Raw genomic sequence first — 112,991 nt, 5'->3', positions numbered from 1 at the left:
AAATGATGGAGAAGCAGGCGCTGTTTGCCGATGGACGTCAGGTTGTCGTCGGACCGGCCCAGCTGTACGGCGTCCACCGCAAACTCGTCGCCGTGGCCCTGCTGCTGGTGCTGGCCCATTGCGCGGCCATGGTGCTGAAATATGGTGCAGGCAAGGACACCGTCTTCGGCCTGGTACCGCTCTTCGATTTCTATGAAGAGCACAACGTCCCCACCTATTTTTCGTCCTTGAACCTGCTGCTGACATCCGCGCTGCTGTTTGCGATCGCCCGGCTGGAAACGGCCAACCGCGGCAAGCAAGGCCATGCCTGGCGCATCCTGGCCGCGGGCTTCCTGTTCATGTCGGTCGACGAATTCGCCGACCTGCGCCAAATCCTGGCACGCGCCGTCAAAGGCATCTCCGGCTCCGGATTCGAAGGCGTCCCCCTGCTGACCGTGGCCTGGACGGTGCCGATCGCGGCGCTGCTGGTCGTGTTGGCGATCTATTTCATTCCGTTCTTGCTGCGCCTGAAGAAGATCTACATGATCCACTTCGCACTGGCCGGCGCGGCCTTCGTGTTCGGGGCGATGGGTTTCGAAACCATCGAAGGCCACCACGTGGTACTGACCAAGGGGGTGCGCGACTTTGCCTTCATGGTCATGGTCACGCTCGAGGAAACGATGGAAATCTTCTCGATCCTGTATTTCCAGTATTTCCTGCTGCGTTACATTAACGAGTACCACCGCAACATCTTCTTGCGCCTGAATTACTGAGGACCGATCGCGGCAGGCAGGGGCACGATACCTGCCGCGCCCGCCTTACAGGCGCGCCGCCAGCTGCGCGCCTTCCCGGATCGCGCGCTTGGCGTCGAGCTCGGCAGCCAGTACGGCGCCGCCGATCTTGTGGAAGGCCGGGCTGGCGCCCTTCCCTGCGCTTACTGTGCCGGGCGTCAGCTCGTCCAGGCTCTCCTGCCCCGCGCAGACCACCACGTTGTCCACTTCCAGCAGGCGCGCCGCGCCGCCGACGGTAATGTGCAGGCCGGCGTCGTCGATCCGGTCGTACTGCACGCCCGCCAGCATCTGCACGCCGCCGCGCACCAGGGCGGCCCGGTGCACCCAGCCCGAGGTTTTGCCGAGGCCGGCGCCCGGCCGCGTGCTCTTGCGCTGCAACAGGTACAGTTGCCGGTACGGCGGCGCCGGCGTCGGCTTGACCAGGCCGCCCTCGACCGTCGCCGCCAGGTCCACGCCCCATTCCGCCGTCCAGTTCGAGAGCGGCAGCGGCAAGGGGTGGGCCGGATCGTGCAGCAAATACTCTCCGGTATCGAACCCGATGCCGCCGGCGCCGATGATCGCCACCCGCTTGCCGACCTGCGCCTTGTCGCGCAGGACGTCGAGATAGGACAGCACCTTCGGATGCTCGATACCGGGAATGGCCGGCATGCGCACGCGCACGCCGGTGGCGACGATCACGTCGTCGAATCCGGCGGCCAGCAGTTCCTCGCGCGTGACGCGCCGGTTCAGCTTGACCTCGACCCCAGTCGTTTCCAGCTTGCGCGCGAAATACCGGATCGTCTCGGCGAATTCCTCCTTGCCGGGGATCTGCATGGCGACCCTGAACTGGCCGCCGACGCCATCCGACGCTTCGAACAGCGTCACCGCATGGCCGCGCTCGGCGGCGACGGTGGCCGCCGACAGCCCGGCCGGCCCGGCGCCGACCACGGCGATGCGGCGCGGCCTGGCCGTTTTCGCATACACCAGTTCGGTCTCATGGCAGGCGCGCGGATTGACCAGGCAGCTGGCGCGCTTGTTGGCGAAAGTGTGGTCGAGGCAGGCCTGGTTGCAGCCGATGCAGGTGTTGATCTCGTCGACGCGGCCGGCCGCGGTTTTCGCGACGAAGTCCGGGTCGGCCAGGAAGGGGCGCGCCATCGACACCATGTCGGCGTCGCCGCGCGCCAGCACGGCTTCCGCCTCGCCCGGCATGTTGATCCGGTTCGAGGCCACCACCGGGATGCCGACTTCGCGTTTCAGGCGGCCCGCCACGCTGGCAAAGGCCGCGCGCGGCACCGAGGTGACGATGGTCGGCACCCGCGCCTCGTGCCAGCCGTAGCCGGTATTGAGGATGGTGACCCCGGCCGCCTCCAGGGCGCGCGCCACCGTCGCCACTTCGTCCCAGGTGTTGCCGCCTTCGACCAGGTCGAGCACGGAGTGGCGGTACATGATGATGAAGTCAGGGCCGACGGCCGCGCGGATGCGCCGCACGACCTCGACGGCCAGGCGCATCCGGTTCTCGATCGCGCCGCCCCAGCGGTCAAGACGCTGGTTGACGCGCGCGCACAGGAACTGGTTCAGCAGGTAGCCCTCGCTGCCCATCACCTCGACGCCGTCGTAGCCGGCCAGTTTCGCCAGGCTGGCGCAGCGCACGTAGGCGCGGATGGTCGACTCGATGCCGGCTTCGCTCAGTTGCTTCGGCTTGAATTTTGAGATCGGCGATTTCACGGGAGACGCCGAGACGACGAACGGCTGATAGCCGTAGCGGCCCGCGTGCAGGATCTGCATCAGGATCTTGCCGCCCTCCTCGTGCACCGCGCGGGTGACGCGCCGGTGGTTCGGCACGTCGCCGATGAAATTCAGGGTACCGCCAAAGGGCAGCAGCCAGCCCTGCCGGTTCGGGGAAATGCCGCCGGTGACGATCAGGCCGACACCGCCGGCGGCGCGTTCGCGATAGAAGGCGGCCAGTTTGCCGTAGTTGTAGAAGCGGTCTTCGAGCCCGGTGTGCATCGAGCCCATGATCACGCGGTTCTTGAGCGTGGTGAATCCCAGGTCGAGGGGACGCAGCAGGTGGGGGTAGGCGGTGTTGTTCATCACGGCATTATCGTGGAAATACGCCGTGAAATCCGTGGAGCGGTGGTTCTAAAAACGCGTAGGGTGGGCGGCTCGACCCGGATGCCGGATCTGCCAGCGACAGTCATGCCGCCCACGCGTTCAATCCCTGCATGGACTGACGCGAAGTTTCATGAGCCGGTTGAACGCGTGGGCGGCACACAAGTCGCCTCCATGCATGTTACCGGGTGGAGCCGACCACCCTACCTCAGACCAGGTGACTTTCGGGCGCGCGCAGTTCCGCGAACTGTTCGATGCTGCCGATGCGTACGGTCACCGGATTCAGGCTGGCGCCCGGCGACAGCGAGCGCCAGGCGAAGCGCCATTCCTGTTCCTGGGCCTGGGCCGCGGTCTGAGTAAAGGCGGCGCCCAGCGGCGAGCGGCTGCCGTATTCGACGGCGCCGTCGATGCCGGCCCAGTTCGGCAGCGCGCGCTGCACGGCGCGGTGCAGGCGCTCGCCGAACAGCTCGGTGTTGTGGATCACCAGGCAGCAGTCGGCAGGGCCGAGCACCTCGAACAGGTTCTTGCTGAATACGCGCGAGAACGACAGGGTGAGGAAACCGTTGCCGGGGACGAGCCGGAACTGTCCGGCAGCGAGCGCCTGTTCGAGCTCGTGGCGCATGCCGTACAGGTGCAGGGTGGGAGGGCGCTGGTAGTCTTGCATGTGAAACCCGATGTCAGTGGTTAGGTGCGGCGCTGGCCCGGCGCCAGGGTGCCGTCGTGCTGCATGCGCATGAAGCGCGAGGAAATGAAAATCTCGCGCAGGAAAAACACGAAGCTGAAGATCAGGCCCAGCATCGCCAGCACGAAGGAGGCGGCAATGTACTGGTCGAGCCTGATGTTGGCGCTGTCGCCCAGGAACAGCATCGCAATCACGAGGCAGACCAGGAAGCCGCAGGCCGTGCTCGAGGTGATCGCGTAGTTGATCAGGTGCGAGCGGGTGTACAGCACTTCGACTTCCTTGGTGTACTCGTCGTTGGCGGCGATGCGCAGGCGGTCTTCGAGCACGCGGGTGCGGTCGATGATGCGCGCCAGGCGATTGGTCAGCACCGTCAGCTTGGTCGCCACGCCCGTCAGCAGGAACACGGGCGCGATCGCCAGCTGGATCATGTGGCCGATGTCGCTAATCTGGATATTCATGAAAACACGTTGTTTGGCATAGTAGATGTGTCAGGCATAGTGTAGCAGCCCGCTCTGGCGATGCCGGACTTGCCGCGGCCTCAATCGAAACGGCCGTGGCGCTTGAACGCTTCGGTCGCGCCGACCAGGGCGCGCGCGATGCCCAGTTCGAGTGCGCCGTGGCCGGCGTCGGGCACCATGCGCAGCTTCGCGCCGGGCCAGGCCGCATGCAGCCGGTGCGCCGACAAGGGCGGGCAGATCACGTCGTAGCGGCCCTGCACGATGACGGCGGGCAGGTGATTGATGCGCCCGATATTGCGCACCAGCTGGTCGTCCGACAGGAAAGCGCCGTTGGCCATGTAATGCGCCTCCAGGCGGCCCACGCCGAGGTCGAGCGTGTCGGACGGCTGCTCCTCGTCCTGCGGCAGCAGGAACACGCGGCGGCCCTCGAAGCGGCTCCAGGCGCGTGCCGCCGGCCAATACACGTCGGGGTCGTCGCACAGCAGGCGGCGGGTGTAGGCCTGCAGCAGGTTGTCGCGTTCGGCCGGCGGGATGGGCGCGATGAATTCTTCGTACAGCTCGGGATAGAACCACTGGACCCCATGCAGGAACCAGTCGACTTCGGCCGGCGTGCACAGGAAGATCCCGCGCAGCACGAAGCCGAGGCAGCGTTCGGGATGGGCCTGGCCATAGGCCAGCGCCAGCGTCGAGCCCCAGGAGCCGCCGAAGACCAGCCAGCGCTCGATGGCGAACATCGCGCGCAGGCGTTCGATGTCCTCGATCAGCAGCTGGGTGGTGTTGTTGCGCCACTCGCCCAGCGGGGTGGACTTGCCGGCGCCGCGCTGGTCGAACAGGATGATGCGGTAGGCCTGCGGATCGAAGAAGCGCCGGTGCTGGGGCGAGAGGCCGGCGCCCGGCCCGCCGTGCAGGAACAGCACCGGGATGCCGCGCGGGTTGCCTACCTCTTCCCAATAGATCGTGTGCAGCTCGTCGACGGCAAGCATGCCGTGGCGAATCGGTTGAATCGGCGGGAACAGCGACGGCGGAGTGGCAGGCATGGCGGCTCTCTTGAAGTTCGAGCAAGGATTGTAGCTTACCGCCCCCTGCTTTCAGAAGCAGGTATTGATTGCCCCGCGCACGTGGTAATCGTCGTCCACCGCCAGCAGCAGCGGCCACTTGTCGAAGGTGGTGCAGGGATGCGAAATGCCGCAGCCGACCAGGTCGCCCACGGCCAGCTCGGTGCACAGCGGGTGCCCCTCCGGCAGGCGCAGGTAGGCATGCTGGTCGTTCAGCTTGACGATCGCGCAGCCTTCCGGCAGCCGGTGCGGCGTGCCGGGACCGGGCCGGTGGTACAGCAGCGGCAGCGGCAGGTCGGCGTCGTAGGAGGCATCGCGCTTGCCCATGCCTAAAATGGCCAGCGCCGGTTCGGGGCGCGATTGCACCATCGCCCACACCTCGAGGGCCGGACGCAGGCCATCGGTCTCGCCTTCGCGTTCGTCCAGCTCCCTGAGCAGGCGCCGATAGGTGCCGTGGTCGCTCGTCAGATAGCAGCCGCTGCGCAGCACCGCGCGCACCGGCCGCGACAAGCCATCGACCTGGCCCCGCATCTGGCCAAGCTGGCGCGCCACCAGGTCGAAATACGAGGAGCCGCCGGCCGACAGGATGATCTCGCCGGCCGTGAACAGGCCTTCGTCGTCGGCGCTGCGCGCCAGCCCCACCAATTGCGCCAGGAAGGCGTCGACCGCTGCCAGGTCGGCCGCGCGGTCGTCCGTCACCAGCAAGCCTTCGTAGCCCTCGAAACCGGCCAGCAGCAGGCCCGGCGCCCCGGCGATGGCGCGTGCGACCGTGATCGCTTCCTCGGGCGAGCGGCAACCGGCGCGCTTGCCGGCCAGGCCCAGTTCCACCAGCACGGGCAAGGGCCGCGCCAGAGGGTGCAAGGCGACCGCCTGCGCCAGGCGCGCCACCCCGGCCAGCGAATCGGCCAGCACGATGCAGTCGAAATCGGGATCGCCGTGCAGCAGCGCCAGCACGGCCTGGATGTCGGCCTTCGCAATCAGCTGGTTCGCCAGCAGCACGCGGCGCACGCCGAAACGGTGCGCGACCTGCACCTGGGTCGCCGTGGCCAGCGTGATGCCCCAGGCGCCGTTGGCCAGCTGGGCGCCGAACAGCTGCGGGCTCATCGTCGTCTTGCCGTGCGGCGCCAGGGTGACTTGATGGCGCGCGCAAAAGCGCCGCATCCAGTCCAGGTTATGGAGCAGGCTCGCCGTTTTCAGCAGTGCGACCGGGAAGCTGGTGTCGGCATGCAGCACATTCCAGCCCTGCACGCCGATCGCGCCCTGGCGCAGCGGCTCGGTGATCGGCAAGCCTTTGATGCCGGGCTGCAGCAGTTGTTCTTCGAGGGCGGCCAGGGCCAGGCCGTCGTGCGGGAGGGTGTGCATGGGTTTCTTTCTTCTTTTTTATCCGGTCTCGCCCTGGCCGGCACCGGGCTGGCGCTGGCGCGCGCGCAGGTCGCTGCGCAACTGGTCGTGCGCCGGGGTCAGGCCGTACTCGTCCGGCGTATAGGTAATGCCGGGCAGGATGCCGTCGGCTTCGAGCTGGGGCAGCAATTCGTCGAACAGCTCCTGCAGCGCGAATTCCTGTGGCACATAGCCCGCCCATTCGAGCACGGCGCATTGCTGCGCCAGCGCGCTGGTCGGCCACATCGGGAACACGAGGGCGCCATCGTCGGTCTTGCCGATGGCCCAGCCGTCGCGGTAGAGGCCCCATACCCGGCCGGTATCGGCAACGCGGCGAATGAAATGCTCGTAGCGCAGTTCCCTCGGCATCACGAGAACGGCGGCTTGGGAATCGGTGGTCATGGGCAGCATCGAAGTGGATCAGCCCTCAGGATACAAAAAAACGGCGGCCGCAGCGCACGCTCCCGTGCGCGGGTGCGCTGCCTGGCGCGCCGGCAGGAGTCCGGAGCGCAGCGGCAGGCAGCCGACCTCGCGTCCCATCAATGAAAAAATGAAAAAATGAAAAAATGAAAAAGCACTGCCGCGGCAGTGCTTTTTCGGATAGGGCAACGCCCGTCTCAGTACATGTGCTGGCCGCCGTTGATGGCGATGTTAGCGCCAGTAACGAAGGCTGCTTCATCCGAGGACAGGTAAGCGACCAGGCCGGCGACTTCTTCCGGCTTGCCGAGGCGTCCCATCGGGATCTGCGGGATGATTTTGCTTTCCAGCACGTCACTTGGGATGTCCATCACCATCTTGGTGCCGATATAGCCTGGCGAAATGGTGTTCACGGTCACGCCCTTGCGCGCCACTTCCAGCGCCAGTGCTTTGGTAAAACCGTGCATGCCGGCTTTCGCGGCCGAATAATTGGTCTGGCCGAAGGCGCCCTTCTGGCCGTTGACCGACGAGATGTTGATGATGCGGCCCCAGCCGCGCTCGACCATGCCGTCGCAGACCGGTTTGGTCATGTTGAACACGGAATCGAGGTTGGTCTTGATGACCGCATCCCAGTTGACCTTGTCCATCTTTTTGAACGTCATGTCGCGCGTGATGCCGGCATTATTGACCAGCACGTCGACCGGGCCGACTTCCTGTTCGACCTGCTTGACGCAAGCCTGGGCCGAATCGTAGTCGGCCACGTCGCACGGGTAGGCCTTGAAGTTATAGCCCTGTTCGCGCATCGATGCCAGCCAGCTTTCGGCCTTGGTATTGCCCGGCGAGTGGGTCGTGACGACGGTATATCCGAGTGCCGCCAGTTTAATGCAAACCGCCTCGCCCAGGCCGCCCATGCCGCCCGTTACCAGTGCTACTCGTGCCATTTGTCTTCTCCTGTTTTGGTGGGGGGCCTTGATAAACCTACTGCGCGTCGGTGTGTCGCTCTGCGATGCTCGCTGTACAGGAGTACAGCTGCGCTTCTCGAGCAACACCCCTTCCGCTCGCTACGTTTTCTCAAGGCCCCGATACGTACGTGGAAAGCGTTTTTTTATAAGAGCAGTTATCAGTCGCGTTCGACCGCCAGCGCCACACCCATCCCGCCGCCGATGCACAGGCTGGCCAGGCCGCGCTTGGCGTCGCGGCGTTTCATTTCGTGCAGCAAAGTCACCAGCACGCGCGCGCCGGACGCGCCGATCGGGTGGCCGAGCGCAATCGCGCCGCCGTTGACGTTGATCTTCGACGTATCCCAGCCCATTTCCTTGTTGACGGCGACCGCCTGGGCCGCGAAGGCCTCGTTGATTTCCATCAGGTCGAGGTCGTCGTGGGTCCAGCCGGCCTTTTGCAGGCACAGGCGCGAGGCCGATACCGGGCCCATGCCCATGATGGTCGGGTCCAGGCCCGAGGACGAATAGGCCTTGATGCGCGCCAGCGGGGTCAGGCCCAGTTCACGCGCTTTCGAGGCGCTCATCATGATCACGGCAGCGGCGCCGTCGTTCAGGCCGGAGGCGTTACCGGCCGTGACGCTGCCTTCCTTGTTGAAGGCCGGGCGCAGGCTGGCCAGCGCCTCGATCGTGCTGCCGAGCTTCGGGTATTCGTCGGTATCGAACACCACCGGGCCTTTTTTCGACGGGATCTCGATCGGGATGATCTCGTCCTTGAACTTGCCTGCTTTCATGGCGGCCTCGGCCTTCAGTTGCGACTGTAGCGCGAACTCGTCCTGCTCCGCGCGCGAGATGTCGTACTTGCGTGCAACATTCTCGGCCGTCACGCCCATGTGGTACTGGTTGTACACATCCCACAGGCCGTCGACGATCATGGTGTCGACCAGCTTGGCGTCGCCCATGCGGAAGCCGTCGCGCGAGTTCGGCAGCACGTGGGGCGAGGCGCTCATGTTCTCCTGGCCGCCGGCAATGACGATGCTGGCGTCGCCGCAGCGGATCGCCTGGGTTGCGAGATGGGTGGCTTTCAGGCCGCTGCCGCAGACTTTATTGATGGTGTAGGCCGGCACCATGTCGGGCAGGCCGGCCTTGATGACGGCCTGGCGCGCCGGGTTCTGGCCGGCGCCGGCGGTGAGCACCTGGCCCATGATGACTTCGCTGACGGTGGCCGGGTCGATGCCGGTTTGGGCAAGCAGCTGGCGGATTACCTGCGCGCCGAGCTCGGCGGCGGGAACCTTGGCGAGAGACCCGCCGAATTTGCCGACCGCGGTGCGGCCGGCGGCTACGATGACGACGTCTTCCATGTGTTCTCTCCGGTAACTGGCTGGGCCAGGATTGAGGGCAGTGATGCTGCTCGTATGCGCGATGGCGATAGGAGTGTGCACCGGATAGGGTGCAGGCTGCCGATTCGGCCTGGCGGAAACCTCGCATGTTAGGTTTCGCGTCTGCGTTTTCGTTTGAGCGAAGTCAATCTTATCAGCTTATTCATGGAAAACAACCCGTATCTCCACTGGCTTGACAACAGGTTTTGCGCCAGCTAGCGCGGCCGAAATACCGAACTGGAAACGGTTCGCCATTGCCCTTAGGAATGATTGGGAACTGCTGCCCATTTCAGCAAATTTCACAGTAGAATGCACGGGCTAATCCAACCTGAACCGTTTACATGTCGAAAAGCCCGTCTTCCCTGCCCATCGAAATCAAGATCTCCACGGTCGTCGCCATCTCGGCGATCCTGCACTCGAGCGACCCGATTGCGATCGATGCGGCGCTCAAGCAGATGACCGGCGGCACGTCGGACTTTTTCGAAGATGAATTCGCGGTGATCGACGTTGGCGCCATCGCCGCCGGGACCGCCTACATCGACTGGCGCGCGCTGGTCGACCTGCTCAAGAAATACCGCCTGAACGCGGTCGCCGTGCGCGGCGCGACGGCGGAGATGGAAGGTCCGGTCAAGGCGCTCGGCCTGGCGCTCGACGACGGCGCCGCCGGTGCCGAGCGTGCCCGCGAGGACGTGGCGGCAGCCACGGCGGCGAGCGCAGCGGTGACGATCGTGCCGGTGGCCCCGGCTGCGCAGGTCCCGGCGCCGCAAGCGCAGGCGCCCTTGCCGGCCCTGATCGTCGACACCCCGGTGCGCGCCGGCCAGCGCGTGTACGCGCGCGGCTGCGACCTGATCGTCACGGCGGTGGTCAACAATGGCGCCGAAATCATCGCCGACGGCAGCATCCACGTCTATGCGCCGATGCATGGGCGGGCGCTGGCCGGTGCGTCCGGCAATGCCGAGTCGCGCATTTTCGGCCTGGCGCTGGAACCCGAACTGGTGTCGATCGCCGGCGTCTACCGCACCTTCGACGACGGCTTCCCGGCCGAGCTGGCACGCCAGCCGGCGCAAATCAGGCTGGTCGGCGACCGAATCGATATATCATCGCTGACTCCGGCTTCGACCCGCATGTAAGCCAGCTATTCCCAGTTACTGATAAAGGACACTTTTGTGGCAAGAATTATTGTTGTGACGTCCGGTAAGGGCGGTGTGGGCAAAACCACTTCGAGCGCGAGCTTTTCCACTGGCCTGGCGCTGCGCGGCCACAAGACCGCCGTGCTGGACTTCGACGTCGGCCTGCGTAACCTCGACCTGATCATGGGTTGCGAACGCCGTGTGGTCTACGACCTCGTCAACGTCATCAATGGCGAAGCGACGCTGAACCAGGCCCTGATCAAGGACAAGCACTGCGACAACCTGTTCATCCTGCCGGCCTCGCAAACGCGCGACAAGGAAGCGCTGTCGGAAGACGGCGTCGAGCGCGTACTGAACGAGCTGGTCAAGATGGGCTTCGAATTCATCATTTGCGATTCGCCGGCCGGCATCGAACACGGCGCCCTGATGGCGCTGACCTTCGCCGACGAGGCCCTGATCGTGACCAACCCGGAAGTGTCCTCGGTGCGCGACTCCGACCGCATCCTCGGCATCATCCAGGCCAAGTCGCGCCGCGCCCAGACCGGCGGCGAGCCGGTCAAGGAACACCTCTTGATTACCCGTTATTCGCCGAAGCGCGTCGAAAACGACGAAATGCTGTCCTACCAGGACGTGCAGGAAATCCTGCGCATCCCGCTGCTGGGCATCATCCCGGAATCGGAATCGGTGCTGCACGCCTCGAACCAGGGCAATCCGGCGATCCACTTCAAGGGGACCGACGTGGCCGAAGCCTACGAGGACGTGATTGCCCGCTTCCTCGGCGAAGACCGCCCGCTGCGCTTTACGAACTACGAAAAGCCTGGCTTGCTGCAGCGAATCTTTGGGGCGAAATGACATGGCCCTGCTCTCATTCCTGTTCCCCGAAAAGAAGAAGAGCGCCAACGCAGCCAAGGAACGGCTGCAGATCATCATCGCCCGCGAGCGTACCAACCGCGCCGGTCCCGACTTCCTGCCGGCGCTGCACCGTGAACTGATCGAGGTGATTTCGAAGTACACCAAGGTCAACGCGGACGACATCAAACTGTCGCTCGACCGCCAGGGCAACCTGGAAGTACTCGAAGTGAACGTGGTACTGCCGGACGCCTGATCCGCGGCCCGTTCGGGCACCCGCTTCGAACTCGACGGCAGTGCTGCGCGCACTGCTCAACGGCAGTGCCCCCACTGCTCAACGGCAGTGCCCCGCACTGCCGTTGTCATTTCATCGATCAAAATGGGCGCTGCGCCGCCCCGCCTTCCCTGTCCCGCAGCGCCAAAGCGCTTGCCCTTTGCGCCAATCCGTTGTCAAATTATGTTGTTTTTTTGACGCGAATGTTGCATTTCAGCCTCATTTGGATGAGTTACATTCCTACAAATGAAAACTGTCGAAATTGAGCAATTGCCGGGCTAGCCGCGATCAAAAGCCGTTTTATGCGCATGCCACCCAGCGCCGACGATCAAAAATGGAAGTTTACGAGTAGCATTATTTTGTGAAAGTCTGTTATAGTCAGTTTAACGTTGTAGGAGTGATCCTACAGTACGACTTTAACACTTGCGCACCCGCCATGAGAATAGCCGTCCTCGATAATGACCGTAGTCAAGCAGAACTGATCTGCCAGGTACTCAGTGCGGCTGGCCATAGCTGCCAATTCTTCGACAACGCCAAGGACATGCTGGCCCAGATGCGCAAGGACAGCACCGATCTGCTGATCATGGATTGGCCGGCGGGCGACCTCGAAGCGGCCGATATCCTGCGCCGCGCGAAGGAAAAGATGGCGCCCGACGCCCCGGCCATGTTCCTTGTCGGCAGCTCGGCCGAGGACGACATCGTGGCCGGCATGCTGGCCGGCGCCGACGACTACGTGGTCAAGCCGCTGCGCCGCGGCGAACTGGTCGCGCGCGTCTCGGCCCTGCTGCGGCGCGCCTATCCGACCCAGACCAGCACCGAACAGCTGCAGTTCGGCCCGTATGTCTTCGAAACCCGCCCGGGCCGCCTCTTAAAAGACGGCAGCGTCATCGACGTCACCCAAAAAGAGTTTTATCTGGCCCTGCTGTTCTTCCGGAATATCGGCCGCCCGCTGTCGCGCGCTTATATTCACGAGGCCGTCTGGGTACGCGAAACGGCCGTGCCGTCGCGTACCATGGACACCCACGTCTCGCGCGTGCGTAACAAGCTCAGCCTGCGTCCGGAAAACGGCTTCCGCCTGGTCCCGGTGTACAGCTACGGCTATCGGCTGGAAAAACTGGGCGCCCTATAACACAGCCAAGGGTTGGCGGCCCCTCGTTGGGGGCACCCCGTGCCCCAACGCCCTGCACGCATGAGGGTATAATGGGCATATACGCTGCCCTCCTTTCTTCCCAAGAATGCAACTGCTCGCCGTTGGCCTGAACCACACGACCGCACCGGTCTCGCTGCGCGAGCAGCTGGCGCTCGGCCCCGAGCAGCTCGGCCGCGCGGTGGGCGCGGCGCGCGAATGGTTCGGCCGCTTCGGCGATGGCGCCCAGCGCGGGGCCGATGAAGCGGCGATCTTGTCCACCTGTAACCGTACCGAACTGTATGCCGCGAGCAGCGTGCCCGAGCCGCTCGACGCCTCGGCCCAGTTCCTGGCGCATTACCACGCCCTGAATTTCGCCGAACTGCGGCCCCACCTGTACATGCTGCCGCAGGGCGATTGCGTGCGCCATGCGTTTCGTGTCGCCTCCGGCCTCGATTCGATGGTACTCGGCGAGCCGCAGATCCTCGGCCAGATGAAGGACGCGGTGCGCACCGCCGAACAGGCCGGCGGCCTCGGTACCTACCTGCACCAGCTGTTCCAGCGCAGCTTCGCGGTGGCCAAGGAAGTGCGCACCACCACCGCCATCGGCGCCAACAGCGTCTCGATGGCCGCCGCCGCGGTACGCCTGTCGCAGCGCATCTTCGATCGCATTTCCGATCAACATGTGCTGTTCATCGGTGCCGGCGAGATGATCGAGCTGTGCGCGGCCCACTTCGCGGCGCACAACCCGAAATCGATCACCATCGCCAACCGCACCATGGAGCGCGGCGAATCGCTCGCCACGCGCCTGAACGGCCGCGCGATGCGCCTGGCCGACCTGCCCGAGCAGCTGGCCAGCTTCGACATCGTCGTCTCCTGCACCGCCTCGACCCTGCCGCTGATCGGTCTCGGGCTGGTCGAGCGCGCGATCAAGGCGCGCCGCCACCGCCCGGTCTTCATGGCCGACCTCGCCGTGCCGCGCGACATCGAGCCCGAAGTCGGCCGCCTCGACGACGTCTTCCTGTACACCGTCGACGACCTGGCGCAAGTGGTACAAACCGGCATGGAGAGCCGGCAAGCCGCCGTCGCCCAGGCCGAAGCCATCATCGACAGCCGGGTCCAGTCCTTCATGAGCTGGGTCGGCGACCGCGCCGTGGTGCCGGTGATCCAGGAATTGCACGAGTCGAGCGAAGCGCTGCGCCTGGCCGAGCTCGAGCGCGCGCGGCGCCTGCTGGCGCGCGGGGAAGATGCCGAGGCGGTGCTCGAAGCGCTGTCGAAGGGTCTGACGGCGAAATTCCTGCACGGCCCGCAACAGGCGCTGCACCGTGCCCAGGGCGACGAGCGCGCGCGCCTGGCCAGCCTCCTGCCGCAGCTGTTCCGCGGCCGCCGTTAGCGCCGTCCATCCCGCAGTGCGCCCGCATCCGCTGCGGCGCGTCCCGGCGCCCCTGCGCCTTCCTGAACATTTTATTGCCCTGATCCTATGAAACCATCGATGCTGGCCAAGCTGGACCAACTGGCCAACCGCCTGGTCGAACTCGACGAACTGCTGACCCATGAAGGCGCGACCGCCAACATGGATCACTACCGGAAAATGACGCGCGAGCATGCCGAACTCAGTCCGCTGGTGGCGCTCTACCGGCAGTACCAGGATGCCAACGGCGACATCGCCGCCGCCCAGGAGATGCTGCTCGATCCGGACATGAAGGAATTTGCCCAGGAAGAGATCGAATCGGCCAAGTCGCGCCTGGCCGAGCTCGACCTCGACCTGCAGAAAATGCTGCTGCCGAAGGACGAAAACGACGAGCGCAACATTTTTCTTGAAATCCGCGCCGGCACCGGCGGCGACGAGTCGGCCCTGTTCGCGGGAGATTTGCTGCGCATGTACACCCGCTTTGCCGAACGCAACCGCTGGCAGGTGGAGATGGTCTCCGAGTCCGCCTCCGACCTCGGCGGCTACCGCGAAGTCATCGTGCGCGTGATCGGCAACGGCGTGTATTCGAAACTCAAGTTCGAGTCGGGCGGGCACCGCGTGCAGCGGGTGCCGGCCACCGAAACCCAGGGCCGTATCCACACCTCGGCCTGCACGGTCGCCGTGATGCCGGAAGCCGACGAAGTCGAGGACGTGAACATCAACCCGGCCGACCTGCGCATCGACACCTATCGCGCCTCCGGCGCCGGCGGCCAGCACATCAACAAGACCGACTCGGCGGTACGCATTACCCACCTGCCGACGGGAATCGTGGTCGAGTGCCAGGACGACCGCAGCCAGCACAAGAACAAGGCGCAGGCCATGAAAGTGCTCGCGGCGCGCATCAAGGACGTGCAGCTGCGCGAACAGCAGTCGAAGGAGGCGGCGACCCGCAAGAGCCTGATCGGCTCGGGCGACCGCAGCGAACGCATCCGCACCTATAACTTCCCGCAGGGCAGGCTGACCGACCACCGCATCAACCTGACGCTGTATAAACTCGATTTCATTATGGACGGCGACCTCACCGAGCTGACCAATGCGCTGGCGGCCGAGCACCAGGCCGAGCTGCTGGCGGCACTGGGCGATTAAGCGCGCCCTCAGCCTGCTGGGCATTGCCAATGTGAAAATACGGCAGCCGCGTTGTGCGGCCGTATGCGAGAATCGCGTTTTGCCGTTTTGCCATCCTGACCACGAAAGCCTTATCGAGATGCCACGTTCCCGTTCCGCCCTGCTGGCCATTTCCTTCATCTGCTTCGCCCTGATCGGCGCCGCCCTCTACCTGCAGCACGCGAAAGACATGCTGCCCTGCCCGCTGTGCGTGATCCAGCGCTACCTGTTCCTCGGCATCGGCATCGCCGCCCTGGCCGGGGCGCTGTCGGGCAAGCTGCGCGCCGGCGCCGGCGTCGCGCTGCTGGCGGCGCTGGGCGGGCTGGGCGTGGTCGGCAAGCATTTATATGTGCTGGCCAATCCGGGCTTTTCCTGCGGTATCGATCCGATGGAAACGACGCTGAACAAAATCCCGACGGCCGAACTCATGCCGTGGATGTTCCGCGCCGAAGGCCTGTGCGAAAGCGCGGGCGATACCCTGCTCGGGCTGTCGGTTCCGCAGTGGTCGGCCGTCTGGTTCGTGCTGCTGACGCTGGCGCTGGTGTGGGTGCTGGTGCGCCGCGCCCGATGAACATCGACGCCGGGACCACGGTCGGCGCCCTGCAGGCCGGCCTGCCGCTCGACCCGCTGGAAAACCGCATCCTGCTCTGCCACGTGCTGGGCTTGACCCGGGTCGGGCTGATCACGGGCGCCGAGCGCCGGCTGAGCGAGCAAGAAGCGGCGCAGCTGTCGGCGCTGGTCGCGCGCCGCCTGCAGGGCGAGCCGATCGCCTATATCGTCGGGCAGCGCGAATTCTTCGGGCTGCCGTTCCAGGTCGGCCCGGACGTGCTGATTCCCCGTCCCGATACCGAATTGATCGTCGAGCTGGCGCTCGAGCGCCTGGCGCCGGGTGGCCGCCTGCTCGACATGGGCACCGGCAGCGGCGCGATCGCCGTCGCCCTGGCCCACACCCGGCCCGACGCGCACGTCACCGCGCTCGACGTCAGCGAGGCCGCGCTCGCGGTGGCGCGCGCGAATGCGGCCGCCAACGGCGCCCAGGTGCGCTTCCTGCGCAGCGACTGGTTCGCGGCGCTGGGCGACGACAGCTTCGACCTGATCGTCTCGAACCCGCCGTATATCGCGGCCGGCGACGCCCACCTGGCCCAGGGCGACCTGCGCTTCGAGCCGGCCGGCGCGCTGACGGACCACGCCGACGGCCTGGCGGCGCTGCGCATCATCGTCGGCGGCGCCGCGGCCCACCTGGAGGCGGGCGGCCGGCTGCTGCTCGAACATGGCTACGACCAGGCCGAGGCGGTGCGGACATTGCTGTCCGCGGCCGGCTACACGGAAGTGCAAAGCTGGCGCGACCTGGCCGGCATCGAACGGGTCAGCGGCGGCCGCAGAGGGTAGACCGCCTCCGCATCGCCCCGTGCGCGGGATTCGGCACAGCTTGTTACAATGGCCCTTCCGCCACTCTTGACTGCCGATGCGACGCCTTCTCGCCCTCCTGCTCCTGTTCACCGCCCTGTTCCACGGCCTGGCCCGTGGCGCGTCCGGGCAGGCGGCGGGCTTGTTCGAGCGCGACTGGCAGTGGCAGCTGCAAACCCACCCCGAATACGCCACCACGCTCGGCGACCGGCGCCATAACGCCCGCCTGTCCGACACCTCGCTCGCCGCCAGCCGCGCCGCGCGCGAGGTCGCGAAAACCATGCTCGAGGAAGCCCGCGCCATCGAGCGCGACGGCTTGAGCCCGCAGGAACAGCTGTCGCTCGACCTGTTCATCGCCGACAAGGAGCGCCAGCTTGCCCTGCTGGCCTTCCACGCCTTCGACCCGCAGCCGCTCACCGCCTGGGACGGCCTGCATGTGCGCCTGCCGCGGCTGGTGGCGCAAACACCTTTCGAGAACGAAGAAGACTACCGCAACTACATCGCCCGCCTGCAGGCGCTGCCGGCGCATGCCGACGGCCTGATCGAGCAAATGCGCGAAGGCATGCGCACCGGCTGGACGGCGCCCAGGGCAAGCGTGCGCGGCGTGCCCGCACTGCTGCGCGCGATGCGCGACAAGCTGCCCGACGGCCCGCTGGCGGCACCCTTCAAACGGATGCCGGGCACGCTGGAAGCCCCGCTGCGCGAGGAACTGGTCGCCGCCGGCATGGCCGCGCTGCGCGACAGCGCCGCACCGGCCTTGCGCAAGCTCGAAGAATTCGTGCGCACCGACTACCTGCCGGCCGCGCGCGAGTCGCTGGCCGCGAGCAGCCTGCCGGGCGGCCTCGGTTATTACGCTTTCCTGGCCCGGCGCGCCACCGGCGGCGACCAGACGCCGGCCGAACTGCATGCGCTCGGCCTGCAGGAGGTGGCGCGCATCCGCGCCGCGATGGAGACGACGATCCGGCGCACCGGGTTCCAGGGCACCCTGCCGCAGTTCCTCGCGTTTGCGCGCAGCGACCCGCGCCTGTTCCCGCGCAATGCCGAGGCGCTGCTGGCGCGCTACCGCCGCGCCATCGAGCGCGCCAACGCGGCCGTGCCGGCCTTGTTCGGCACGATTCCCCTTGACCCGATCGGCGTCAAGCGCCTCGGCCAGCCAGGCGCGGCCGGCCAGGTGGCGGCGTATTACGAAGCCGGCACGCCCCAGCGCAGCGCGGCATTGGTCGTCAATACCGAGCGCCTCGCGACCCACCCGCTGTGGGAGGTCGAGACGCTGGCGCTGCACGAGGCGCTGCCCGGCCATCACCTGCAGGTCGCGCGGGCCCAGGCGCTGCGCGACTTGCCGGCATTTCGCCGCCACCGCTGGGACGACGCCTTCGGCGAAGGCTGGGCGACTTACGCCGAGGGCCTGGGACCGGAACTGGGCTTTTTCCGCGATCCGTTTTCGCAGTTCGGGCACCTGAACGACGACATGTTCCGCGCCGCGCGGCTGGTGGTCGACACCGGACTTCACGCGCTCGGCTGGACGCGGGCCCAGGCGATCGACTACCTGAACACGCATACTGCCAACGCCCCGCTCGATAACGAAATCGAGGTCGACCGCTACATCGCCCAGCCGGCGCAGGCGCTGAGCTACAAGGCCGGCCAGCTGCGCTTCCAGGCGCTGCGCGAACGGGCCCAGAATGCGCTCGGCGCGCGCTTCGACCTGCGCCGCTTCCACGATGCGCTGCTGGGCAATGGCGCGCTGCCGCTGCCGCTGCTCGAGCGCGAAATGGCGCAGTGGCTGTCCGCGCAGCTGGCCCCGCCGGCAGCGCCGCCGGCTGCCGAAAAGACGGGCAGCGCAGCGGACCCGGCGCCTGCCAAGGCGCCTGTCCCCGCGCCCGCCAAACCAGTCGACAAGGCGGCGGGCAAGGAGTCGGCGGCGCCAGCGGCGCCGGTGTCCGCGCCGGCGTCCGCTCCTGCGCCCGCCGCCACACCCGCGCCGAAACCCGCGTCCGCGCCCGTTGCGGCGGGCTCGGCGGGTGCGCCGGGCAAGCCGCCGGCACCCGCCGCCGCCAAGGTCCCGGGCGCGGCCGGCAAGGTAGACAGCGGGTTCCCGCTGCCGCCTGCGCCTGTCCTCCGCGTTGCCGAACCTGCTGCAGCGGCGGCCGATTGAGGCCCGCTTCCTGCCGTTTTCAACCGCCGGCCAGCCCCATCGGAAAATTGACCGGCCGCCGACGCGCTGTCGGATTTTCGGTTACTCTCTGCACCAATCGATAGAGCAGTATAAGAAAGGAAACACCCGTGTCGAACCAATTGACCCGTCGCCTCGCCCTGCTGGACGACGACGCCCATCGCGGCCTGCTCGGCCAGGGCCTGCGCGGCATCGAACGCGAAACCCTGCGCATCGACCGCCAGGGACAGCTCGCGCGCACGCCTCATCCGGTCCAGCTCGGCTCGGCGCTGACCCATCCGCAAATCACGACCGACTACGCCGAAGCGCTGCTCGAATTCATCACGCCGGCCGAACACGACATCGGCCTGGCCCTGCACCGGCTCGACGCGATCCACCGTTTCGCGTATGCGAAGCTGGGCGACGAGATGCTGTGGAGCGAATCGATGCCGGGCGAACTGCCGCCTGAGGAAGACATCGAGATCGCCTGGTACGGCAAATCGAACCTCGGCATGCTCAAGCACGTGTACCGGCGCGGCCTGGCCCTGCGCTACGGCAAGGCGATGCAGTGCATCGCCGGCATCCACTACAACTATTCGCTGCCCGAACAGCTGTGGCAGGTGCTGCGCGAGCACGAAGGCATTCCTGAAGAACGCCGCAATGCGCTGCGCGACTTCCAGTCCGAAAGTTATTTCGCGACGATCCGCAACTTCCGCCGCTACAGCTGGCTGCTGATGTACCTGTTCGGTGCTTCTCCGGCGCTGACGACGAGCTTCCTGCGCGGCCGGGCGCATACGCTAGAGACATTGTCCGACGACACCCTGTTCCTGCCGTATGCGACCAGCCTGCGCATGAGCGACCTGGGCTACCAGAACGATGCCCAGTCGGGCCTGCGTCCGCACGAGAACAGCCTGGAAAGCTATGTGACGAGCCTGATGGACGCGGTCAACCGCCCCTACGCCCCCTACGCGGCGATCGGCACCAAGAAGGACGGCGAATGGGTTCAGCTGTCGACCAACGTGCTGCAGATCGAGAACGAATACTATTCGACGATCCGTCCGAAGCGCGTGATCCGCACCGGCGAGCGGCCGGTGCAGGCGCTGTGCAACCGCGGGGTGCAGTACATCGAGGTGCGCTGCCTCGACGTCGACCCGTTCGAGCCGATCGGCATCGCCGTCGAAACCGGGCGCTTCCTCGACGCCTTCTTGCTGTTCTGCGCACTCGACGAGAGCCCGCTGCTGAGCGCCGCCGAAGGGCAAGTGCACGCCCGCAATTTCGCCCGCACCGTGAAGGAAGGCCGCCGTCCCGGCCTGACCCTGACGCGCGACGGTGAAGAGGTGCCGCTGCAGGCCTGGGCCGACGAGCTGATCGAGCGGATCCGCCCGCTGGCGCGCCTGCTCGACACCGAGCACAACGAGTCCGGCGTGCACGAGGCGGCGCTGGCGCAGCAAAAAGCGAAGATCGCCGATCCCGCCAAAACGCCATCGGCGCGGGTGCTGCAAGAAGTGCGCGCGCTGGGCTCGGCGGCCGCGTTTGGTTTGCGCCAAAGCGAGTTGCACGCTGCCTATTTCCGCGCCAGCCCGCTGATGCCGGCCGAGGAAGCGGCGTTCGCCGAACAGGCGGCCGCGTCGCTGGCCGAGCAGGCCATCATCGAGGGCGCCGACCGGGTCGGCTTCGACGAGTTCGTTGCCGCCTATAACAGCAGTACACTGTGCGGTAATCCATAAGCGCACCCGGGACCGCCTTTGCTCACTTTTTATAACGAACACCACGCCCAGCACCGCGGGCAGCTCGAATGCTTCCGCGGCGAGATGGTGCCCTGTCATGAAAAGCCCGAGCGGGCCGACCTGGTGCTGGCCGAACTCCAGCGCCGCAACCTCGGCGAGATCGTCACCCCGCACCGCGCGCCGCTGGTGTCGCTGGAGCGGATCCACACCCCGCGCTACCTGCACTTCCTGCGCAGCGCCTGGAGCGACTGGCTCGCGCTCGACCCGGCCAACGCGGGCAAGGACGCGCTGCCCTCGGTATGGCCGATCCGCAGCCTGCGCGACGACGTCGAGCCCGAGAATTTCACGGCGCGCCTGGGCCTGTATTCGATGGACAGCGGCACGCCGCTGACGGCGGGCACCTGGAACGCGGCCAGGACCGGCGCCGACTGCGCCATCAACGCGGCCCATGCGCTGCGCCTGGGCGAGCGCGGCAGCTTCGCCCTGACCCGCCCGCCGGGCCACCATGCCGGCGCCGATTTCTTCGGCGGCTACTGCTTCCTGAACAATGCCGCGCTGGCGGCCCAGCACCTGCTCGACGACGGTGTGAGGCGCGTCGCCATCCTCGACATCGACTACCACCACGGCAACGGCACCCAAAGCATTTTCTACGGCCGCAGCGACGTGCTGTTCGTCTCGATCCACGGCGACCCGCGCACCGAATACCCGTTCTACCTCGGCCACGCGGACGAAACCGGGGCCGGACCGGGGCTCGGCTACAACATGAACCTGCCGCTGGCGCGCGGTTCGAGCGCGCCACACTGGTTCGCGGCGCTGGAGACGGCCTGCATCAAACTGGCCGCCTACGCCCCCGAGGCGCTGGTGGTCTCGCTCGGCGTCGACGCCTATGCCGGCGACCCGATCTCCGGCTTTACCCTGCAAAGCAGCGACTTCCTGCGCATCGGCGAGCGCATCGCCTGGCTCGGCCTGCCGACCGCCTTCGTCTTCGAGGGCGGCTATGCGGTGGCCGATGTCGGTATCAACGTCGTCAACGTGCTCGAAGGCTTCGAGACTGCCGCCTGACACCTATCCCCTCATGCAAACAACACCTTCCATCGAATGGCAGTGGTGCAGCTTCGCGGACCTGACCGCTGCCCAGCTGTACGAAGTCCTGGCCCAGCGCCAGCAAGTTTTTATCCTGGAACAGGCCTGCCTGTATCCCGACATCGACGGCTATGACCTCGATGCCCACCACCTGCTCGGCTGGCGCGACATCGGCGGCCGGCGCGTGCTGGTCGCCTACCTGCGCTGCCTGGCGCCGGGTGCGAAATACACGGAAATGTCGCTCGGCCGCGTGCTCACCACCAACGATGCGCGCGGCGGCGGCGTCGGGCGCGAATTGCTGGCGCACGGCATCGCGTATGCCGAACGACTGCATCCGGGCCATCGCATCCGCATCGGCGCCCAACAATATCTGGAAGCCTTTTATCAAAGCTTCGGTTTCGACACCGTCTCCGCGCCCTATGACGAAGACGGCATCATGCACATCGACATGCTGCGCTAATACGTAGGAAAAACGAACACGCGCGCCTTGCGGGGTGTGCGCCGCCGCGCGCCCGCACTGCGCCTGCGCGCCGCCTCCGCGATGCCGAGGCCGGCCAGGCCGGCCAGCCAGAGTGCAGCCGGCTGCGGCTCGGGAATGGCCGCGACCGGGTCGAGCCGCACCGCGCGGCAGTCGCCAAAGGCGGTGCAGGCATAGGCGGCAATCTGCCCGGCATCGTTGATACCGACCGCGTCGAGCAGGGTCCAGACGCCGGGACGCTCGACCAGCAGATTGAGGTCGCGCAGCGCCCCGTCGCGGTACAGGAAGGCGCTCGAAAAATCGATGCCCGGCACGTCGCCGGCGTAGGTCGAGAAGCCCACCACCATGCCCGCCTGGTTGAGGCCACGCGCCTCGGTCACGGCGCCGCCGAGCGAGCCGAGGTCGCGCATCACGCCCTCGCTGTACAGGAAGGCGTGCTCGATGTCGGCGTCGATGAAACTGGTGCCGGCCACCTGGCCGGCGTCGTTGATCGCGGCGGCCGCGCTCGACGGGCCGCCGAGGGTGCCGAGGTCGCGCAGCGTGCCGTCGCGGTAGAGGAAGGCGTGGAAGGCGGTAAACCCGGGCAGGAAGGACGAGCCGACGACCTCGCCGGCCGCGTTGATACCGGTGGCCCGTGCCGAACCGCCGCCGGGGCTGCCGCTCAGGTCTCCGATATCGCGGGCCACCCCGTCGCTGTACAAAAAGGCGTGGTTTTCGCCGGCCGCATCGACCCAGGTGCCGGCCACCTGCCCGCGTGCATTGACGCCGTTGCCGCTGCTGGCCACGCCGAGCTGGCCGATGTCGCGCAGCGCGCCGGCACGGTACAGGAAGGCGTGGCTGCTGCCGTCGGGCCGGGCGGCGCTGCCGGTGACGTAGCCATTGTTGCTGAGGGCCAGCGCCGTGCCCGATTCGCCGCCCAGCGTGCCGATGTCGAGGATGGCGGTACCGTCCCAGACAAAGGCGCGCCCGGCCAACTGGCCGGCGATGCGGCCGGCGTTGTCGATCGCCGACGGCGTCGAGTTTTCCGGGCCGAACACGATGGTATAGGTGGCCTGCGCCAGCGCCGCCGTGTGCAGGCAGGGCAAGAGCTGCGCGGCCAGCAGCCAGCGCAGAGGGCGCGCGGCGACAGAGGGCGCCCGGAGCAGACCGGACGCGAGCAGACCGGACGCGAGCAAAAAAGTGCGCAGCAGCATGAACGGCCCCGGAATCGTTAGCGGAACGCCAATGATGTCGAAAAGGCCAGCCGCGCCATCTGCGCTATCTCAGGTGTGCGCGCGATCGCGCGCGCCTCATTCGACCTTGAGCAGCTCCACGTCGAACACCAGGCCGGCGTTGGGCGGAATCGCGCCGCTGCCCCTGGCGCCGTAGGCCAGGCTGGCCGGAATCGACAGGGTCCGCTTGCCGCCGACCTGCATGCCGACCAGGCCCTGGTCCCAGCCCGGGATCACGGAACCCTTGCCGAGCGTGAAGCCGATGGTCCCGCTGTCGAACTGCATGCCCTTGTTGCCCGGCGCGCTCGTGCTGTACAGCCAGCCGGTATAGGTGACGGTCAGGGCTTTGCCGGCGGTGGCGGTCGCGCCGCTGCCGACGACGCTGTCGGTCACGAGCAGGGTGGCCGGGCTGGCAACGACAATGCCGCTCCCGTCGTTGTCGCCGCCGCCGCCGCAGGCGGTCAGGCTCAGTACGGCCGCGCAGGCGGCGGCCAGGATGGTCGATTTCATGTGCATCGGTAGAGTCGAAAAAAAGGGGAAAAGGTATGCATGCGAACTCAGCAGCAACGCACCTTACCGGATACGTGCTGCCTGAACTGTCCGCTTTTTGTCCCGCTTTTGTAATCAGATCGTCACTTGCGTGCCGAGCTCGATGACCCGGTTGCTGGGGATCTGGTAGTAGTCGGCGGCGGCGCGCGCATTGCGCGACATGGTCACGAACAGGTGTTCGCGCCACGGCGCCATGCCGCCTCCGGGCGCCGAGATCACGGTCTGGCGCGCGATGAAGAACGAGGTCTCCATCATCTCGAACGGCAGGCCGTGCTTGGCGCAATGGTGCATCACGCCCGGAATGTCGGGCTCGTCCTTGAAGCCGTAATCGACGTTCAGCTGGAAGCAGTTGTGGCCCAGTTTGACCACTTCGACCTGCTCTTCCAGCGGGACCCACGGTTCCTCGCGGATGCGCACCGTCAGGAACACCACGCGCTCGTGCAGCACCTTGTTGTGCAGCAGGTTGTGCAGCAGCGCATGCGGCACGCCATCGGTCTCGCCGCGCAGGAAGATCGCGGTGCCGGGCACCCGCAGCGGCGGGCCCACGAACAGCGACTGCAGGAAGGCGTCGAGCGGGATGGCATGCTTTTCCAGGTTCTCGAACACCAGTTCGCGGCCGCGTTTCCAGGTCAGCATGCCGGTCAGCAGGATCGAGCCCAGCAGCAGCGGGAACCAGCCGCCGTGGAACAGTTTCAAGGTGGTCGACGAGAACAGCATCACGTCGATCGTGAAGAAGAAGCCGGTGGCGCCGATGCACACCACCAGCGGCAGGTGCCAGCGGTAGCGCGTGACGAAAAAGGTCAAAATCGTGGTCGCCATCATGGTCGCGGTGACGGCGATGCCGTAGGCGCCGGCCAGCTTTTCGGAAGAGCCGAAGCCGATCACGGCCAGCAGGACCACGCACAGCTGCAGCCAGTTCACGGCCGGAATGTAGATCTGGCCGATTTCGCTTTCCGAGGTGTGCAGGATGCGCATGCGCGGCAACAGGCCGAGGGCAATCGCCTGCTTGGTCATCGAATAGGTGCCGGAAATCGTCGCCTGCGAGGCGATCACGGCGGCCATGGTCGACAGGATCACCAGCGGAATCACGCTCCAGGTGCCGAGCTGGTGGAAGAACGGATTCTCGATCGCGGTGGGGTCGGCGATCAAGAGGCCGCCCTGGCCCAGGTAGTTCAGCGTCAGCGCCGGAAACGTGATCATGAACCAGGCCATGCGGATCGGCTTCTTGCCGAAATGGCCCATGTCCGCGTACAGCGCTTCGGCGCCCGTCACCGCCAGCACGATGGCGCCCAGCGCGACGAAGGCCAGGAATTTATTCTCGAGCATGAAGCGCAGGGCGTAATAGGGATTCAGGGCGTTCAGCACCACCGGTGTTTCGACGATGTTGACGATCCCCATCGCGGCCAGGCTGAGGAACCAGACCAGCATGACCGGACCGAAGAAGCGGCCGATGCCGGCCGTGCCGTGGCGCTGCACGCTGTACAAGGCGACCAGCACCACGATGGTCAGCGGCACCACGTAATGGGCCATGCCGGGCGTGGCCACTTCCAGCCCTTCGATCGCGCCCAGCACCGAAATGGCCGGCGTGATCACGCTGTCGCCGTAGAACATGGTGGCGCCGAGCACGCCGATGACGAGCAAGGGGAAATGCCAGCGCGAGGCGCGCGTGACGGAATGGAGCACCAGCGCCATCAAGGCCATGATGCCGCCTTCTCCCCGGTTGTCGGCGCGCAGCACCAGCGTCACGTACTTGAGCGAGACGATCATCGTCAGGCTCCAGAAAATCAGGGAAATGACACCGAGGATGTTCGGTGTGCTCAAAGGCAGGCCATGCTCAGGGTCGAAGATGGCGCGTAATGTATAGAGGGGGCTGGTGCCGATGTCGCCGTAGACGATACCGACGGCGGACAGGGTCAGCGCCGCGATGCTGCTTTTCTTATTTTCGGACGTCAAGATTGCACCATTCTTCTATTCTGGTGCGCCGCACCATAAAAGATCGACAATGAAATTGCAAGTAGATTTCGTCAGGCATCATACACCTGTGCAAAATTGGCCCGCGCCAGCAGCGCCCTGCCAGATCGGAGATAATGCGCTCCCTCCCATCTGTTCCATTTCCCATGCGCACCGGCATTGTTTCCGCTACCCTGGCCTTCCTGTGCTGGGGCCTGTTCCCGATTTATTTCCATACATTGGACGAGGTGCCGCCCCTGCAGATCCTGGCGCACCGGATGCTGTGGTCGCTCGCCTTCTTGCTGATCGTGCTGGGGCTGCGGCGCCAGTGGCGCTGGCTCGAGCAAGTGCGCCAGCCGCGCGTGTTCCGGAGTTTCGTGGCCTCGGCTTTCCTGCTCAGCGCCAACTGGCTGGTGTATATCTGGGCAGTCAATAACGGCCACGTGATCGAGGCCAGCCTCGGCTACTTCATCACTCCGCTGTTCAACATCATGCTGGGCTACCTGATCCTCAAGGAGCGCCTGCGCCCGGTGCAGTGGGCCGCGATCGCGCTGGCCGGCCTGGGCGTGGCCTGGCTCACCTGGCAGACCGGCACGGTGCCGTGGATCGCGCTGTTCCTGGCGGTCTCGTTCGGCGGCTACGGGCTGCTGCGCAAGACTGCCGCGCTCGGCGCATTGGAGGGATTGTCGTTCGAGACGATGGTGCTGTTCCCGATTGCGGCCGCGTATGTCGCCTGGCTGAGCTTCAACGGCAGCAACGCCTTCGTCAACACGCCCTCGGACACGACGCGCCTGCTGCTGGTGGCGGCCGGGCCGATCACGGCCATCCCGTTGCTGCTGTTTGCCAATGGCGCGCGCCAGCTCCCGCTGTCGATCCTCGGCCTGCTGCAATACCTGTCGCCGACCATCCAGTTCCTGCTCGGCGTGCTGCTGTTCAAGGAAGCGTTTACGGTTGACCGCCTGACCGGGTTTGCGCTGATCTGGATCGCGCTGCTCCTGTTTGCGGGCGAAGGATTGCTGCGGCACAGCATGGAGGAAGCGAAGGCGCAGCCGAAAGTTTCGCGATAAGGGTGACCCGGGGCGTGCTTCTATCGTATGCTGTGCAACTTGATTGTCTACAGAGTTAAAGAATGGCCAATTACGTCTATACCATGAACCGCGTCGGCAAGATCGTGCCGCCGAAACGCCAGATCCTGAAAGATATTTCGCTGTCGTTCTTCCCGGGTGCGAAGATCGGCGTGCTGGGCCTGAACGGCTCGGGCAAGTCGACCCTGCTCAAGATCATGGCAGGCATCGACACCGACATTCAGGGCGAAGCGCGCCCGATGCCGGGCCTGAACATCGGCTACCTGCCGCAGGAACCGCAGCTCGACCCGGAAAAGACGGTACGCCAGGAAGTCGAATCGGGTCTCGGCGAGGCCTTCGAGGCGCAAGCCAAGCTGGAAGCCGTGTACGCGGCCTACGCCGATGAAGACGCGGATTTTGATGCGCTGGCGAAAGAGCAGGAACGCCTGGAGGCGATCATCTCCTCGTCCGACGGCGGCAATTTGAATTTGCAGCTGGAAATGGCGGCCGACGCGCTGCGCCTGCCGCCCTGGGATGCCAAGATCGGCGTGCTCTCGGGTGGCGAGAAGCGCCGCGTGGCGCTGTGCAAACTGCTGCTGAGTAAACCGGACATGCTGCTGCTCGACGAACCAACCAACCACCTGGACGCGGAATCGGTCGAGTGGCTGGAACAGTTCCTGCTGCGCTTCCCGGGCACCGTGGTCGGCATCACCCACGACCGCTACTTCCTCGACAACGCCGCCGAATGGATCCTGGAACTGGACCGCGGCTCGGGCATCCCGTGGAAGGGCAATTACTCGTCCTGGCTGGACCAGAAGCAGGCCCGCCTGAAGCAGGAAGAAGCGACGGAATCGGCACGCCAGAAGGCGCTGGCCAAGGAACTCGAGTGGGCACGCCAGAATCCGAAGGCACGGCAAGCCAAATCGAAGGCCCGCCTGGCGCGCTTCAACGAACTGTCCGAATTCGAATACCAGAAACGCAACGAGACCCAGGAGATCTTCATCCCCGTGGCCGAGCGCCTGGGCAACGAAGTCATCGAGTTCAAGAACGTCTCGAAAGCCTTCGGCGACCGCCTGCTGCTCGATAACGTCTCGTTCACCGTGCCGCCGGGCGCGATCGTCGGCATCATCGGCCCCAACGGCGCCGGTAAGTCGACCCTGTTCAAGATGATCGCGGGCAAGGAACAGCCGGACAGCGGCGAAGTCGTGATCGGTCAAACGGCCCGCATCTCGCTGGTCGACCAGCACCGCGACGAGCTGGCCAACAACAAGACCGTGTTCGAAGACGTCACCGGCGGCGCCGACATGCTCAGCGTCGGCCGCTTCGAAATGCCGTCGCGCGCCTACCTGGGCCGGTTCAACTTCAAAGGTTCGGACCAGCAAAAGATCGTCGGCAACCTGTCGGGTGGCGAACGCGGCCGCCTGCACCTGGCCAAGACGCTGCTGCAAGGCGGCAACGTCCTGCTGCTGGACGAACCGTCGAACGACCTCGACGTGGAAACCCTGCGCGCGCTGGAAGACGCCCTGCTCGAATTCGCCGGCAGCGTGATGGTGATTTCGCACGATCGCTGGTTCCTCGACCGCATCGCGACCCACATCCTGGCCTTCGAAGGCAATTCGCAAGTCACTTTCTTCGACGGTAACTACCAGGAATACGAAGCGGACAAGAAGAAGCGCCTCGGCGAAGAAGGCGCCAAGCCGAAGCGGATTCGCTACAAGCCGCTGACGACCTGATCCACGGATCACGCCCGCAGTATCGGCTCCCGCAAGGAGTCGCGCTGAATGATCAGTAAAACGCCCGGCATCGTCGGGCGTTTTTATTTTCGCGCGGAAATGGATCGCGGCCGAATAAACGTCGTGTGTAGAATCGATCGCTGATGAGGCCAATAGTTCCCGCCTCCCCTTTGCGCCAATCGGCATGGCGACCATCCTCGATTGGCACACTTTGCCCATGACTGACTACCGCGACAACCGGGTTCCTGGTGGAACCTTTTTCTTCACGGTTCGGCTGTTAAACCGTGGCAGCACCCTGTTGACCGACCATATTTCCGCCTTTGGAGAAGCGATCCGCCAGGCGCGGGTACGCAAGCCCTTCCATGTCGACGGCTGGGTGGTGCTGCCCGACCACGCCCACGCGATGTGGACGCTGCCGCCGGGCGACCACGACTGCTCGAGCCGCTGGCGCGCGGTCAAGATCGCCTTTTCGAAAGCCTTGCGCAAGTCGCTCGTGGGCGCCAGCCCCGACGGCGCCATCTGGGAACGCCAGTACCAGGAGTTCCGGGTCAGCGACGATGCCGAATATGCGGCCCTGATCGACTACATGCACAGCAACCCGGTGCGCCACGGACTGTGCGCCAGCGCCTGCGACTGGCCCTGGTCGTCGCTGCACCGGTTTATTGCGGCCGGTTTCACCACCGTCGAGACGCAGACGGCGCCGGTCCTGCCGCCGTGGGCCTTGGGGGCGCGCGCAGCGATCGGCGCGGCGCCGCCTTTGTAGCGAAGGTGGCGGCTTTGCTTGAGATGATCCGCGCTACCGTAGGGTGAGCGGGTCCCCCGCTCACGCGTTCAAGCGCTGCATGCTTTTCGCACCAGCTCGTTTCCCGCACCGCTTGAACGCGTAGGCAGGGGACCTGCCTACCCTACATCCCTCTCGTTCAGCGGCATCTGCAAAAACAAAAAGGGCCCGCAGGCCCTTTTGTTTGTGACAGCTACTGGTCAGCTTAGAAGTTGTACTTCGCGCCGATGGTCAGCACGTCCGGCTTGGCGCCGAAGTCTGCTTTCTTGCCGTAACGCTCGTACTCGGCGATCAGCGACACTTGCTGGTTCAGCGCGTGCTGCACGCCGATGCCGGCGTACACGCCATTGTCGCTCACTTTACGGGCCAGGCCCGGGGTGCTCGAGGTCATTTCGCGCTTGGTGTGCGCCACGCCCAGCTTGCCGTAGACCGAAGTCTGCTCGTTGACCGGCATGGTGGCCTTGCCGGCCAGGTAGCTGCCGTAACCATCGGCTTCGGCCACGCCGTTGGCGCCGTTATAGGTGTAGTTGGCGCGCGACTTGCGGAAGTCGGTGTAGCCGGCCTCGACGCCGAAGTTCTGGTCGATTTCGACGCCGCCGAACAGTTTGCCCGATCCCTTCCAGCCGCTGTTGTCGACGTTGTTAGCGCCGGAAATCTTGAAATCGCTTTCGACGGTCGACACACCGGCGCCGACATAGGCACGTGGAGCGGTGGTGGCGGTGGTCTGGGCCTGGGCGGCCATGGCGGCGGTACCTGCGATCAGTGCAAAGATGAGCTTTTTCATACGAGAATCCTTTATGACAGTGTTGGACTGGCTCGCGATGCATTGTGAATCGCGATGGGTTCAAGATATCACTGTGAAAACTTTATGTCCGTCGGTATTCCGTAAGAAATGTAATTGGATGTAACATAACTGACTTATTGTTCAGTTATATTTAGGCGCAGGATAGCGCAGAATCGGTGCAATTTAAACGATGTATCTGAAAGTCAGGTTGATTCGCCCGCCGAGTGAACGCGTCGATTTATTGATGCCGTGGAGCCAGTTTTGCTGGGTGGCGCCGCTCATCAACAGCAGGCCGCCGGCGCTCAGGGGCAGGCGCAGCGTGCGTTTGTCGCGTTTATGCTTCAGGATAAAGGTGCGCGTCGCGCCGTAGCTGAGCGAAGCGATGGCCGGCGCGGGGCCGAGTTCGGGCTCGTCGTCGCTGTGCATGCCCATGCTGTCGCGCTCGTCACGATATAAATTCAGCAGTACGCTGTTGAAGCGCCGCGCGCAAGCGGCCTCGACGGCGGTACGGATTTCGCCCAGCAGCGGCGTCCATGCCAGCGGCGCCAGGCGCAGTCCGGAATATGTATAGCTGGCATCGCCATACCAGGCCGTCAGGCGCGGCTGCAGGTGGCGCTTGCCGTACACGAGCACCGTTTCGGCGCGCCACGGCGTTTGCTCGAGCAGGCGCGCAAACAGCTCCTCGTTGGAATACGGCAGCGGCAACTGGGCTTGCCAGGCCAGTTTGCCGTCGTGGATCGGGATCGGCACCAACGTGCCAGGAGAATCGAACAGGTCCACAGGGACAATCCATCGTGCAGTGGTCGAACGGTGATTCTTGCACGAATGACGCGCCGGATGCCCGCGCCAGCTGCGCAGGCGGGCCGTCAGGCGGCGACCTGCCTCAGGCGTAGGCCTCGGCCATGCTCATCACACGCGGCGCGACCTGCAGGCCGAGCTTGTCGAACAGGCTCGCGAGCGCGGCCAGGTTGGCACTGCACTCTTCCGGCTTCCAGCCCTTGAACAGGTCGGTGCCGTCCTTCTCGAAATGCAGGTCGAGCACACGGCCGCTGTCGCGGTGGGTGTAATTCTTCTGGTAGGTGCCCTTAAAGCCGAGCTCGGCCAGTGCGGCCAGCAGGGCTTGCGGCGGATTGTCGGGATCGGTCGCGAGGTAGACGCCAAAAGTCTTACCGGGCGGCTTGGCGGCGACATCGACTTCATAAATGCCGGGTGCCTTCGTGATCGCGGTACTCTTCAAAAACAGCATATGGTCTCCTGCGCAGCAAACCGGCCGGGCGCGACGCGCACCAGTCGCCGGGAACTACGGATATACCAGAGAGCTTATTGCTATTTAGAAACTTTGTCGATTCCTAGATCAAGATATTTTGCTTTAGTGCATCAATTAGCGTAGCACGAGCCCCACAACGCTCCCGGCGACCAGGGCGCCGCAGGCCAGCATGCCGAGCACGAAGCCGGCCTCCCGGCGTGCCGGGTCGCGGTAATAGCCGAGCGCGTACAGGATGCGCGCCGCGCACCAGAGCAGGCCGCCGGCCGCGGCCCAGCCATCGCCGAGGTAGGCGGCGCACAGCCAGAGCGGTCCCAGCACCAGCGGCAACTGCTCGAGCGTATTGGCTTGCACCCGCTGCGCGCTCTGGAAGGCCGGCGGGCCGTCCATGCGCGGCGCCGGCACCTTGTATTTGACGCGCGCCCAGCCGGCCACGACGCCGGTCCAGAAATATACGCCGAGAACGGCCAGCGTGGCCCAGGCGGTAAACACCATGTCGTCCTTGCCCAATAAAAAAAAGAAAAATGCAGGTTCAGGCGGCGCCGCGGCGCTTGCGCGCGGCGAGCGCCGTGGTGGCCTCGACCAGGGCGCCGTACAGCGCGGCGCTAGGGGCATCCCAGTCCTGGAGCGCCGCGTGCTGGCGCGCGACGGTGGCGACATCGCCGCGCGCGACCGGGCCGCTGAGGGCTGCTGCCGGCCCCAGCCTGAACACATTGTCCAGGGTTTCGCTGGCCAGCGGGCGCGCCAGTTCGCGCGCCACCGCTTCCGGCACGCCGGCGGCGGCATACGCGCGCAGCGCCGCGTCGAGCACCGTCACCAGGTAGTTCGAGGCGAACACCGAGGCGGCGTGGTAGACGGTCTTGGCGGCGGCGTCGATGGCGACCAGGCGCGCGCCGATGGCCTCGAAGGCCGGCGACAGCAGCGCCAGCGCGGCCGGGTCGCCTTCGGTGCCGCACCAGGTGCCGCCAAAGCTGGCGGCCACCGATTCCGGATCGGCGAAGCTGCGCACCGGGTGCACGCTGGCGACCTGGGCGCCAACCGCGCTTGCCGCCGCGAGCTCGTCCGAGGTTTTGGCGCCGCTGCAGTGAAACACGACGGCGCCGCCCAGCAGCCCGGCTTCGGCCAGGGCGGCGCAGACCGGTGCGATCTGGTCGTCGCCGACGGCCAGCATCCAGGCCGCGGCCGGGCGCAGCGCGCTGTGCGCCGCGACGGCGTGCCCGGCGCCGATGAACTGCACGGCCTCGAGGGCGCTGGCCGGCGAGCGCGTCAGCACGTCCTGCACCTCGAACACGGCTTTGGTACAAAACAGCCGGCCCAGCGCGCGGCCGACATGGCCGGCGCCGACGATGTTGAGTGTCGCCGCCATCAGAACCCGGCGCCGGGCTGGCCCAGGTACTGCAGTTCGTCGGGGGTCGAGGCGCGCCCGAGGATCGGGTTACGGTGCGGGAAGCGGCCGAAACGCGCGATCACGCCGCGGTGGCGGTGCGCATAGTCGAGCATCTCGGTAAACCCCTCGTGTTCCTGGGCCAGGCGCCCGAACAGTTCGACGGCGCACTCCTGCATGCGGGCGTCCTCGGCGTGCTCGAAGGGCATGTAGGCAAACGCGCGCTGCTGCGGCTCGAGCAGGCGGTCGGCGCCGCTGTCGACGAGCGCGCGCGCAGCCTGCAGCGCCAGCATGTCGCCGGCAAACGACTCCGGCTTGTCGCGGAAGGCGTTGCGGGTGAACTGGTCGAGGACCAAGATGCGCGCCAGCGTGCCCTCGGGACCTTGTTGATCCCATTCGCGCAGGCCGCCGGCCACCGCCTGGGCAATCACGGTGGCGAAGCGCTCGGCAACCAGGGCGTCGAAGGCGGCGTCCTTGCGGAACCACTCGGGGCGCGCCTTGCCGTAGCCGGCGTCGGTGCGCGGCAGGAACCAGAAATCGAGAACGTCTTGTGCGGTCATGGTCTTGCTATCCAGTCTAGTAATTTTTAATTATAGAGCGTGCGGGACGCTCAGTTGCGGGCGTGCGAGAGCTGGAAACCTTCGACCCCCTCGAACGAGGACAGTTCGGCCGCCAGTTCGGTGAGCGTGGCGCGGTTGTGGCGCGACAGCGCCAGCGCCACGAAGCGCCATTCCTGGCCGCCGGCGGTGCTGGCGATGGTCAGCGAACTGCCGGCGATCGTATAGCCGCGCTCGAGCGCCGCCTCGCGCAGCGCTTCCTCGCGCGGCAAAAAATCCCGGCGAAAGCGCAGCATCACGGCCACCGCGCGGCGCGACGGCAGCACGGCCTCGACCTTGTTCAGGTAGATCATGATCATGGCCGAGAAAAACGCCAGTCCCATCGCCGCCAGATAAAAGCCGACCCCGACCAGGATCCCGATCACGGACGAACTCCAGATCGAGGCCGCGGTGGTAAGCCCGCTGATATTGAAGCCCTCGCGCATGATGACGCCGGCGCCGAGGAAACCGATGCCGGTCACCACACCCTGCATCACGCGGGTCGGGTCGACCACGCCGATGGCGCCGGTCTGGCCGCCGAACCAGGCTTCCGGATAGCCGCTGACGATGGTCAGCGCGCACGAGGCCATGCACACCAGTCCGTAGGTGCGCATGCCGGCGGCGCGGCCGTGGTAGGAGCGTTCGTAGCCGACCAGCAGGCCCAGCAGCAACGCGCCGGCCAGGTGCAGCAGGATCACGGCATTGGTCACGATCTCGGCCGGCGACCAGTACGGGGACACAAAATTCAGGCTCGTCATGGCATCCTTGTAGATGGCCGGGGAGCGCTCCCCGGCTCAGGGCTTCTTGCGCACCAGCTGCTTTTCGAACGCGAGGTCGTGCTTGCTGACGCGCTTGACTTCCTGCGGCCCCAGGGCGTTCACGAACTGGACGAATTCGTCCAGTTCGAGCGGCGCGCACAAGGGCGGCGCTCCGGGCGTTTCCGACAGGTAGAACAGGCCGTCGCCGGTGCGCGCCATCGAATACCCGGTCTGCCCGGTACGGCGTTTCAGGCGCTCGACGGCGGAGCTGGCGCGGGTGGAGCGGGCGGACACCATGTCAGACCTCCCTGGTACGCAGTTCGAGCCAGTCGCGCGCGGCGCCGCTCACGTGCGGCAGCAGGCGTTCGCGCACGGTGGCGTGGTAGCGGTTGAGCCACTGGACTTCGTGCGGGGCCAACAGCGCCAGGTCGAGGCAGCGGGTGTCGATCGGGCACAGGGTCAGCGTCTCGAAGCGCAGGAAGTCGCCGAACTCTCCGCTGTCGGCCGGCACGTTCAGCACCAGGTTCTCGATCCGGATGCCCCAGCGCCCCGGCTTGTAGATGCCCGGTTCGATCGAGGTGATCATGCCCGGCTCCATCGCCGTGTGCGGCTCGGGGGCGGCGCTCGGCGAAATCGTCTGCGGTCCTTCGTGCACGTTCAAGAAATACCCGACGCCGTGGCCGGTGCCGTGGCCATAGTCGACGCCGGCCGCCCAGATCGGGGCGCGCGCGATGGCGTCGAGCATCGGCGCGCGGGTGCCGCGCGGGAACTGGGTGCTCGACAAGGCCATCATCCCCTTCAGCACCAGGGTGAAATCGCGCCGCTGGGCATCGCTGACGTTCCCGACCGGGACCACGCGCGTGATGTCGGTGGTGCCGCCCAGGTACTGGCCGCCCGAGTCGATCAGGAGCAGGCCGTCGCCCTCGATCACGGCGTGCGCGGCCGGCGTGGCGCGGTAGTGCATGATGGCGCCGTTGGCGTTGAAGCCGGCGATGGTGCCGAAGCTCGGGCTGACGAAACCGGGACGGCGCGCACGCGCTGCCGTGATCTGTTCATCGATGCTCAGCTCGGTCAGCGGAGAACGCCGGTCGTTGGCCAGCGTTTCCTCCAGCCAGGCGAAAAATTCGCACAGGGCCGCCCCGTCCTGCTCCATGGTGGCGCGCACGTGCGCCGCCTCGGCCTCGCTCTTTCTCGACTTGGCGAAGGTGGTCGGGTTGACCGCCTCGACCACGCGCACGTCGCCGGCAACGGCCTCGCGCATGCCGGCGGTGACGCGGCGCGGGTCGAGCAGCAGCGAACTGCCGGGCGGCAGCGCGGCAAGCGCCTCGACCACGCCGGCATACGGGGCGAGGGCGATGCCCTCCTCGAGCAGCTTGGCACGCAAGGGCTCGGGCACCTTGCCCTCGGCCACGAACAGGGTCGCCCCATCGCGTGCGACGAGCGCATGCGCGACGAACACCGGATTGAAGCTGACATCGGCGCCGCGCAGGTTGAACAGGTAGGCGATGTCGTCGAGGGTCGAGATGAAGTGGCGGTCCGCACCCAGGGTTTCCATGGCGTCGCAGGTGGCGGCCAGTTTCTCGGCGCGCGCCAGCGTCGCATACGGCGCCTCGTGTTCGTAGATCGGCGCGTCCGGCAGCCCGGGACGGTCGGTCCAGATCTCGTCGAGCAAGTCGAGGTCGGTGCGCAGTTGGACGCCGCGCGCGCCCAGCGCGTCCTTGAGCAGGCGCGCCACGGCCAGGCCCAGCACGCGGGCGTCGACCGCCACCGTCTGCCCGGGCCGCATGTTGGCGGCCAGCCAGTCGATGTGCAGCAGGCTGGCGCCCGACGGGATCTTCATCAGGGAGATGTCGGTGCCTGCCAGTTCGGTCTCGGCCTGGGTCCAGTAGCGCCCGTCGGTCCAGACGCCGGCGAAATCCCGGGTCGCGATGAAGGTGCCGACCGAACCGGTGAAGCCGGAGATCCACTCGCGTCCCTGCCAGCGGCGCGGCAGGTATTCGGACAGGTGGGGGTCGCTCGAGGGCAGGATAAAGGCGTCGATCCCATGGCGCGCCATGGCGGTGCGCAGCTGCTGCAGGCGCGCGGCGCGCTCCGCAGTGTTCTGCATCGTGAATTCATTCGTGGACATGGCTGGCTTCGATGTTATTCAAGCCACGTATGATACGCCCCAAAGACGGATAATGGCGCGGGCAAATCTTGCGTATAAACATCAACAGCGCAGTGGCGGAAACGGCGGCTGTGTTGACACGTGGATTCAAGCGGACGTGGGTTTGTTGCAAAGTTGCCCCATAATCTAATCGGAGACATTCTTAGAACGATGACCATGCAAGATTTTCACCATGCCCGCGCGCGTGCGCTACTTGCGAACGCGCGCCAGATCGTCAGCCCCGAAGAAGTGCAGGCCGCCGTGCGGCACGTGGCCGACGTCCTCAACGAGCGCTTCGGCGCACCCGGCAACACCACCTTCCCGCTGGTGCTCGGCGTGATGGGCGGCGCCGTCGTGTTTACGGGCACCCTGCTGCCCCAGCTCGGCTTCCCGCTCGAATTCGACTACATCCACGTCAGCCGCTATGGCGACGACGACCGCGGCGGCCAGATCGTCTGGAAGGTAATCCCGCGCCAGAACGTGGCGGGCCGCACCATCGTCGTCGTCGACGACATCCTCGACGAAGGCGAAACCCTCGCTCACGTGAAGCAGCGCCTGCTCGACATGGGCGCGGCCGAGGTCATCGTCGCGGTATTCGCCGACAAGGACATCAAACGCAGCAAGCCGATCCGCGCCGACATCGTCGGCTTGACCTTGCCGAACGCCTTCGTGGTCGGTTTCGGCATGGACGTGTATGGCTACTGGCGCAACCTGCCGGCGCTGTACGCGATCCGCCAGGAAGACCTGAACGCGGCCGATCCGGCGCCCGACTATCCGATTCCGGACGAAAAAGCGTCGTAAAGTGTAGGGAGGGGGCATTGAAGCCCCGGCTTCAATGCCCCCCTCCGGGACCGCCCCGCCTAGCGCAGCGCCAGGCGCGCGCGCGCCGCCTCGTATTCGGCCTTCAGGCGCGCGACCATCTCGGCCACGGTCGGCACGTCGTCCATCAGGCCCACGCCCTGGCCGGCGCCCCAGATGTCGCGCCAGGCTTTCGCCGTGCCGTCGCCGAAGCTCATCTTGCTCTTGTCCGATTCCGGCAGCGCGTCCGGGTCGAGCCCGGCGTTGACGATCGATTTCTTCAGGTAGTTGCCGTGCACGCCAGTAAACAAGTTGGTGTAGACGATATCCGCCGCGCTCGATTCGACGATCGCCTCGCGGTAGGACGCGCTGACGTTCGATTCCTGGGTCGCCAGCCAGCGCGAGCCGATGTAGGCGACATCGGCGCCCATCGCCTGGGCCGCGAGGATGGCGTCGCCGGTGGCGATGGCGCCCGACAGGGCGAGCGGGCCGTCGAAGAATTTGCGCACCTCCCCCACCAGCGCGAACGGAGACAAGGCGCCCGCATGGCCGCCGGCGCCGGCCGCCACCAGGATCAGGCCGTCGACGCCCGCCTCCAGGGCCTTTTGCGCGTGGCGGATCGAGACCACGTCGTGCAGGACGATGCCGCCGTAGCTGTGCACGGCGTCGAGCATCTCCTTCGGCGGCGCCCGCAGCGAGGAGATGATGATCGGCACCTGGTGCTTCACGCAGACCTCGACGTCGTGCTCGAGGCGCGCGTTCGAGGCGTGCACGATCTGGTTGACCGCGATCGGGCCGACCTTCGCGCCCGGATGGGCGGCCGCATACTCGGCCAGTTCGCGCTGCAGGTCGGTCAGCCAGGTATCGAGCAGCTCGGCCGGACGGGCGTTCAGGGCCGGGAAGGAGCCGACGATGCCGGCCTTGCACTGCGCCGCGACGAGCGCCGGGCCGCTGGCGATGAACATCGGCGAAGCAATCACGGGTAAGGATAGGTCTTGCAGGATCGGGGGCAGCGACATGGGCGGCTTTCGGCGTGGTTGATCGGACCGTTCGATTATAGGGTCAAAAAAGCACGGTCGTGCTAGACCGTCGGCTCTAATTCAGGCGTCGACCAGGAAACCGGCGTCGACGCGGGCGGCCCTGGCGCGCACCAGCGCGGCCAGCGCCCAGTCGGCCAGGGCGGCGTAAGGGTCGCAGCGTCCATGCGCGGCCGCCAGCGCACCGGCGTCGAGCCAGCGCAGCGCGCTGCCGACCACCGGAATCGACGCCAACAAGCCGGGCAGCGCCGCCAGCGCAATCTTCTGCCGCTCGAGCAATAAAAACTTCAGCATGACCTTGACCGCATTCTCCGCATTGCGCTTCGGGTCGCCCGCCAAATAATCCAGGCGCGAATAGGCCCGTGCCAATGCCGCCCCCACATCGCCGAACATGCGCCCGTGTCCGGGAATCACGAGCCGCGCATCGAGGCCGGCAATCAGGTCGAGCGTGGCGCGGGCCTCGTCGAAACCGGGTTCTCCGGCCAGTTCCGGAAAAATCACCCCGAACCCGTTTTCCCACAGCGCGTCGCCGGCAACCAGGATGCCCTCGCCTGCGCAATACAGCAGCAGCGCATGCGGATCGTGCCCGGGCGCGGCCAGCACCTCCCAGGACAGGCCGCCCAGGGTGAGCGCCTCTCCGGGGGACAGCACGCCATCAAAACCGAAACGGGCGCATTGCTGCCCGGTGGCGCGGTAACTGAGCGCATCCTCGTCCCAGCGCGCCACCTTGTCGGCCTCCCATACCGGGATGGCCGTGTGGCAGCCGTAGGCCGCTTGCAGGGCCGCGTTGCCGCCGCAGTGGTCCGAGTGCAGGTGGGTGTTGAGCAGGCGCTCGAGCGGGCGCTCGCGCAGGGCATGACGCACCAGCGCCAGCGTCTGCGGCGCGTGGGTGAGATAACCGCTGTCGACCAGGGCCGTCTCGGATCCCGTAAACAGCACATTGTTCGAGGACAGCCAGCCGCGCTCGAAGACCTGCATCGTGGCGGGCAGGCGCAACTGCATGTCAGCCGAAATCGAGTTCGGACTCGCGGCGCCGGATTTCGAACCAGACCGCGCGCTTGTAGTCGTCGCCGGCGCTGCCCCAGGCGACGATCTCGTCGATCGTGCGCAGGCAGCCGCGGCACAGGCCGGTAACCTGGTCCATCTCGCACAGGCTGATGCAGGGCGACGGCACCGGCGTCTGGCCTTCGGGCTGCGTCATGGCGCCACCTCGCCGTGCTTGCGCGCGAGGCGGGCCTGGAAGCGCTCGGGGTCGATCACGTGACGCTCGTGCGTGCCTTCGCAGATGCGCTCGACGTCGTCCCAGGCTTCGACCTTGAAACGCACGCGCTTGCCCTCGACCTCGGTCACCTCGCCTTCGATGCGCAAGGTCATGCCGGGCGGGGTCGGCGCCAGGTGCTGGAAGCTGACCATGGTGCCCAGGCTTTGTTCGCGCGGCCAGTCGAGGAAAGGCATCATGCCGTGGACACAGGCCAGTTCCATCATGCCGACCATGTAGCCGGTCGCCAGCACCTCGGGCATGTCGAGGCAGAACGGGGTGTCGTGATACAGCTGGGGCACGGTGGCGCGCGCGGGAACGGTGTACTGCCATGCGAAGCGCAGGCCGGGTTGTAATTCTGGACTCATGGAGAAATAGAGTACCCGATTCAAACGGATCGCGCTTGACCTCAGGGCTCAGGAGGGTACACTGGTCTCAGGATTTAACCATCCAGGTGGATGGTAACAGGATGGTACAAGGGTGCAAAGAAAGGATGGTGCAAGGATGCGGGGCGAGATAACGACGACCAGCGAGCCGAAGCAAAAGCTCGCGGACTCGGAAAAGATCACGATCAACCTGGGCATGATCGACCTGGGCCAGATCGATTTGCTGGTCAGCGAAGGGTTTTATAGCAACCGTACCGACCTGATTCGGACGGCGATTCGCAACCAGTTGAATACCCACGCCGACGTGGTCCGGCAAACCGTTGCCCGCCGCAGCCTCGTGCTCGGCATGCACCATTATTCGCGCACCGATCTGGAAGCGGCGCAGCAGGCCGGCGTCCGGCTCCAGATCCAGGTACTCGGCATGGCCAGCATCGCCAGCGACGTGTCGGTCGAACTGGCACTGGCCACCATTGAATCGATTTCGGTGCTTGGGGCGCTGCATGCAAGCAACGCCGTAAAAGCCGCATTGGCAGAGCGCATCCAGTAGGGAAGGCCCAAGAGGCCGACCTTCGAGCGCACGACAAGGAAAAGCACATGAAACTGAATATGAACAACAAACTGCTCTCGCAGATGCGGGCCGCGACCCGCAACCTGATGCACAAGCCGCAACTGGACACCAACAAGGTGATCCAGGATGCGCTGAAAAGCGCCTCGGCCATGACCCAGGCAGCCCAGCAGCAAATGCAGGGCCTGTCGCAGGCGAACGGGGCGGCCCACCCGCGCATGCCATCCGAGGTATCGGACATGCTGGCCGAACTGAGCCGCAACTTCGGGGGCGGCGCCGCCGCCGCCAACGAGCCGGCAGCCGCCCTGCCCGGCACCTTCAGCGAGGGCAGCCATACCAACGGCGCCGGCACCCGCAGCTATAAACTGTATGTGCCCAGCAGCTACACGGCAGACACGCCGGTGCCGCTGGTCGTGATGCTGCACGGCTGCACCCAGGACCCGGACGATTTCGCCCACGGCACGCAAATGAACGCGCTGGCCGAGGAAATGGGTTGCCTCGTGGTCTACCCGGCGCAATCGCGCCAGGCGAATGCCTCGCGCTGCTGGAACTGGTTCAACAACGTCGACCAGCAGCGCGACCAGGGCGAGCCTTCGATCATCGCCGGCATCACGCGTGCGATTATCTCCAAGCACAACATCGATCCGGCCCGGGTGTATGTGGCGGGCCTGTCGGCCGGCGGCGCCATGTCCACCATCATGGGCACGCTGTATCCGGACCTGTATGCGGCGGTCGGCGTGCACTCGGGCCTGCCATTCGCATCGGCCCACGACCTGCCCTCGGCACTGGCGGCCATGAAGGGCCAGCTCCAGCGCCAGCGCGACGCCCAGCTGCAGCCGGGCCGCTCGCTGCCGATCATCGTCTTCCATGGCGACCAGGACCAGACCGTGCACCCGACCAACGGCGACGAGCTGATGGTGCAGGCGCGCGACGCCGCCGACGCCATGGCGGTCGAACCGGGCCGGGTGCCCGACGGCCACGCCTATACCCGCACCATGCACAAGCGGGCCGACGGCAAGGTGCAGGGCGAACATTGGGTCATCCACGGTGCCGGCCACGCCTGGTCCGGCGGCAGCGCGCGCGGCAGCTATACCGACGGCAAGGGACCGGACGCCAGCCGCGAGATGATGCGTTTCTTTAGTACGCACCGTTGAGGGGAGCTCGATAAACCTGCTGCGCGTCGGAGAGCCGACCTGCGCCGCCCCTCCTTCCGCTCGCTACGGTTTCTCGAGCCCTCCCGTTTGGTGCTGGTTGCTGCCAGTGCCGAGCGCCGCTGCCGCGATATGAGCCCGCAGGCAGTCCGGGCACCAGCAGTTGGCGTCGACGCCCGGTACCGGCACCGCGGGCGGCAGTTCGGTGCACCAGCAGGGGCCGGGCGCGGCATCGGCCATGGCGCAGCCGAAGGCGGCGCCGCAGCGGGAACACAGGCTCATGGCGCACCCCGGCGACAGAAATCGTTCGTCATGTGTAATATCGTTGCAGCGTTCATCAGCGGCCATCCTGACGCGTCAGGCCATAAAATACAACAAGAGCGCTGCATAATGCCTACAAAGGCGGCCTAGTTGCCTGTAAAATCTCCGCCACTTTCATTTCGGACCCACCATGAACGCTCAGTTGACCAGCCTGCAGACCGAGGACCAAAACAATGACCTGACCAAGGTCTCGCCGCAGATCAAGGCGCAGATCCTGGCCGAGGCGCTTCCTTACATCCGTAACTTCCACGGCAAGACCATCGTCATCAAATACGGCGGCAATGCGATGACCGACGAGCGCCTGAAGCACGGCTTCGCGCGCGACGTCATCCTCCTGAAACTGGTGGGCATGAATCCGGTGGTGGTGCACGGCGGCGGTCCGCAGATCGACAATGCGCTGAAAAAAATCGGCAAGCAGGGCACCTTCGTGCAGGGCATGCGCATCACCGACGAAGAAACCATGGAAGTGGTCGAGTGGGTGCTGGGCGGCGAAGTCCAGCAGGATATCGTCATGCTGATCAACCACTACGGCGGCCAGGCGGTCGGCCTGACCGGCAAGGACGGCGGCCTGATCCGTGCACGCCGGATGTCGATGCCCGACAAGGAAAAGCCGGGCGAGTTCCTCGACATCGGCTTTGTCGGCGAAATCGAGGCCATCAACCCGGCGGTCGTGAAAGCGCTGCAGGACGACGCCTTCATCCCGATCATCTCGCCGATCGGCTTCGGCCAGGACGGCCAGGCCTATAACATCAATGCCGACGTCGTCGCCGGCAAGATCGCGGAAATCCTGAAGGCCGAAAAGCTGATCATGATGACCAACATCGCCGGCGTGCAGGATAAAGCCGGCAACCTGGTGACCGACCTGTCGGCGCGCGAGATCGACGAGATGTTCGAAGACGGCACGATTTCCGGCGGCATGCTGCCGAAAATCTCGTCGGCGCTGGATGCGGCCAAGTCGGGCGTCAATACGGTGCACATCATCGATGGCCGCATCGAGCACTCTTTGTTGCTGGAAGTCTTGACCGAACAGGCGTTTGGCACTATGATCCGGTCGCACTAAACATTTGTGCAGTTGTGGCGGCGTCCATGCCGCCATTACATTTTCTGCCCGCCCTTGTAGCTCAGTGGTAGAGCACTCCCTTGGTAAGGGAGAGGCCACGTGTTCAATCCACGTCAAGGGCACCATTCCCCGCAGTCTTCCCAAGTCGTTCAATACACCCGCTCGACCTTGATGCCCTTCTGGCGCAACAGTTCCGGCACGCCATTTTTCCCCAGCAGGTGCAGCAGCCCCACCGCCACCACCGCATTGTCCTCGCGCGCCAGCAGTGCGGCCACCTTGTCCGCCATCGGGCCGTTGCGCTCGTTGAGCACGATGTCGCGCATGAAGCTGCCGGAGAACGTGGTGTCGCTGTCGATCCGCTGCGCGATCCGCTCCAGCGCGGCCTGGTCGGCGCGGTCGTAGGCGTCGAACATCTCGCGCCCCTCGCGCAGCTGGCGGCCCGAGGCCATGTTCTCCAGCGTTTCTTCCAGCAGGCGCCATTGGGCGTCGTCCGGCAAGCGGTTCAGCAGCGCCGCCTGGTACTGCGCCGATTCGAGCTCGGCGATTCGGATCTTGCTGCTGCGCGCCAGCTGCGCCAGGTGGGCATCGACACCCAGCGCCGGGTCGTAGCCCAGTTTGCCGATGTCGGCGACCGCCAGCAGCGTCGCCACCAGCCACGGCCGCATCCGCGCCACGGCGGCCGGATCGACGCCCTGTTGCCGCAAGCCGGCCTCGATGGGCAGGCGGCGCGCGGCCGGCAAGCCTGCCAGGCCGGTGCTACCCGGCGGGTACAGCCCGTGCTGCTGGAGGGCGGCGGCAACGGCGGCCGGGTCGCGCGCGGCGTCGATCTCCAGCGCCAGCGTCGGCGCGGCCGCGACCGCTGCACGGATGCGCGGCTCGAGCGGATAGAAATCGGCGCGGCCGGCGTGGATGGTGCCGTACAGGTACAAGGTGTTGCCCTTGTCCGTGACCTTGAGCAGCGCGCCGCGCTCGGCGGCGACGGCCTGGACGGCCATCAGGAGCAGACTGAGGAACACTACTATAATCGGACGTCGCATACCTGCTCCCCTCTCTGAAATCGTGTCAACTACCCACCGTCGCCCGCTTGTCTGGCTGTTTGATCTGGACAATACACTGCATGATGCATCGCATGCAATCTTCCCGGCCATCAGCGCCAACATGAACACCTATATCGCGCGCGTGCTCGACGACGGTGTCACCCCGGTCACCCAGGAACGCATCGACGCCGCCCGCCTCGGCTACTGGAAAAAATACGGCGCCACCCTGCTCGGCATGATGCGCCACCACGGCGTGAATGCGCCCCACTTCCTGCGTGAAACCCACGATTTGGCGGACCTGCGCGCGATGATGCGCTCCGAAACCGGTCTCGGCCGCCTGCTGCAGCGCCTGCCCGGCAGAAAAATCCTGCTGACGAATGCGCCGCTCGACTATTCGACCCACGTGATGCGCCACCTAGGCCTGCAGCGCCATTTCACGCGCCATATCGCCATCGAGCAGATGCAGGTACACCGCCAGCTGCGCCCGAAGCCGTCGAAGCTGATGCTGGCGCGCCTGCTGCGCCGCCACGGCGTCGCCGCGCGCGACTGCGTGCTGGTCGAAGACACGCTGGCCAACCTGAAAAGCGCGAAGCAGCTGGGCCTGTCCACCGTCTGGGTCACCCAGTACCTGCGCCGCGGCGAGCGCAGCACACTGGCGCAAGCCCGGCCGCGAAGATTGATTCGCCCCAATTATGTCGATGTCAAAGTAAAATCCGTGCGGCAACTACCAAAGCAGCTGAACAGGCTCCGCTAATTCATTTACCTTTATTTCGGGACACCATGGCAAGCACCAAGCCAGGCCAGCGCAAACTGCAGATCCTCCAGGCCTTGGCGGCCATGCTCGAACAGCCGAAGGGCGAGAAGATCACCACTGCCGCGCTGGCGGCGCACCTGGCCGTGTCGGAGGCGGCGCTGTACCGCCACTTCGCCAGCAAGGCGCAAATGTACGAAGGCCTGATCGAGTTCATCGAATCGAGCGTGTTCGGCGTCATCAACCAGATCGTCGAGAGGGAAGAGCGCGGCGTCGACCAGGCCTATGCCATTCTCACCATGCTGCTGAACTTTGCCGCCAGCAATCCCGGCATGACGCGGGTGCTGATCGGCGACGCCCTGGTCGGCGAGGACGAGCGCCTGCAGCTGCGCATGAACCTGTTCTATGACAGGATCGAGCTGGCCTGCAAGGGCGCGCTGCGCCTGGCCGTCACGCAAGGCCACGGGATCGAGGACGACGTTCCGGCGCGCGCCAGCCTGCTGGTGAGCTATGTCACCGGGCGCTGGCACCGCTTTGCCAAGAGCGGCTTCCGCCAGCATCCCGCTGACGGGACAGGCGTACAATTATCGCTGCTGCTGGCGGCCTGAGGCCCCTCGATGAATACGGTCTTTGCCTTGCTCGACGATGCGGGCGCGGAGGGTCATGCGCAGGCGCGCTCGCGACTGTACACCGGCCATGCGGGCACCCTGGACTGCCTTGATGCCGCCGGCTGGGCCGGCGTGCTGGCCGAACTGCAGGCCGCCCTCGCGCGCGGCCTGTACGCGGTGCCCCTGCTCTCCTACGAACTGGGCGCGCACCTGCTCGGCATTCCTGCCAAGCCGCTGGCCGGGCCGCTGGCGCAGGTGCTGCTGTTCGAGCGCTGCGAGCGCCTGACGCCCGACGCCGCGGCCGCCTGGGTCGCCACGCGCGCCGCCGCCGGCGACACCCCGGCCGGCATCGGCGCGATCGATGCGAACGTCGACGAAGCCCGGTTTGTCGAGGCGATCGGACGCATCCGCGACTATATCGCCGCCGGCGACACCTACCAGGTGAATTACACCTACCGCCTGCGTTTCGACGCCTTCGGCTCGGTCTTCGCGCTGTACCGGCGCCTGCGCGCGCGCCAGCCGGTGCCGTATGGGGCCCTGATCGGGCTGCCCGACGGCGGCGCGCTCCTGTCGTTCTCGCCCGAGCTGTTCGTGCGCCATACCGGCGGCACCCTGCTTGCGCGGCCGATGAAGGGCACGGCGCCGGCGTCGGACGACGAGGCCACGACCGCCGAGCGCGCCGCCGCGCTCGCACTCGACCCCAAGAACCGCGCCGAAAACCTGATGATCGTCGACCTGCTGCGCAACGACCTGGGGCGGATCGCCGAGACCGGCAGCGTGGCGGTGCCGCGCCTGTTCGAGGTGACGCGCTTCGGCGCCGTGCTGCAGATGACCTCCACGGTGCAGGCGCGCCTGCGCGCGGACGCGTCCCTGCTGGAGGTGTTCGCGGCGCTGTATCCCTGCGGCTCGATCACGGGCGCGCCAAAGCGGCGCACCATGGAAATCATCGACGAACTCGAGCCCGACGCACGCGGCATCTATACGGGCGCGATCGGCTGGTTCGACCCGCCCCAGGACGGGCGCGCCTTCGGCGACTTCTGCCTGTCGGTACCGATCCGCACGCTCGCGCTCGGCCCCGGCGAAGCGCTGCGGCGCGGCGAACTCGGGGTCGGTGCCGGCATCGTCTTCGACAGCGACCCGCAAGCGGAATTCGCGGAGTGCCGGCTGAAGGCGCGCTTTTTGACGGCACTGCCCAACGCGTTCGAGATCTTCGAGACCATCCGCGCCTCGTGGCAGGACGGGCCGCGCCACCTCGACGCCCATCTGGCGCGCATCGCCGCCTCCTGCGCGTATTTCAATCGCCGCTTCGATGCCGATGCCGCGCGCGCGCTGGTGGTCGACGCCTGCCTCGCCCTGCCGCAAGACGCCAGCCTGCACCGGCTGCGCCTGGCGCTCGACGCCGACGACCGGCTCGCGCTCACGGCGGCCCCGCTGGCGCCCCTGCACGAGCCGGTGCGCCTGGTGCTGGCCGCCGAGACCACCCATTCGGACGACGTCTTCCTGCGCCATAAAACCTCGGTGCGCAACCGCTACGACGCCGCCTGGCGCGCGGCCGAAGCCGAAGGCGCCTTCGACGCCCTGTTTTTCAACGAGCGGGGGGAATTGACCGAAGGGGGGCGCAGCAATGTGTTCGTGCGGATCGGCGGCGAGTGGATCACGCCGCCGCTGTCGTGCGGGCTGCTGCCGGGCGTGATGCGCGCGACCATGCTGGCCGCGCCGGCCTGGCGCGCCAGCGAGCGGGTGATCACGCGCGCGATGCTGGCGCGGGCCGAAGGCATCGTCGTCTGCAATGCCCTGCGCGGCCCGCTGCTGGCCTACTTCGAGCCGGGCCCGGAGCGGGCTCCCTGAATCAGAACCGGTAGCCGACGCCGATACCCAGCAGCAGCGGGTCGACCTTGACCGCGCTGGCGCGGGCGCCGCCGACGAACACGTCGCTACGGATCTGCACTTTTTTAATGTCGACGTTGAGCGACCACTGCGGGGCGATGCGGAAGTCGACGCCGGCCTGCGCGGCCAGGCCCCAGCTGTCGTTCTCGAGTCCGCCCGCACCGTCGAGCAGGCGCACGCGCGACAGGCGCGTGTAGTTCACACCGGCGCCGACATAGGGACGCAAGGCCTGTCCAGGCGCGAAATGGTATTGCAGGGTAAGCGTCGGCGGCAGGTGGCGCAAGCTGCCGATGCGCGTCCCATCGAGGCGCACGGCATGTTTTTGTGGATAAGTAAGGATCAGTTCGGCCGCCAGCTGCGGCGTGAAGAAATAACTGATGTCGAGCTCGGGGATGGTCTTGTTGCTGACATGGATGCGGTCGGCCGCACCAATGCCGCCCACCGGATCGGCGTGGTTGGCGGTGTCGATGTGGACCGCGCGCGCGCGTAGCTGCCAGGGCGATTCCTGGGCGCCGGCGCCGGCGCCCGTCAGGCCGAGCACGGCCGCGATCATGGTCAGTGCTGCTGTTTTCATTTTTCTTGCCTCATCGTGTCGTCATTGATGAGGCAAGTTTATTGACCCAAATCAACAAAATCGTTGATGTGAATCAAAACCGACAAGCTTGACGATTACATACCGAGCGCGCTTTCGATCTTGCCGGTCAGCTCGGGGTCTTCCGGCGCGACCTTGCTCGGGAAATGCTCGATCACTTTACCGTCACGGCCGATCAGGTATTTCGTGAAATTCCACTTCGGTTGCTTGCCGGTCTGCTGGGCCAGCGCCGCATGCAGCGGATTGGCCTTGTCGCCGCTGACCACGGTCGGTGCGAACATCGGGAATTTGACGCCGTAGGTGTTGTAGCAGAGGTCGGCGATTTCCTTGGTGCTCGCCGCTTCCTGCTTAAAATCGTTCGACGGGAAGCCCAGCACCACCAGGCCGCGCGGACCGTATTTCGCGTACAGTTTTTCCAGCCCCTCGTACTGCTTGGTGTAGCCGCAGTAGCTGGCCGTGTTCACGACCAGCAGCACCTTGCCGGCGTACTGGCAGAGGTCTTGCGGCGCCTCGTCCTGCAGGCGCTTGAAGTTCTGTTTCAACAGTGCCGGGCAGGCGGCCGGCGCGGCAGTGCCGGCGGCAGCGGGCGCGGGGCGGTTCGGCACGACGCCGGCCGGTTGCGCCAGCGCGGACGAGGCAGCGGCCAGTAGGGAGAAGGACAGGAGGGCGGTTTTCAGCATGATGGGTCCGATGATGGGTCCGATGATGGGTCGGATGACTTAGGCGTCGAGCTTGCGATGTTCAATTTTAAGGCAGTGGTTCATCACCACATCGAGGCCGGCGGCGCGGGCCAGGTCGGCCGCCGCCTGGTTTTCGATATCCAGTTGCATCCACAGGCAGCCGGCGCGGATCGCGATGGCGTCGCGCGCCAGCGGCGGGATGTCGTCGGACTTGCGGAAGCAGTCGACGATGTCGATCCGCTGGCCGCCCGGCGCGAGCGAATCGGCCGCCTCCTGCAGGCTGGCGTAGACCGGTTCGCCGAGGATCTCGGTACCGGCGTATTGCGGATTGACGGGGAGGATGCGGTAGCCCTGCCCTTGCAGGTATTCGGCGACGCCGAAGCTGGCGCGCTCGGGCTTGTTGGACAGGCCGACGACGGCGATGTTTTTACTGTCTCGCAGGATTTGGGGGATCGTTCTCATGGGCGCGTGGAATAGTCGGGGATCGGCGTAAGCTTAACAGGTTTGCATCGCCGTGCCAGCCTGCGCGCGGGTTTGCGCAACCTCTTTAACTGTGGAAAGATGGCGCCTTCCTCCACCATGCAAGCCGCCATGACTCTTTCCCGCGCACCGCACCTGTTCGCCACCCTCTGCCTCGCCCTGGCCGCCGCCGGCTGCGCGGTGCAGCCGACCGCCGTGGCCCCGCCGATCGTCTCCGTTGCCGACTGGGGCGGCACCCCGGCCGACCCGGCCAAGGCGCGGCGCCACACGATCACCCACATCACGCTGCACCACCAGGGCGAGCCGTTCAAACCGGGCACCGACCCGCGCCAATACCTGAGAAACCTGCAAACCTGGTCCAGGAACAGCAAGGGCTGGCTCGACATCCCCTACCACTACATCATCGACCTCGAAGGCCGCACCTATGCCGGGCGCGACATCGCCTATGCGGGCGACACCAACACCGAGTACGACCCCAGCGGCCACGCGCTGGTCGAGGTCGTGGGCAACTTCGAGGAAGTCGAACCGAACCAGGCGCAACTGGACGCCGTGGTCGAGGTGATGACGATGCTGGCCCAAAAATACGACGTGCCGGTCGAGCGCATCGCCAGCCACCGCGACCATTCGGACAAGACCGTCTGCCCTGGCGCCAACCTGTACCGCTATGTGCAGAGAGGCTACTTCCGCGAGCAAGTCGCCGCCAGGCTGGCGCTGGCCAAGCAGCCGCGCTGATCCTTACAGCTTCGGCGCGCGGATCTGCCGGCCGTTCTGGTGCAGCACCAGGTGGCTGCTGTCGGCGCCGGCGAAATGCACCTCGGCCTCGATGTCGCGCGCGAAGAACACGGTCTCGCTGGCAGGAAGGATCTCGAGCTTCGGCTGGCCGGTCGCCTGGGCATAGTAGCGCTCGCCCTCGCGGCTCAGTGCAAGCACAAAGCCCGGCGCCAGCTCATAGCGCCCGACCCGCGCGTCGAAGGCGGCGTCGCTGATCTTGACGGCCTGGCGTGCGGCGGGGACCTCGCCGATGCGTGCTTGCCGGGTCGCCTGGCCGTCGTGGTATTGCGTTACATGGGTCACCGCACCCTTGCCATCCTGGCCGAACTCGAAATGGTCGAGCGCATCCGTCATGAAGAAGCCGGTGGGCGAGTAGGCTTTCAGTCTCACCGACGGGCGGCCGCTGCGTTGCATGGTGAGGGCGTCGCCATCGCGGCGGAAGGTGCGCGTGGTCGATTTGTCGACCTCGTAGACACCGGTATAGCGCTCGAGCGTGGCGGCATCGAGGGCGATCTCCTTGAAGTCGCGGTAGGGCTTGCCGATGGCAATGGCGGCCGCCTTGTTCGCCACCACGCCCGGGTTGACCAGGCCGCCATCGGCATTGCTGAGTACCGCGACGTACACCTTGTGTTCGGGCAGGCGCTGGGCATAGGTATTAAAACCGTTGATGGCGCCGCCGTGCGCGATGACCGGCGTGCCCAGCAACTCGCGCACTTCCCAGCCATAGCCGTAACCGGTCGATTTGCCGTCGGCCAGCGTGTACGGCGTGAACGCGCGCTTCCAGCTGCCTGGCTTCAACAGCTTGCCGGCGCCGATGGCATTGTCCCAGCGCGCCAGGTCGTCGACGCTCGACACCAGCGCGCCGGCGGCGTAAGGCTGCGTCATGCTCAATGCAGCGCTGTGCGCGTAGGCCTGGCCCTCGCGCGAGTGCCCCAGGGCGCGCAGCGCCTTGCCGCGCTCATGGCCCTCGTAGGCGGTGTCCTTCATGCCGAGCGGTATAAAAATGCGTTGCTCGACGAAGGAGGCGTAGGGCTGGCCCGCTACTTTTTCGATGATCGCGCCGAGCAGGAAGTAACCCGAATTGTTGTAGCGGTAGCGCGTGCCCGGCTCGAATTCCAGGGGATCGTTCTTGAAACTGTCGATCATCTGGGCGACCGTCAGGTCCTTCGTCATGGTCGCCGCGAAACCCGGCTTGCCGGTATAGCTGACGATGCCCGAGGTATGGGTCAGCAGGTGTTCGACCGTGATTTTTTTACCGGCGGCCGGGTAATCGGGGAAGAAGCGCGTGATGTCGTCGGTCAGGGCCAGCTTGCCCTCGTCGGCCAGCATCAGGATGGCCACCGCCGTGAACTGCTTCGTGATCGAGCCCAGGCGCAGCACCGTGTCCGGCGTCAGCGCCTGCTTGCCGACGCTGTCGGCCATGCCGTAGGCCTTGCGGAACACCGTCTTGCCGTCCTTGACGACGATGACGGTGGCGCCCGGTTCGTTGGCCTTGTAGAAGCCGCCGATGGCGGCGTCGATGCTGGCCGCGAGCGCGGACGGCGACTGCGCCGACTGGACATCCGCAGGCGCGGCCTGGGCAGCGGCCAGCGGTGCGCCGGTCAGGACGAGTACGGCAAGGCAGACTGCGGAAAGTTTCAGCATGGCGGACATCCCTCTGTCATATTGGTATGCGAGGACTGTACGGTTTCGGTAGCTACCGAACAACGTGTTGTGGATGAACTGCCGAAAACGGGGAGTGGGCTGCCGTAAAGACGGATGGGCGCGGCTGAATAAAAAAAGGCAGCCCGAAGGCTGCCTTTGTGCATTGCTGCTGCGTGCTGAAGAATTACCGACCGCGCGAACGCAGTTTCTGGATCGCCGCCAGCTGCGCGATCGCGGAAGCCAGTTCGGCCTGCGCTTTCGCGTAGTCGATCTGCGCGTCCTGCGACTGCATCAGCTCTTCGGCTTCCTTCTTCGCCTGTTGCGCTTTTGCTTCGTCCAGGTCGCCACCGCGGATCGCGGTGTCGGCCAGGACCGTCACGCCGTTCGGCTGCACCTCGAGGATACCGCCGGCGACGAAGACGAACTCCTCGTTGCCGCCGGTCGTCTGGATGCGCACGGCACCCGGGCGGATCCGCGTGATCAGCGGGGTGTGCTTCGGGTAGATACCCAGCTCGCCCGCTTCACCCGGCAACGCGACGAATTCGGCTTCGCCCGAGAAGATGCTTTCCTCGGCCGAGACCACGTCAACGTGAAATGTGTTTGCCATGTGTGTCCTTCAGGTTGAAGAAGCCGACTTAGGCAGCCAGTTTCTTGGCTTTTTCGATTGCTTCCTCGATGGTGCCGACCATGTAGAACGCCTGCTCCGGCAGGTGGTCCAGTTCGCCCGACGCGATCATCTTGAAGCCCTTGATCGTGTCTTTCAGCGAAACGTACTTGCCTGGCGCGCCAGTAAACACTTCAGCGACGTGGAACGGCTGCGACAGGAAACGCTGCATCTTACGTGCACGGGCCACCAGCAGCTTGTCTTCCGGTGCCAGTTCGTCCATGCCCAGAATCGCGATGATGTCGCGCAGTTCCTTGTAGCGCTGCAGGGTGCCCTGGACGGCGCGCGCGGTGTCGTAGTGTTCCTGGCCGACGACCAGCGGGTCGAGCTGGCGCGAGGTCGAGTCGAGCGGGTCGACTGCAGGGTAGATACCCAGCGAGGCGATGTCACGCGACAGAACGACGGTCGAGTCGAGGTGGGCGAAGGTGGTGGCAGGCGACGGGTCGGTCAAGTCATCCGCAGGGACGTAGACGGCCTGGATCGAGGTGATCGAACCGGTCTTGGTCGAGGTGATGCGCTCTTGCAGGCGGCCCATCTCTTCGGCCAGGGTCGGCTGGTAGCCCACCGCCGACGGCATACGGCCCAGCAGTGCCGAGACTTCGGTACCGGCCAGCGTGAAGCGGTAGATGTTGTCGACGAAGAACAGAACGTCTTTACCTTCGTCACGGAAGGCTTCGGCCATGGTCAGGCCGGTCAGCGCGACGCGCAGGCGGTTGCCTGGCGGTTCGTTCATCTGGCCGTAGACCATCGCGACCTTCGAGTTTTCAGGCGTTTCCAGGTCGACGACCTTGGCGTCCGCCATCTCGTGGTAGAAGTCGTTACCTTCGCGGGTACGCTCACCGACGCCGGCGAACACGGACAGGCCCGAGTGCGCTTTGGCGATGTTGTTGATCAGTTCCATCATGTTGACGGTCTTGCCGACGCCGGCGCCGCCGAACAGGCCGACCTTACCGCCCTTGGCGAACGGGCAGACCAGGTCGATGACCTTGATGCCGGTTTCCAGCAGGTCGGTCGATGGCGACAGTTCGTCGTATGCAGGAGCGGTGCGGTGGATCGATGCCATGCGCTCGTTGCTGACCGGACCGCATTCGTCGATCGGGTTGCCCAGCACGTCCATGATGCGGCCCAGGGTCGCAGTGCCGACTGGCACCATGATCGGGTTGCCGGTGTTCTGGATAATCATGCCGCGACGCAGGCCTTCCGAGCTGCCCAGTGCAATGGTACGGACGATGCCGTCACCCAGCTGCTGCTGTACTTCCAGGGTCAATTCCGAGCCTGCCATTTTCAGTGCGTCGAAAACCTTCGGCATGGCGTTACGTGGGAATTCCACGTCAACCACTGCGCCGATACACTGAACGATTTTGCCATCAGCCATGTTCGTTCCTTCAGATATAGTTAAATTCTTGTCGTTTAGACCGCTGCCGCACCGGCGACGATCTCGGAGAGTTCTTTGGTAATCGCTGCCTGGCGGGTCTTGTTGTAGACCAGCTTCAGTTCGCCGATGACGCTGCCTGCGTTGTCGCTTGCTGCCTTCATCGCAACCATGCGTGCCGATTGCTCGGACGCCAGGTTTTCCGCGACAGCCTGGTACACCAGGGCCTCGACATAGCGCACCAGCAGTTCGTCGATGACGACTTGCGGTTCCGGCTCGTAGATGTAATCCCACGAGATCGCGCCCTTGTCGGCTTCCATGTGCCGGGCCGGCAGCGGGAGCAGTTGCTCGACCACCGGTTCCTGCTTCATCGTGTTGATGAACTTGGTGTAGCAGATGTAGACGGCGTCCAGCTGGCCATCCTGGTATGCGTCGAGCATGACCTTGATCGGGCCGATCAGCTTGTCCAGGTGCGGGGTGTCGCCGATCTGGGTCGCGGACGACACGATCGGCACGCCGACGCGGTTCAGGAAGCCCAGGCCCTTGTTGCCGATGGCAACTGCCTCGACACGGCTGCCTGCTGCGCTAAATTCCTTCGACTTCAGCGTTACCTGGCGCAGGATGTTGGTGTTCATGCCGCCGCACAGACCCTTGTCGGTCGTGACGACGATGAAACCCACTGCCTTTGCCTGCACGTGCTTGGCTTGCGCCATGAAGACGTGCGTGTACTCCGGGTTTGCGCCGGCCAGATTGGCGGTGATGTTCCGAATTTTTTCACTGTAGGGACGGGCGGCGCGCATCCGGTCCTGCGCCTTGCGCATCTTGGATGCGGCGACCATTTCCATCGCCTTGGTGATCTTCTTCGTATTCTCTACGCTCTTGATCTTGCCACGAATCTCTTTGCCTACTGCCATGAGTCCTTACTCCTTCCGGTCACCCGGCAGCGCATGCGAACACGCGCTGCCGGGTCATCCATTCATTAAAATGCGCCGGATTTTTTGAAATCAGCAATGGCGGCGGCGAGTGCAGCTTCGCTGTCCTTGTCCAGTTGCTTGGTTTCTTCGATCTTCGACAGGAGCCCGGCTTGCTTGGTCTTCAGGTAGCCGTGCAGGCCTGCCTCGAACGGCAGCACTTGCTTGACTTCGATGTCGTCGAAATAGCCCTTGTTGACGGCGAACAGCGAGGCGGCCATCAGCGAGATCGGCAGCGGCGAGTACTGAGGCTGCTTGAGCAGCTCGGTCACGCGTGCGCCACGGTCCAGCTGCTTGCGGGTCGACTCGTCCAGGTCCGATGCGAACTGCGCGAACGCAGCCAGTTCACGGTACTGCGCCAGGTCGGTACGGATACCGCCCGACAGGCCCTTGATGACCTTGGTCTGGGCAGCGCCACCGACGCGCGACACGGAAATACCGGCGTTGATCGCAGGACGGATACCGGCGTTGAACAGCGAGGTCTCCAGGAAGATCTGGCCGTCGGTAATCGAAATCACGTTGGTCGGCACGAAGGCGGAAACGTCGCCCGCCTGGGTTTCGATGATCGGCAGTGCGGTCAGCGAACCGGTTTTACCGGTGACGGCGCCGTTGGTGAAGTTCGACACGTAGTCGGCGTTCACGCGTGCTGCGCGCTCGAGCAGACGGCTGTGCAGGTAGAACACGTCGCCTGGGTAAGCTTCGCGGCCTGGTGGGCGGCGCAGCAGCAGCGAAATCTGGCGGTAGGCAACAGCCTGCTTCGACAGGTCGTCATACACGATCAGCGCGTCTTCGCCGCGGTCGCGGAAGTATTCGCCCATCGCGCAGCCCGAGTAGGCCGAGATGTATTGCATGGCAGCCGATTCCGACGCCGAGGCGGCGACGACGATCGTGTACTCCATCGCGCCGTGCTGCTCGAGCGAGCGCACGATGTTCTTGATGGTCGATGCCTTCTGGCCGATTGCGACGTACACGCAGGTGACGTTCTGGCCCTTCTGGTTGATGATCGCGTCGACCGCGACGGCCGATTTGCCGGTCTGGCGGTCGCCAATGATCAGCTCGCGCTGGCCACGGCCGATCGGCACCATCGCGTCGATCGACTTGATGCCGGTCTGCATCGGCTGCGAGACGGACTCACGGGCGATGACGCCCGGGGCGATCTTTTCGATCGGCGCGGTCAGCGCCGTGTTGATCGGACCCTTGCCGTCGATCGGCTGGCCCAGGGCGTTGACCACGCGGCCACGCAGTTCGGGACCGATCGGCACTTCCAGGATGCGGCCGGTCGTCTTGACGGTGTCGCCTTCCGAGATGTGCTCGTACGCGCCCAGGATGACCGAACCGACCGAGTCGCGCTCGAGGTTCATCGCCAGGCCGAAGGTATTGCCAGGGAATTCCAGCATCTCGCCCTGCATCACGTCCGACAGACCATGGATGCGGCAGATACCGTCGGCGACGGAGATCACCGTGCCTTGATTGCGAACGTCAGCCGACCCTTCGAGGCCCTGGATGCGGCTCTTGATCAGTTCGCTGATTTCAGATGAATTAAGTTGCATGAGTGCTAACTCCTAATAGTTTCTTGATGCGTAGGGCAAGGTCGTGAGATGCCGGCCGACGGTACAAAGTTCCGGTACGAAGTGTCAGTGCGAACGTCCGCTTACGCGACCAGCGCAGCGTGCATCTGCTGCAGCTTGGCGCGCACCGAGGTATCGAGCACTTCATCGCCGACCAGCACGCGCACGCCACCGATCAGCGACGGGTCGACGGTGATGGTCGGATTGAGCTTGCGGCCGAATTTCTTTTCCAGCGTACCGACCAGTTGCGACACCTGGCCATCGGACATGGCGAAGGCCGAGGCGATCTCCGCGTCGGCGGCGCCGGCCTGGGCGTTCTTGAGCACCTGGAACTGCTCGCCGATTTGCGGCAGCAGTGCGATACGGTCGTTCTCGGCCAGCATCGTCAGGAAGTTCGAAGCCTCAGGCGTCACCGGCGACTTCACCAGCGAGCTCAAGGTGGCGACGAGGTCGGGAGCCGTCACGTTCGGATTGGCGGCAAACGCCTGCACATCAGGATTGGCGCCGACTTGTGCCAGTTCGGACACGAGTTCGGACCAGGCTGCCATGTTGCCTTGTTCGGCAACACGGAACAGCGCTTCGGCGTAGGGACGGGCGACGGTTGCGAGTTCAGCCATGATTACAGCTCGGCCGACAGTTGCGACAGCAGGGCGGCGTGCGCGTCTGCGTTCACTTCGCGCTTGAGGATCTGCTCGGCGCCTTGGACTGCCAGGGCAGCCACTTGGCCACGCAGTTCTTCGCGCACGCGCGTCACTTGCTGCTCGGCGTCGGCGCGGGCAGCGGCGACGATACGGGCGGCTTCTTCAGCAGCGGTCTTCTTGGCTTCGTCGATGATCAGCGCGGCGCGCTTTTCGGCGTCGGCGATGCGCTTCTGGCCTTCGTCACGGGCGCCAGCCAGTTCGGCTTGCACGCGCTTCTCGGCGGCGGCCAGGTCAGCCTTGCCGCGGTCGGCAGCGGCCAGGCCGTTGGCGATCCTGTCGGCGCGCTCGTCGAGCGCTTTCATCAGCGGCGGCCACACGAATTTCATCGTGAAGAGCGCCAGGACGAAGAAGACAGCGAACTGGGCAAACAGGGTTGCGTTAAGGTTCACGGTATTTTCCTTCTCACAAAAACGGATGCCGAACCGCGGTGGTTCGGCCCTTCAAAACCTGAGATGCGTTTCGCTTAGCCGGTGAACGGGTTGGCGAAGGCGAACAGCATGGCGATACCAACGCCGATCAGGAATGCCGCGTCGATCAGACCGGCCAGCAGGAACATCTTGGTCTGCAGGGTGTTCATCAGTTCTGGCTGACGTGCAGAAGCTTCGAGGTATTTACCGCCCATGATTGCGATACCGATACAAGCACCGATAGCGCCGAGGCCGATGATCAAACCGCAAGCCAGTGCAACAAAAGAAAGGTCAGTCATGTTTACTCCAAAAAGTTAATTTAAAAGCTAGATTAAAAACTACAACTTCGTTACAACCACTATCCGTTCGATGCTTGCGGCGCCGATCAGTGGCCTTCGTGGGCCTGACCGAGGTACACCAGCGTCAGCATCATGAAAATGAATGCCTGCAGGAACACGATCAGGATGTGGAAGATCGCCCAGATCGAGCCGGCAATCACGTGGCCGGCGAAACCGAAAATGGTTGCCGTCGAGCCAAGCAAAGCGATCAAGAGGAACAGCAGCTCACCGGCAAACATGTTGCCGAACAGTCGCATACCGAGCGACACCATTTTTGCTGCGTATTCGATGATGTTCAGCAGCAGGTTGAACGGCGCCATCATGATGCCGAACGGTGCTGCGAACAATTCGTGGAGCCAGCCGCCGAAGCCCTTGATCTTGATGCCGTAGTACAGCATCAGGACCAGCACGCCCAGCGAAATGCCGATGGTGCCGTTCAGGTCGGCGGTAGGGACCGCACGGTGGTAAGGGAACAGGTGCTCGACGCCGAACCATTTGAAGGCTTCCGAGAACAGGTCGACCGGCAGGAAGTCCATCATGTTCATCAGCGAGACCCAGACGAACACGGTCAGCGCGGCCGGGGCGATGAAGCTGCGGTCGCCGTGGACGATGGTCTTGGCCTGGTTGTCGACCATTTCGAAGAGGATCTCGACGGCAGCTTGGAAGCGGCCCGGCACGCCCGAGGTGGCGCCGCGCGCGGCCTTCCACAACAGCAGGCAGCCGATCACGCCCATCAGGACCGACCAGAAGATGGTGTCGTAGTGAATGACCGAAAAGTCGACCGGACCTTCCTGGTGCGTATTCGCGAGGTGTCCCAGGTGGTGCTTGATGTACTCGCCTGCGGTGGGCGCGTGGTGTGCTGCGCCTTCTACGGTTGTCGTCATGTCAGTGCCTAAATAATAAGAATATGTAACTTTTTAGCGCCACGATGAACCCGGCGAGTAGCGCCAGCCAGTTCAGGTCGTGGTACAGCCACGCAGTTGCCGCCAACAGGGCAAGCGTTAACGCAATCTTTACAAATTCCCAGATGAAAAATGTCGCAGGGTTGGCCCCGCCAGGCGCATGGGTGCCGGCGTACAGACGCAGCGCCATGATGGCGTTGGGCACAACACAACAGATTCCCCCGAGTACCGCCGAAAGCGCCGCAGGCCATCCCCCCAGTAATGCGGCGAGTACGCCAACGATTACTGTTGCGATCAATTGCAGGGAGACCAGGCGCAACATTGTTATTTTCTCGCCTTGGCCATTGGAACCGAGTTACGGTGTGGTAATTACATGAATCAGCGGGATTATAAGTTCCTTCGTGTGTATGAGTCAAACGATTCCGGCTGTGAATAATTCGCCGGCGGGGCCGTAAATGTGTCTTAAATATTGTAGAAATGGCCATGTTCTGCCGCGGCGCGCCGCCTTCCCCATGCAGGGTTGCCATGAAAAAAGGCCGGCATGCGCCGGCCTCCCCTCTGTCGTCCGCTGTTGGCTACCCGGAAACGCCGCGCGCTACCGTAGTTTTACTGTAGCGTGGATGCATCGGCAGCAGCTGTGCTGGTTAGGCGCGCAGGCGGGCTAGCACCCCTTCCAGGATGTCGAGGTCGGCAAAGTCGATGATCATCTGGCCGCGGCCCTTCGGCCCCATCTTGAACACGACCGGGGTCGCCAGCTTGTCCGACAGCTCTTCCTCAAGACGCACGATATCGCCCGACTTGTCTTTTACGCGCGCGGCAGGGGCCGGGTTGGCCTGCTCTTCCAGCGCGCGCGCCACCAGCTTTTCCGTTTCGCGCACCGACAGCCGTTTCGCGATCACCTGGTTCGCCAGCGTGATCTGGCTCGCGCTGTCGACCGACAGCAAGGCGCGCGCATGTCCCATGTCGATGTCGCCCGCCATCAGCATGGTCTGCACCGGCTGGGCCAGGTTCACCAGGCGCAGCAGGTTGGAGACGGCGCTGCGCGAACGCCCGACCGCCGTCGCCGCCTGCTCATGGGTAAAGTCGAAGTCGGAGATCAGGCGCGCGATGCCTTGCGCCTCTTCCAGGGGATTCAAGTCTTCGCGCTGGATGTTCTCGATCAGGGCCATCGCGGCGGCGGCCTGGTCGTCGACCTCGCGCACCAGCACCGGAATCTCGTCGAGGCCGGCAATCTGCGCCGCGCGAAAGCGCCGTTCGCCGGCGATGATCTCGTAGCGGCCGCCATGCTCGCCACTGAGCGGGCGCACCAGCACCGGCTGCATCACGCCCTGGCTTTTGATGGAGGCGGCCAGCTCGTTGAGCGCGCCCTCGTCCATCCGGGTGCGTGGCTGGTATTTGCCCGCCTGCAGCTGCAGGATCGGCAGCGCCGACGGCGCGCCGCTTGGGGCCGGCTCGGCGTCGCCGCCCAGCAGTGCATCGAGACCGCGTCCCAGGCCCTTGAGTTTTTTCGTCGCCATTCTGGATAACTCTCCGTTCTACTCTGTAGCGTTACATTGTCTTGATGCGCTCGACCATTTCGGCCCCGAACGCGATATACGCCTGCGCGCCCTTCGACGAGGGATCGAAGACGACGCCGGGAATGCCGTAGGACGGCGCTTCGGCCAGCCGCACGTTGCGCGGGATGATGGTTTTGAAGACCTTGCCGCCGAAGTGCTGCTCGAGCTGGGCCGAGACCTGCTGCGAAAGTGTCATGCGCGGATCGAACATCACGCGCAGCAGGCCGATGATTTTCAAGTCGGTGTTCAGGTTCGCGTGCACCTTCTTGATCGTGTTGACCAGGTCCGACAAGCCCTCGAGCGCGTAGTACTCGCACTGCATCGGGATGATCACGCCATGCGCTGCGCATAAACCGTTCAGGGTCAGCATCGACAGCGCGGGCGGACAGTCGACCAGGATGAAATCGTAGTCGGCGTCGACCTTGGCCAGGGCGTCCTTCAGGCGCCGCTCGCGGTTGTCGAGTTCGACCATCTCGACTTCGGCGCCGGCCAGCTCGCGGTTGGCGGGCAGCACGTCGAAACGGCCGGCCTCGGAGCGCACGCGCGCGGCGTCCACTTCCGCTTCCCCGAGCAGCACCTGGTAAGTGGAGGTTTGCAGCGAGGCCTTGTTGATGCCGGCGCCCATCGTCGCGTTACCCTGCGGGTCGAGGTCGACCAGCAGCACGCGCTGGTCGAGCTTGGCCAGGCCGGCCGACAGGTTCACGCTGGTGGTCGTCTTGCCGACGCCGCCCTTCTGGTTTGCAACGCAAAATATTTTTGCCATCTATTCTTTCCGGACGCGACAACATCGACTCATACAGTTCATATGGATTAAACCGTATAAATGGTTTAATCTAGGTAAACTGTATAAATCATTTATATCGTTATCTTGGTTATGCCGATTTGGCGATGAAAACCAGGTGGCGTTCCGCTCCCAGTTTTGCCACGCTCAAAGGCCTCGATTCCTGCACCTTCCACTCCCGCGGAAGCCGCTCCTGCTCCTCCTTGGGCGCCACCCCTTTCAAGGCGATGAATTTTCCGCCCTCGGCCAGCAGGTGTCCGGACCAGTTGACGAAATCGGACAGGTCGGCAAAAGCGCGCGAGGTGATGACGTCGAACGGGCCGGCCTGCAAATCCTGCACCTTCATCGTGTACACGGTGACGTTGGTCAGGCCGAGTTCCGCTTTCACCTGGGTCAGAAAAGCGGTTTTCTTGTGCACGGTGTCGATCAGCGACAATTTCATGTCGGGCCGGGCAATGGCCAGCACGATGCCGGGCAAGCCGCCCCCTGCCCCGACGTCGAGCACGTTTTGCGCGCCCTCGAAAGCCGGCACCGCGGCCAGCGAATCGAGCAGGTGGTGGGTCACCATCTGCATCGGGTCGCGCAGCGAGGTGAGGTTGTAGACGCCGTTCCACTTGGCCATCAGGGCCAGGTAATCCATCAGTTGCTCGCGCTGGGCTGCCCACAGGGGCAGGTCCATGGCGTCGATGCCGTCGCTGAGCACGGCCATCAATTTTTCGCGATCAAAACCTCTCACTGGGCGGTCTCCTCGGTCGGGGTAGCAGTAAAGCCCTTGGCGCCGCGCTTTTTCAGGTGCACCAGCAGCAGGGAAATCGCGGCCGGCGTGACACCGGAGATGCGCGAGGCCTGGCCCAGGGTTTCCGGACGCTGCTTGTCGAGCTTCTGGCGCACCTCGATCGACAGTGCCGCGATCTCCAGGTAGTCCAGGTTGTCCGGCAATTTCAGGTTTTCGTAGTGGTCGTGACGCTCGACTTCCTTGGCCTGGCGGTCGATATAGCCGGCATATTTGAGCTGGATTTCGACCTGCTCCTTGACCGCAGGATCGGCCACGCCGGGCCCGGCCAGGGGCTGGCCTTCGAGGCCGGTCATCGTCATCAGGGTGTCGTAGCCGACGTTCGGGCGGCGCAGCAGGTCGGCCAGGTTGTATTCGCGCTCGAGCGCCTGCCCGACCACGCGCTCGGATTCGCTGCTTGCGAGGATGCGCGGGTTGACCCAGGTCGAGCGCAGGCGCTGCAGCTCGCGCGCCACCGCTTCGCGCTTGGTCTCGAAGGCTGCCCACTGGGCGTCGCCCACTACCCCTAACTTGCGCCCGATCTCGGTCAGGCGCATGTCGGCATTGTCTTCGCGCAGCGACAGGCGGTATTCGGCGCGGCTGGTAAACATCCGGTACGGTTCGGCCACGCCCTGGGTCGTGAGGTCGTCGACCAGCACGCCGAGATAGGCTTCAGAGCGGCCCGGGGTCCAGGCCTCCTGCCCCTTGGTTTGCAGCGCCGCGTTCATGCCGGCCAGCAGGCCCTGGGCCGCCGCCTCTTCGTAGCCGGTGGTGCCGTTGATCTGGCCGGCGAAGAACAGGCCGCGAATCGCCTTGGTTTCGAGCGAGGCTTTCAGGCCGCGCGGGTCGAAATAATCGTATTCGATGGCATAGCCGGGCCGCAAAATAAAGGCGTTCTCCATGCCCTTCATCGAGCGCACCAGGGCCAGCTGCACGTCGAACGGCAGGCTGGTCGAGATCCCGTTCGGGTAAATCTCGTGGGTGGTCAATCCCTCCGGCTCGAGGAAGATCTGATGCGATTCCTTCGAGGCAAAGCGGTGGATCTTGTCTTCGATCGAAGGGCAATAGCGGGGGCCGACACCTTCGATGACGCCGGTGTACATCGGGCTGCGGTCGAGACCGCTACGGATGATGTCGTGGGTCTGCGCATTCGTGTGCGTGACCCAGCACGGCACCTGGCGCGGGTGCATGGCGGCCGTGCCCATGGTCGAAAACACGGGCACCGGATCGAGGTCGCCCGGCTGTTCCGCCAGCTGCGAGTAATCGATGCTGCGGCCATCGATGCGCGGCGGCGTGCCGGTTTTCAGGCGTCCCTGCGGGAGTTTCAGCTCCTTCAGGCGGCTCGACAGTGCGACGGCGGCCGGGTCGCCGGCGCGGCCGGCCGTATGGTGTTGCAGCCCAACGTGGATTTTACCGTCCAAGAAAGTGCCAGCAGTCAACACCACGGCGCGGGCCCTGAACTGCAGGCCGATCTGGGTGACGGCGCCGACCACGCGGTCGCCCTCCACCATCAGGTCGTCCACGGCCTGCTGGAACAGCCACAGGTTCGGCTGCTGCTCGAGGCGCGAACGGATCGCCGCCTTGTACAGGATGCGGTCGGCCTGGGCGCGCGTGGCGCGGACCGCCGGTCCTTTCGACGAGTTCAGGATGCGGAACTGGATGCCGGATTCGTCGGTGGCAATCGCCATCGCGCCGCCCAGGGCGTCCACTTCCTTCACCAGGTGCCCCTTGCCGATCCCGCCGATGGAGGGATTGCAGGACATCTGGCCCAGCGTTTCAATATTGTGCGTCAGGAGCAGAGTCTTCTGTCCCATGCGCGCGGAAGCAAGCGCAGCCTCGGTACCGGCATGGCCGCCGCCGACGACGATCACGTCGAATTCAGTTGGAAATAGCATGATGGAAGAGTGAGGCGAGGAGTCTAATGCGCGATTATAGAATCTTTTGTCCTTGCAGACTCGGCTCGGCCGAAAAACAGGCAGCGTTTTGTTTCACGTGGAACATAAACAACACGCCGTTTTGGTACGTTCCACGTGAAACAATCCGGGTCGCTGACCGCCATGCAGACAAAAAAAGCCGGGCAAGCCCGGCTTTGTTTCACGTGAAACAGTCTAGCTGGCCCAGCGGACCACGGCATCGAAGGCCGTCTTGACGATCAAGGTCGAGACCACGACCAGGAACAGTTTACGGACAAAGGCACTCCCATGCTTGATTGCCAGCTTGGTGCCGACCAGCGAACCGGCGATCTGGCAGGCCGCCATCAGCAGGCCCAGCTGCCACAACAAATGGCCGCTGTAGCCGAACCACATCAGGGCCGACAGGTTGCAGGCGACATTCACGATCTTGGCGGCCGCCGAGGCGCTGAGGAAGTCAAAGCCGAAAAAGCGAACAAACAGGAAAATCAGGAAGCTCCCGGTGCCCGGCCCAAAGAAGCCATCGTAAAACCCGATCGCGGCACCAATGCCCACCGCCCACCAGCGCTCGGCCATCCCGCTGTGCACCGGCGCATGGACCGCGCCCAGGTCTTTCTTGCGGAAGGTATAGATTGCCACCGCCAACAAAATGAAGGGGAGCAAGGCGCGCACGAAATCCCCGGGGATCCGGGTGACGGTCCAGGCGCCGACGAAGGACAGGGCGAAGGCGGCCAGCGCGGCCGGCGCCGCAGCGCTCCAAGCCACCCGCACGCGGCGCGCATAATTCACGGCGGCGGCGCTGGTGCCGCAAATGCTGGCCAGCTTATTGGTGCCCAATAAAGTGGCAGGTACTTCTTTGGGGAGGAAAGAGAAGATGGCCGGCACCTGAATCAGGCCGCCGCCACCGACGACGGCGTCCACCAACCCGGCGAGGAAGGCTGCGCCGCCGAGCCACGCAAAATCAATCATGAGGAGATCCGACTACATTGAAGAGGTGAAATTGTACGGCAACTCGACCGTCCAACGTTCACCCTCCCCGCCTCCGGCCACGGGCCCGCGTGCCGATGCGCGCGCTACAGCGCGGCGCCGGCCCCGGAATGCGGCGCAGTCGTGCCTGCAAAAAAATTAAGCAGCAAGGCATTCACTTGCTCGGCGGCCGTCACTTGCAGCCAGTGGTCGGCGCCGTCGATGCGCTCATAGCGAAAACCCGCGCTCACGTAGTGGGCCGAGTCGACCATCTGCTGCTCGCCGAGCGCTGGGTCCAGGCTGCTCCAGATGCCCATCACCGGCACCGTCACCGCTTCCTTCTTGCTGGCGAACAGCAGGCCGCGCGGGACGTTCGCACGGTAATAATTCAGGGCTGCCGTCATCCGTTCCGGATCGCGCAGGCTGCGCCGCCAGTAGGAAACCTGCGTGCGGTCGGACGTAAAATGCCGCATCAAATAAAAATCGGCAGCCGCCAGCGAGCGCTCCGCCAGGCCCGGCACCATGAACCACAGCATGTAGGCGCTGCGCAGTTTCTGGTCAATGCCGGCGCGGCCGAAGGCGGCCGGGTGGCCGACCGAGAGCGCCACATATTGCTCGATGCGAGCCGGCGCCTCCATGCACAGCAGCCAGCCGACCAGCGCGCCCCAGTCGTGACCGACGAGGCGGGCCCGCTCGATACCCAGCAGGTCGAGCATCGCCAGCACGTCGGCGCAGACGTGTTCGAGCCGGTAGGCCGAGACGGCCTGCGGCGCATCGCTCTGGCCGTAGCCGCGCAGGTCGGGCGCCAGCACCCGGTAGCCGGCCTTGACCAGCGGCGCCACCTGCTTGCGCCACACCATGTGGGTATCCGGAAAACCGTGCAGCAGCACGACCGCCGGGCCCTGCCCCACACTGCGCACATGCATATGCAGTCCGTTGACGTTCAGGCGCAGCGATTCTTCCTTCATGCCGCCTCCCGGTCCTTGACCTGGACGATGCCGGCCCGGTCTCCGTCACGGCCGCGTTTGCCGCGCTCGAGCAGGGCGCCGAGCTCGCCCACGATGCCGCGCCTAAACAGCAACACGCAGACGATGAAGATCAGCCCGGTCACCATGCCGACCGATTCGCCCAGCGAACCGAACCAGGCGACGCCGGTCTGTTCGGCCAGCAGGTTGCCGATCTCGCCGAGCTTGTTTTCCAGCGCCACGATCAAGAGCGCGCCGATGATCGGACCGGCCATGGTCCCCATGCCCCCTACCAGCGTCATCAGGACGACGAGACCCGACATGGTCCAGTGGACGTCGGTCAGGGTCTCGAAGCCCAGCACGAGCGTTTTGGTGGCCCCTGCGAGGCCCGTGAGCGCTGCCGACAGCACGAAGGCGAGCAGTTTATAGCGATCGGCGTCATAGCCCAGGGACACGGCACGCGGCTCGTTTTCCTTGATCGCCTTTAAGACTTGTCCAAACGGCGAGTGCACGGTGCGCACGATCAGCGCGAAGCCGGCCACGACGATGGCCAGCACCACGTAGTACAGGGTCAGGTCGTTGGCCAGGTCGAGGGCGCCGAACAGGTGCCCGCGCGGCACGCCCTGCAGGCCGTCCTCGCCGCCGGTCAGGGGGCTGCGCAGCGCGGCGAAATACACCATCTGCGCCAGCGCCAGCGTGATCATCGAAAAATAAATGCCCTGGCGGCGGATCGCAAGGGCGCCGACGACCAGGCCGAGCAGGCTGCTGGCCGCCACCCCGGCCAGGATGCCGAGCTCGGGAGAAAGTCCCTTGGAGGCCAGCAGGTAACCGGTTACATAGCCGGCGCTGCCGAAAAAAGCGGCATGGCCGAACGAGAGCAGCCCGGTATAACCGATCAGCAGATTGAAGGCGCAGGCGAACAGGGCAAAGCACAGCAGCTTCATCAGGAACACCGGATAGCCGAAGAAGGGCGCCGCCAGCGCCAGCAGCAGCGCCAGCGCGTAGAGGATTCGTTTAGGCATCGTTCACTTCTCCTTCCCGAACAGGCCGGCCGGGCGCAGCAGCAGCACGATGACCATCACCACGAAGACGACCACTTCCGACCCTTCCGGATAATAAACCCGGGTAAACCCCTCGATCACGCCGAGCAGCAGGCCGGTGACGATCGAACCGAGGATCGAGCCCATGCCGCCGATCACGACCACGGCGAACACGACGATGATCAGGTTGGAACCCATCAGCGGCGTGACGTTGATGACGGGCGCCGCCAGCACCCCGGCCAGGCCCGCGAGGGCGACCCCGAAGCCATAGGTGAGCGTGACCATGCGCGGGACGTTGATGCCGAAGGCTTCGACCAGCTTCGGGTTTTCGGTACCGGCACGCAGGTAGGCGCCCAATCTCGTTTTTTCGATGACGAACCAGGTGCCGAGGCAGACGCTCAGCGAGGCCAGCACCACCCAGGCGCGGTAGTTGGGCAGGATCATGAAGCCGAGGTCGGTGGCGCCGGCCAGGCTGTCGGGCACGTCGAGGGTCTGGCCGGAGACGCCGAAGAAGGAGCGGAACACGCCCTCCAGCAAGAGCGTGATGCCGAAGGTCAGCAGCAGGCCGTACAGGTGGTCGAGCCCGTAGAGGCGGCGCAGCATGGTCCTTTCGATGACGATGCCGAAGGCGCCCACCACCAGCGGCGCGAGCACCAGCATCATCCAGTAGTTCAGGCCATACGAGGTGACGCCGATGAAGGCGGCAAAGGCGCCCATCATGTAGAGCGCCCCGTGCGAGAAATTGATGACGTTCAGCAGGCCGAAGATGACGGCCAGGCCGAGCGAGAGCATCGCGTAGAACGAGCCGTTGACCAGGCCCAGCAGGAGCTGGCTCATCAGGGCTGGCAGGGGGACGCCGAAGATTTCCATAGGTGGCCGGGGTAGGGTTCCGTAAACGTTGTATGGTGCATGCCTGCGTTGAACGGGCGGACGGGGGCCGTCCACCCGTTCACACCATGCGGTCGGCCCGGCGCCCTGCCCTGCTCAACAATCCATCACTTCCACGCCGCGCACTTGCTCTCGGCCTTGGTCGTGTATGCCTGCGCGCCCGGAATCGTCGCCACCAGCTTGTAGTAATCCCATGGATACTTCGATTCCGCCGGGGTTTTCACTTGCATCAGGTACATGTCGTGCACCATGCGGCCGTCGGGGCGGATCTCGCCGTTCTTGGCGAACATGTCGTTGATCTTGTGCGCTTTCAGGTAGGCCATCACCTTGGTCGCGTCGTCGGTGCCGAGCGCCTTGACCGCGTTCAGGTAGTTGGCGGTGGCCGAGTAGTCGGCCGCCTGCAGCATCGACGGCTGCTTCTTCATCTTGGCGAAATAACGCTTGGCCCAGGCGCGGGTGTCGGCATTCTGGTCCCAGTACCAGCCGTCGGTCAGGTACATGCCCTGGGTCGTGTTCAATCCCAGCGTATGGACGTCGTTGATGAAGACCAGCAAGCCGGCGACCTTCATCTTGTTGGTCAGGCCAAATTCACGCGCCGCCTTGATGGCGTTGATGGTGTCGCCGCCCGCGTTGGCCAGTCCCAGCACCTGCGCCTTCGACGCTTGCGCCTGCAACAGGAAGGACGAGAAATCCGAGGCCGAGAGCGGGTGGCGCACGCTGCCCAGCACCGTGCCGCCATTCTTCTTGACGACGTCGGCGGTGTCCTTTTCGAGCGACTGGCCGAAGGCGTAATCGGCGGTCAGGAAAAACCAGCTCTTGCCGCCCTGGCGGATCACGGCCGAACCGGTGCCGCGCGCGAGCGCCACCGTGTCGTAGGCGTAATGCACGGTGTAGGGCGAGCACTGTTCGTTGGTCAGTTGTGCGGTGCCGGAGCCGATGGCAATAAACACTTTTTTCTTCTCGGCGGCCACCTTCGCCATGGCCAGGCTGGCGCCGGAATTGGTGCCGCCGATCAGCATGTCGACCCCGCCCTGGTCGAACCATTCGCGCGCCTTGGAGGCGGCAATGTCGGGCTTGTTCTGGTGGTCGGCCACCATGAACTCGACCTTCTTGCCGGCCACCGCGCCGCCGAGGTCGGCAATCGCCATGCGCACCGCTTCGGCACCGCCCTTGCCGTCGACGTCGGAATAGACGCCGGACAGGTCGGTGATCATGCCGATCTTGATCGTGTCGCCGGAAATCTGCGCCTGGGCGGGCAGGCAGGTCGCGGCCAGGGCCGCGCTGGCGGCAAGGGTGAGGGCTGTGCGTTTCATCGTGTCTCCGTTGTTATCAAGGATGTCGTTGTCTGCTTGTCCGTTTATTCGCCTACACGCCGAGCAGTTCCGTCAGCAGCGGCATCCGGGCTTCGAGTTCGTGCGCCTGCACCGTTTCGACGATCGCGCCATGCTCGACCACGTGGAAGCGGTCGGCCAGCGGCGCGGCAAAACGAAAATTCTGTTCGACCATCAGGATCGTGTAGCCCCTGGCGCGCAAGGTCGTGATCATGCGCGCCAGGCTTTGCACGATGACCGGCGCCAGCCCCTCGGAAATCTCGTCGAGCAGCAGCAGCCGCGCGCCGGTGCGCAGGATACGCGCCACCGCCAACATCTGCTGCTCGCCGCCGGACAGGCGCGTGCCCTGGCTGTGGCGCCGCTCCTTTAAATTGGGAAACATCTCGTAGATCTCGTCGAGCGACATGGCCGTGCCGCCATGCGCCAGCGCGGGCGGCAGCAGCAGGTTTTCCTCGGCCGACAGCGAGGCGAAAATGCCCCGCTCTTCCGGGCAATAGCCGACGCCGAGGTGGGCGATGCGGTGGGTCGGCAAGCCGCTCGACTCCACGCCATGGATGCGGATCGAGCCGCTGCGGCGGCTGGTCAGGCCCATCACGGCGCGCAGCAACGTGGTACGGCCGGCGCCGTTGCGCCCGAGCAGGGTGACCACCTCGCCCGGCGCCAGCGTCAGGTCGATGCCGTGCAGGATGTGCGATTCGCCGTACCAGGCCTGCAGCTGGCGGATCTCGAGCGCCGCCGTCATGGATGGGCCCCTATGCTGGCGTCGGTGCTGCCCATATACGCCTCGATCACTTGCGGGTTGCCGGACACCTCGGCATAGCTGCCCTCGGCCAGCACGGCGCCGCGCTGAAGCACGGAAATACGGTCGCAGATGCCGGAAACGACGTGCATGTTGTGCTCGACCATCAGGATCGTGCGTCCTTGTGCCACTTTTTTGATCAGGGCCGTGACCCGGCCCACGTCTTCATGGCCCATGCCCTGGGTCGGCTCGTCGAGCAGCATCAGTTCCGGTTCCATCGCCAGCGTGGTCGCAATCTCGAGCGCGCGCTTGCGGCCATAGGGCAAGTCGGCGGTGACGCTGTCGGCCAGGCGCCCGAGGTCGACCTCGGCCAGGAGGGCCATGGCGCGCTCGTCGAGTTGCCGGAGCGAACGCTCGCTGCGCCAGAAATGAAAGCTGGTGCCCAGCTGGCGCTGCAGGCCGACGCGGACGTTCTGCAGCACCGTCAGGTGGGGAAAGACGGCCGAAATCTGGAAGGAGCGGATGATGCCCATGCGCGCGATCTGCGCCGGGCGCGCACGCGTGATGTCGCGGCCGTTGAACAGGATCTGCCCGGAACTGGGCACCAGGAATTTGGTGAGAAGATTGAAGCAGGTGGTCTTGCCGGCACCGTTCGGGCCGATCAAGGCGTGGATGTGGCCACGCTGTACGCGCAGGTCGACGTTGTTTACGGCAGTAAAACCCTTGAACTCCTTGGTCAGGCGCTTCGTTTCAAGAATCACATCCGCCATCGTCTCTCCCGTGCATTTTATTTCTAACTGCGAACGGTTTGCCTCAGGTGCTGCGCGACTACTTGTGGCAAATATTACACAGTTCAGCCACGAGCGACAATACAACGCTGCCATTGTGCGCGGCTGCACAGGCTCGCCGCCTGTGCCAACCGATTGTGCAAAATTGAACAGAAGAAAACAGGATCAGGCTGGATGCTGCTCGGCCAGGATCAATTCGGCCGCTTTTTCCGCGATCATCAGGGTCGGCGCGTTCGTATTCCCGGAGGTAATGAACGGCATGATCGAGGCGTCGACCACGCGCAGGCGCTCGACCCCGATCACGCGCAGGGCACTGTCGACCACGGCCGTCGGGTCGCCAATTGCCCCCATCTTGCAAGTGCCGACCGGGTGGAAAATCGTGGTGCCGATCAGGCCGGCGGCCTCGGCCAGCTCCTCCTCGGTGCGGTAGTGCGGTCCCGGCTTGAATTCCTGCGGCCGGTAGCGCGCCAGTGCCGGGGCGCCGACGATGCGGCGGGTCAGCGCCAGCGCCGCCGCCGCGGTGCGCCGGTCTTCACTGGTCGACAGGTAGTTCGGCGTGATTTTCGGCGCGGCGTAACTGTCGGAAGCCGCCAGGCGCACGTGTCCGCGCGAGCTCGGGCGCAGGTTGCAGACGCTGGCCGTAAAGGCAGGAAAGCCGTGCAGCGGATCGCCGAATTTTTCGAGCGACAGGGGTTGCACGTGGTATTGCAGGTCGGGCGTCGCCTGCTCCGGGCTGGACCTGGCAAAGGCGCCCAGCTGCGAGGGCGCCATCGACATCGGTCCGCTGCGCATGAATGCGTACTCGAGGCCGATTTTCATCTTCCCGAACCAGTTATTCGCGCTGGTATTCAAGGTTTTCACGCCGCTGACCCGGTACACCATCCGCAGCTGCAAATGGTCTTGCAGGTTATCGCCGACACCCGGCGCATCGACCAGCGGCGCGACGCCATGGCGCTGCAGGTGGGCGGCGGGGCCGATGCCCGACAGCTGCAGCAGATGGGGCGAGCCGATGGCGCCGGCGGCGAGCAGGGTTTCGCGCTGCGCGCGCGCCGTGAACGCGCGCCCGCCTCCCGTAAACTGCACGCCGCGGCAGACCGGGCCGGTGTCGAGCTGATCAAAGAGCAGGCGCTCGACATGACAGCCGGTCATGATGGTCAGATTCGGACGCTGGGCCGCCGGTTTCAAAAAGGCCTTCGCCGTATTCAGACGGATGCCGCGCCGCTGGTTGACCTCGAAATAGCCGGACCCGGCATTGTCTCCCGTATTGAAATCGTCGACCTTGGCGATGCCGGATTCGTCCAGCGCATCGCGAAACGCGTCCAGGATCTTCCACGACAGGCGCTGCCGTTCGACGCGCCATTCTCCCCCTGCCCCGTGGAATTCGCTGGCGCCCCGGTAATGGTCTTCGCTCTTCTTGAACAGGGGCAGCACCTGTTCCCAGCGCCAGGAATCGTCGCCGCAGGCCTCGGCCCAGCGCGCGTAATCCTGTTGCTGGCCGCGCATATAAATCATGCCGTTGATCGACGAGCTGCCACCCAGCACTTTCCCGCGCGGATAGATCAGCGCACGGCCGCCCAGGCCGGGATCGGCTTCGGTGTTGTACAGCCAGTCGGTGCGCGGATTGCCGATGCAGCGCAGGTAGCCGACCGGAATGTGGATCCACAGGTAATCGTCGCGCGCACCCGCTTCGATCAGGAGCACGGTCAGGTCCGGGTTGCGTGTCAGGCGATTGGCGAGGACACAGCCTGCGCTGCCGGCGCCCACGATGATGTAGTCGTATTCTCCGGCGGATTCCACGCAGGCGTCTCCTGTCAGGACTGCAATTCGGCGGCCAGCAAGGCCACCAGGCGCCCTGCCGGCATCGGCCGCGCCCGGGCAAATCCGGTGCCGGCCCACATCGACATCAGCTCGGTGTCGTTTCTCTTGGCCGCGTCGGCGCGGATGCTGCCGGTCAGCGCGTTCTGGATCGGGTAAGGCGGCACCTGCCCCTCGACCGGCGCCATCAGGCGCATGAACCGGTTCTCGATGCCGCGTGCGTAGCGGCCGGAAAAACTGCGCGTCAGTTTCGTGCTGCCGCTGCCGGCGATCAGGCGCTGTTTATACGCCGGGTGAATCCCGGATTCGTCCGTCACCAGGAAGGCGGTGCCCATCTGCACGGCGCGGCAACCGGCCGCGAGCGCCGCCTTGATGTCGGCGCCGGTCATGATGCCGCCGGCGCCGATCACGGGAATCCGCAGCGCCGCGACGACGGCCGGCCACAGCTGCGCCGCCGGCAGGGTCGCGTCTTCCTGGCGGCCAATAAACGTGCCGCGGTGCCCGCCCGCTTCGATGCCGGAGGCGACCACCGCGTCGGCGCCGATCGCCTGCCAGGCCAGCGCTTCCTCGACCGTGGTGACGGTACCGATTACCAGGATCCCGGCCGCATGCAGGCGTTCGACCTGCGCAGGCTCGAGGATGCCGAAGGTAAAACTGACGGCGGCAGGCCGCAACCGGACCACGGCATCGAGCTGCGCCTCGAAGTCCTCGCACCAGGTGGCAGGCATCGGCAAGGCGCTCCAGCCCAGGCTTTCCCAGACCGGGCGCAGCAACTCGGCGCCCTGGCGGACTTCATCGACGCTCGGTGACGGCCTGCCCTGGACGAAAAAATTCAGCATGAACGGCCGCGTCGTCAGGGAACGGATGCGCGCCACCTGCGCCTCGATGGCCTGCGGCGCCAGCAGCGAACCGGGAAACGCGCCGAGTCCGCCGGCATTCGACACGGCGGCCACCAGTTCGGGCGTGCAAGCGCCGCCAGCCATCGGCCCTTGGACCACGGGTATCTCGAACAAGGAATCGAATTCCATCACAAGCTCCTTCGTCGCCATCCATTTTCAGTTCACCAGAGCAAGCTTACCAGATCGTAAACCCTACGCCAGAGGGGCATCTGTGGATAAGGTTCTTGATATCCACAGGTACGGTTTGTGCAGAAACGCCGCTTTTTTCCTGGCGCGAAATCTTGTCCAGATTCGTTAACTCAAGGATACAGAGGCAAGCCACCGGCTTATACCTTGCGTAAACCAATGATTTTGCATTCGTTAACAGGCTTATCCACAGAAAGACGCAGTTGTTAACAACTACTACTATCTTGTATACAGATCTTGGTTGTAAACCTGAGATGGTGCGGGTCGTTTTTTTTTAAATTTTTTTTTCGTGCTCGCCCCGAGATGTTGGAACCACGCATCAATCCGGCCTGGCCGGCTTCATCCTGTCCGCTTGCACGCGCTTTGCCGGCTGAGGCTGCACCAGCAGCACTGCGCACGCAGCTCAAGCGGGCGCTGCCGGAGGCAGGCTGTGGACAAACGCCTGCATATCCACAGGAGCGAATGTGCAGAACGGGAATGAACGCCGCCTTCGCCAAATCTGTCCGCATTCCGTGCAAGCCGGATACAAAGCTTGTTCAGCACATCCAACATCACGTAAACGCTTGAGCTTGTGGAGAAAATCGGTCTTATCCACAGTTCGGCGGGGTGTTTACTACTACTACCAGTTTTGTATACATCTCTTGTTTAAATAGATGAAAGACACAGCGTAAAAAAAATCGGTATGCACGAGCCCGTCGGCATGGCAACTGCCCTACTGATCAACTGCTGGACGGTTTGGCAGAAAAGGACGAGGCTGGCGCAGGTGGCCAGGGGATGGCGCGTTGGCTGATTCACGTTGTTCGCTAGGCAAACGACAGGTGCAGCTTGAACAGGCGCAGCGCAACGTGGGCAGCAGGGCTGGCTAAATGGCGGCACTGCACATGCCCATCCTACGGATCGGGTTGTAGGGGGCTCTTGAGCCCACGCCGTCTGGGCTCCAGCAACCAGGCACCGCTTTTTTGCCAACGAGGGATGAATCGCCACTTCATCCACGCCGTTTTGCCGACAAAACGCGTAAACGGCGGCCACGGCTGTGGACAAGCCCCTGCATATCCACAGGACCCGATGTGCAGAAGCAGGTTTACGGAAGAGCAAGCGTTTTTTCTCCAAGATCCGTGCAGCCTGGATACAATCCTTGTCCCGCCAGTTGGATCACCCGTAAACTGCTGATCTTGTGGAGAAAACTCTTCTTATCCACAGTAAACTGATCGTTTACTATCACTACCAGCTTTATATATACCTTTATTAAGTAAACAACGAACAGCAAGGAAAAGCAGGACAACCTGTCTCCAGCAGGCCGATCGCGCCTGAAAAACACGCTGGACTACCTTTTAACCTGACAACAACGACCAAAAAACATGCGTCTCGGTATCATCAGTGCGTTGCACGAAGAACAGCAGGGGCTCGTGGAGGCCATGCAGAGCCCCTACAAGCTCATCCATGGTCAACGCGAGTACTGGCTCGGAAAGCTCTGGGAAATCGACGCTGTGTGCGTTTTATCGCGTATAGGCAAGGTTGCAGCGGCCATGACCGCTACTACGCTTGTGGAAAAGTTCGGAGTTACGCACATCCTGTTTACGGGTGTGGCCGGTGCCGGCGATAAAACGGTGCAAGTCGGGGATATCGTGGTAGCGGAATCGCTGGTGCAGCACGACATGGACGCCAGTCCCTTGTTTCCCCGCTTCGAGGTGCCGTTGACGGGCCTGTCGCATTTTCCGGCCGATCGCCAGCTGGGCAAGCGCCTGGTCGATGCGGCCCACGCTTTCCTCGATGACGACTTCCTGGAAGCGATCGATGCGCGCGAAAAAGCGGTTTTCGGTTTACACCAGCCGCGCATCCACCGCGGCCTGGTGGCCAGCGGCGACCAGTTCGTCAACGACCGCCTGCACATCAACAGGCTCAACGATGCCCTTCCCGGGCTGGTGGCGGTCGAGATGGAGGGAGCGGCGGTGGCCCAGGTGTGTTTCGAGCTGGACGTGCCTTGTGGCGTGATCCGGACGATTTCCGACAACGCCAACGAACACGCAGCCACCGACTTCATGCGTTTCGTGAAGTCAGTGGCCGCGCGCTATGCGTTTTACATCGTCAGGCAGTTCTGCCTGCAAGCGAACTCGGCTCAGGCCAGCAGCGAGTCGGCCGGCACGACCTCATAACCGAGCGCGTCGGCGACGGCCTGGTAGGTCACCTTGCCCAGCGCCACATTCAACCCGCGGCGCAGGTGGGCGTCGTCCAGCAAGGCCTGGCGCCAGCCTTTATCGGCCAGGGCCGTCGCGTGCCCGATCGTCGCGTTATTCAGGGCAAAGGTCGAGGTGCGCGCCACCGCGCCCGGCATGTTCGCCACGCAGTAGTGCACCACGCCGTCGACGACAAAGGTGGGATCGGCGTGCGTGGTCGCGTGCGAGGTCTCGAAACAGCCGCCCTGGTCGATCGCCACGTCGACCACCACCGCCCCCTTCTTCATCTTGGCGATCATGGCGCGCGTCACCAGTTTCGGCGCCGCCGCGCCCGGCACCAGCACGCCGCCGATGACGAGGTCGCTTGAGACGACGGCTTCCTCGATCGCATGGGCCGTCGAATACAGGGTGGCGATGCGGTTGCCGTAGACCAGGTCGAGCTGGCGCAGGCGCTCGACGTTTTTATCGAGCACGGTGACGCGGGCGCCGGTGCCGACCGCCATCTGCAAGGCGTTGGTACCGACCACGCCGGCGCCGATGATGACCACGTGGCCGGGCGCCACGCCCGGCACCCCGCCCAGCAGCAGGCCCATGCCGCCTTTCGATTTTTCGAGGTGGGCGGCGCCGGCCTGGATCGCCATGCGCCCCGCCACCTCGCTCATCGGCGCGAGCAGCGGCAGGCCGCCGCCGGGGCCGGTGATGGTTTCGTAGGCAATGCAGACGGCGCCCGAGGCGACCAGTGCCGCCGTCTGCTCCGGATCGGGCGCCAGGTGCAGGTAGGTGTAGAGGATCTGCCCTGGACGCAGCATCGCGCATTCGGCCGGCTGCGGCTCCTTGACCTTGACGATCATGTCGGCGCGCGAAAAAATCTCCTGGGCCGAATCGACCAGCGTGGCGCCGGCCGCCAGGTAATGCGCGTCGAGCAGCCCGATCTCGGCGCCGGCGTTCTTCTGGACAATCACTTGATGCCCTCGTGCGACCAGCTCGTGCACGGAAGGCGGGGTCAGGCCGACCCGGTACTCGTGGTTTTTGATCTCTTTCGGAACGCCAACTAGCATGTCTGCCTCCAGGGTGGAAAGATAAAACTCCTACATGATTACAGTCCCAGCGTCATCAGGCTTGCGTTGCCGCCAGCGGCGGTCGTGTTGACGCACAGGGCGCGTTCGGCGACCAGGCGCCACAGGGCAATCGGCGCGTCGCCGTCGGTATCGACGATGCTGACGATCGCACCCGGACGCGCGGCCAGCTGGGTACGCAGTTCGCCCACGCCGGCCTCGACCAGTGCCACCTGGAATTCGAACTGCGCCACTTCCTGCGCGCCGATGAAACGGATGCGGTCCTTCAGTTCCGACGGCAAGTCGTCCGGCACCTGCAGCTGGCCGCTGGCCAGCACCAGCGCCTGGTTGCCGGTGGCCATGCTGGCGGCCAGCTGGTTCAGCATCGCCTGGGTCGAGGTGGCGACGCACAGCACCACGCCGCGCGGGCTGAACGACAGCTGGTTGCGCTCCCCGGTCGGGCCCGGCAAGTCGAGGGTGAGGCCGTTGAGCTGGGTGCGGCTGTAGTGTTCGCCCAGGCTGACCAGGTCTTCGTGGCCATGGGTGCGTGCCCATACCATCAGCCCGTCCAGGGCCGCGTAGGGCCGGCGCGCATGCTCGAGGAGCGGCCCGGTATGGCGCTGCAGGCGCTTGATGTAGAGCGGGCCGCCGGCTTTCGGGCCGGTGCCGGATTTGCCTTCGCCGCCGAACGGCTGCACGCCGACCACGGCGCCGACGATGTTGCGGTTCACGTAGATGTTGCCCACGTGCGCGCGGCTGGTGATGAAATCGATGGTTTCATCGATGCGCGAATGCACGCCCAGGGTCAGGCCATAGCCGGTGTCGTTGATCGATTTCACGACCTTGCCCAGGTCCGCGCGGCGGTAGCGCACGATGTGCAGCACCGGACCGAAGACTTCCTGCTTGAGTTCGTCCAGCGAGGCGATTTCCAGCACGGTCGGGGCGACAAAGGTGCCCTGCGCCGTCACGCTGGCCGGCAGCTCGAGCGCGAAATGCTGTTTCGCGGTCGCCTTCATGCGCTCGATGTGGGCCAGCAGGTTGCGCTGGGCCTCGGCATCGATCACCGGGCCAATGTCGGTCGCCAGGCGGTCCGGGCTGCCCACGCGCAATTCCCCCAAGGCGCCCTTCAGCATCCGGATCGTCTTGTCCGCGATATCTTCTTGCAGGAACAGCACGCGCAGGGCCGAGCAACGCTGGCCGGCGCTGTCAAAAGCCGAACTCAGCACATCCTGCACGACCTGCTCCGGCAGCGCCGACGAATCGACGATCAGGGCGTTCTGGCCGCCCGTTTCCGCCACCAGGGGAATGTCGATGCCCTCGGCTTCGGCACGTTGCGCCAGCGTGCGGTTGATCAGTTGCGCCACTTCGGTCGAGCCCGTGAAAATCACGCCTTTTACGCGCGCGTCGCTAGTGAGTGCGGCGCCGACCACTTCGCCGCGGCCCGGCAGCAATTGCAGTGCGGCGGCCGGGATGCCGGCTTCGTGGAACAGCTGCACGGCGCGGTGCGCGATCAGCGGCGTCTGCTCGGCCGGTTTGGCGAGCACCACGTTGCCGGCAGCCAGGGCGGCGGCGACCTGTCCCGTAAAAATGGCCAGAGGAAAATTCCACGGACTGATGCAGGTGACGGCACCGAGTGCCTCGGCCGGCGCCGCGTCCTTGACCTGCGCCGCGTAGTAGCGCAGGAAGTCGACCGCTTCGCGGATCTCGGCGATCGCGTTCGGCAGCGATTTGCCCGCTTCGCGCACGGCCAGGGCCATCAGCTCGGCACAGTTGTCTTCGAACAGGCCGGCCACGCGGTCGAGCATGGCAGCACGCTCGGCGCTGGCGCTGGCTTGCCACTGGCCGGCAAACGCACTTGCCGCCTTCAGCGCGGTTTCAACGTCGGCAGCCGATGCCTCGTGCACGTGCCCGACAACATCGGCCGATTGCGCGGGATTGGTAATCTCTTCCCATGCCGACTGCACGAACGGACCGGCAATCAGGGGCGTCGCCTCGTAAGTCCTCTGGCGCGACAGTTCGGCGCCCAGCACGCGCAGCGCGTCTTCGTTGGTGAGGTCGATGCCGGCCGAATTCCGGCGCTCGGTCCCGAACATGGCGCGCGGCAGCGGGATGCCGGTGTGCGGCAGCCCGCCGGCCGCTTGCGCCGCCTCGAACGGATCCGTGATCAGGGTGTCGATCGCGATCTTTTCGTCGACGATCTGGTTCACGAAGGAGGAATTGGCGCCGTTTTCCAGCAGCCTGCGCACCAGGTAGGCCAGCAGGGTCTCGTGCGAGCCGACCGGCGCATAGATGCGGCAAGGCTTGTTCAAATTGGCGGCACCGACGACCTGGTCGTACAGGGTTTCTCCCATGCCGTGCAGGCACTGGAATTCATAGTTCTCGACGCCGCGCGCCTTGGCCCAGGTGTAGATCACGGACAGGGTGTGCGCATTGTGGGTAGCGAACTGGGCGTAGATGACGTCCGTCGCGCCCAGCAGTTTATCGGCGCAGGTGAGGTAGGACACGTCCGTATATACCTTGCGCGTGTACACCGGATAGCCCGGCATGCCGTCGACCTGGGCGCGCTTGATCTCGGCATCCCAGTAGGCGCCTTTCACCAAGCGCACCATGAACTTCTGGCCGCTGCGCCTGGCCAGGTCGACCACGAAGTCGATCACGAAGGGGCAGCGCTTTTGATAGCCCTGCACCACCAGGCCGATGCCCTCGAAGCCGTTCAGCTCCGGATCGAAGGCCAGGGCTTCGAGCATGTCGAGCGAGATTTCGAGGCGGTCCGCTTCCTCGGCGTCGATATTGATGCCGATGTTGTAGCCCTTGGCCAGCAGCACCAGGCTGCGCACGCGCGGCAGCAGTTCGGTCATCACGCGCGCATATTGGGCGCGGCTGTAGCGCGGATGCAGGGCGGACAGCTTGATCGAGATCCCGGGACCGTTCTTGATGCCGCGTCCGTTCGACGCCTTGCCGATCGCGTGGATCGCCGCTTCGTACGAGGCATAGTAGTTGCGGGCATCGTGCTCCGTCAGCGCCGCTTCGCCCAGCATGTCGTAGGAATACTGGTAGCCGCGCGCCTCATTGGCCTGGCTGTTCTTCAGCGCTTCCTCGATCGTCTGGCCGGTCACGAACTGGTTGCCGAGCATGCGCATGGCGAGATCGACGCCCTTGCGGATCAGCGGTTCGCCGCCCTTTGCGATCAGGCGCGTCATGGCCGAACCGAGGCCGCTTTCGCTGTTGCTCCCGACCAGCTTGCCGGTGATCAGCAGGCCCCAGGTGGCGGCGTTCACGAACAAGGAGGGCGACTCGCCCAGGTGGCTGCGCCAATCGCCCTTGCTGATCTTGTCGGCGATCAGGCGGTCGGCGGTGGCGCTGTCGGGAATGCGCAACAGTGCTTCGGCCAGGCACATCAGCGCCACGCCTTCTTCCGAGGACAGCGAGAACTCGTGCATCAGAGCATCGACACCCGAGGCGCGGGTGCGTTTTGCACGCACGTTCGAGACCAGGCGGCGGGCCAGCGCTTGCGCCTCCGGGCTCGGGCGCGCGCCCTGGGCCAGCAACCACTGCACCGCTTGCGTCTCGTCGCGGCGGTAGGCGCTGGTGATGGCGGCGCGCAGGGGCGTTTGCTCGTGCTTGATTTCCGATTGAAAAGCGTCGAACGGAACGAAGGTGGTGGCCGGGGTGGCGGCAATCTGCATGGCGGTCTTTATCAGGTCAGGTCAAGGGTGTGCGCACAGCAAAACGCGCCGGACTGCGGGGCAGCCGGCGCGCGTTTTGGTACGTGCTTCAATCGTTTGATTGTAGAAGACAATCTTCTGGATTAATTCTGTTTTTACGGGGCACTAGCAATAGATAGTTTTTGGTGCGAGAATTCGACCAAATAATATTTATGTTGGAGAGAGACGGCATGCTGGACAAGATTTCGAAGAAGATTTTGGCCGAGTTGCAGAACGACGGCCGCATCAGTAACGTCGAGCTCGCGACCCGGGTCAACCTGTCGCCGGCGGCCTGTCTCGAACGCGTGCGCAAGCTGCACGAGTCCGGCTACATCATGGGTTATACGGCCCAACTCAATCCCCAGCTGCTCGACGTGTCGCTGCTGGTCTTCATCGAAGTCGTGCTCGACCGCACGACGCCGGAAGTCTTCGACGCCTTCAAGCAGAGCGTGCAACTGATTCCGGAAGTGCTGGAATGCCACATGGTGGCCGGCGGCTTCGACTACCTGGTCAAGGCGCGGGTCAAGGACATGGCGGCCTACCGCGAATTCCTCGGTAAAACCCTGCTGCAGAAAGGCGTGCGCGAAACGCACACCTATGCGGTGATGGAAGAGGTCAAGAATACGACCAAGTTGCCGATCCGGTAATGTATGCGCGCAGCACGGCGTGGGCGCAGGCGGAATGGCCGCCGGGCCCAACCTGCTGACGCTTTTTTCTCAGGCGGCTTGGCGCTCGCCGCGCGGCTGGGTCGCCGAGCTCGCCGTCGCTTCCAGGTTGCTGCGCAGCCAGCGGTGGGCCGGGCTGCGGCCGTCCCGTTCGTGCCACAGCATGTCGAGGTGCACGGCCGGTAGCGCGAACGGCAGTTCGCGCCAGACCAGCGAGTCGGTCATGCCCGTCGAACCCATCAGGTGCTTCGGCAGCACCGTGATCAGGTCGGAGTTGGCGACCACGCGCCCGGCCGTGAAGAACTGGTTCACCGTCAACAGGATGCGGCGCTCGCGCCCCAATTGCGCCAGCGCTTCGTCGACCAGGCCATGGGCGCGCCCCGAAAAGCTCACCAATAAATGGTTCGCCTTGCAATAGGCGTCGAGGTCGAGCTTGGAACTGGCCAATGGGTGGTTCTTGCGCATCACGCACACATACTGGCCCGAATACAGGCGCTCATGGCGGATCGGCGACCCCGTTTCGTAGGATAACTGGGCTGCCACGCCCGGGAAGAAACCGACGGCGAGGTCGATGTCGCCGCGCAGCAGCATCGGGCGCGGTTCGCGCGTGGTGAGCGGCATCATGCGAATGTTGACGCCCGGTGCTTCGCTTTCGATCGCCCGCATCAGGGACGGCAGCCAATAGGCGGCGGTGGCGTCGGCCATCGCCATGCGGAAGGTCGCCTGGGCCTTCGAGACATCGAAGGTTTCAGGCATCACGGCCGCTTCCAGCGACTGCAGCGCCTGGCGCACGGCCGGCCACAGGGCTTCGGCGCGCGGCGTCGGCTTCACGCCATACGCGGTGCGGATCAGCAATTCGTCGCCCAGGCTCTCGCGCAGGCGCTTGATCGCGTTCGAGACGGCCGGCTGGGTCATGGCCAGGTGGCCGGCGGCGCGCGTCAGATTTTGCTCGGTCATGACTGCGTCGAATACGCGCAGCAGGTTCAGGTCCAGCGTCAGGAAGCTCATGGCAGGTCGCCTTGCTGGCGCTTGTGGCGCCGTGATTGGTCTAGCTCAAAGTGTACTCGATTTCATTCACAATCAATATAAGAGCCATCATGAAACAGAATTAGATTTATATGTTGCACTGCAGTATAGTTCTAAAAAACAACATTCCGCCTTTAGAACACCATGTCTTTCGCTTCCACCCTCGTCGAGTTGTCCTTCCCCATGCTGTCGTTTGGCGAGTTCGTGCGCGCGTTTTGCCTGCTGTTCCTGGTAGCGAGCCTGCTGATGTTCTTCCGCCCGCTGCTGAACGGCCTGCGCCGCGCGCTGGTGCTGGCCGTGCGCGCGCGGCTGTCGCGCAAGCTGCCGGGGGCCCGGGTCGGCGTGGTGCCCGGCCAGCGCGCCTGACGCCAGCCAATTTAGCTGCCAAAACTAAAACGCGGCCCCGGTTTCCCGGCGCCGCGTTTTGTTTTGCCCCTGGTCCGGCTGTGGTCACGGTGCCGGCATGGCGGGCGCGGACAGGCGCGCCGGCGCGCCGACGGCCGCGATGTCCAACTTGAAAATGCCGACTGCGCGCGCCAGTTGCGCGGCCTGTTCCTGCATCGATGCCGCCGCCGCCGCCGCTTCCTCGACCAGCGCCGCGTTTTCCTGGGTGCTCAGGTCCATGTCGACCACGTTGCGGCTGATCTGGGCAATACCGGCGCTCTGTTCGAGGCTGGCCGCGCTGATCTCGGCCATGATGTCGGTCACCCGGCGCACGCTGTCGACCACGTCGCGCATGGTGGCGCCGGCCTGCTCGACCAGCAGGCTGCCTTCGCGCACCCTGGCGCTCGAGTCGCCGATCAGCCCCTTGATTTCCCTGGCCGCGGCGGCCGAGCGCTGCGCCAGGTTGCGCACCTCGGCGGCGACGACGGCGAAACCGCGTCCCTGTTCGCCGGCGCGCGCCGCCTCCACTGCCGCGTTCAGGGCCAGGATATTGGTCTGGAAAGCGATGCCGTCGATGACGCCGATGATGTCGACGATGCGTTGCGAGGAGCGCGTGATCGAGCCCATCGTGTCGACGACTTGCGCCACCACGTTGCCGCCGCGCGCCGCCACGGCCGAGGCTTGCGCCGCCAGCGCGTTGGCCTGGCGCGCATTGTCGGCGTTTTGCTGGACGGTATCGGTGAGGGTCCGCATCGAGCCGGCCGTGTTGCCGAGCGAGGCCGCCTGCAGTTCGGTGCGCGAGGACAGGTCGAGGTTGCCGCTGGCGATCTCGCCCGACGCCGCCGCCATCGCCTCGGTGCTGCCGCGCACGTCGCGCACGATGCGCTGCAGGCTGTCGTTCATGTGGCGCAGGGCCAGCATCATCTGGCCGATTTCGTCGCGGCTTTCGATGCGGATCTCGGTGGTCAGGTCGCCGTCGGCGACACGGCGCGCGATTTTGACCACATGGCGCAGCGGGCGCACGATGCTGTGCGTCGTCAGATACGCCACGCCGAGCGAGATCGCGGCGGCCGCCGCCGCCAGGACCAGCACCAGCAGCTGGGTCTTGCGGGTCAGCTGGGCGGCAGCCTGGCCGGCCGCCGTCATGGCCGCGTCTTCGTAGGCGATATACGCGTCGAGCTGGGCAAGATACCGAATTTGTTGCGGGCGCAGCGACGCCATCCATACTCCCATCGCCTCGTCCTTGCGGCCGTCCAGGACCCGTTCCGTGAACGCCTGCTGGGCTGGAATAAAAGCGTTCTGGATCGCCACCAGGCCGGCCAGCATGCGCGCACGCTCGGGGTCCGGGGTGGCCGCCAGTGCCGCCAGCTGGGCGCCGGCGCGCGCGCTTCTTGCGCCCGCATGTTCGAGTTCCTGGCGGATCTGCGCGGGATCGGACAACACCAGCGCGCCCAGCATGCCGCGGCCCGCCTGGTTGACGTCGTCCTTGATGGCATTGGCGCTGACGGTATTCGCGTAGCGCAGGTGGACCAGGGTCGCCATCTCCGTGTCCAGGCTCGCCAGGCGGGTGTAGGACAAGCCGGCCAGCAAGACCAGCAGGGAAATCACGATACCGAAACCGATGGCCATGCGCTGGCCGATACGCAGATGATTGATGTTCACTGATCCGTCCCAATAAGTATGGTCGTGCTAAAACTGCAATATCAATATAGCATTTAAATCTTGACGTAAATCAAGATCCATTGACTATTTTGATGCTGCAAGAGCACAAAGCAACAGGGAATCAGATGCGGTGGTCGGGTTCGTTTTCCTGCTCGATCGCTTCGAGCACGCTGCGGGTATCGGTGCGTTGCGCCAGTTTGTCGGCTTCCAGGTCGGGCTTGTCGGCGACGCCGGGCATGTCGCGCCGCAGTTCCTCGAGCATGGCGATGATCTTGCTGGTCTTTTCCTCGGCCAGCAGGCTCACTTGCAAATCGAGGTGGGCGTTGTGGGCGGCCAGCACCGACATGCGGTTCTGCCGGATCAGCACGGTGGTGGAAATGACGAAGGCGTTGAGCCCGATAAATCCCTGCAGCCAGAAGAACGGTGGCTCGTCGAACTCGGTGATATCGAACAAGGCGGGAGCAAGCAGGTTCCAGGCGATCCAGCCGGCGATCAGGACGACGTTGCCGGCGACATAGCCGGGGCTGCCGAGGAACAGGCTCATTTTTTCGATGAAGGCCTGGGCGCGCGTCACCTGTTCTTCATGACGTGCGTAATGGCCGGAGATGGTTTCGATGTTTTCCGCCACCGATTCCGGCAACCGCTGAGCTAAGTCTTTGTTTTCCCTGACCATGCAGCCAGCTTAGCATGGCGTCCGCGCCGGCCGCCTGCCACGCGCGTGCGCAGGCCGGCATCGTCGCGTTTCAGCCGGCGTTCTTGCCCGCCGTGAGGCGTTCGTACTTGGCTTGCAGCTCTTCGCGCGTTTCGCGCCAGGCCGGGTTGAACGGGATGCACGCGACCGGGCACAGCGCCTGGCATTGCGGTTCGTCGAAGTGGCCGACGCACTCGGTGCATTTATGCGGGTCGATCTCGTAGATCTCTGCGCCCATCGAAATCGCGTCGTTCGGGCACTCGGGCTCGCACACGTCGCAATTGATGCATTCGTCGGTAATCAGTAAGGCCATGGGACTGCTTTTAAAAAATGCCGGTTCGACCGCGCAGTAGGGCGGACATCAGGGGGCCGGCGCCGCCAGCGATGCGATTTTCTTTTGCAGCCAGCGTTCCACCGAAGGGAAAACGAATTTCGAGACATCGCCGCCGAACATCGCGATTTCGCGCACGATGGTGCCGGAAATGAACTGGTATTGATCCGACGGCGTCAGGAACAGCGTCTCGACGTCCGGCAGAAGGTAGCGGTTCATGCCGGCCATCTGGAATTCGTACTCGAAGTCGGACACGGCGCGCAGGCCACGCACGATCACCCGGGCGTCGTGCTGGCGCACGAAATCTTTCAGCAAGCCGGAAAAACTCTCGACCTTCACGTTCGGGTAATGGCCCAGCACCTCGTTGGCGATCTCCAGGCGCTCGTCGAGCGAGAAGAACGGCCTTTTGTTCTTGCTGTCGGCGACACCGACGACCAGGGTGTCGAACAGGCCGGACGCGCGGCGGACCAAATCTTCATGGCCGCGGGTGAGCGGATCGAAGGTACCTGGATAAACGGCTACAACCATTGCGGCTCCCTGGAGATACAGCTGTATTGAAAGGCGCATTATGCCTGAAAATCCGGCAGTTGCCCCAGCATCGGGCTCCATTTGCCCACAAATTGGGCAGATCTGCCGGGTTGATGCCTTGTTTCAGTGCAATTTCACTCGCGCAACTTCAGCAGGTGATAGAACACCATCCCGGCCTTGTCGGCACGCACCTGCTCCCACGGGGCAAGCCAGTCCGGCGCCGCCTCGCCCCCGGGCAGGGCGAATTCCGCCTCGACGAACAGCATGCCGTCCGCTTTCAGCAGCGGGATGCAGGCCGGCAGGGCTTGCGCGAGCAGGTCTTGCCCATACGGCGGGTCGAGGAAGATCAGGTCGTAACGCTGGCCGCGGCTGGCGAGGTCGCGCGCCACCCCGAATGCGTCGCCGCGCAGCACGCTGACATTCGCCGCTTGCAGCATCTCCTTGTTCAGTTCGAGCTGACGCACGGCCGGGCCGTGCGCATCGAGCAGCAGCACCGAGCGGGCGCCACGGCTGGCCGCCTCGAACCCGAGCGCGCCACTGCCGGCGAACAGGTCGAGGCAATCGGCTTGCTCCCAGTCGCCGCCGAGCTGGTGGTTGATCCAGTTAAACACGGTTTCGCGCACGCGGTCGGGCGTCGGACGCAGGCCGAGCGCGTCGAGTACCGGCAGCAGGCGCCGTTTCCAGGTGCCGCCGATGATGCGCACCTGTTGCGGCGCCAGGCGTGGACGGCCGTGCTGGCCCTGGGTTTTAGCGGGTCGTTTTTGCATGGCGCGCACTATAGCAGATGGCATGAAGGGTGTTGCCGGGCCTTATTTTGCTTCCCTGGCCAGCGCGTGCAAATCGTCGATCCAGCCCTGCATGCGTTTCTGGGCATGCGCTTTCTGGGCCGGCGTGGCGACGCGGATCGCCGTCAGGACGTAGTTAGCGGTGCTGTTGGCATAGTTGTCATAGAAGGTCTTGCGCTCGGGCGCTTCCGGGCGGGCGAAGAAGTCGCGCAGCAGTGCGTTGATCATGGCCGCGGTTTGCTCCTTGCTCGGCTTTTCCTGTTGCACCTTGCGCGCCAGTGCCAGGATCTTGCGCTGGCGAAGGATCCGTTCTTCGAGCCAGATATGGCTGTCGAGCGGACGCGCATCCGAGGCGCGGCGCAGGACCGCTTCCTGCTCCTTGTTGAAGCGGCCGAACCAGAGTTTGAACTGGTCCATCGATTTCTCGAAGCGCACCTCTTGCCGTTTCTCGACGCTGCCGGCCACGTACTTGCGGCGGTATTCCTCGTTTTTCTTGTTAAAACGTTCTTCGATCTGGCGGATCTGCTCGGGCGTGAGCGAGCGCGCCAGGTCCACCATCTGCGGCACCGCGTGCAGCGCCAGGGTTTCGGTCCGGGTGCGGATCTGGCGATAGCCGGCCAGCAAGTCGGCCTGGGTCGGGTTGTCGGCCAGCTCGCGCTGGAAGCCGGACAGCAGCGCGGCATAGTCCTGCAGCTGGGTTTTGCGGTGCCATTGGAACAATTCGCGGATGTCGCGTTTGACGCCATCGGCCTGCTCCCCCTCAAAGTCGACATAAGCGTCCAGCCACCAGTACAGTAGGGTGTCGCCGTTGTTGTAACTGAGGCGAACCGAGCTGCAAGCGGCCATCAAAGCGACCAGCGCAATCAGGAACAGCGCACGCGTGCGCTGGAGCAAGGGGTGATGCGTGCTAAAATTTTCCATCTTATTAACTCTTTTTGAGTACGGCTTATGAATGTTGTCATCCTCGCCGCTGGCATGGGGAAGCGGATGCAGTCCGCGCTGCCAAAAGTCTTGCATCCGCTGGCTGGTAAGCCGCTGTTGCAGCACGTTATTGATACGGCTCGGGGCCTGACGCTGAGCAAATTATGCGTGATTTATGGTCACGGAGGCGCAGCCGTGCCGGAGATGGTCGCCGGCCTGGCCGCGGACGGGCAAGTGCCGATCGACACCGCGCTGCAGCAGCCGCAGCTGGGCACCGGCCACGCCGTGATGCAGGCCGTGCCGCAGCTCGACGAAAACGTGCCGACCCTGGTGCTGTACGGCGACGTGCCGCTGACCACCGAGGACTCGCTGCGCCGCCTGGTCGAGGCAGCCGGCGACGACAAACTCGCCATCCTGACCGTCGAGCAGGCCAATCCGTTCGGGCTGGGCCGCATCGTACGTGAAGACGGGCGCATCGTGCGCATCGTCGAGGAAAAAGATGCGAACGAGGCCGAGCGCGCGATCCGCGAAATCAACAGCGGCATCATGGTCATCCCGACCCGCCATCTGAAACGCTGGCTGTCGGCCCTGTCGAACAACAATGCGCAGGGCGAATATTACCTGACCGATATCGTGGCCCAGGCCGTGAGCGAAGGCGTGCCGGTGACCTCGGCCTCCCCGTCGGCCGAGTGGGAAGTGGCCGGCGTCAACAGCAAGGTGCAGCTGGCCGAGCTCGAGCGCCGCCACCAGCTCAACATCGCGCACGCCTTGCTGGAAAAGGGCGTCACCCTGATGGATCCGGCACGCATCGACGTGCGCGGCGAGCTCGTTTGCGGACGCGATGTCGTGATCGACGTCGGCTGCGTGTTCGAAGGCCGGGTCGAACTGGCCGACGGCGTCCACATCGGCGCCCATTGCGTGCTGGTCGACGCCAGGGTCGGCGCCGGCGCCACCATCAAGCCGTTCACCCATATCGAGGAGGCGGCGGTCGGCGAGCAGTCGCAGATCGGCCCCTATGCGCGCCTGCGCCCGGGCACCGAACTGGGCCAGGATGTCCACATCGGCAACTTCGTCGAGGTCAAGAACAGCCAGGTCGCCGCGCACAGCAAGGCCAACCACCTGGCCTACGTCGGCGACTCCACGGTCGGCTCGCGCGTCAACATCGGCGCCGGCACCATCACCTGCAATTACGACGGCGCCAACAAGTTCCGGACCGTGATCGAGGACGACGCCTTCATCGGCAGCGACAGCCAGCTGGTGGCGCCGGTCACGGTGGGTAAAGGAGCCACGCTCGGCGCCGGCACCACGTTGACCAAGGACGCGCCGGCCGGCAAGCTGACCATTTCGCGTGCGAAGCAAATTACGATCGAGAACTGGACCCGTCCAGTCAAAACGAAGAAGTAATCCACCGCCTGTCCCCAGGCCTATCGACAGGAAGATCACAGGGGTATCCACTGGCTTATCCATGGCTTACCCCGCGTGATTCCACATGCTCATCCACAAACTTGTCCACAGGCACGCGCGGCGGCCTGTCCTGCGTCAGACGGCGATGCGGGTGTCGAATTTGCTCCTGAAGGTCGAAAAATAGGCTTTCACGTTGCGCACGTTGGCGTGGGTGGCAAACAGGCGGTGCGCCAGCGCGTGGTAGGCCGGCATGTGGGCCACCTGCACCACCAGCACGAAGTCCGGGCCGGGCGCGACGCGGTAGCACTGCAGCACCGCGTCTTCCTGCGCCGCCAGTTTTTCGAACGCTTCCATCCGTTCGGCGGCCTGCACGTCGAGCGTGATCTCGACGATGGCGGTCAGCCTGGCGCCCACCTTCTCCGGCGCCACGATCGCGACTTGCCGTTCGATAACGCCGCTTTCGGTCAGCTGTTTGACGCGGCGCAGACAAGTCGGCGGCGACACGTGTACCAGCTCGGCAAGCTCGGCATTGGTATGCGATGCATCAGCCTGAAGTGTGTTCAGGATGCGACGATCAAGTTCATCCAGGGATGTGCTCATGAAATCCAGTAAAAGAATTTTCCAATAAATGAAATAAAATTTCAACGTACCGTCTTTATGAAATTTTATAACAAAAATAGGTGAACTCTGAAAGCATATTTCATCGTCCTTGCCATACGATATGTTTTATTGCTAATTATTTACTAAGAGGTTTTCCATGTGCGGTATCGTCGGTGCAGTCGCTCAGCGTAATATCACTCCCATCCTGATCGAGGGCCTGAAGCGCCTCGAATACCGGGGCTACGACTCCTGCGGCGTCGCGCTGCACGTCGAAGGCCGCCTGGCCCGTTCGCGCAGCACTTCCCGCGTGGCCGACCTGGAAACCCAGATCGCCGGTACCGGCCTGCAGGGTTTTACGGGCATCGCCCACACCCGCTGGGCCACCCACGGCGCCCCGGCCTCGCACAACGCCCACCCGCACTTCTCGCCGACCGAAGAAAACGCCCGCATCGCGCTGGTCCACAACGGCATCATCGAAAACCACGACGAGCTGCGCCGCGAATTGACGGAACTCGGCTACGTCTTCCAGAGCCAGACCGACACCGAAGTCATCGCCCACCTGGTCGACCACATGTACAACGGCGACCTGTTCGAGACCGTCCAGCAAGCAGTAAAACGCCTGCACGGCGCGTATGCGATCGCTGTCTTCTCGCGCGAAGAACCGCACCGCGTTGTCGCTGCGCGCCAGGGCTCGCCGCTGATCCTGGGCGTGGGAGAAGGCGAAAACTTCGTCGCCTCGGACGCGATGGCACTGGCCGGCACCACGAACCGGATCATCTACCTGGAAGAAGGCGACGTCGTCGACCTGCAACTGTCGCGCTACTGGATCGTCGACAGCGAGGGTAAACCGGTCGAGCGCGAAGTCAAAACCGTGCACGCCCACACCGGCGCGGCCGAGCTGGGCCCGTACCGCCACTACATGCAGAAGGAAATTTTCGAGCAGCCGCGCGTCATCGGCGACACCCTCGAGGGCGTCACCGGGATCATGCCGGAACTGTTCGGCGACAACGCCTATAAAATCTTCAAGGACATCGACCGCGTCCTGATCCTGGCCTGCGGCACCAGTTACTATGCCGGCCTCACCGCCAAATACTGGATCGAGTGCATCGCCAAGGTCCCGGTCAATGTCGAGATCGCCAGCGAATACCGTTATCGCGACAGCGTACCGCATCCGAAAACCCTGGTCGTGACCATCTCGCAGTCGGGCGAAACGGCCGACACCCTGGCCGCGCTGAAACACGCGCGCAGCCTCGGCATGCCGTACACGCTGACCATCTGCAACGTCTCGACCAGCGCCATGGTGCGCGAATGCGAACTGGCCTACATCACCCGCGCCGGCGTCGAAGTCGGCGTCGCCTCGACCAAGGCGTTCACGACCCAGCTGGCCGCCCTGTTCCTGCTGACCCTCACCCTGGCGCAAGTCAACGGCCGCCTGAGCGACGAGGAAGAAGCCGAGCACCTGAAACAGATGCGCCACCTGCCGGTCGCGATCTCGGCCGTGCTGGCGCTGGAACCGCAGATCATCGCCTGGGCCGAAGAATTCGCGCGAAAAGAAAACGCCCTGTTCCTGGGCCGCGGCCTGCACTATCCGATCGCCCTGGAAGGCGCGCTCAAGCTCAAGGAAATCTCGTACATCCACGCCGAAGCCTATCCTGCAGGCGAACTGAAACACGGCCCGCTGGCGCTGGTGACCGAAGAAATGCCGGTCGTCACCATCGCCCCGAACGATGCCCTGCTGGAAAAGCTGAAATCGAACATGCAGGAAGTGCGCGCCCGTGGCGGCCAGCTGTACGTGTTCGCCGACGTCGACTCGCGCATCACCTCCGGCGACGGCCTGCACGTGATCCGCCTGCCGGAACACTACGGAGAATTGTCCCCGATCCTGCACGTGTGCGCGCTGCAGCTGCTGGCGTACCACACGGCGCTGGCGCGCGGTACCGACGTCGACAAGCCGCGGAACCTGGCGAAGTCGGTGACGGTGGAGTAAGGGGAGAGGTCGACATACGCTGCTGTGGCGCGATAAAAAAGTGCGCCACAAAATAAAAAAGTTAGCCACAAAATAAAAAAGTTTGCCACAACGGCAGTGGTCGCCTAGGCGACTACCGCATTGCTTGTCCTGAGAGCAACAACGCCGTATACTGAGCCATTCTGACCGTCGGCTATCGGGCGAAAAGCGGACGTTCGTCATTGATGAGGGAGCGATGAGAAAGCCGTTTGTTGCCGTAGACATGTCTTAGATTGCAAGTATCGATCATTTGCATGAAATCTTATACCAAGCTCTGGACTTTGCCGGCTGGTATGGGAAGAACTGGGATGCTTTTTGAGACGCGATTACCGCGCTTGTTGAGATGCCCGAGCATCTTCAATTGATCGGTTGGGGACAGATTGTGGAGCGCTTCCCACGAGATGCGGGCATCATGAAAAAGTGCTTGGACGATATGTCTAATGAGCTGCCTACGCTGGCAGCACTCGTCGAATATTCGTAAGTGCTAAGTCCGCTTTGGGTCGAACGCGGTCCTTCGTCGTGTGCTAAAGGCGACGAAGACAATAGTGCTTCACTTCGGCCACGCCTGAACTGTCTTCGCGTGGCGCGCCGCGCACTCCGCATACTGGCGCAGCAGGTCGATAGCCCAGGCCTGCCAGGCGTCGAAGTCGCTGTTGTTATCGACGCGCCAACTGCCGGGTTAGCACGGCAGTTGGCGCCCCTATCATTTACTTTTTGGGGGATTGCTAGATTTGCTCGGTTTGAGGGCCGGATTATTTCCTGGAGTGGTTTTGTTATCACGGCGACGCTGATCCGGCAGCCCTGTTGATTTTGCAATCGGCTTTGGTCCTGGCTTGAGTGCCATTGTCATTCTCCCTAGATTTGAGGCGCGAGAGGATTCTCGCGTAGAACAGAAGATGGAGAATAAGCAAGCCAAAATCAAGAGCGGGATTTCATTTATGCAACAAGCATGAATCTCTAGCTCAGCCAGGCCTGAACCTTCTTGGTATGGCGTGTCGCGCACTCGGCGTACTGGCGCAGCAGCTAAATCGCCTAGGTCTGCAATGCATCGAAGTCGTCGGCAGCTGGGCGCGGCACCTCCGAGCACGACGAGGCCAGCGCGTTACCAAACTGAACCTATTTGCTTCAAGGCAATGTTCGCGTAAGCTTAGACCAAGAGGCCGCTTTCGGCCAAGAGCGGACAATTACACTCTACACCGCCGGTCTGGCAAATCTAAACCCTGGACTTTCAAAAAGCGATTTCGGCAGTTATCCACTTCGCTAAGCGTGCAATCCGGTGCCGCATTACCAAAAGTCTAGCGCAATTGGCATCGTTTCGTTGCCATGTCGCAACAAATTCCACGCAGGATGAGATCGCCCTCGATATTTTTGTAGGTCGAACATATCTCAGCAGCTTAGAGCGCGGGATGAAAGCTCCCACGATCACAAAAGTTAACGAAATCGCATCGGTCATTGGTGTCCATCCTCTGTCGTTAGCTGCGTACGCGTATATTCCTGCGAACCCAACAGATTGCCGAGCTCGATTCGTTTGAACGCGCTGCTGACCCATCTGTCAGTAAGCAATGATCGCATTGCTAGATTTTGGCGACGTCTATTGATATGCTCAGACAATTATCGTAAGGAAATTAAAGGCTAGCGATGTTTGATGATATTGCTTGGTTGGGCAAGGAAGACGCCTATCTTGGTCCGTTCGCTAGGGCTGGACTGGGTGTTCTCATGCGTGCCGAAAATTGGACGTGGTGGTATTTCCCAGACGAGATTGAAGACCATGTGGCGCGGCTGGCAAAATCCGGTATCGTTACTTGGGGCGCGGACTCCAGACTGCTGACCTCGCACCATTGGCTGGACACCGACAAAGCACTAAAAATCGCTGACGCGTTCAAAAAAGCGTTATACGAGAATCCGTGGCTCCGCCTAAAAATTTCGAGGGATGTATGGACGTGGGGAGCCACCAGCCTACTAGAAGAGGTACGGGTTGACTTATCTCAGGCTATTGATAACAGCCACATCTTTCTCGATTGGCCGGTAGTCCGGCGGCCGACTCGCAAGGTTAACTCACCATGGGAAATTCCACACTTAATTATAAGTGGGCCCGCCGAAATGAGAATAGCCGGTGCAGCACTGGCAGTCGTACTGCCAAAAGCGCGATGGGAGGATGACGCATACCGGGCTGATATATATATCGGTTCGGTGAAAGACTATCAGACAAGAAAGATAGCAGCCGATGTTGCAATTATTGTTGAATATAGTGCTGGTAGCGCCCTGGAAATTTTGGATCAGCTTCGTTTCAACGGAACACGCTCCGCGATCCGCTTTGGTGGTCCCGAGACCGGACTGGTCCCTTGGATTGAAGAGTTTGGTAAGCGGTGGCAATTCGAATCTATTGACGATGCCGTGGCCGTTCGGCCGCCCCTCTCCCTGATTGTAGAGGCCGAAATCCTCGCCTCAAACCATGCATTTATTCGCCAAACCGTTGACCTTTTCGACAAGGAGCGTGAGGCTAACCCTATCGCAAGGCGTGCTTATGGCGGAAGAAGTCACGCACCCTATGTTCTTAAAGAGCTTGTTGAGCTTCCGAAAAAATTGCCAGCGCCGACGTCGAGAGTTATCGATGCAACAGTTCGTGCGGCAGGTCGCCCCACTAAGAGACTTCCCGCAGACGGGCCTGTTCACATAAGCATTAGCATCGTGTACAGCTCCCTTATGGGGAGTGATCACACGGCATTCCCGGAGCATCTAATTACTTGGGAATCAGATTCAAAAGTTCTCAACGTCCATATGTTGGAGCTGGACTCTCCTTCGGTAGCCGGGCAAATCAGATTGCCTAAAACGGGTGTCTCCACCTCTGCCAATTTCGAATATTTTGTTAAGAAAAATACGAAAATTGACCTGCGTTTCGTTGTGGCAGATGGCGTTCGGATTGTACAAACCGCCAGGCTAAAAGGGGACGCCGGGGAAGATTTTACATTTGCGATAGAGAGCGCGAACGATACGTTACAGCACGAAAAAAAAGGCTTTGATCTTGCCCTGCTCGTCAATGATAGCTTAGGAAATAAATCTAGTGCGACGGTGCTCACTGAAGAGGGGGTCACCATCAAAGTCTTGCAATCAAATGCACTAGGACAGGCGCGTGATGCGCTCTTAGAGACTATTACGAAAGCGGTTACGCGCACTAAAGGTGATCACGTCACTACCTACTTCGAACTTGCTAATTTGGGAAAAATGTTGTTTGATGGGTTGAAAGCGTCGACACCTGGTTGGCCAGACAAGTTGGATCGAATTCAGCTGACAACTCAAGCTGATGCATATTTCCCTTTGGAGTATCTCTTCGACGGTGAAATGCCTGATGACGATTCAGCCGGATTATGCCCAGAAAGAAAATCTTGTCTCTCGAACGGCGTTGCAAAATCACCTTGCGCAATTAGGGATACGGCACAACACCTCTGTCCTATGAATTTTGTGGGTGTGTCGGCGCTTATTGAGCGTCAGACTTGGACAGAGGATATGCCCGTCTACCCTTGGATGAAATTGCCAGACGCTCTTACTGGACGTAAAAAAATCAACAACCTCAACAATGCAGTCTTTGGAGCTAGTGATAGCGCCAATGATTTTAATGAGTCAGATGTTGCTCTCGGAGTTGTTCCCGTTCGAACCGAACAAATTGCGGAGGCACTCGGCAGCTCGGTCATAACTGCGTGGCCCGATTGGGTCGCTGCAATCAAATCCGAGCCAAATCTCCTCGTTCTAGTCCCTCACATTGAGGGTGGAAAGCTCTTCATCGGAGATCAAAATGGATTGTATTTCGGTGCGATAAAATCGCTGCACATCGGCCAAGGCAGTCCGGTAGTTATTGCATTGGGATGCACATCGGGATTAGGGCCTCTTGCGTTCATCGGCCTGCCGTCCATTCTTAAGGAAAAGGGGGCAATCTCCGTGATTGCTGCGCTTACCGAAATTCTTGGACGATATGCAAACATTGTGACGCTGAAGCTAGCGAAAGATTTACAGGCTGCTGCTTTAGCGGCTACGCCAACGTCGATTGGAGAAATCGTCTGTCGTATGCGTCGTGATTTGCTTTCATACGACCTCGCAACGGGGCTTGTTGTGATCGCCTTTGGCGACGCCGACTACGCTCTTGGCGGGCAGACCAATCTAGTCCATCTTCCTAATTAAGAAGGCTTGACGCATGTTCGAAATAAAAGCAATACAAGCAGGTCATGGAGATGCACTGTTCATCAGCTACGGCGACGCCTCAGCGCCGCTACATATATTGGTAGATGGGGGAACTACAGATACGAAGAACAACTTGCTGACCGTGCTCGGCAAAGCTTGCAGGAACGGAAAACTCCGGCTTGAAGCATTGGTTGTTACGCACTACGACCTAGATCACATAAACGGAATCATTGAGCTCCTCAAGGAAAAGCCGGCTTGGTTGGAAATTGGCGACGTTTGGTTTAACGGGAAAAAACATGCGCGGCCTAAAGACACGCTCGGAATGGTACAGGGCAACGAACTGACAAGGCTTATCGATGGAAAGTACCCCTGGAATCTGGCCTTTGGTGGCGAGCGAATTTGCGCTACTGATAGAAATGAACCGATCGATCTCGCCGGTATGGTTGTGTGGGTGCTTTCTCCCGATGAGACAAGGCTGGCGTCGCTTGGTAGGGAATGGAAAAACGACGCGCCTCCGCCGGAACCGGACGCAGAAGCCGAGGCGGATAAGCTCGGGAGGAAAGATGTGTGGCCTCTGATGGCATACTCAAAATTCAATCCGCCAAAACTTAAAGCTGATGGCTCTGTGCCGAACGGTAGCAGTATCGCCCTGATGCTTGAGTACGATCGCCGCCGCGCCCTGTTGGCCGGCGATGCATTTGCATCGGTTGTAACGGAGGCCTTAACAGAATGCTTTAAGGTGCTACCTGTCGAGGTTAGTGTGTTGAAGGTGTCCCATCATGGCAGTAAAGCTAATACCGATAACGAGCTTTTAAAGGCGATCAAATGCGACCGTTTTCTCTTTAGTACAGACGGTGCGATCCACAGACATCCCGACCAAGGCCTCATCGGTCAAATTATTGAGAGCCGCTCGCGCCCGCAACTTGTTTTCAACTACAAACAACACCAGACCACGGGCTGGCTCTCCCCGCCCAGTGATTGGCCTGAGTACACCACGACCTTTCCGGTAGATGGCGAAATTTTCGTTGCGGTCACTGTTTAGTATATAGTTAAGTGTTGACCTCGGTCAGAAAAATCAACCATAAATCTTCCAAAAAGGGGTAAGCAGTGCCTAATTCTGAGAGCGTTCTTCTTCGTTTTTTGAGCAATGGTTTGATCGATGTCGGCGGCGATGATGCAAAGCTGGAGAAATTGCAGGCCACCGCGGACGAGTTGGCTAGCATACTAAAGAAATCCCCAAAAAAAGCAGCCGCGTACTCTCTGGTTGCAATTGATGAGGACGCTCCCGCCGACGATCCAGTCGTGCAAGAAGTACTGGGTGTCTTAAGGGGCAAGTGGACAACGTATGCCAATACCTTTTCCGGGACACCGGTTCTTCTGGTCCGCGCGATGCTGCTGGACTCCCTGCAAAAGGCATCCTTCACCGATGAGCGCATAGGCGTAGTGCTGGTAAACACTGCGCGAAACACCTTGTCTTTTATGGAGGTGGGAAGCGAACGTGAAATTTGGATTGATCTGGTCGCAGAAATGGAATCCTTGGTTGAAGCCAGGGCTGAGGCGGAATGGGCTACACCGTCTTCTATCACGGTGCCTCAGCTGGTTTTCGAGCTGCCGGAGTTTGCCGCGCCGAAAGTCAAATTCGCCCCTGCTGGACGCGCTTTTATGAAGAAATCGTTCATGGCGGCCGTTGGTCCTCACTACCAGGACCCGCAGCAGGGAGCCGTCGCGACCGGCGGGAATCCACATACTCCCGGTAGTCCGCCGCAATGGACGTCAGAATTCGGTGACCGAATGTCGGACGCTGTCGCAGACGTAATTGATGCGGTCCTTAGTAAGATTTCTGTCGAACAAGTCGATGTGGATGCACCCTTTAAATCTATCGTTCAGGGTGTGACTGATCACGTCGACGCCACACTTCGTGCCGTGAGCGGCGCCACTGCAGGGCTGCAGCGTCGCACAGGCCTTATCTGGTGGAAGGAAGCACTATTCTCTCAAAGTGCGCGGCAAAGCTACCGCGAGTTGCCTCCCGCAGTTGCCGCAGCCCAGATGGCATTCGATCTGCATAAGCAGGTACCTACGTTCTCGCCAGCGAGCGTTTCCGCATTTCTCTTCGAGGCAGTAGTAAGCTTGCCTCTGAACGATTCGAGTAAGAAATTTGCAATTAGTGATTTGATTAAAGATGCGCAGACCTATGTGAGCCTAGGTTCTCTACGCACGAAATGTCGAGAGGCGATCGAATCTCCAGGCGGTAGAGGCCCCGTTCTTGCGTTGATCGCTTATCCCGAAATTCAAGCGCTGAGCGAGAGCGACGAATTCCGGAGATTGACAGGCATACCGCGGGACGCTCAGCTGACGCTGCCAGAGTGGGCAAAATGGATTTTCCGCGAGCTGCAAGCGACACGCGCCTCGGTGGAAATGGCTGCTCAAATTACCGCTGCGGAGAAGCCTGCTCGCCGCCTGAAAAAGGCTTAAGCTCTATGCGCGAATGTAATCGAGAGACTTGTTTTGTACCAGATACTGGTTGCGACCTTGGCCACACGGACATCTCGCAATGCCCTACTTGGGGGAGTCAAATTCCGGCTGCGCCTACCCCGCCTGAAAAAACAGATGAAATGATGCTACCCTGGTCCGGCAGCGCATTAGGGATCGCAGATCTGGGGTTCGTTTCCGGAGCGCGTCGGCCGTTCATCGTGGGTATCGCAGGATCGCAGAATGCAGGTAAAACAACGATACTGGGAGCTTGGTATTTGCTTTTAGGGCGTGGCGCCGTCGACATAGCCAATCGTACTTTTGCTGGATCTTATTCCTTTGCAGGCTGGGAAGCTGTTTCTGGCTCAATGCGCTGGGAGCCTGGTCAGCCTGCAGGTTTCCCACCGCATACGTCAAGCCGCGGCGGTCGCGCACCAGGAATGCTTCACATATCATTCTGGGATGCCAACGACAGCAAATCAAAAGACTACTTGTTTACCGACGCTCCTGGTGAGTGGTTCCAGAAATGGGCGGTCAATGGCGACTCCTCTGAAGGGATCGGCGCCCGTTGGGTAGCAAATCGGGCTGACGTGATCTTAATTGTTGCTGACCGAGAGGCGTTGGCTGGTGAACGCATGGGGACGACAAGAAACGGGCTTAAGCTACTCGCACGGCGGATCGCTAACGAACGCAGGAAGCAGCCAGTGGCGCTTGTCTGGACCAAGTCAGATGTCATCATCTCGCAAGAGATCGAAACTGCTATACGAGATTCAGTGATTGGGCTCATGCCCGATGCGGTTGAGTTTTCGGTGAGTGTTGTCGCAAATGAATCAGGCGACTCTAACAATGGCTTGGGCTTAATTGAGCTCTTGAAGTGGATACTAGCGGCGCGCCGCGCAGCAGTTGATTTACCTCCAGCTGCCGGTGGGCGCGAAGACCCACTTTTCATGTTCGGCGAGAGGTCAAATTGAGTATGACCAATAATTCCATCCTACTAATCGGCGAGAGCGGTGCCGGAAAAACGCACTACGGAGCACAGTTGCTCCAACGCCTAATGAAAGGCGACGGGCAATTGCGGATGAATGGAGCTGCTACAAATCTCGAACCATTTGAGGCGGCACTAGAAGCGCTCAATGAAGGAAGGGCCGCCGATCACACGCCGAATTCGACATATGTCGATAGTATCTGGCCGGTGGCTGATGAAGAAGGAAAGCAAGCACAGCTCGTCTGGCCGGACTATGGCGGAGAGCAAGTCAAGACAATGATCACGACGCGTCGCATTCCCAATGCCTGGCAGGAACGAATCCGTGGAACCCAGGCATGGATGCTACTCATACGGTTGCAAAAGACGCGAGTAGGTGACGATATCTTCTCGCGCCCACTCCACAGTAATCGTAGCGAATCCAATGAACACAAAGAAGTTCAGATTTCTGACCAAGCACGTTTAATCGAACTCTTGCAGATGCTGAAGTTTGTGGCCGAGGCCACGGGACGTCAGCTGAAGTCGCCGCGGTTGGCAGTGTTACTCACCTGCTGGGATGAGTTGAACTTCGATGGGACGCCAGATGTCGCATTGAGTTCCCGGTTGCCTTTGGTGGCGTCATTCATCCGTTCGAATTGGGTTGCGCCAATCGTATTGGGTTTGTCAGCCCTAGAGCGGCCACTCAGTCCTCAAGAGCGCGATGCCGATTATGCGACAAAAGGACCGGAGGAGTTCGGCTACGTGGTGAAGTCGAATGGCGAGCATACGCATGATTTGACTCTGCCAGTCGAGAAACTTTTAGGATGGTCTAATTGAATAGGCTGCGGAATTGGACGCGCCAATGATTGTTGATCAAGCGGTTTTTGGCGAGGTAAATGGTGGTCACGGCTTGGTTGCCGCAAGTGGTGAGCGAACGCTGGCGATCGCGCTTGCTTCGCGCATGGATTTGCCCGATACTTCACCGCCAGGTGCTGATTGGTCTCCTTTTGTATCCGGCTTTTCTTACCGTGATAAATATGTAATCTCACGTACCTTCCGTGATCCTCGTGCAACACGCGCAGGGATGGTATTGACCCATGCACTGATACTGCCACTCGACCTTGTCACCGAGACTGACGACCTACGAACGGTCTTTTCAGCGTTAATCACGAAGTCGGAAGCTCCTTCCGGAATTTCCGCGATCACTATCGAACCTCCGGACGGCTCGGATTTTCCGGCCGTGCCAGAATTGACATTAATCGCTTCTGCACTTGTCTCTCGCACTGCTCAAGGACCTGTAATACGGCCCGGCCACGAGGGATTTGACTTGTTGATTGCCTCTCTTTGGCGGAACTTGACGCCAGAAATGCGGAGAGGTTTTAGCTTCCGCTTGAGTTTCGGTCCGGGTGACCTCGTTGAAGAGCCGAGGCCGACCTTGGTCTGCACGCCGAGAAGCCTGATTGGTCGATGGCAGGGATATCGTTTGAGCGAACACTTCGCTAATAGCGCTGTCACAACTGCGGCAAAAATGCTTAGTGGCGAGCGGGGCGGCCTTTTACTGCGGGAGTATGCAGAGCAAATTGGTGCGGAGATTGCCAATATTGCCGACTTGAGTCTTTTAGAGCAGGCTTATCGTTTTGCGGTTCTGGAACCAGGTCCGATTGGACACACACTTACGGCGATTCGTTTAACAGAGCGTCTTTCGAAAAATTCGGTTGTGGGTGTTTTGGGAAAGAGACGCCTTCTTGATCACTTTATTTTGCAACTTGAGACGGCAAGCCCAAGTGACATACTTCAATTGCGAAATCTCGAGCTGTCAGCATTTGCGCAAGACGATGCGGTGTGGGCAGCGGTCCGCCTACGTGTAAGCCTGCTGCCTTTGACGGCCAGTAGCGATTCGCAATTTGTAGAACTTGTCGGCAGTTCTTTATCGGAAACGAATGCGTCCGAAAAATGGAGGCATCAGGTTCTATCTGGGCTTGTTGATAGCGCAGGCCAGAATAAAAAGGAATTCGCTACTGCAATGTGGCGCTGGGCGTCTATTGCTCCGGCTCTGGTGCATCCTTTGTGGGAACATCTTGCCGTCAACAAGGTGTTTGAGCCATTTTTAGTCGACGCTTGTCCAGACCATCTTGACCAAAATGCCGGACCAGTGGTCATGACATACGCGTTAAAGCACAGCTTATACAAGTTGCACGGAGCCACCGTTGCTTCACTCTTTCCTGCGCTTGAGGCAGTTAAGCTTCAAGTACAGAAAGAACCTTCATTTTCCAATGATGGCGTTGCGCTTGCGCTTCGAAAGGCGCAGGTTCACGAAATTATTACGATCGCGGTAGAGGTTGATGATGACCGGGTGACGGCTGTTGCCGGCGACACGGTAGCAAAAAAGCCTCAATTGCTTGCTAAATTTGAGATGACGGGAAAAGTTATTCGGGCAATTTGGGCAATTGCGCTGGATAAAAATATCGATTCTTGGAGGGGCCCGTCATCACCCCGGGAGGCGTTTAATCGGGTGCTCGACGACTTTTTAGATGGCATTCCAATCCCACCAGGTTTGATCGCTCATCTATCGCGAACTTCCGTCGGCGAGTTAAGTACGTTTGCAAGACGGCCTGAGCTTTGGTCCGCACTTGGGAATCCCACGAGAGACTGTTTGTTGAAAAAGACAGCATCGGCGTGGTTCAGTACGTTCGAAGCTGGAGTCTCGCAATACAATGTAGAGCGTGAATTATGCGACGCGATACTTGCAGACCATAAGTTAGAGTCTTTTTTAAGAAAGTCTGCAGAGACTTCGGTTGGCGATGCAACCCGGCTCGCCGCCTCGCTAAGCACCTTTCCTGAAAAACGGTTTCTTCAATGGTGGCACGAGGCATCTAATCATATACGGGCAATACCTCCTGCCGAGGCGGAGGCCTTAGGGCAGCTCGTTGCGGATAGAGGATGGCAACATGTGGCAGACGACCTAATGCGTCTGCTGCGTTCGTTTAGGCATGACGTCAGACCAGCATTGCGTGCCTGCATAAGATTGGTCGGTTTTAGCGATCGATTTTGGTACGGCCTATCCGAAGTTACTCCACAAGAAAAGTGGAATGCATTTGAGGATCTCGCTGCAGAGCTCTATCCCGCGGGACCTGAGCAAGATGCGATCTGGGAGCGAGCTGGCGGCAAAGACGCGGACCTGTCATGGGGCGGGAATGGTCGTTACCGATGGCATGATGCGTTGTCGCGAACGAGGCGGGGAAAGCTACCTAGTGCATCGAACTTATTACGGGAAATGCTGATCGACTACCCTGCAAATCCCAAGCTAAATTCCCTTGCTGCAGATGCTGAATTTAATGCATAGTGTTGCAACATTCGAAATCTAATCTGAAAGAATCCTAACGGTGCAATTTCAACATGGACGTGCTCTAGTCATTGGCTTGGCGAACTACGCTGAAGTAAATAAATTGCCAGAAGCTGTGATCAATGATGCACGTGACATCGCATCTGTTTTCCGGGCGAGCGAATACTGTGGGCTTCCACCTGCAAACGTTCACCTCCTTCTCGATAGCCAAGCTACCCTGGCAGCAATTCGGAACGCCCTTGCGGATTTGGCTATAAATTCCGTCGCAGACGACACGGTACTAATATTTTTCTCAGGGCACGGCACGCGTTTTGTCCAGGAAACAGAACAGACAAGTGCACTGGTCGCGTACGACACACGGTTTAGCGATCTCTCTGGGACGACTTTGCCAGAATCCGAACTATCGCTAGCACTCTCTCGAATCAAATCAAGGCGATTAGTTGTTTTCATCGATGCATGTCACGCAGGCGGCACCAGCACTTTAAAAGGTGAGTTGGCGAGTGATATGGACTATGGTTTTGATGATAAATCGTTGCAGCGGCTGGCCGATGGTGCAGGGAGAGTTATTATGGCGTCCTCGCGGTCTACGGAAAAGTCACGCGTTCTAGGCAACTCCCGCAACAGCGTGTTCACTGGAAAGCTATTAGACGCCCTGCAAGGCAAAGTTGATGGGCTTAGGGACGGCCTAATCCGCGTTTTCGATGTCTTTAACTACGTTGCAGAGCATGTCGCTCAGGACGTCCCAGGTCTGCAGCATCCTGTTTTCAAAGCGACAGATTTAGAAAGCAATTTCCCAATCGCACTCCGGTGCGGCGGCACAAAAGCGCTGAAAATGGGTTATGAAATCCCAATCTCTCCACGAAGCCTCGATAAAATTCTCTCAAAACTTTATCCACTTGGGCCCACGGACCAAGATATCTGGATTCGTGCCGGCGGTGACATTTCGCGCTTAAGATTGAGCGGGACAGGACGGTCGAACTGGTTCGCCGCTTGTCGGCTCCTGGCGATGGGCGGAGGAGGTTCAATTACACAACAGTCATTGATTGAAGCGGCGCTAGACGATTACCCATTTCATGCAGATCTATCAACGATCTTAAAACATCCTAGTTAAATTTTGGTTTCGTTTAGCGAATGCTCTAGTCACTTAACGAGCGACGTAAACTGATGACTATACTGCCGCGTTTTAGGGAGGCGAAATTAGAAAATCTCAAGATGGCGGCGTCGCTAAGAAAGGGTAGGATGCGCTGGAAAACTTGCTGGTGGCCGCCCATCCCGAGTTTCTTACGCTATGCGCCGCCCAGCGGCAGCGCATCGAATGTGAAGTGGATTAGATGCGCTGCTACACCGGGCGCCTAGCGCCCAAACGCGCCCGCGAAGCCGGCGCGCACCCACAGCACCAGGCGCACGAGCAGCTCGATGCCTTGCCACGCCAGGAACGGTACGGCGAGCAGCAACAGCCAGCGCGTCACTAGCGGAATCTCGACGCCGACTTGGGCCGGTACCTCGCGCGTCGGCGACCATTCCATTTCCCAAGGCATTAATGCACGGCCAAGTTTTTTTACCTTGGCCGCTTCCAGTTGTTCCTTTAGCTCGGGCGCTGGAATGGAGAGGGTGCCTATAACCGGCTCGGCCAGGCCAGGGAGCAGTTCCGCCGATAGGTCGGGTGCCCGAAAGAGCAGAGCGCTCACCGCCAGCAGCCAGCCGACTACTAGCACGACGCCGATCCGGCGCCATCCATTCAGGTCATTGAACAAGTCAGGGGTATGCTGGTCGCGTTTCATTCTGGTCGACGTGTATTAAGATTGCAATTCTACGTTCAGAACCGCCGATCGGGTGATTTTTGCTCGCCTGTCGGGCATGGCGCCCGTGGAAATCGGCACCGTCCACCACAACAGCGTTCTTAGTGATATTGATTGAAGGGCGCTAGCACTACGGGAGCGAGGCCTCTAGCATGGGCTATCGGCGGTACTTTCATCAAGCGCTAGATTTCCAACGTCAGAAAACATCTCAAGGTGCCGTGCACGGCGACGCGGACCCACCCTGTTAAAGGGCGCTGCCTCAACGGATGAGAGTGTTTCAGGGTGCGCCCCTGTGCATGACTTTATTAATGCTGACAGGTTCTACTAGACCTACGTAGGGCGGAGACTGACGCAGCCGGTTACACCGCTCATCGGTTCCTGTCATTACAGCGATGATTTCCTGATCGGTTCCGTGCTCCATTAGCACGCGCCATTCGTCGTGCGCCGATACCCATGTCCCCTTAGAGTTCCACCGCTCGATGTTCGCTAGGCTCTTGCGTCGAATCTGGTCGACCGTGCAGCATTGGACGACACGCATGGCAGAGGCGAGCTTCTTCGCATCTAGCAGAGTTTGCTGGTTTAGCCGAGCACTCGTTTCGCCTAAGGCAACAGTTACGCCGGAAATCGTAACAAGGCGTTTAGCACGGCGCCCGAGCCGCTCACGTACAGCGCCCACTGCGGCCTCCAATGACATCACATCCGGACGCAGGTAGAGACCATGGCCGGCGCGTGCAAGAAATTCTTCATCTTGCAGCACTGTCAAGGCGCGGCTCAACTGACGAGCGCTTCCTAAATGTGCGAAGTCGCGGCGCAGGAAGATTCTTGTCGGCGTCTCCTCAATCCATGTCCGTAATCGTTGTGTAATGGTCTGCTGGTCCATGATGTCACCATGTTTGCACACGTCCGAACCGGGCGGCAAGTCGTCCTTTTGTAACCGGTCGCTCCGACTCAAAAGATAAGGCTATCAAACATCATTTGACTTGCACGGTCTAAGACGCAGAGAATAAGTTGTCATCGTCTTTGCCCGGTGAGGTTGCGATGAGAGGACGACGGTTCAGAACGCAGGCCGATATTGATCACTATGTGAAACAAGGCTTTGGGCAAGGCGAGGCATGCTCGTATCTTCCGTGGATACGTGTTCAGGACGTGCCCTCGCGCGGTCGATCGCGCAAAACCTGGGGCCTGAAAGCCCAACGGCTGCACCATACGCTTTCCGATCTCGAGTACGGATATTTTCTATTGCTTGAATTTTCGGATGAAGTCGTCGACATCCGTGAGCAGTACCCAATCTTCCCTACCGAGAACGCCCGCAAGATCGCTATCGATCTGGGCATTCGTTATCCGATGTACGCATCGACGAAACTGCACTACGTGATAACGTCCGATTTTCTCGTCACGATTGAGCGTAATGGGCAGCGAAGCTTGGTCGTGCGGACCTGCAAATACGAGCAAGAGCTGGCTGATCCGGTCCATGGTCCCCGCGTGATCGAGAAGCTGGAACTCGAGAAGGCGATCTGGCTTTCGCAAGGAGTGCCGGATTGGAAGCTGGTGACAGAGAAAACCGTCACGCCGACGTTGACCGATAACCTGGACTGGGTGCGCAAGTCAGTGAAAGGCGAACGAGGCGCTGCCGACATCGACACGCTGCAACGTTTCCTCGAAGTGATCGATGCCGCTGCTGATCCCGAGCGTACTTTGGCATCCGTGCTGCGCTCGGCGGCCAATGCGAGCCGGCTTGCTTACTCGGCCGGCGTGGCACTTTTCGCGCAACTGGTGTGGACAAAGGTGATCAAACTTGACCTCGTCAACACACGCATTGAACTTCGCTCGGCATGTCCTTCCATGCAGGTGCTTGGCGTAAGCCATCATCACACCGAGCTGACTCAGGTGGCATGATGTTCACGGCAAACTGCGTACTAGAATCCGTGGACGGCATTGCGCCGTTCGACGGACCTGCGAGAGTACTTTGGATCGATCGGTCGCAGGATCTGGTGACGCTGTTTTCGCTGGCCTCGCCATTACGACAGCCATGGCATATGCGCGCCAGCGAAGTCGAGTCATCCATCGAAAAAGGTCATCTTCGCACGGTTGTTGTGCGGCTGCCCTCATACATGCTGAGACCCGAAGGCGACTTGACCGAGCGTGAACGTGGGATTCGTGACCGCAACTGGGGGCGAATAAAGGCCATTACCGACGGTGACCAAGCAGGGCAGATCCACCAGCCTGGTGCCTTGGGGGCAATGGTCGCAGGCCATGCTGCCGCGATTGGGATGGATCGCAAGTCGCTCTATCGTTTGCTGTATCGCTACTGGTGCTATGGGATGACACCGAATGCATTTTTACCTGCCTATGAAAACTCGGGTGGTAGCGGAAAGCCCAAGCAGTATGCACAGAATACGCCGCGCGGGCGTCCACGCCGTCACAAGGTTGAGCAGACCGGCGCTAAGCTGCTCAGTGAGGCCGACAAGCAGGCCATCCGTACAGGGTATGCGCTGTATCGAGACAATAAAGTTAAATCGATCCAAGATGCCTACGTCAAAACACTGAACCGGTTCTATCGCGCCGAACTGCCTGTAGCAGATGCGGCGGACGATGCTGTGCGTTTGAAGCCGCTGTACGAGCTGCCTACCCTTGTTCAATTCTCCTACTGGGGCAAGAAGGCTTTCGACGACATCAGCGTGTTGCGTGGCCGCAGTAACGAACGAGGGTGGGCATTGAAACATCGTCCGCTTCTAGGGCGTGCCGACGAGCGGATCCACGGTCCATGTCATCGGTACGAGGTTGACGCGACGATCGGCGACATCTACCTTGTCAGCCGCTTCAACCGAGCGTGGCTGATCGGCCGGCCGGTCGTCTATGTTGTGATCGATGTTTTTTCACGGATGATCGCGGGCGTATTCGTCGGGCTGGAAGGGCCGAGCTGGAACGGTGCGCGGCACGCCTTGTTCAATGCGTTCAGCGACAAAGTTGCATACTGCGCTGCTCATGGCATCACGATCACGACCGAGGATTGGCCGTGCGTCCATCTGCCGCACGAACTCGTTGCAGACCGCGGCGAGATGCTCGGTAAAGCAGCCGAGGGAATCGTGACAGGGCTGGGCATCAATCTGGCGATCATGCCACCGTTCAGGCCGGACTGGAAAGGCATCGTCGAGAGCCACTTCCGTATTCTGAATCAGCTCACGCAGATCCATTGGTCGCCCGGCGCCGTGCGATCTCGGATTAAGGAGCGCGGCGATCGTGACTACACGCTGGATGCCGCATTGAATATCGAGGAGTTTACCAGCATCGTTCTGGCCAGCGTGCTGCACTATAACCAGCATAGTCGTGATCTCGCACGCTTGAGCGCTGCCATGATCGCTGATGCGCTTGACCCAACGCCCATTAATGTATGGAACTGGGGAATGGCACAAGGGATGGGGCAGCCGAATATCCAGTCGCGCGACGCGGTCTATTTGCATCTGTTGCCTCGCGACCGAGGAACCGTGAGGGCTGACGGGATCCACTTTAACGGCATGATCTACACCAATCCAGCCGATCCGAACGGCCACAGCCTTGCGAGGGCACGTCTGCATGGTCGTGCGCCAGTTGACGTCTGGTACGAGCCCGTCACCGTTGAACACGTATGGATTCAGGGCGCGGATAAATCGTTTATTCGCTGCCCTCTGCGGCAGTCGGAACGGCGGTACCGCGATCGGCGGCTCGAAGAGGTTCAGGACATGCTAGCGATGACGCGCGCGCGCTCCGACGATATCGAGCACCGGACATTGACAAGCCGGGTGCAGCTGGACGACTTCATCCAGAGCACCTTGGACACGGCGATGGCAGAAAAGAATATCGCGGGCCCGGCCCGTCCGAAAGAAAAAAAAGCGATGCGCCAACATCGTTCCCTCGAACGCTTGTCTGAACGCGTCCTCACCGAACAGCGGGCACCTCATGCGGAAGGCAGGCCAATGCCGCCGACAATGCAACCACCGGAGAGTTCTCCTCATGATACGACTGCGCAGGATTATGCCGGCGAACGCAGTGCAGAAGTCATCGATATATTAAGGCGGCTGCATCCGGGTGAGAAAAAGCTATGAGACGACGCCCTCTTCCGGCTCAATATCAGCCATCTCCGGTACCTGAATACAGCGGTAACCCGCTGATTGAAGCAATGCCGCTCATCCTGAGCGAAGCGCAAGCTGCGGAACAACTGACGATGTTTCCGCCTGAGCCAACCGAGGAGCGAAGCCAACCGAAAGAGGTTCGGTTGCATTGCCTGAACCGACTCGCGCATCTGGTTCAGCCATTTCCTATTTACCTGGACCTCGAAAACGCGATCGCTTCGGTATTGCGTAACGGGTATGTCGGCCGTAATCCGGTCGAAGCCGAAACTTGGCGGCATTTGCATTCGCTGTCGATGAAGCATGGTCCAGCCCTGCAGTTCAACTCCACCGCTTCTACCTTCAGCCTGGTCGGCTTGAGCGGCATCGGCAAGACGACGGCACTCAATGCCGTATTGCGGCTTTATCCCCAAGTCATTACACATCAACGTTACGGGCAGCATGAGTTCATCCACACGCAAATCGTCTGGCTGAAGCTGGAATGTCCATTTGACGGTTCGCTGTCGGGCCTTTGCCACACTTTCTTCCGCGCCGTCGATGATGCGACCGGTGAAGAACGCTACGCCAAACGTTATCGAGGTAAGGGCGGCATTCAGGAACTGATCCAGCGGATGGAGCAGGTGGCCAGCACGTACTTTATAGGCGCGCTATTCATCGATGAGGTCCAGCACCTGCGCGCGGCGAAGACTGGTGGCAAGGACAACATGCTGAACTTCTTCGTCAACCTCATCAACAGTATCGGTATACCGGTTGTTTTTATCGGCACCAATTCGATGCTCGAGCTATTCTCGCACGTGATGCGTAATGCCCGGCGGGCGTCGGGTTTGGGCATCTTTGACTTCAAGCAGCCGATGCCAGACGACTACTCATGGGAGCTTCTACTGAAGGCAGTCTGGCGTTATCAGTGGGTGAATACCATTGCTCCGCTAACGGCCGAACTGAAGGCCACTCTGTATGACCTCACGCAGGGCATCACCGACTTTCTGACCAAGCTAATGATACTTGGGCAGCGCTATGCGATTCAGTCCGGTACGGAGGTACTCAGTGAGCGTGTATTTCAGCATGTCGCGCATACAAAAATGAAGTTGCTGCAGCCGGCACTGGCGGCACTGCGCAGCCATGACCCGGAAAAGATGCGCAAGTTTGACGATCTGCTGCCAACGGATCTACAGCTGGCCGAAATGATGGCCGCGAATCCCCAGGGAAGCCACGCTCGACTAGAGCTGCTCTCACTCGCACAGTCCCAGGCTGGGCAATCTGCACAGCGACCAACACCAGAGCCTGTGGCGCGGCCGACAACGATAACGGAGGGGAGGACGGTCGCGAGTCTTGCCGCAACTATCGCTGGACACGAGCAACCCTTACAGGTCCTGCGGGACGCTAGGTGGCTGCTCGATGATCCGTTCGAATTCGTACCTACATACCGGGGGCATGAGGAGTAGCCGATGTTGGCGTTTTTTCCGCCCGTATTTCCTGATGAGTCGCTGTATAGCCTGCTCGCGCGATACCATCGTCTGTCGGGCCATATCAGTCAACAGCAGTCCCTGCGTGAGTTGTTCGGCCATCCAGGGCGTGTGGTCATGTCCGATCTGCCCAGCGGATTGCAAGCGCTGGCGAATGTAATACCAGGCATGGTCTGGACGACGGATCGGTTGATTGACGAAATGACGCTTTTTCCATATTTCTCACCCTATCTGTCCGACCGGCAGGTCATCTCCGCGCGACGTGCTATGGCCGGTTCCACTGCCAGTGGGCTCAAAATGCTGTTGGGTTTGCTGGCCAGCCGACTTGGCGGGCGCAATCGTCTTCGCTTTTGTGAGCGATGCCGACAACGCGACACCGATGAGCGGGGCTTGGCCTATTGGCATCGCGTGCACCAATTGCCCGGCGTATGGTTTTGCCCGTTGCATGGGTGTGCACTTGCTGAACTCCAGCATGAAAACGTGCTTCTCATGCGGCAGTGCTTACTGCTGCCCGATAATGTAACGGTCGATGCCTCACGCCCGATTAACGTCCAAACAGTGCATGAGGCGTCGCTGGCACGTCTGGCTCAGCTGAGCGAACATGCTTTGCGTAGTGGAGGCACTAGCGCCGGGGCTGCATACCGTGAATCTTATCGCGCACGAGCCGAGACCGCAGGTCTACTGGACCGCACCGGCCGGATCCGGATTGAATCGATTACGGCCGCGCTCGCCGATTATATGGCCACATTGCCGACCGAAGGGGAATTTGCTTTTGCGCATGCTGACGGCGCGCCGGGATGGGCACTCAAGCTCCTGCGCAAGCCGCGCGGAACGTCATCGCATCCGCTAAAGCATTTAATTCTGACCGACTGCCTCGACCATATCAAGTCGACGACGATATCGTCCCGCGTGCCGGCAGTGCGACCACATCGGCAGCCTGTTGACGGTGCACACCTTCACCAACTTGTCGCTGTCGAGGGCAACTCCTTGCGTATGTGTGCAGCGCTACTCGGTGTTTCGACCACCACTGTTCGCGTGGAGGCTGGCCGACAGTGCCTGGCCATTAGTGTGCGCCCCAAGCGGATTACCGCTAGCCTGGAACAGGCAGTTGTCGCCGACCTGCGGACTGGTACGCCCGTTGCTGAAGTCGCCACAGCCCATGCGTTGTCGCTTCCCTCCGTATATCGAATGCTGCGCATGCACCCGGCAGTGGAGGATGAGCGGCAACAGCAGAGATTGGTCGCGCTTCGATTAGTTCGCAGGGAGGGCTTTCTTGCTGAGGCAGCAGAAACTCCTGTCAAACGTTGTCGCGACTATGCTTGGTTATGGCGCAACGATAGAGAGTGGCTTGCGTCGTTCGTTGACTCACGGCGCACTGGTGCCAAAGTCGACAGGCGGGCTTGTGTAGATTGGGTGACGCGTGACACGAAGCTGGCGAAGGCCATCTATGCAGCATGCCTGAACATTCTGCGAGCACCAGGTCGACCACGACGAGCCAGCCGTACCGCGCTGTTGCGAGCAACAGGTGAGGCCGATACGATCGAGCGCGCCAGCGATTTGCTGCCGCAGACGCATGCAATGCTGGAGCACTGTAGCGAGTCGGCAGAGGAGTTCCGGCATCGCCGGCTCCAATGGGCAACATGCCAACTGATCGAAGGGCTCCAGCCGCTGCAGCGCTGGCGTTTGCTACGTTTGGCAGCGATCCGCTCAACGGCCGAGGTGAAACGGGCATTGATGAGAGATTGGTGACCGTCAAATAGCTTAAGAACAACGGCCCGACTTAAGTGATCGTTCTTGTCTCCTACGAATTAACCGTCGATCGTGGGTTGCGCCGTGCCTGCTGCACGCCGACGTTGATAGCTGCGGCCACTCATACCGCTGTGCGGTATGTCGGCTGGCCCTTGCCATGAGCGACCGATACCAATACGTGCGAGCTCCTCAGCAGGAGAAAGTTTAGTGTCCCCAAGCGTGTCGAGATCCCAACCACAAAAATCAATAATTGCACGTACAGCATGCCAGGCGACGGTTGAGGTTACGGTCACGTGACCCAGTGTACTTTTCATCTCCAGTCGACGCAGTTCGGTAGCGGCCCAAAGAATGCGTCGTGCGCGAAAACACCACGCAGTCTCCTTGCATTGCGTGATCCGGGCAAAGAGAAGCGGAAAGCGTTCCTTGTGCCGCTGTGTGCCTGCAAGATTATGTGGAAGCGCCGTCAATAGGCGCTCCATCGTAACGCGCTCAGGTTTCCCAGCCGCATAAAACAATTTGTGAGAGTGGCGATCGACAAGCTCGGCATAGACGCGATCCGTTTTTATGCGCTCGGCATCTGCGGCCTCGTTTCCACATTTGTCTGCCTTTGGGCGAGTACCCAAGAACATCTTCTGCAGCCATGCTCTATCGTGTTCATAAAGCCATTTTGTGGTGCGTCGCCTGCGCCGCCAAAGCTCCTCCAACGACAGCATTGGCGCTCGTCTAAGCTCGGCCAGTACAATCTGACGATGCTCGTCGCGAATCGTGGAAGCATTTCGTGCGCTCGACGAATTCCCAGCAGCACTCACCGGTTCTACGGAGATCGAGGCGATCACGGCCCGAAACCGCTCGGCCGACCCGAACAGATACATGCCAAGCAGCAGATGACGCGTGATTGGCATGTCGCCTGCCGCGCTATCGTAGAATCGTAGCCAAAAGCGCGTGCGCTTTGCAGAGTATGCCGTATCGATGGTACGGATAAAATCTTCGCCCAAGCTGGCTATCAGGGCGGCCTCAAACTCCTTCATGCCTACCAGGGATTTGCGGACATAGCCGCGATCGCGGACTGTTTTCCGGTAAATGGAGACGAGTTGTGAAGGCAGAATCGCTGGTATGTTTTCGCACAGCATTTGGTAAGCGTATAGAGCGTAGCGATGTTCTACCTCCGTCGCAGATGCCGATATCGTCAGCCTAGACAAATCGGAGTCGCAGCCTTCACAGGGTAGCCAAGGAATCGTCAACAACTTGTTCCTCAGTTGAAAGGGATGCGAACATTTCGGACACTTGGTGATCAAGCTTGTCCGATGTCGCCAACAGGATGCGACACCAGGTATCTGATGGGCGCGATGCCAATAGGCGCACGGCCCGACAGCTTGGTCTTCATGCAGGCAGGCTAAGCACAGTCTGGCGTCGTTGACGGTACCGACGACGTGACGGGGGATTCGGCTCAGCTCCACACCTAGGGTACCGTCGTCAAGGAAGGGCGTGGAACGATGGGCGCGCCCTAGAAATGGGCGGAACAATGGAAAAAGTGTGTTTGTCTTAACGAGATGCCCGATATTCTCCAGCGGCAGCCCTGGCAAGCGGCTGGCAAGCACATCAAGATTAGCAGGTACGACCAGGCCGATAGCCATCTGACTGCAACCGAATAGCTCCTTGAAGGTGAGTTGGTCGGTAGAATTGCCGCGAAGTATGTGAAAACGCGACACCCGCGAAGCCAAGGTTTCGTCGGGCAACGAAGCTGGAAAAAAGGGCAGAGGTTGCGTCATGGCCGATACCACTTGCGTCCGAATGAACCCATCATAGTGGCTTACTGGTCCCGTGTCGCGGCGATGTTATATTTGCGTATGCCAGCATTTGCACGACGTGCTGCAGACGGGCTAGCGTGTCCGAAAAACGCTAGCCCTCTACCTTAAGTTTTGTGGCAAACTTTTTTATCGTGCAAAGTTGCACTTTGATGCCAAAGCGCGGTTTTGTGGCAAACTTTTATACCAGTCCGGTTACGAAGCGACGCTCGTAAGCTCTTGATTCTACAGAGGCGCTTGTGGCAAATTTTTTTATTTGTGTACAGCTGCTGCAGTGTCGGCCAATAAAAAGTCTGGTAATGGGCGCTGCTGAATAGCGCCCTTTATAGACTAGTTCCCTCAAAATTCTGAATCGCCACGACTATCGTAGACACTCCTGAGCCATAATATCGGGCACAAGGAGAAGATATGAGCGGTA

108 protein-coding genes and 1 tRNA gene (1 of these 109 running past the window's edge) are annotated in these 112,991 nt (G+C 62.7%); 43 read left to right on the top strand and 66 right to left on the bottom strand.

Annotated elements, in window-relative coordinates; genetic code table 11:
• A protein-coding gene (locus tag ACFPAH_RS01965; RefSeq protein ID WP_379739824.1) for a hypothetical protein crosses the window boundary here: on the top strand, nt 1-752 show its 3' portion. It extends 7 nt beyond the left edge of the window; the window shows 752 of its 759 coding nt (coding positions 8-759); its start codon lies beyond the left edge, outside the window; its stop codon occupies nt 750-752.
• Nucleotides 753-797: 45 nt separating this feature from the next.
• Here the strand turns inward: ACFPAH_RS01965 and ACFPAH_RS01960 are convergent, their stop codons facing one another.
• From ACFPAH_RS01960 to ACFPAH_RS01925, 8 genes are all read right to left on the bottom strand, one after another.
• Nucleotides 798-2,840 carry an FAD-dependent oxidoreductase gene (locus ACFPAH_RS01960; RefSeq protein ID WP_379740231.1) on the bottom strand — a complete coding sequence of 681 codons (2,043 nt, stop codon included), beginning with the start codon at nt 2,838-2,840 and terminating at the stop codon, nt 798-800.
• A gap of 226 nt (nt 2,841-3,066) precedes the next feature.
• Nucleotides 3,067-3,522: a hypothetical protein gene (locus ACFPAH_RS01955; RefSeq protein ID WP_379739821.1), complete on the bottom strand. Its 456-nt coding sequence runs from the start codon at nt 3,520-3,522 to the stop codon at nt 3,067-3,069.
• 20 nt (nt 3,523-3,542) lie between these two features.
• On the bottom strand, nt 3,543-3,998 hold the full coding sequence (locus ACFPAH_RS01950) for a DUF2721 domain-containing protein (RefSeq protein ID WP_379739818.1): 456 nt from the start codon (nt 3,996-3,998) through the stop codon (nt 3,543-3,545).
• 80 nt (nt 3,999-4,078) lie between these two features.
• The gene (gene pip / locus ACFPAH_RS01945) at nt 4,079-5,035 is read right to left on the bottom strand and encodes a prolyl aminopeptidase (RefSeq protein ID WP_379739816.1); all 957 of its coding nucleotides are present in this window, start codon (nt 5,033-5,035) and stop codon (nt 4,079-4,081) included.
• 51 nt (nt 5,036-5,086) lie between these two features.
• Entirely contained in the window at nt 5,087-6,415 is a 1,329-nt protein-coding gene (locus ACFPAH_RS01940) for an amino acid deaminase (RefSeq protein ID WP_379739813.1), read from the bottom strand.
• A gap of 18 nt (nt 6,416-6,433) precedes the next feature.
• A complete protein-coding gene (locus tag ACFPAH_RS01935; RefSeq protein ID WP_379739810.1) occupies nt 6,434-6,835 on the bottom strand; it encodes a DUF2750 domain-containing protein in 402 nt (133 codons plus the stop codon).
• 215 nt (nt 6,836-7,050) lie between these two features.
• Nucleotides 7,051-7,791 (bottom strand): acetoacetyl-CoA reductase, encoded by a 741-nt coding sequence (phbB, locus tag ACFPAH_RS01930; RefSeq protein ID WP_379739807.1) that lies wholly within the window; start codon nt 7,789-7,791, stop codon nt 7,051-7,053.
• Between the two features lie 179 nt (nt 7,792-7,970).
• Entirely contained in the window at nt 7,971-9,149 is a 1,179-nt protein-coding gene (locus ACFPAH_RS01925) for an acetyl-CoA C-acetyltransferase (protein ID WP_379739803.1), read from the bottom strand.
• Between the two features lie 359 nt (nt 9,150-9,508).
• Between ACFPAH_RS01925 and minC the strand changes: the two genes are divergently transcribed.
• The 12 genes from minC to ACFPAH_RS01865 all read left to right on the top strand — a co-directional run bounded on the left by minC (nt 9,509) and on the right by ACFPAH_RS01865 (nt 21,947).
• The gene (gene minC, locus ACFPAH_RS01920; protein ID WP_379739800.1) at nt 9,509-10,297 is read left to right on the top strand and encodes a septum site-determining protein MinC; all 789 of its coding nucleotides are present in this window, start codon (nt 9,509-9,511) and stop codon (nt 10,295-10,297) included.
• Nucleotides 10,298-10,333: 36 nt separating this feature from the next.
• The gene (gene minD, locus ACFPAH_RS01915) at nt 10,334-11,149 is read left to right on the top strand and encodes a septum site-determining protein MinD (protein WP_379739797.1); all 816 of its coding nucleotides are present in this window, start codon (nt 10,334-10,336) and stop codon (nt 11,147-11,149) included.
• A gap of 1 nt (nt 11,150) precedes the next feature.
• Nucleotides 11,151-11,402, top strand: coding sequence for a cell division topological specificity factor MinE (gene minE, locus ACFPAH_RS01910; RefSeq protein ID WP_379739794.1), 252 nt, complete (start codon nt 11,151-11,153; stop codon nt 11,400-11,402).
• A gap of 454 nt (nt 11,403-11,856) precedes the next feature.
• Nucleotides 11,857-12,549, top strand: a complete 693-nt coding sequence (locus ACFPAH_RS01905) for a response regulator transcription factor (protein WP_379739791.1) — start codon at nt 11,857-11,859, stop codon at nt 12,547-12,549.
• Between the two features lie 106 nt (nt 12,550-12,655).
• Nucleotides 12,656-13,939, top strand: coding sequence for a glutamyl-tRNA reductase (hemA, locus tag ACFPAH_RS01900; protein ID WP_379739788.1), 1,284 nt, complete (start codon nt 12,656-12,658; stop codon nt 13,937-13,939).
• Nucleotides 13,940-14,026: 87 nt separating this feature from the next.
• Nucleotides 14,027-15,103, top strand: coding sequence for a peptide chain release factor 1 (gene prfA / locus ACFPAH_RS01895; protein WP_379739785.1), 1,077 nt, complete (start codon nt 14,027-14,029; stop codon nt 15,101-15,103).
• Between the two features lie 118 nt (nt 15,104-15,221).
• Nucleotides 15,222-15,692: a disulfide bond formation protein B gene (locus ACFPAH_RS01890; RefSeq protein WP_379739782.1), complete on the top strand. Its 471-nt coding sequence runs from the start codon at nt 15,222-15,224 to the stop codon at nt 15,690-15,692.
• Nucleotides 15,689-16,510, top strand: coding sequence for a peptide chain release factor N(5)-glutamine methyltransferase (prmC, locus tag ACFPAH_RS01885; protein ID WP_379739779.1), 822 nt, complete (start codon nt 15,689-15,691; stop codon nt 16,508-16,510). The genes ACFPAH_RS01890 and prmC overlap by 4 nt, the downstream gene beginning before the upstream one ends.
• A gap of 76 nt (nt 16,511-16,586) precedes the next feature.
• Nucleotides 16,587-18,680: a DUF885 domain-containing protein gene (locus ACFPAH_RS01880; RefSeq protein ID WP_379739776.1), complete on the top strand. Its 2,094-nt coding sequence runs from the start codon at nt 16,587-16,589 to the stop codon at nt 18,678-18,680.
• Nucleotides 18,681-18,808: 128 nt separating this feature from the next.
• The gene (gene gshA / locus ACFPAH_RS01875) at nt 18,809-20,404 is read left to right on the top strand and encodes a glutamate--cysteine ligase (RefSeq protein WP_379739773.1); all 1,596 of its coding nucleotides are present in this window, start codon (nt 18,809-18,811) and stop codon (nt 20,402-20,404) included.
• A gap of 18 nt (nt 20,405-20,422) precedes the next feature.
• On the top strand, nt 20,423-21,466 hold the full coding sequence (locus tag ACFPAH_RS01870) for a histone deacetylase family protein (protein WP_379739770.1): 1,044 nt from the start codon (nt 20,423-20,425) through the stop codon (nt 21,464-21,466).
• A 13-nt stretch (nt 21,467-21,479) separates the two neighbouring features.
• Nucleotides 21,480-21,947, top strand: coding sequence for a GNAT family N-acetyltransferase (locus ACFPAH_RS01865; RefSeq protein WP_379739767.1), 468 nt, complete (start codon nt 21,480-21,482; stop codon nt 21,945-21,947).
• On the opposite strand, the gene ACFPAH_RS01860 is transcribed toward ACFPAH_RS01865, so the two are convergent.
• From ACFPAH_RS01860 to ACFPAH_RS01850, 3 genes are all read right to left on the bottom strand, one after another.
• Nucleotides 21,944-23,158, bottom strand: coding sequence for a hypothetical protein (locus tag ACFPAH_RS01860; protein ID WP_379739764.1), 1,215 nt, complete (start codon nt 23,156-23,158; stop codon nt 21,944-21,946). The genes ACFPAH_RS01865 and ACFPAH_RS01860 overlap by 4 nt on opposite strands.
• Nucleotides 23,159-23,254: 96 nt before the next feature.
• A complete protein-coding gene (locus ACFPAH_RS01855) occupies nt 23,255-23,686 on the bottom strand; it encodes an FKBP-type peptidyl-prolyl cis-trans isomerase (protein WP_379739761.1) in 432 nt (143 codons plus the stop codon).
• Between the two features lie 114 nt (nt 23,687-23,800).
• On the bottom strand, nt 23,801-25,678 hold the full coding sequence (locus tag ACFPAH_RS01850; protein WP_379739758.1) for a potassium transporter Kup: 1,878 nt from the start codon (nt 25,676-25,678) through the stop codon (nt 23,801-23,803).
• A gap of 164 nt (nt 25,679-25,842) precedes the next feature.
• Here ACFPAH_RS01850 and rarD point away from each other — a divergent pair, with 164 nt between their 5' ends.
• The 3 genes from rarD to ACFPAH_RS01835 all read left to right on the top strand — a co-directional run bounded on the left by rarD (nt 25,843) and on the right by ACFPAH_RS01835 (nt 29,235).
• Nucleotides 25,843-26,742, top strand: coding sequence for an EamA family transporter RarD (rarD, locus tag ACFPAH_RS01845; RefSeq protein ID WP_379739755.1), 900 nt, complete (start codon nt 25,843-25,845; stop codon nt 26,740-26,742).
• Between the two features lie 62 nt (nt 26,743-26,804).
• Nucleotides 26,805-28,472, top strand: coding sequence for an energy-dependent translational throttle protein EttA (ettA, locus tag ACFPAH_RS01840; RefSeq protein ID WP_379739752.1), 1,668 nt, complete (start codon nt 26,805-26,807; stop codon nt 28,470-28,472).
• 184 nt (nt 28,473-28,656) lie between these two features.
• Entirely contained in the window at nt 28,657-29,235 is a 579-nt protein-coding gene (locus tag ACFPAH_RS01835) for an REP-associated tyrosine transposase (protein WP_417568497.1), read from the top strand.
• Between the two features lie 223 nt (nt 29,236-29,458).
• Here the strand turns inward: ACFPAH_RS01835 and ACFPAH_RS01830 are convergent, their stop codons facing one another.
• The 9 genes from ACFPAH_RS01830 to ACFPAH_RS01790 all read right to left on the bottom strand — a co-directional run bounded on the left by ACFPAH_RS01830 (nt 29,459) and on the right by ACFPAH_RS01790 (nt 36,167).
• On the bottom strand, nt 29,459-30,037 hold the full coding sequence (locus ACFPAH_RS01830) for a porin family protein (RefSeq protein ID WP_379739746.1): 579 nt from the start codon (nt 30,035-30,037) through the stop codon (nt 29,459-29,461).
• A gap of 183 nt (nt 30,038-30,220) precedes the next feature.
• Nucleotides 30,221-30,787, bottom strand: coding sequence for an alpha-ketoglutarate-dependent dioxygenase AlkB family protein (locus tag ACFPAH_RS01825; RefSeq protein ID WP_379739743.1), 567 nt, complete (start codon nt 30,785-30,787; stop codon nt 30,221-30,223).
• A gap of 133 nt (nt 30,788-30,920) precedes the next feature.
• Entirely contained in the window at nt 30,921-31,283 is a 363-nt protein-coding gene (locus ACFPAH_RS01820; protein ID WP_379739740.1) for a hypothetical protein, read from the bottom strand.
• A gap of 135 nt (nt 31,284-31,418) precedes the next feature.
• On the bottom strand, nt 31,419-31,796 hold the full coding sequence (locus ACFPAH_RS01815) for an MAPEG family protein (protein ID WP_379739737.1): 378 nt from the start codon (nt 31,794-31,796) through the stop codon (nt 31,419-31,421).
• A 37-nt stretch (nt 31,797-31,833) separates the two neighbouring features.
• The gene (locus ACFPAH_RS01810) at nt 31,834-32,667 is read right to left on the bottom strand and encodes a Rossmann-like and DUF2520 domain-containing protein (protein WP_379739734.1); all 834 of its coding nucleotides are present in this window, start codon (nt 32,665-32,667) and stop codon (nt 31,834-31,836) included.
• Nucleotides 32,667-33,245, bottom strand: a complete 579-nt coding sequence (locus tag ACFPAH_RS01805) for a DUF924 family protein (protein ID WP_379739731.1) — start codon at nt 33,243-33,245, stop codon at nt 32,667-32,669. The genes ACFPAH_RS01810 and ACFPAH_RS01805 overlap by 1 nt, the downstream gene beginning before the upstream one ends.
• A 50-nt stretch (nt 33,246-33,295) precedes the next feature.
• Nucleotides 33,296-34,039, bottom strand: a complete 744-nt coding sequence (locus tag ACFPAH_RS01800) for an MgtC/SapB family protein (RefSeq protein ID WP_379739728.1) — start codon at nt 34,037-34,039, stop codon at nt 33,296-33,298.
• Between the two features lie 36 nt (nt 34,040-34,075).
• On the bottom strand, nt 34,076-34,336 hold the full coding sequence (locus ACFPAH_RS01795; protein WP_379739725.1) for a hypothetical protein: 261 nt from the start codon (nt 34,334-34,336) through the stop codon (nt 34,076-34,078).
• Between the two features lies 1 nt (nt 34,337).
• Nucleotides 34,338-36,167 (bottom strand): aminopeptidase P family protein, encoded by a 1,830-nt coding sequence (locus ACFPAH_RS01790; protein ID WP_379739722.1) that lies wholly within the window; start codon nt 36,165-36,167, stop codon nt 34,338-34,340.
• A gap of 195 nt (nt 36,168-36,362) precedes the next feature.
• Between ACFPAH_RS01790 and ACFPAH_RS01785 the strand changes: the two genes are divergently transcribed.
• Nucleotides 36,363-36,986: a hypoxanthine-guanine phosphoribosyltransferase gene (locus ACFPAH_RS01785; protein WP_379739719.1), complete on the top strand. Its 624-nt coding sequence runs from the start codon at nt 36,363-36,365 to the stop codon at nt 36,984-36,986.
• 59 nt (nt 36,987-37,045) lie between these two features.
• On the opposite strand, the gene ACFPAH_RS01780 is transcribed toward ACFPAH_RS01785, so the two are convergent.
• The 4 genes from ACFPAH_RS01780 to ACFPAH_RS01765 form a co-directional block, all read right to left on the bottom strand.
• Nucleotides 37,046-38,002, bottom strand: a complete 957-nt coding sequence (locus tag ACFPAH_RS01780; RefSeq protein ID WP_379739716.1) for an NAD(P)H-dependent flavin oxidoreductase — start codon at nt 38,000-38,002, stop codon at nt 37,046-37,048.
• A gap of 81 nt (nt 38,003-38,083) precedes the next feature.
• Complete coding sequence (locus ACFPAH_RS01775) at nt 38,084-39,022, bottom strand: MBL fold metallo-hydrolase (protein WP_379739713.1); 939 nt, start codon at nt 39,020-39,022, stop codon at nt 38,084-38,086.
• A 1-nt stretch (nt 39,023) separates the two neighbouring features.
• Entirely contained in the window at nt 39,024-39,221 is a 198-nt protein-coding gene (locus tag ACFPAH_RS01770; protein ID WP_379739710.1) for a DUF1289 domain-containing protein, read from the bottom strand.
• The gene (locus ACFPAH_RS01765; RefSeq protein WP_379739707.1) at nt 39,218-39,646 is read right to left on the bottom strand and encodes a thioesterase family protein; all 429 of its coding nucleotides are present in this window, start codon (nt 39,644-39,646) and stop codon (nt 39,218-39,220) included. The genes ACFPAH_RS01770 and ACFPAH_RS01765 overlap by 4 nt, the downstream gene beginning before the upstream one ends.
• Nucleotides 39,647-39,782: 136 nt before the next feature.
• On the opposite strand from ACFPAH_RS01765, the gene ACFPAH_RS01760 reads away from it, so the two are divergent.
• On the top strand, nt 39,783-40,211 hold the full coding sequence (locus tag ACFPAH_RS01760) for a CopG family transcriptional regulator (protein ID WP_379739704.1): 429 nt from the start codon (nt 39,783-39,785) through the stop codon (nt 40,209-40,211).
• Nucleotides 40,212-40,264: 53 nt separating this feature from the next.
• Nucleotides 40,265-41,383, top strand: coding sequence for an alpha/beta hydrolase family esterase (locus ACFPAH_RS01755; protein WP_417568498.1), 1,119 nt, complete (start codon nt 40,265-40,267; stop codon nt 41,381-41,383).
• Between the two features lie 63 nt (nt 41,384-41,446).
• Here the strand turns inward: ACFPAH_RS01755 and ACFPAH_RS01750 are convergent, their stop codons facing one another.
• The gene (locus ACFPAH_RS01750; protein WP_379739699.1) at nt 41,447-41,662 is read right to left on the bottom strand and encodes a cysteine-rich CWC family protein; all 216 of its coding nucleotides are present in this window, start codon (nt 41,660-41,662) and stop codon (nt 41,447-41,449) included.
• 169 nt (nt 41,663-41,831) lie between these two features.
• On the opposite strand from ACFPAH_RS01750, the gene argB reads away from it, so the two are divergent.
• Together argB and ACFPAH_RS01740 are read left to right on the top strand one after the other, a co-directional pair.
• Entirely contained in the window at nt 41,832-42,761 is a 930-nt protein-coding gene (gene argB, locus ACFPAH_RS01745; protein WP_379739696.1) for an acetylglutamate kinase, read from the top strand.
• 50 nt (nt 42,762-42,811) lie between these two features.
• Nucleotides 42,812-42,886 (top strand) — tRNA-Thr (locus ACFPAH_RS01740).
• 24 nt (nt 42,887-42,910) lie between these two features.
• Here the strand turns inward: ACFPAH_RS01740 and ACFPAH_RS01735 are convergent.
• The gene (locus tag ACFPAH_RS01735) at nt 42,911-43,798 is read right to left on the bottom strand and encodes a TraB/GumN family protein (RefSeq protein WP_379739693.1); all 888 of its coding nucleotides are present in this window, start codon (nt 43,796-43,798) and stop codon (nt 42,911-42,913) included.
• On the opposite strand from ACFPAH_RS01735, the gene ACFPAH_RS01730 reads away from it, so the two are divergent.
• Genes ACFPAH_RS01730 through pabB form a run of 3 tightly spaced genes read left to right on the top strand, consistent with a single transcriptional unit; the run spans nt 43,797 to nt 47,005 of the window.
• Nucleotides 43,797-44,552, top strand: coding sequence for a pyrimidine 5'-nucleotidase (locus ACFPAH_RS01730; protein WP_379740228.1), 756 nt, complete (start codon nt 43,797-43,799; stop codon nt 44,550-44,552). The two genes, ACFPAH_RS01735 and ACFPAH_RS01730, sit on opposite strands and share 2 nt — an antisense overlap.
• 26 nt (nt 44,553-44,578) lie before the next feature.
• Complete coding sequence (gene slmA, locus ACFPAH_RS01725) at nt 44,579-45,157, top strand: nucleoid occlusion factor SlmA (protein WP_379739690.1); 579 nt, start codon at nt 44,579-44,581, stop codon at nt 45,155-45,157.
• Nucleotides 45,158-45,166: 9 nt separating this feature from the next.
• Entirely contained in the window at nt 45,167-47,005 is a 1,839-nt protein-coding gene (gene pabB, locus ACFPAH_RS01720) for an aminodeoxychorismate synthase component I (protein WP_379739687.1), read from the top strand.
• A gap of 1 nt (nt 47,006) precedes the next feature.
• On the opposite strand, the gene ACFPAH_RS01715 is transcribed toward pabB, so the two are convergent.
• From ACFPAH_RS01715 to ACFPAH_RS01705, 3 genes are all read right to left on the bottom strand, one after another.
• Nucleotides 47,007-47,618 carry an OmpW/AlkL family protein gene (locus tag ACFPAH_RS01715; protein WP_379739684.1) on the bottom strand — a complete coding sequence of 204 codons (612 nt, stop codon included), beginning with the start codon at nt 47,616-47,618 and terminating at the stop codon, nt 47,007-47,009.
• 95 nt (nt 47,619-47,713) lie between these two features.
• On the bottom strand, nt 47,714-48,316 hold the full coding sequence (locus ACFPAH_RS01710; protein WP_379739681.1) for a glutathione peroxidase: 603 nt from the start codon (nt 48,314-48,316) through the stop codon (nt 47,714-47,716).
• Between the two features lie 39 nt (nt 48,317-48,355).
• Nucleotides 48,356-48,778 carry a CoA-binding protein gene (locus ACFPAH_RS01705; protein WP_379739678.1) on the bottom strand — a complete coding sequence of 141 codons (423 nt, stop codon included), beginning with the start codon at nt 48,776-48,778 and terminating at the stop codon, nt 48,356-48,358.
• A 129-nt stretch (nt 48,779-48,907) separates the two neighbouring features.
• On the opposite strand from ACFPAH_RS01705, the gene ACFPAH_RS01700 reads away from it, so the two are divergent.
• Entirely contained in the window at nt 48,908-49,528 is a 621-nt protein-coding gene (locus tag ACFPAH_RS01700) for a peptidoglycan recognition family protein (RefSeq protein WP_379739675.1), read from the top strand.
• 3 nt (nt 49,529-49,531) lie between these two features.
• Here ACFPAH_RS01700 and ACFPAH_RS01695 read toward each other — a convergent pair whose 3' ends face one another.
• The 23 genes from ACFPAH_RS01695 to ACFPAH_RS01585 form a co-directional block, all read right to left on the bottom strand.
• Nucleotides 49,532-51,211, bottom strand: a complete 1,680-nt coding sequence (locus ACFPAH_RS01695) for a serine hydrolase (protein WP_379739673.1) — start codon at nt 51,209-51,211, stop codon at nt 49,532-49,534.
• Nucleotides 51,212-51,395: 184 nt separating this feature from the next.
• Nucleotides 51,396-51,818 carry a F0F1 ATP synthase subunit epsilon gene (locus ACFPAH_RS01690; RefSeq protein ID WP_379739670.1) on the bottom strand — a complete coding sequence of 141 codons (423 nt, stop codon included), beginning with the start codon at nt 51,816-51,818 and terminating at the stop codon, nt 51,396-51,398.
• Nucleotides 51,819-51,846: 28 nt separating this feature from the next.
• Nucleotides 51,847-53,250 carry a F0F1 ATP synthase subunit beta gene (gene atpD, locus ACFPAH_RS01685; protein ID WP_379739667.1) on the bottom strand — a complete coding sequence of 468 codons (1,404 nt, stop codon included), beginning with the start codon at nt 53,248-53,250 and terminating at the stop codon, nt 51,847-51,849.
• 35 nt (nt 53,251-53,285) lie between these two features.
• Entirely contained in the window at nt 53,286-54,161 is an 876-nt protein-coding gene (gene atpG / locus ACFPAH_RS01680) for a F0F1 ATP synthase subunit gamma (protein WP_379739664.1), read from the bottom strand.
• A 65-nt stretch (nt 54,162-54,226) separates the two neighbouring features.
• Nucleotides 54,227-55,768: a F0F1 ATP synthase subunit alpha gene (gene atpA / locus ACFPAH_RS01675; RefSeq protein WP_379739661.1), complete on the bottom strand. Its 1,542-nt coding sequence runs from the start codon at nt 55,766-55,768 to the stop codon at nt 54,227-54,229.
• Nucleotides 55,769-55,869: 101 nt separating this feature from the next.
• Nucleotides 55,870-56,403, bottom strand: a complete 534-nt coding sequence (locus ACFPAH_RS01670) for a F0F1 ATP synthase subunit delta (protein ID WP_379739658.1) — start codon at nt 56,401-56,403, stop codon at nt 55,870-55,872.
• A gap of 2 nt (nt 56,404-56,405) precedes the next feature.
• Nucleotides 56,406-56,876, bottom strand: coding sequence for a F0F1 ATP synthase subunit B (locus ACFPAH_RS01665; RefSeq protein ID WP_379739655.1), 471 nt, complete (start codon nt 56,874-56,876; stop codon nt 56,406-56,408).
• Nucleotides 56,877-56,950: 74 nt separating this feature from the next.
• The gene (gene atpE / locus ACFPAH_RS01660) at nt 56,951-57,193 is read right to left on the bottom strand and encodes a F0F1 ATP synthase subunit C (RefSeq protein ID WP_379739652.1); all 243 of its coding nucleotides are present in this window, start codon (nt 57,191-57,193) and stop codon (nt 56,951-56,953) included.
• Nucleotides 57,194-57,279: 86 nt separating this feature from the next.
• Complete coding sequence (gene atpB, locus ACFPAH_RS01655; protein ID WP_379739648.1) at nt 57,280-58,116, bottom strand: F0F1 ATP synthase subunit A; 837 nt, start codon at nt 58,114-58,116, stop codon at nt 57,280-57,282.
• A 1-nt stretch (nt 58,117) separates the two neighbouring features.
• Nucleotides 58,118-58,456: an ATP synthase subunit I gene (locus ACFPAH_RS01650; protein ID WP_379739645.1), complete on the bottom strand. Its 339-nt coding sequence runs from the start codon at nt 58,454-58,456 to the stop codon at nt 58,118-58,120.
• A gap of 322 nt (nt 58,457-58,778) precedes the next feature.
• A complete protein-coding gene (locus tag ACFPAH_RS01645) occupies nt 58,779-59,651 on the bottom strand; it encodes a ParB/RepB/Spo0J family partition protein (RefSeq protein ID WP_379739643.1) in 873 nt (290 codons plus the stop codon).
• 31 nt (nt 59,652-59,682) lie between these two features.
• On the bottom strand, nt 59,683-60,453 hold the full coding sequence (locus ACFPAH_RS01640; protein ID WP_379739641.1) for a ParA family protein: 771 nt from the start codon (nt 60,451-60,453) through the stop codon (nt 59,683-59,685).
• A 109-nt stretch (nt 60,454-60,562) separates the two neighbouring features.
• Nucleotides 60,563-61,207 (bottom strand): 16S rRNA (guanine(527)-N(7))-methyltransferase RsmG, encoded by a 645-nt coding sequence (rsmG, locus tag ACFPAH_RS01635; protein WP_379739638.1) that lies wholly within the window; start codon nt 61,205-61,207, stop codon nt 60,563-60,565.
• Nucleotides 61,204-63,138, bottom strand: a complete 1,935-nt coding sequence (mnmG, locus tag ACFPAH_RS01630) for a tRNA uridine-5-carboxymethylaminomethyl(34) synthesis enzyme MnmG (RefSeq protein ID WP_379739635.1) — start codon at nt 63,136-63,138, stop codon at nt 61,204-61,206. The genes rsmG and mnmG overlap by 4 nt, the downstream gene beginning before the upstream one ends.
• A gap of 213 nt (nt 63,139-63,351) precedes the next feature.
• Nucleotides 63,352-64,122, bottom strand: coding sequence for a sulfite exporter TauE/SafE family protein (locus tag ACFPAH_RS01625; RefSeq protein WP_379739632.1), 771 nt, complete (start codon nt 64,120-64,122; stop codon nt 63,352-63,354).
• A gap of 104 nt (nt 64,123-64,226) precedes the next feature.
• On the bottom strand, nt 64,227-65,087 hold the full coding sequence (locus tag ACFPAH_RS01620; RefSeq protein ID WP_379739620.1) for an alpha/beta fold hydrolase: 861 nt from the start codon (nt 65,085-65,087) through the stop codon (nt 64,227-64,229).
• Nucleotides 65,084-66,106, bottom strand: a complete 1,023-nt coding sequence (locus ACFPAH_RS01615) for a branched-chain amino acid ABC transporter permease (RefSeq protein WP_379739617.1) — start codon at nt 66,104-66,106, stop codon at nt 65,084-65,086. Before ACFPAH_RS01615 ends, ACFPAH_RS01620 begins: the two co-directional genes overlap by 4 nt.
• Before the next feature lie 3 nt (nt 66,107-66,109).
• Complete coding sequence (locus tag ACFPAH_RS01610) at nt 66,110-66,994, bottom strand: branched-chain amino acid ABC transporter permease (RefSeq protein ID WP_379739614.1); 885 nt, start codon at nt 66,992-66,994, stop codon at nt 66,110-66,112.
• Between the two features lie 125 nt (nt 66,995-67,119).
• Nucleotides 67,120-68,325 (bottom strand): ABC transporter substrate-binding protein, encoded by a 1,206-nt coding sequence (locus ACFPAH_RS01605; RefSeq protein ID WP_379739611.1) that lies wholly within the window; start codon nt 68,323-68,325, stop codon nt 67,120-67,122.
• A 52-nt stretch (nt 68,326-68,377) separates the two neighbouring features.
• On the bottom strand, nt 68,378-69,085 hold the full coding sequence (locus ACFPAH_RS01600) for an ABC transporter ATP-binding protein (protein WP_379739609.1): 708 nt from the start codon (nt 69,083-69,085) through the stop codon (nt 68,378-68,380).
• Nucleotides 69,082-69,852, bottom strand: a complete 771-nt coding sequence (locus ACFPAH_RS01595) for an ABC transporter ATP-binding protein (RefSeq protein ID WP_379739606.1) — start codon at nt 69,850-69,852, stop codon at nt 69,082-69,084. Before ACFPAH_RS01595 ends, ACFPAH_RS01600 begins: the two co-directional genes overlap by 4 nt.
• Nucleotides 69,853-70,035: 183 nt before the next feature.
• Entirely contained in the window at nt 70,036-71,667 is a 1,632-nt protein-coding gene (locus ACFPAH_RS01590) for a GMC family oxidoreductase (RefSeq protein WP_379739603.1), read from the bottom strand.
• A 14-nt stretch (nt 71,668-71,681) separates the two neighbouring features.
• Complete coding sequence (locus ACFPAH_RS01585; RefSeq protein ID WP_379739600.1) at nt 71,682-72,713, bottom strand: NAD(P)H-dependent flavin oxidoreductase; 1,032 nt, start codon at nt 72,711-72,713, stop codon at nt 71,682-71,684.
• Nucleotides 72,714-74,128: 1,415 nt separating this feature from the next.
• Between ACFPAH_RS01585 and ACFPAH_RS01580 the strand changes: the two genes are divergently transcribed.
• Entirely contained in the window at nt 74,129-74,923 is a 795-nt protein-coding gene (locus ACFPAH_RS01580; RefSeq protein ID WP_379739597.1) for a 5'-methylthioadenosine/adenosylhomocysteine nucleosidase, read from the top strand.
• Here ACFPAH_RS01580 and ald read toward each other — a convergent pair.
• The gene (ald, locus tag ACFPAH_RS01575; protein WP_379739593.1) at nt 74,887-76,002 is read right to left on the bottom strand and encodes an alanine dehydrogenase; all 1,116 of its coding nucleotides are present in this window, start codon (nt 76,000-76,002) and stop codon (nt 74,887-74,889) included. The genes ACFPAH_RS01580 and ald overlap by 37 nt on opposite strands.
• Nucleotides 76,003-76,040: 38 nt before the next feature.
• A complete protein-coding gene (putA, locus tag ACFPAH_RS01570) occupies nt 76,041-79,685 on the bottom strand; it encodes a trifunctional transcriptional regulator/proline dehydrogenase/L-glutamate gamma-semialdehyde dehydrogenase (RefSeq protein WP_379739590.1) in 3,645 nt (1,214 codons plus the stop codon).
• Between the two features lie 209 nt (nt 79,686-79,894).
• Between putA and ACFPAH_RS01565 the strand changes: the two genes are divergently transcribed.
• A complete protein-coding gene (locus ACFPAH_RS01565) occupies nt 79,895-80,350 on the top strand; it encodes an Lrp/AsnC ligand binding domain-containing protein (RefSeq protein ID WP_056340766.1) in 456 nt (151 codons plus the stop codon).
• Nucleotides 80,351-80,419: 69 nt separating this feature from the next.
• Here ACFPAH_RS01565 and ACFPAH_RS01560 read toward each other — a convergent pair whose 3' ends face one another.
• Entirely contained in the window at nt 80,420-81,376 is a 957-nt protein-coding gene (locus ACFPAH_RS01560) for a LysR family transcriptional regulator (protein ID WP_379739587.1), read from the bottom strand.
• A 162-nt stretch (nt 81,377-81,538) separates the two neighbouring features.
• Here ACFPAH_RS01560 and ACFPAH_RS01555 point away from each other — a divergent pair, with 162 nt between their 5' ends.
• Entirely contained in the window at nt 81,539-81,760 is a 222-nt protein-coding gene (locus ACFPAH_RS01555) for a hypothetical protein (protein WP_379739584.1), read from the top strand.
• 84 nt (nt 81,761-81,844) lie between these two features.
• Here the strand turns inward: ACFPAH_RS01555 and ACFPAH_RS01550 are convergent, their stop codons facing one another.
• The 6 genes from ACFPAH_RS01550 to ACFPAH_RS01525 form a co-directional block, all read right to left on the bottom strand.
• Complete coding sequence (locus ACFPAH_RS01550) at nt 81,845-83,440, bottom strand: methyl-accepting chemotaxis protein (RefSeq protein ID WP_379739581.1); 1,596 nt, start codon at nt 83,438-83,440, stop codon at nt 81,845-81,847.
• Between the two features lie 121 nt (nt 83,441-83,561).
• Entirely contained in the window at nt 83,562-84,068 is a 507-nt protein-coding gene (locus ACFPAH_RS01545) for a DUF1003 domain-containing protein (RefSeq protein WP_379739578.1), read from the bottom strand.
• Between the two features lie 115 nt (nt 84,069-84,183).
• Entirely contained in the window at nt 84,184-84,444 is a 261-nt protein-coding gene (locus tag ACFPAH_RS01540; RefSeq protein ID WP_379739575.1) for a YfhL family 4Fe-4S dicluster ferredoxin, read from the bottom strand.
• Between the two features lie 48 nt (nt 84,445-84,492).
• A complete protein-coding gene (coaD, locus tag ACFPAH_RS01535) occupies nt 84,493-84,990 on the bottom strand; it encodes a pantetheine-phosphate adenylyltransferase (RefSeq protein ID WP_379739568.1) in 498 nt (165 codons plus the stop codon).
• Nucleotides 84,991-85,124: 134 nt separating this feature from the next.
• Nucleotides 85,125-85,757: a 16S rRNA (guanine(966)-N(2))-methyltransferase RsmD gene (rsmD, locus tag ACFPAH_RS01530; RefSeq protein ID WP_379739565.1), complete on the bottom strand. Its 633-nt coding sequence runs from the start codon at nt 85,755-85,757 to the stop codon at nt 85,125-85,127.
• A 42-nt stretch (nt 85,758-85,799) separates the two neighbouring features.
• A complete protein-coding gene (locus tag ACFPAH_RS01525) occupies nt 85,800-86,696 on the bottom strand; it encodes a DUF6279 family lipoprotein (RefSeq protein ID WP_379739562.1) in 897 nt (298 codons plus the stop codon).
• A gap of 27 nt (nt 86,697-86,723) precedes the next feature.
• Here ACFPAH_RS01525 and glmU point away from each other — a divergent pair, with 27 nt between their 5' ends.
• A complete protein-coding gene (gene glmU, locus ACFPAH_RS01520) occupies nt 86,724-88,100 on the top strand; it encodes a bifunctional UDP-N-acetylglucosamine diphosphorylase/glucosamine-1-phosphate N-acetyltransferase GlmU (RefSeq protein WP_379739559.1) in 1,377 nt (458 codons plus the stop codon).
• Between the two features lie 135 nt (nt 88,101-88,235).
• Here the strand turns inward: glmU and ACFPAH_RS01515 are convergent, their stop codons facing one another.
• The gene (locus ACFPAH_RS01515; protein ID WP_379739556.1) at nt 88,236-88,700 is read right to left on the bottom strand and encodes an Lrp/AsnC family transcriptional regulator; all 465 of its coding nucleotides are present in this window, start codon (nt 88,698-88,700) and stop codon (nt 88,236-88,238) included.
• 157 nt (nt 88,701-88,857) lie between these two features.
• On the opposite strand from ACFPAH_RS01515, the gene glmS reads away from it, so the two are divergent.
• Both glmS and ACFPAH_RS01505 read left to right on the top strand, forming a co-directional pair.
• On the top strand, nt 88,858-90,687 hold the full coding sequence (gene glmS, locus ACFPAH_RS01510) for a glutamine--fructose-6-phosphate transaminase (isomerizing) (RefSeq protein WP_379739554.1): 1,830 nt from the start codon (nt 88,858-88,860) through the stop codon (nt 90,685-90,687).
• 250 nt (nt 90,688-90,937) lie between these two features.
• A complete protein-coding gene (locus ACFPAH_RS01505; protein ID WP_379740225.1) occupies nt 90,938-91,024 on the top strand; it encodes a barstar family protein in 87 nt (28 codons plus the stop codon).
• A gap of 384 nt (nt 91,025-91,408) precedes the next feature.
• Here the strand turns inward: ACFPAH_RS01505 and ACFPAH_RS01500 are convergent, their stop codons facing one another.
• The gene (locus ACFPAH_RS01500) at nt 91,409-91,549 is read right to left on the bottom strand and encodes a hypothetical protein (RefSeq protein WP_176460876.1); all 141 of its coding nucleotides are present in this window, start codon (nt 91,547-91,549) and stop codon (nt 91,409-91,411) included.
• A 460-nt stretch (nt 91,550-92,009) separates the two neighbouring features.
• Here ACFPAH_RS01500 and ACFPAH_RS01495 point away from each other — a divergent pair, with 460 nt between their 5' ends.
• The 8 genes from ACFPAH_RS01495 (at nt 92,010) to ACFPAH_RS01460 (ending at nt 102,762) form a co-directional block, all read left to right on the top strand.
• Nucleotides 92,010-92,237: a helix-turn-helix domain-containing protein gene (locus ACFPAH_RS01495; protein WP_379739551.1), complete on the top strand. Its 228-nt coding sequence runs from the start codon at nt 92,010-92,012 to the stop codon at nt 92,235-92,237.
• Between the two features lie 106 nt (nt 92,238-92,343).
• Nucleotides 92,344-94,878, top strand: coding sequence for a hypothetical protein (locus tag ACFPAH_RS01490; RefSeq protein WP_379739548.1), 2,535 nt, complete (start codon nt 92,344-92,346; stop codon nt 94,876-94,878).
• 13 nt (nt 94,879-94,891) lie between these two features.
• Nucleotides 94,892-95,920 carry a ComEC/Rec2 family competence protein gene (locus tag ACFPAH_RS01485; RefSeq protein WP_379739545.1) on the top strand — a complete coding sequence of 343 codons (1,029 nt, stop codon included), beginning with the start codon at nt 94,892-94,894 and terminating at the stop codon, nt 95,918-95,920.
• Between the two features lie 65 nt (nt 95,921-95,985).
• Nucleotides 95,986-97,350, top strand: a complete 1,365-nt coding sequence (locus ACFPAH_RS01480; protein WP_379739541.1) for a GTPase-associated system all-helical protein GASH — start codon at nt 95,986-95,988, stop codon at nt 97,348-97,350.
• Between the two features lie 140 nt (nt 97,351-97,490).
• On the top strand, nt 97,491-98,318 hold the full coding sequence (locus ACFPAH_RS01475) for a TRAFAC clade GTPase domain-containing protein (RefSeq protein ID WP_379739538.1): 828 nt from the start codon (nt 97,491-97,493) through the stop codon (nt 98,316-98,318).
• A 2-nt stretch (nt 98,319-98,320) separates the two neighbouring features.
• Entirely contained in the window at nt 98,321-99,145 is an 825-nt protein-coding gene (locus ACFPAH_RS01470) for a hypothetical protein (protein WP_379739535.1), read from the top strand.
• 25 nt (nt 99,146-99,170) lie between these two features.
• Nucleotides 99,171-101,651: an effector-associated domain EAD1-containing protein gene (locus tag ACFPAH_RS01465; RefSeq protein ID WP_379739532.1), complete on the top strand. Its 2,481-nt coding sequence runs from the start codon at nt 99,171-99,173 to the stop codon at nt 101,649-101,651.
• Nucleotides 101,652-101,691: 40 nt separating this feature from the next.
• A complete protein-coding gene (locus ACFPAH_RS01460; RefSeq protein ID WP_379739529.1) occupies nt 101,692-102,762 on the top strand; it encodes a caspase family protein in 1,071 nt (356 codons plus the stop codon).
• A 241-nt stretch (nt 102,763-103,003) separates the two neighbouring features.
• Here the strand turns inward: ACFPAH_RS01460 and ACFPAH_RS01455 are convergent, their stop codons facing one another.
• Together ACFPAH_RS01455 and ACFPAH_RS01450 are read right to left on the bottom strand one after the other, a co-directional pair.
• The gene (locus ACFPAH_RS01455; protein WP_379739526.1) at nt 103,004-103,432 is read right to left on the bottom strand and encodes a hypothetical protein; all 429 of its coding nucleotides are present in this window, start codon (nt 103,430-103,432) and stop codon (nt 103,004-103,006) included.
• Nucleotides 103,433-103,727: 295 nt separating this feature from the next.
• Nucleotides 103,728-104,330: a hypothetical protein gene (locus tag ACFPAH_RS01450; RefSeq protein ID WP_379739523.1), complete on the bottom strand. Its 603-nt coding sequence runs from the start codon at nt 104,328-104,330 to the stop codon at nt 103,728-103,730.
• 128 nt (nt 104,331-104,458) lie between these two features.
• Between ACFPAH_RS01450 and ACFPAH_RS01445 the strand changes: the two genes are divergently transcribed.
• The 4 genes from ACFPAH_RS01445 to ACFPAH_RS01430 are packed head-to-tail and all read left to right on the top strand — an operon-like array spanning nt 104,459 to nt 110,768.
• On the top strand, nt 104,459-105,346 hold the full coding sequence (locus ACFPAH_RS01445; RefSeq protein ID WP_379739520.1) for a TnsA endonuclease N-terminal domain-containing protein: 888 nt from the start codon (nt 104,459-104,461) through the stop codon (nt 105,344-105,346).
• A gap of 29 nt (nt 105,347-105,375) precedes the next feature.
• Nucleotides 105,376-107,532 (top strand): Mu transposase C-terminal domain-containing protein, encoded by a 2,157-nt coding sequence (locus ACFPAH_RS01440; protein WP_379739517.1) that lies wholly within the window; start codon nt 105,376-105,378, stop codon nt 107,530-107,532.
• Nucleotides 107,529-108,998: an ATP-binding protein gene (locus ACFPAH_RS01435; protein ID WP_379739514.1), complete on the top strand. Its 1,470-nt coding sequence runs from the start codon at nt 107,529-107,531 to the stop codon at nt 108,996-108,998. The genes ACFPAH_RS01440 and ACFPAH_RS01435 overlap by 4 nt, the downstream gene beginning before the upstream one ends.
• Before the next feature lie 3 nt (nt 108,999-109,001).
• Entirely contained in the window at nt 109,002-110,768 is a 1,767-nt protein-coding gene (locus ACFPAH_RS01430) for a TnsD family Tn7-like transposition protein (protein ID WP_379739511.1), read from the top strand.
• A gap of 59 nt (nt 110,769-110,827) precedes the next feature.
• Here ACFPAH_RS01430 and ACFPAH_RS01425 read toward each other — a convergent pair whose 3' ends face one another.
• Nucleotides 110,828-112,537: a TnsD family Tn7-like transposition protein gene (locus tag ACFPAH_RS01425; protein ID WP_379739508.1), complete on the bottom strand. Its 1,710-nt coding sequence runs from the start codon at nt 112,535-112,537 to the stop codon at nt 110,828-110,830.
• Nucleotides 112,538-112,991 lie beyond the last annotated feature (454 nt).

This window comes from Massilia sp. GCM10023247 (genome assembly GCF_042653325.1).
GTDB lineage: Bacteria > Pseudomonadota > Gammaproteobacteria > Burkholderiales > Burkholderiaceae_D > Telluria.
This window is presented reverse-complemented; position numbering and strand designations above follow the sequence as displayed.

Excerpts from the sequence above, each read along its gene's own strand:
- ACFPAH_RS01960 (WP_379740231.1), bottom strand. The coding sequence starts at position 2,840 with ATGAACAACACCGCCTACCCCCACCTGCTGCGTCCCCTCGACCTGGGA.
- ACFPAH_RS01955 (WP_379739821.1), bottom strand. The coding sequence starts at position 3,522 with ATGCAAGACTACCAGCGCCCTCCCACCCTGCACCTGTACGGCATGCGC.
- ACFPAH_RS01950 (WP_379739818.1), bottom strand. The coding sequence starts at position 3,998 with ATGAATATCCAGATTAGCGACATCGGCCACATGATCCAGCTGGCGATC.
- pip (WP_379739816.1), bottom strand. The coding sequence starts at position 5,035 with ATGCCTGCCACTCCGCCGTCGCTGTTCCCGCCGATTCAACCGATTCGC.
- ACFPAH_RS01940 (WP_379739813.1), bottom strand. The coding sequence starts at position 6,415 with ATGCACACCCTCCCGCACGACGGCCTGGCCCTGGCCGCCCTCGAAGAA.
- ACFPAH_RS01935 (WP_379739810.1), bottom strand. The coding sequence starts at position 6,835 with ATGACCACCGATTCCCAAGCCGCCGTTCTCGTGATGCCGAGGGAACTG.
- phbB (WP_379739807.1), bottom strand. The coding sequence starts at position 7,791 with ATGGCACGAGTAGCACTGGTAACGGGCGGCATGGGCGGCCTGGGCGAG.
- ACFPAH_RS01925 (WP_379739803.1), bottom strand. The coding sequence starts at position 9,149 with ATGGAAGACGTCGTCATCGTAGCCGCCGGCCGCACCGCGGTCGGCAAA.
- minC (WP_379739800.1), top strand. The coding sequence starts at position 9,509 with ATGTCGAAAAGCCCGTCTTCCCTGCCCATCGAAATCAAGATCTCCACG.
- minE (WP_379739794.1), top strand. The coding sequence starts at position 11,151 with ATGGCCCTGCTCTCATTCCTGTTCCCCGAAAAGAAGAAGAGCGCCAAC.
- ACFPAH_RS01905 (WP_379739791.1), top strand. The coding sequence starts at position 11,857 with ATGAGAATAGCCGTCCTCGATAATGACCGTAGTCAAGCAGAACTGATC.
- hemA (WP_379739788.1), top strand. The coding sequence starts at position 12,656 with ATGCAACTGCTCGCCGTTGGCCTGAACCACACGACCGCACCGGTCTCG.
- prfA (WP_379739785.1), top strand. The coding sequence starts at position 14,027 with ATGAAACCATCGATGCTGGCCAAGCTGGACCAACTGGCCAACCGCCTG.
- ACFPAH_RS01890 (WP_379739782.1), top strand. The coding sequence starts at position 15,222 with ATGCCACGTTCCCGTTCCGCCCTGCTGGCCATTTCCTTCATCTGCTTC.
- prmC (WP_379739779.1), top strand. The coding sequence starts at position 15,689 with ATGAACATCGACGCCGGGACCACGGTCGGCGCCCTGCAGGCCGGCCTG.
- ACFPAH_RS01880 (WP_379739776.1), top strand. The coding sequence starts at position 16,587 with ATGCGACGCCTTCTCGCCCTCCTGCTCCTGTTCACCGCCCTGTTCCAC.
- ACFPAH_RS01865 (WP_379739767.1), top strand. The coding sequence starts at position 21,480 with ATGCAAACAACACCTTCCATCGAATGGCAGTGGTGCAGCTTCGCGGAC.
- ACFPAH_RS01860 (WP_379739764.1), bottom strand. The coding sequence starts at position 23,158 with ATGCTGCTGCGCACTTTTTTGCTCGCGTCCGGTCTGCTCGCGTCCGGT.
- ACFPAH_RS01855 (WP_379739761.1), bottom strand. The coding sequence starts at position 23,686 with ATGAAATCGACCATCCTGGCCGCCGCCTGCGCGGCCGTACTGAGCCTG.
- rarD (WP_379739755.1), top strand. The coding sequence starts at position 25,843 with ATGCGCACCGGCATTGTTTCCGCTACCCTGGCCTTCCTGTGCTGGGGC.
- ettA (WP_379739752.1), top strand. The coding sequence starts at position 26,805 with ATGGCCAATTACGTCTATACCATGAACCGCGTCGGCAAGATCGTGCCG.
- ACFPAH_RS01835 (WP_417568497.1), top strand. The coding sequence starts at position 28,657 with ATGGCGACCATCCTCGATTGGCACACTTTGCCCATGACTGACTACCGC.
- ACFPAH_RS01830 (WP_379739746.1), bottom strand. The coding sequence starts at position 30,037 with ATGAAAAAGCTCATCTTTGCACTGATCGCAGGTACCGCCGCCATGGCC.
- ACFPAH_RS01820 (WP_379739740.1), bottom strand. The coding sequence starts at position 31,283 with ATGCTGTTTTTGAAGAGTACCGCGATCACGAAGGCACCCGGCATTTAT.
- ACFPAH_RS01815 (WP_379739737.1), bottom strand. The coding sequence starts at position 31,796 with ATGGTGTTTACCGCCTGGGCCACGCTGGCCGTTCTCGGCGTATATTTC.
- ACFPAH_RS01810 (WP_379739734.1), bottom strand. The coding sequence starts at position 32,667 with ATGGCGGCGACACTCAACATCGTCGGCGCCGGCCATGTCGGCCGCGCG.
- ACFPAH_RS01805 (WP_379739731.1), bottom strand. The coding sequence starts at position 33,245 with ATGACCGCACAAGACGTTCTCGATTTCTGGTTCCTGCCGCGCACCGAC.
- ACFPAH_RS01800 (WP_379739728.1), bottom strand. The coding sequence starts at position 34,039 with ATGACGAGCCTGAATTTTGTGTCCCCGTACTGGTCGCCGGCCGAGATC.
- ACFPAH_RS01795 (WP_379739725.1), bottom strand. The coding sequence starts at position 34,336 with ATGGTGTCCGCCCGCTCCACCCGCGCCAGCTCCGCCGTCGAGCGCCTG.
- ACFPAH_RS01790 (WP_379739722.1), bottom strand. The coding sequence starts at position 36,167 with ATGTCCACGAATGAATTCACGATGCAGAACACTGCGGAGCGCGCCGCG.
- ACFPAH_RS01785 (WP_379739719.1), top strand. The coding sequence starts at position 36,363 with ATGCAAGATTTTCACCATGCCCGCGCGCGTGCGCTACTTGCGAACGCG.
- ACFPAH_RS01780 (WP_379739716.1), bottom strand. The coding sequence starts at position 38,002 with ATGTCGCTGCCCCCGATCCTGCAAGACCTATCCTTACCCGTGATTGCT.
- ACFPAH_RS01775 (WP_379739713.1), bottom strand. The coding sequence starts at position 39,022 with ATGCAGTTGCGCCTGCCCGCCACGATGCAGGTCTTCGAGCGCGGCTGG.
- ACFPAH_RS01770 (WP_379739710.1), bottom strand. The coding sequence starts at position 39,221 with ATGACGCAGCCCGAAGGCCAGACGCCGGTGCCGTCGCCCTGCATCAGC.
- ACFPAH_RS01765 (WP_379739707.1), bottom strand. The coding sequence starts at position 39,646 with ATGAGTCCAGAATTACAACCCGGCCTGCGCTTCGCATGGCAGTACACC.
- ACFPAH_RS01760 (WP_379739704.1), top strand. The coding sequence starts at position 39,783 with ATGCGGGGCGAGATAACGACGACCAGCGAGCCGAAGCAAAAGCTCGCG.
- ACFPAH_RS01750 (WP_379739699.1), bottom strand. The coding sequence starts at position 41,662 with ATGAGCCTGTGTTCCCGCTGCGGCGCCGCCTTCGGCTGCGCCATGGCC.
- argB (WP_379739696.1), top strand. The coding sequence starts at position 41,832 with ATGAACGCTCAGTTGACCAGCCTGCAGACCGAGGACCAAAACAATGAC.
- ACFPAH_RS01735 (WP_379739693.1), bottom strand. The coding sequence starts at position 43,798 with ATGCGACGTCCGATTATAGTAGTGTTCCTCAGTCTGCTCCTGATGGCC.
- slmA (WP_379739690.1), top strand. The coding sequence starts at position 44,579 with ATGGCAAGCACCAAGCCAGGCCAGCGCAAACTGCAGATCCTCCAGGCC.
- pabB (WP_379739687.1), top strand. The coding sequence starts at position 45,167 with ATGAATACGGTCTTTGCCTTGCTCGACGATGCGGGCGCGGAGGGTCAT.
- ACFPAH_RS01715 (WP_379739684.1), bottom strand. The coding sequence starts at position 47,618 with ATGAAAACAGCAGCACTGACCATGATCGCGGCCGTGCTCGGCCTGACG.
- ACFPAH_RS01710 (WP_379739681.1), bottom strand. The coding sequence starts at position 48,316 with ATGCTGAAAACCGCCCTCCTGTCCTTCTCCCTACTGGCCGCTGCCTCG.
- ACFPAH_RS01705 (WP_379739678.1), bottom strand. The coding sequence starts at position 48,778 with ATGAGAACGATCCCCCAAATCCTGCGAGACAGTAAAAACATCGCCGTC.
- ACFPAH_RS01700 (WP_379739675.1), top strand. The coding sequence starts at position 48,908 with ATGACTCTTTCCCGCGCACCGCACCTGTTCGCCACCCTCTGCCTCGCC.
- ACFPAH_RS01695 (WP_379739673.1), bottom strand. The coding sequence starts at position 51,211 with ATGCTGAAACTTTCCGCAGTCTGCCTTGCCGTACTCGTCCTGACCGGC.
- ACFPAH_RS01690 (WP_379739670.1), bottom strand. The coding sequence starts at position 51,818 with ATGGCAAACACATTTCACGTTGACGTGGTCTCGGCCGAGGAAAGCATC.
- atpD (WP_379739667.1), bottom strand. The coding sequence starts at position 53,250 with ATGGCTGATGGCAAAATCGTTCAGTGTATCGGCGCAGTGGTTGACGTG.
- atpG (WP_379739664.1), bottom strand. The coding sequence starts at position 54,161 with ATGGCAGTAGGCAAAGAGATTCGTGGCAAGATCAAGAGCGTAGAGAAT.
- atpA (WP_379739661.1), bottom strand. The coding sequence starts at position 55,768 with ATGCAACTTAATTCATCTGAAATCAGCGAACTGATCAAGAGCCGCATC.
- ACFPAH_RS01670 (WP_379739658.1), bottom strand. The coding sequence starts at position 56,403 with ATGGCTGAACTCGCAACCGTCGCCCGTCCCTACGCCGAAGCGCTGTTC.
- atpE (WP_379739652.1), bottom strand. The coding sequence starts at position 57,193 with ATGACTGACCTTTCTTTTGTTGCACTGGCTTGCGGTTTGATCATCGGC.
- atpB (WP_379739648.1), bottom strand. The coding sequence starts at position 58,116 with ATGACGACAACCGTAGAAGGCGCAGCACACCACGCGCCCACCGCAGGC.
- ACFPAH_RS01650 (WP_379739645.1), bottom strand. The coding sequence starts at position 58,456 with ATGTTGCGCCTGGTCTCCCTGCAATTGATCGCAACAGTAATCGTTGGC.
- ACFPAH_RS01645 (WP_379739643.1), bottom strand. The coding sequence starts at position 59,651 with ATGGCGACGAAAAAACTCAAGGGCCTGGGACGCGGTCTCGATGCACTG.
- ACFPAH_RS01640 (WP_379739641.1), bottom strand. The coding sequence starts at position 60,453 with ATGGCAAAAATATTTTGCGTTGCAAACCAGAAGGGCGGCGTCGGCAAG.
- mnmG (WP_379739635.1), bottom strand. The coding sequence starts at position 63,138 with ATGCTATTTCCAACTGAATTCGACGTGATCGTCGTCGGCGGCGGCCAT.
- ACFPAH_RS01625 (WP_379739632.1), bottom strand. The coding sequence starts at position 64,122 with ATGATTGATTTTGCGTGGCTCGGCGGCGCAGCCTTCCTCGCCGGGTTG.
- ACFPAH_RS01620 (WP_379739620.1), bottom strand. The coding sequence starts at position 65,087 with ATGAAGGAAGAATCGCTGCGCCTGAACGTCAACGGACTGCATATGCAT.
- ACFPAH_RS01615 (WP_379739617.1), bottom strand. The coding sequence starts at position 66,106 with ATGCCTAAACGAATCCTCTACGCGCTGGCGCTGCTGCTGGCGCTGGCG.
- ACFPAH_RS01610 (WP_379739614.1), bottom strand. The coding sequence starts at position 66,994 with ATGGAAATCTTCGGCGTCCCCCTGCCAGCCCTGATGAGCCAGCTCCTG.
- ACFPAH_RS01605 (WP_379739611.1), bottom strand. The coding sequence starts at position 68,325 with ATGAAACGCACAGCCCTCACCCTTGCCGCCAGCGCGGCCCTGGCCGCG.
- ACFPAH_RS01600 (WP_379739609.1), bottom strand. The coding sequence starts at position 69,085 with ATGACGGCGGCGCTCGAGATCCGCCAGCTGCAGGCCTGGTACGGCGAA.
- ACFPAH_RS01595 (WP_379739606.1), bottom strand. The coding sequence starts at position 69,852 with ATGGCGGATGTGATTCTTGAAACGAAGCGCCTGACCAAGGAGTTCAAG.
- ACFPAH_RS01585 (WP_379739600.1), bottom strand. The coding sequence starts at position 72,713 with ATGGAATTCGATTCCTTGTTCGAGATACCCGTGGTCCAAGGGCCGATG.
- ACFPAH_RS01580 (WP_379739597.1), top strand. The coding sequence starts at position 74,129 with ATGCGTCTCGGTATCATCAGTGCGTTGCACGAAGAACAGCAGGGGCTC.
- ald (WP_379739593.1), bottom strand. The coding sequence starts at position 76,002 with ATGCTAGTTGGCGTTCCGAAAGAGATCAAAAACCACGAGTACCGGGTC.
- putA (WP_379739590.1), bottom strand. The coding sequence starts at position 79,685 with ATGCAGATTGCCGCCACCCCGGCCACCACCTTCGTTCCGTTCGACGCT.
- ACFPAH_RS01565 (WP_056340766.1), top strand. The coding sequence starts at position 79,895 with ATGCTGGACAAGATTTCGAAGAAGATTTTGGCCGAGTTGCAGAACGAC.
- ACFPAH_RS01560 (WP_379739587.1), bottom strand. The coding sequence starts at position 81,376 with ATGAGCTTCCTGACGCTGGACCTGAACCTGCTGCGCGTATTCGACGCA.
- ACFPAH_RS01555 (WP_379739584.1), top strand. The coding sequence starts at position 81,539 with ATGTCTTTCGCTTCCACCCTCGTCGAGTTGTCCTTCCCCATGCTGTCG.
- ACFPAH_RS01540 (WP_379739575.1), bottom strand. The coding sequence starts at position 84,444 with ATGGCCTTACTGATTACCGACGAATGCATCAATTGCGACGTGTGCGAG.
- coaD (WP_379739568.1), bottom strand. The coding sequence starts at position 84,990 with ATGGTTGTAGCCGTTTATCCAGGTACCTTCGATCCGCTCACCCGCGGC.
- rsmD (WP_379739565.1), bottom strand. The coding sequence starts at position 85,757 with ATGCAAAAACGACCCGCTAAAACCCAGGGCCAGCACGGCCGTCCACGC.
- ACFPAH_RS01525 (WP_379739562.1), bottom strand. The coding sequence starts at position 86,696 with ATGGAAAATTTTAGCACGCATCACCCCTTGCTCCAGCGCACGCGTGCG.
- glmU (WP_379739559.1), top strand. The coding sequence starts at position 86,724 with ATGAATGTTGTCATCCTCGCCGCTGGCATGGGGAAGCGGATGCAGTCC.
- ACFPAH_RS01515 (WP_379739556.1), bottom strand. The coding sequence starts at position 88,700 with ATGAGCACATCCCTGGATGAACTTGATCGTCGCATCCTGAACACACTT.
- glmS (WP_379739554.1), top strand. The coding sequence starts at position 88,858 with ATGTGCGGTATCGTCGGTGCAGTCGCTCAGCGTAATATCACTCCCATC.
- ACFPAH_RS01500 (WP_176460876.1), bottom strand. The coding sequence starts at position 91,549 with ATGGCACTCAAGCCAGGACCAAAGCCGATTGCAAAATCAACAGGGCTG.
- ACFPAH_RS01490 (WP_379739548.1), top strand. The coding sequence starts at position 92,344 with ATGTTTGATGATATTGCTTGGTTGGGCAAGGAAGACGCCTATCTTGGT.
- ACFPAH_RS01485 (WP_379739545.1), top strand. The coding sequence starts at position 94,892 with ATGTTCGAAATAAAAGCAATACAAGCAGGTCATGGAGATGCACTGTTC.
- ACFPAH_RS01475 (WP_379739538.1), top strand. The coding sequence starts at position 97,491 with ATGATGCTACCCTGGTCCGGCAGCGCATTAGGGATCGCAGATCTGGGG.
- ACFPAH_RS01470 (WP_379739535.1), top strand. The coding sequence starts at position 98,321 with ATGACCAATAATTCCATCCTACTAATCGGCGAGAGCGGTGCCGGAAAA.
- ACFPAH_RS01465 (WP_379739532.1), top strand. The coding sequence starts at position 99,171 with ATGATTGTTGATCAAGCGGTTTTTGGCGAGGTAAATGGTGGTCACGGC.
- ACFPAH_RS01455 (WP_379739526.1), bottom strand. The coding sequence starts at position 103,432 with ATGAAACGCGACCAGCATACCCCTGACTTGTTCAATGACCTGAATGGA.
- ACFPAH_RS01450 (WP_379739523.1), bottom strand. The coding sequence starts at position 104,330 with ATGGACCAGCAGACCATTACACAACGATTACGGACATGGATTGAGGAG.
- ACFPAH_RS01435 (WP_379739514.1), top strand. The coding sequence starts at position 107,529 with ATGAGACGACGCCCTCTTCCGGCTCAATATCAGCCATCTCCGGTACCT.
- ACFPAH_RS01430 (WP_379739511.1), top strand. The coding sequence starts at position 109,002 with ATGTTGGCGTTTTTTCCGCCCGTATTTCCTGATGAGTCGCTGTATAGC.
- ACFPAH_RS01425 (WP_379739508.1), bottom strand. The coding sequence starts at position 112,537 with ATGACGCAACCTCTGCCCTTTTTTCCAGCTTCGTTGCCCGACGAAACC.